This is a genomic window from Paractinoplanes brasiliensis, from assembly GCF_004362215.1.
Taxonomy (GTDB): Bacteria; Actinomycetota; Actinomycetes; order Mycobacteriales; family Micromonosporaceae; genus Actinoplanes; species Actinoplanes brasiliensis.
On the sequence record NZ_SNWR01000001.1, the window covers coordinates 3134846 to 3248089 of the forward strand.

General features: G+C 70.0%; 109 protein-coding genes and 1 tRNA gene (2 of these 110 only partly in view). 39 read left to right on the top strand and 71 right to left on the bottom strand.

Annotation, left to right across the window (positions count from 1 at the left end):
• Nucleotides 1-377 carry the end of a septation protein SepH gene (gene sepH, locus C8E87_RS13925; RefSeq protein ID WP_133873493.1) on the top strand. The gene continues 709 nt to the left of window position 1, outside the view, so 377 of the gene's 1086 nt are visible here — the last part of the coding sequence; the start codon falls outside the window, past its left edge; its stop codon occupies nucleotides 375-377.
• Complete coding sequence (thpR, locus tag C8E87_RS13930; protein ID WP_279536891.1) at nucleotides 374-853, top strand: RNA 2',3'-cyclic phosphodiesterase; 480 nt, start codon at nucleotides 374-376, stop codon at nucleotides 851-853. Before sepH ends, thpR begins: the two co-directional genes overlap by 4 nt.
• Before the next feature lie 27 nt (nucleotides 854-880).
• Here thpR and C8E87_RS43675 read toward each other — a convergent pair whose 3' ends face one another.
• The 4 genes from C8E87_RS43675 to C8E87_RS43680 all read right to left on the bottom strand — a co-directional run bounded on the left by C8E87_RS43675 (nucleotide 881) and on the right by C8E87_RS43680 (nucleotide 4437).
• Complete coding sequence (locus C8E87_RS43675; RefSeq protein ID WP_166660995.1) at nucleotides 881-1222, bottom strand: hypothetical protein; 342 nt, start codon at nucleotides 1220-1222, stop codon at nucleotides 881-883.
• A gap of 399 nt (nucleotides 1223-1621) precedes the next feature.
• Nucleotides 1622-1756, bottom strand: coding sequence for a hypothetical protein (locus C8E87_RS46330; RefSeq protein ID WP_275409103.1), 135 nt, complete (start codon nucleotides 1754-1756; stop codon nucleotides 1622-1624).
• Nucleotides 1757-2673: 917 nt separating this feature from the next.
• Complete coding sequence (locus C8E87_RS13940; protein WP_133873494.1) at nucleotides 2674-3798, bottom strand: SAM-dependent methyltransferase; 1125 nt, start codon at nucleotides 3796-3798, stop codon at nucleotides 2674-2676.
• 33 nt (nucleotides 3799-3831) lie between these two features.
• A complete protein-coding gene (locus C8E87_RS43680; protein ID WP_166661161.1) occupies nucleotides 3832-4437 on the bottom strand; it encodes a TetR/AcrR family transcriptional regulator in 606 nt (201 codons plus the stop codon).
• Between the two features lie 54 nt (nucleotides 4438-4491).
• Between C8E87_RS43680 and C8E87_RS43685 the strand changes: the two genes are divergently transcribed.
• Nucleotides 4492-4839, top strand: a complete 348-nt coding sequence (locus C8E87_RS43685; RefSeq protein WP_166661162.1) for a hypothetical protein — start codon at nucleotides 4492-4494, stop codon at nucleotides 4837-4839.
• Between the two features lie 256 nt (nucleotides 4840-5095).
• On the opposite strand, the gene C8E87_RS13950 is transcribed toward C8E87_RS43685, so the two are convergent.
• From C8E87_RS13950 to C8E87_RS13965, 4 genes are all read right to left on the bottom strand, one after another.
• Nucleotides 5096-5545, bottom strand: a complete 450-nt coding sequence (locus C8E87_RS13950) for a hypothetical protein (RefSeq protein ID WP_133873496.1) — start codon at nucleotides 5543-5545, stop codon at nucleotides 5096-5098.
• Nucleotides 5546-5604: 59 nt separating this feature from the next.
• Nucleotides 5605-6918 (bottom strand): MFS transporter, encoded by a 1314-nt coding sequence (locus C8E87_RS13955; protein WP_133873497.1) that lies wholly within the window; start codon nucleotides 6916-6918, stop codon nucleotides 5605-5607.
• 67 nt (nucleotides 6919-6985) lie between these two features.
• Entirely contained in the window at nucleotides 6986-7432 is a 447-nt protein-coding gene (locus C8E87_RS13960) for a MarR family winged helix-turn-helix transcriptional regulator (protein WP_133876815.1), read from the bottom strand.
• Nucleotides 7433-7503: 71 nt separating this feature from the next.
• Nucleotides 7504-8928 carry an NCS2 family permease gene (locus tag C8E87_RS13965; RefSeq protein WP_133873498.1) on the bottom strand — a complete coding sequence of 475 codons (1425 nt, stop codon included), beginning with the start codon at nucleotides 8926-8928 and terminating at the stop codon, nucleotides 7504-7506.
• A gap of 172 nt (nucleotides 8929-9100) precedes the next feature.
• On the opposite strand from C8E87_RS13965, the gene C8E87_RS13970 reads away from it, so the two are divergent.
• Nucleotides 9101-9313 carry a DUF2530 domain-containing protein gene (locus C8E87_RS13970; protein ID WP_133876816.1) on the top strand — a complete coding sequence of 71 codons (213 nt, stop codon included), beginning with the start codon at nucleotides 9101-9103 and terminating at the stop codon, nucleotides 9311-9313.
• On the opposite strand, the gene C8E87_RS13975 is transcribed toward C8E87_RS13970, so the two are convergent.
• A complete protein-coding gene (locus tag C8E87_RS13975) occupies nucleotides 9310-10155 on the bottom strand; it encodes a DUF3027 domain-containing protein (RefSeq protein WP_133873499.1) in 846 nt (281 codons plus the stop codon). The two genes, C8E87_RS13970 and C8E87_RS13975, sit on opposite strands and share 4 nt — an antisense overlap.
• An 87-nt stretch (nucleotides 10156-10242) precedes the next feature.
• Between C8E87_RS13975 and C8E87_RS13980 the strand changes: the two genes are divergently transcribed.
• Both C8E87_RS13980 and C8E87_RS13985 read left to right on the top strand, forming a co-directional pair.
• Nucleotides 10243-12189 carry an MFS transporter gene (locus tag C8E87_RS13980; protein ID WP_133873500.1) on the top strand — a complete coding sequence of 649 codons (1947 nt, stop codon included), beginning with the start codon at nucleotides 10243-10245 and terminating at the stop codon, nucleotides 12187-12189.
• A 179-nt stretch (nucleotides 12190-12368) separates the two neighbouring features.
• Nucleotides 12369-12635: a hypothetical protein gene (locus C8E87_RS13985; protein WP_133873501.1), complete on the top strand. Its 267-nt coding sequence runs from the start codon at nucleotides 12369-12371 to the stop codon at nucleotides 12633-12635.
• 14 nt (nucleotides 12636-12649) lie between these two features.
• On the opposite strand, the gene C8E87_RS13990 is transcribed toward C8E87_RS13985, so the two are convergent.
• Both C8E87_RS13990 and ku read right to left on the bottom strand, forming a co-directional pair.
• Entirely contained in the window at nucleotides 12650-13138 is a 489-nt protein-coding gene (locus tag C8E87_RS13990; protein ID WP_133873502.1) for an NUDIX domain-containing protein, read from the bottom strand.
• A 13-nt stretch (nucleotides 13139-13151) separates the two neighbouring features.
• Nucleotides 13152-14015 (bottom strand): non-homologous end joining protein Ku, encoded by an 864-nt coding sequence (ku, locus tag C8E87_RS13995; RefSeq protein WP_133873503.1) that lies wholly within the window; start codon nucleotides 14013-14015, stop codon nucleotides 13152-13154.
• 98 nt (nucleotides 14016-14113) lie between these two features.
• Here ku and ligD (C8E87_RS14000) point away from each other — a divergent pair, with 98 nt between their 5' ends.
• From ligD (C8E87_RS14000) to C8E87_RS14015, 4 genes are read left to right on the top strand one after another with little or no spacing between them, the layout of a single operon-like run.
• Nucleotides 14114-15064, top strand: a complete 951-nt coding sequence (gene ligD / locus C8E87_RS14000) for a non-homologous end-joining DNA ligase (RefSeq protein WP_133873504.1) — start codon at nucleotides 14114-14116, stop codon at nucleotides 15062-15064.
• Nucleotides 15054-15962, top strand: coding sequence for a non-homologous end-joining DNA ligase (gene ligD / locus C8E87_RS14005; RefSeq protein WP_133873505.1), 909 nt, complete (start codon nucleotides 15054-15056; stop codon nucleotides 15960-15962). The genes ligD (C8E87_RS14000) and ligD (C8E87_RS14005) overlap by 11 nt, the downstream gene beginning before the upstream one ends.
• Nucleotides 15963-15995: 33 nt before the next feature.
• Nucleotides 15996-16340 (top strand): PadR family transcriptional regulator, encoded by a 345-nt coding sequence (locus tag C8E87_RS14010; protein WP_133873506.1) that lies wholly within the window; start codon nucleotides 15996-15998, stop codon nucleotides 16338-16340.
• Nucleotides 16337-16759, top strand: coding sequence for an HAAS signaling domain-containing protein (locus tag C8E87_RS14015; RefSeq protein WP_133873507.1), 423 nt, complete (start codon nucleotides 16337-16339; stop codon nucleotides 16757-16759). The genes C8E87_RS14010 and C8E87_RS14015 overlap by 4 nt, the downstream gene beginning before the upstream one ends.
• A gap of 17 nt (nucleotides 16760-16776) precedes the next feature.
• On the opposite strand, the gene C8E87_RS14020 is transcribed toward C8E87_RS14015, so the two are convergent.
• Both C8E87_RS14020 and C8E87_RS14025 read right to left on the bottom strand, forming a co-directional pair.
• Entirely contained in the window at nucleotides 16777-18438 is a 1662-nt protein-coding gene (locus C8E87_RS14020) for a DNA repair helicase XPB (protein ID WP_133873508.1), read from the bottom strand.
• Nucleotides 18439-18556: 118 nt separating this feature from the next.
• A complete protein-coding gene (locus C8E87_RS14025; protein ID WP_133873509.1) occupies nucleotides 18557-20986 on the bottom strand; it encodes a helicase-associated domain-containing protein in 2430 nt (809 codons plus the stop codon).
• Between the two features lie 87 nt (nucleotides 20987-21073).
• Here C8E87_RS14025 and C8E87_RS14030 point away from each other — a divergent pair, with 87 nt between their 5' ends.
• The 3 genes from C8E87_RS14030 (at nucleotide 21074) to C8E87_RS14040 (ending at nucleotide 22415) form a co-directional block, all read left to right on the top strand.
• Nucleotides 21074-21277 carry a hypothetical protein gene (locus C8E87_RS14030; RefSeq protein WP_133873510.1) on the top strand — a complete coding sequence of 68 codons (204 nt, stop codon included), beginning with the start codon at nucleotides 21074-21076 and terminating at the stop codon, nucleotides 21275-21277.
• Complete coding sequence (locus C8E87_RS14035; RefSeq protein ID WP_275409102.1) at nucleotides 21274-21900, top strand: HAD family hydrolase; 627 nt, start codon at nucleotides 21274-21276, stop codon at nucleotides 21898-21900. The genes C8E87_RS14030 and C8E87_RS14035 overlap by 4 nt, the downstream gene beginning before the upstream one ends.
• 128 nt (nucleotides 21901-22028) lie before the next feature.
• Nucleotides 22029-22415, top strand: coding sequence for a cold-shock protein (locus tag C8E87_RS14040; protein WP_133873511.1), 387 nt, complete (start codon nucleotides 22029-22031; stop codon nucleotides 22413-22415).
• On the opposite strand, the gene C8E87_RS14045 is transcribed toward C8E87_RS14040, so the two are convergent.
• From C8E87_RS14045 to C8E87_RS14065, 5 genes are all read right to left on the bottom strand, one after another.
• Nucleotides 22412-23224 carry a 1,4-dihydroxy-6-naphtoate synthase gene (locus C8E87_RS14045; RefSeq protein ID WP_133873512.1) on the bottom strand — a complete coding sequence of 271 codons (813 nt, stop codon included), beginning with the start codon at nucleotides 23222-23224 and terminating at the stop codon, nucleotides 22412-22414. The two genes, C8E87_RS14040 and C8E87_RS14045, sit on opposite strands and share 4 nt — an antisense overlap.
• Before the next feature lie 71 nt (nucleotides 23225-23295).
• Entirely contained in the window at nucleotides 23296-23922 is a 627-nt protein-coding gene (locus C8E87_RS14050) for a futalosine hydrolase (protein WP_133873513.1), read from the bottom strand.
• 13 nt (nucleotides 23923-23935) lie between these two features.
• Nucleotides 23936-25186, bottom strand: a complete 1251-nt coding sequence (locus tag C8E87_RS14055) for an MFS transporter (protein ID WP_133873514.1) — start codon at nucleotides 25184-25186, stop codon at nucleotides 23936-23938.
• A complete protein-coding gene (locus C8E87_RS14060) occupies nucleotides 25183-25752 on the bottom strand; it encodes a TetR/AcrR family transcriptional regulator (protein ID WP_133873515.1) in 570 nt (189 codons plus the stop codon). The genes C8E87_RS14055 and C8E87_RS14060 overlap by 4 nt, the downstream gene beginning before the upstream one ends.
• Entirely contained in the window at nucleotides 25749-26309 is a 561-nt protein-coding gene (locus C8E87_RS14065; protein ID WP_133873516.1) for a sugar O-acetyltransferase, read from the bottom strand. Before C8E87_RS14065 ends, C8E87_RS14060 begins: the two co-directional genes overlap by 4 nt.
• A gap of 42 nt (nucleotides 26310-26351) precedes the next feature.
• On the opposite strand from C8E87_RS14065, the gene C8E87_RS14070 reads away from it, so the two are divergent.
• The gene (locus C8E87_RS14070) at nucleotides 26352-27470 is read left to right on the top strand and encodes a geranylgeranyl reductase family protein (protein ID WP_133876818.1); all 1119 of its coding nucleotides are present in this window, start codon (nucleotides 26352-26354) and stop codon (nucleotides 27468-27470) included.
• Nucleotides 27471-27549: 79 nt separating this feature from the next.
• Here the strand turns inward: C8E87_RS14070 and C8E87_RS14075 are convergent, their stop codons facing one another.
• The 5 genes from C8E87_RS14075 to C8E87_RS14095 form a co-directional block, all read right to left on the bottom strand.
• The gene (locus C8E87_RS14075; protein WP_133873517.1) at nucleotides 27550-28071 is read right to left on the bottom strand and encodes a DUF6226 family protein; all 522 of its coding nucleotides are present in this window, start codon (nucleotides 28069-28071) and stop codon (nucleotides 27550-27552) included.
• Between the two features lie 56 nt (nucleotides 28072-28127).
• On the bottom strand, nucleotides 28128-28322 hold the full coding sequence (locus tag C8E87_RS14080) for a DUF397 domain-containing protein (RefSeq protein WP_133873518.1): 195 nt from the start codon (nucleotides 28320-28322) through the stop codon (nucleotides 28128-28130).
• Nucleotides 28323-28559: 237 nt separating this feature from the next.
• Nucleotides 28560-28754 (bottom strand): DUF397 domain-containing protein, encoded by a 195-nt coding sequence (locus C8E87_RS14085; protein ID WP_133873519.1) that lies wholly within the window; start codon nucleotides 28752-28754, stop codon nucleotides 28560-28562.
• A gap of 56 nt (nucleotides 28755-28810) precedes the next feature.
• Nucleotides 28811-29713, bottom strand: coding sequence for a helix-turn-helix domain-containing protein (locus tag C8E87_RS14090; RefSeq protein ID WP_133873520.1), 903 nt, complete (start codon nucleotides 29711-29713; stop codon nucleotides 28811-28813).
• A 143-nt stretch (nucleotides 29714-29856) separates the two neighbouring features.
• On the bottom strand, nucleotides 29857-30309 hold the full coding sequence (locus tag C8E87_RS14095; RefSeq protein WP_133873521.1) for a DUF6232 family protein: 453 nt from the start codon (nucleotides 30307-30309) through the stop codon (nucleotides 29857-29859).
• Between the two features lie 594 nt (nucleotides 30310-30903).
• Here C8E87_RS14095 and C8E87_RS14100 point away from each other — a divergent pair.
• Both C8E87_RS14100 and C8E87_RS14105 read left to right on the top strand, forming a co-directional pair.
• On the top strand, nucleotides 30904-31362 hold the full coding sequence (locus tag C8E87_RS14100) for a DUF2231 domain-containing protein (RefSeq protein ID WP_133873522.1): 459 nt from the start codon (nucleotides 30904-30906) through the stop codon (nucleotides 31360-31362).
• 93 nt (nucleotides 31363-31455) lie between these two features.
• A complete protein-coding gene (locus C8E87_RS14105; protein WP_133873523.1) occupies nucleotides 31456-31998 on the top strand; it encodes a type 1 glutamine amidotransferase domain-containing protein in 543 nt (180 codons plus the stop codon).
• Nucleotides 31999-32174: 176 nt separating this feature from the next.
• On the opposite strand, the gene C8E87_RS14110 is transcribed toward C8E87_RS14105, so the two are convergent.
• On the bottom strand, nucleotides 32175-33368 hold the full coding sequence (locus C8E87_RS14110; RefSeq protein WP_133873524.1) for a DNA polymerase III subunit delta': 1194 nt from the start codon (nucleotides 33366-33368) through the stop codon (nucleotides 32175-32177).
• A gap of 163 nt (nucleotides 33369-33531) precedes the next feature.
• Here C8E87_RS14110 and C8E87_RS14115 point away from each other — a divergent pair, with 163 nt between their 5' ends.
• From C8E87_RS14115 to C8E87_RS14125, 3 genes are read left to right on the top strand one after another with little or no spacing between them, the layout of a single operon-like run.
• Nucleotides 33532-33858, top strand: coding sequence for a YbaB/EbfC family nucleoid-associated protein (locus tag C8E87_RS14115; protein WP_133873525.1), 327 nt, complete (start codon nucleotides 33532-33534; stop codon nucleotides 33856-33858).
• Nucleotide 33859: 1 nt separating this feature from the next.
• Nucleotides 33860-34261: a type VII secretion target gene (locus tag C8E87_RS14120; protein WP_133873526.1), complete on the top strand. Its 402-nt coding sequence runs from the start codon at nucleotides 33860-33862 to the stop codon at nucleotides 34259-34261.
• Entirely contained in the window at nucleotides 34261-34872 is a 612-nt protein-coding gene (locus C8E87_RS14125; protein ID WP_133873527.1) for a hypothetical protein, read from the top strand. Before C8E87_RS14120 ends, C8E87_RS14125 begins: the two co-directional genes overlap by 1 nt.
• Nucleotides 34873-35218: 346 nt before the next feature.
• Here C8E87_RS14125 and C8E87_RS14130 read toward each other — a convergent pair whose 3' ends face one another.
• Complete coding sequence (locus tag C8E87_RS14130) at nucleotides 35219-36868, bottom strand: hypothetical protein (protein WP_133873528.1); 1650 nt, start codon at nucleotides 36866-36868, stop codon at nucleotides 35219-35221.
• A gap of 160 nt (nucleotides 36869-37028) precedes the next feature.
• Here C8E87_RS14130 and C8E87_RS14135 point away from each other — a divergent pair, with 160 nt between their 5' ends.
• Complete coding sequence (locus C8E87_RS14135) at nucleotides 37029-37865, top strand: PSP1 domain-containing protein (RefSeq protein WP_133873529.1); 837 nt, start codon at nucleotides 37029-37031, stop codon at nucleotides 37863-37865.
• A 140-nt stretch (nucleotides 37866-38005) separates the two neighbouring features.
• Here C8E87_RS14135 and C8E87_RS14140 read toward each other — a convergent pair whose 3' ends face one another.
• Nucleotides 38006-39667 (bottom strand): metallophosphoesterase, encoded by a 1662-nt coding sequence (locus C8E87_RS14140; protein ID WP_239080382.1) that lies wholly within the window; start codon nucleotides 39665-39667, stop codon nucleotides 38006-38008.
• A 175-nt stretch (nucleotides 39668-39842) separates the two neighbouring features.
• Here C8E87_RS14140 and C8E87_RS14145 point away from each other — a divergent pair.
• Nucleotides 39843-39916: transfer RNA gene (locus C8E87_RS14145), tRNA-Thr, on the top strand.
• Between the two features lie 373 nt (nucleotides 39917-40289).
• Here the strand turns inward: C8E87_RS14145 and C8E87_RS14150 are convergent.
• Both C8E87_RS14150 and tmk read right to left on the bottom strand, forming a co-directional pair.
• The gene (locus tag C8E87_RS14150; RefSeq protein ID WP_133873531.1) at nucleotides 40290-40847 is read right to left on the bottom strand and encodes a Uma2 family endonuclease; all 558 of its coding nucleotides are present in this window, start codon (nucleotides 40845-40847) and stop codon (nucleotides 40290-40292) included.
• 147 nt (nucleotides 40848-40994) lie between these two features.
• Nucleotides 40995-43550, bottom strand: a complete 2556-nt coding sequence (gene tmk, locus C8E87_RS14155; RefSeq protein ID WP_239080371.1) for a dTMP kinase — start codon at nucleotides 43548-43550, stop codon at nucleotides 40995-40997.
• Nucleotides 43551-43741: 191 nt separating this feature from the next.
• On the opposite strand from tmk, the gene C8E87_RS14160 reads away from it, so the two are divergent.
• The gene (locus C8E87_RS14160) at nucleotides 43742-44947 is read left to right on the top strand and encodes an amino acid deaminase/aldolase (RefSeq protein WP_133873532.1); all 1206 of its coding nucleotides are present in this window, start codon (nucleotides 43742-43744) and stop codon (nucleotides 44945-44947) included.
• A 4-nt stretch (nucleotides 44948-44951) separates the two neighbouring features.
• On the opposite strand, the gene C8E87_RS14165 is transcribed toward C8E87_RS14160, so the two are convergent.
• Complete coding sequence (locus C8E87_RS14165) at nucleotides 44952-45581, bottom strand: TetR/AcrR family transcriptional regulator (RefSeq protein ID WP_133873533.1); 630 nt, start codon at nucleotides 45579-45581, stop codon at nucleotides 44952-44954.
• 137 nt (nucleotides 45582-45718) lie between these two features.
• Here C8E87_RS14165 and C8E87_RS14170 point away from each other — a divergent pair, with 137 nt between their 5' ends.
• Nucleotides 45719-47020, top strand: a complete 1302-nt coding sequence (locus tag C8E87_RS14170) for a D-arabinono-1,4-lactone oxidase (protein ID WP_133873534.1) — start codon at nucleotides 45719-45721, stop codon at nucleotides 47018-47020.
• A 6-nt stretch (nucleotides 47021-47026) separates the two neighbouring features.
• Here C8E87_RS14170 and topA read toward each other — a convergent pair whose 3' ends face one another.
• The 6 genes from topA to C8E87_RS14205 all read right to left on the bottom strand — a co-directional run bounded on the left by topA (nucleotide 47027) and on the right by C8E87_RS14205 (nucleotide 55315).
• Complete coding sequence (gene topA / locus C8E87_RS14175; protein ID WP_133873535.1) at nucleotides 47027-49870, bottom strand: type I DNA topoisomerase; 2844 nt, start codon at nucleotides 49868-49870, stop codon at nucleotides 47027-47029.
• A gap of 197 nt (nucleotides 49871-50067) precedes the next feature.
• A complete protein-coding gene (locus tag C8E87_RS46925; protein WP_438866057.1) occupies nucleotides 50068-51276 on the bottom strand; it encodes a hypothetical protein in 1209 nt (402 codons plus the stop codon).
• A gap of 1 nt (nucleotide 51277) precedes the next feature.
• Nucleotides 51278-51808, bottom strand: a complete 531-nt coding sequence (locus tag C8E87_RS14190; protein ID WP_133873536.1) for a hypothetical protein — start codon at nucleotides 51806-51808, stop codon at nucleotides 51278-51280.
• A 91-nt stretch (nucleotides 51809-51899) separates the two neighbouring features.
• Nucleotides 51900-54233 (bottom strand): sodium-translocating pyrophosphatase, encoded by a 2334-nt coding sequence (locus C8E87_RS14195; RefSeq protein ID WP_133873537.1) that lies wholly within the window; start codon nucleotides 54231-54233, stop codon nucleotides 51900-51902.
• A gap of 288 nt (nucleotides 54234-54521) precedes the next feature.
• Entirely contained in the window at nucleotides 54522-54962 is a 441-nt protein-coding gene (locus C8E87_RS14200; RefSeq protein WP_133873538.1) for an ATP-binding protein, read from the bottom strand.
• Complete coding sequence (locus tag C8E87_RS14205; protein ID WP_133873539.1) at nucleotides 54959-55315, bottom strand: STAS domain-containing protein; 357 nt, start codon at nucleotides 55313-55315, stop codon at nucleotides 54959-54961. Before C8E87_RS14205 ends, C8E87_RS14200 begins: the two co-directional genes overlap by 4 nt.
• Before the next feature lie 142 nt (nucleotides 55316-55457).
• On the opposite strand from C8E87_RS14205, the gene C8E87_RS14210 reads away from it, so the two are divergent.
• Nucleotides 55458-57791, top strand: a complete 2334-nt coding sequence (locus C8E87_RS14210) for a DEAD/DEAH box helicase (RefSeq protein ID WP_438866058.1) — start codon at nucleotides 55458-55460, stop codon at nucleotides 57789-57791.
• Between the two features lie 279 nt (nucleotides 57792-58070).
• Here the strand turns inward: C8E87_RS14210 and C8E87_RS14215 are convergent, their stop codons facing one another.
• From C8E87_RS14215 to ssd, 7 genes are all read right to left on the bottom strand, one after another.
• A complete protein-coding gene (locus C8E87_RS14215; RefSeq protein WP_133873541.1) occupies nucleotides 58071-58439 on the bottom strand; it encodes an Rv3654c family TadE-like protein in 369 nt (122 codons plus the stop codon).
• Nucleotides 58436-58795 (bottom strand): TadE family type IV pilus minor pilin, encoded by a 360-nt coding sequence (locus C8E87_RS14220; RefSeq protein ID WP_133873542.1) that lies wholly within the window; start codon nucleotides 58793-58795, stop codon nucleotides 58436-58438. Before C8E87_RS14220 ends, C8E87_RS14215 begins: the two co-directional genes overlap by 4 nt.
• On the bottom strand, nucleotides 58792-58920 hold the full coding sequence (locus C8E87_RS14225) for a DUF4244 domain-containing protein (RefSeq protein ID WP_438866175.1): 129 nt from the start codon (nucleotides 58918-58920) through the stop codon (nucleotides 58792-58794). Before C8E87_RS14225 ends, C8E87_RS14220 begins: the two co-directional genes overlap by 4 nt.
• A 115-nt stretch (nucleotides 58921-59035) precedes the next feature.
• The gene (locus C8E87_RS14230; protein WP_239080381.1) at nucleotides 59036-59620 is read right to left on the bottom strand and encodes a type II secretion system F family protein; all 585 of its coding nucleotides are present in this window, start codon (nucleotides 59618-59620) and stop codon (nucleotides 59036-59038) included.
• Nucleotides 59621-59936: 316 nt separating this feature from the next.
• On the bottom strand, nucleotides 59937-60644 hold the full coding sequence (locus C8E87_RS14235; RefSeq protein WP_243755148.1) for a hypothetical protein: 708 nt from the start codon (nucleotides 60642-60644) through the stop codon (nucleotides 59937-59939).
• Nucleotides 60641-61912, bottom strand: a complete 1272-nt coding sequence (locus C8E87_RS14240; protein WP_438866059.1) for a TadA family conjugal transfer-associated ATPase — start codon at nucleotides 61910-61912, stop codon at nucleotides 60641-60643. Before C8E87_RS14240 ends, C8E87_RS14235 begins: the two co-directional genes overlap by 4 nt.
• Nucleotides 61909-62982 (bottom strand): septum site-determining protein Ssd, encoded by a 1074-nt coding sequence (gene ssd / locus C8E87_RS14245; RefSeq protein ID WP_133873545.1) that lies wholly within the window; start codon nucleotides 62980-62982, stop codon nucleotides 61909-61911. The genes C8E87_RS14240 and ssd overlap by 4 nt, the downstream gene beginning before the upstream one ends.
• Nucleotides 62983-63197: 215 nt before the next feature.
• Here ssd and C8E87_RS14250 point away from each other — a divergent pair, with 215 nt between their 5' ends.
• Nucleotides 63198-63560 (top strand): STAS domain-containing protein, encoded by a 363-nt coding sequence (locus C8E87_RS14250; protein ID WP_133873546.1) that lies wholly within the window; start codon nucleotides 63198-63200, stop codon nucleotides 63558-63560.
• 328 nt (nucleotides 63561-63888) lie between these two features.
• Nucleotides 63889-64689: an HAD family hydrolase gene (locus C8E87_RS14255; protein WP_133873547.1), complete on the top strand. Its 801-nt coding sequence runs from the start codon at nucleotides 63889-63891 to the stop codon at nucleotides 64687-64689.
• A 399-nt stretch (nucleotides 64690-65088) separates the two neighbouring features.
• Here C8E87_RS14255 and C8E87_RS14260 read toward each other — a convergent pair whose 3' ends face one another.
• Both C8E87_RS14260 and C8E87_RS14265 read right to left on the bottom strand, forming a co-directional pair.
• Nucleotides 65089-65562 carry a PH domain-containing protein gene (locus tag C8E87_RS14260; protein WP_239080370.1) on the bottom strand — a complete coding sequence of 158 codons (474 nt, stop codon included), beginning with the start codon at nucleotides 65560-65562 and terminating at the stop codon, nucleotides 65089-65091.
• A 69-nt stretch (nucleotides 65563-65631) separates the two neighbouring features.
• A complete protein-coding gene (locus tag C8E87_RS14265; RefSeq protein ID WP_239080369.1) occupies nucleotides 65632-66363 on the bottom strand; it encodes a Fic family protein in 732 nt (243 codons plus the stop codon).
• Between the two features lie 213 nt (nucleotides 66364-66576).
• Between C8E87_RS14265 and acs the strand changes: the two genes are divergently transcribed.
• The 3 genes from acs (at nucleotide 66577) to C8E87_RS14280 (ending at nucleotide 70181) form a co-directional block, all read left to right on the top strand.
• On the top strand, nucleotides 66577-68562 hold the full coding sequence (gene acs, locus C8E87_RS14270) for an acetate--CoA ligase (protein ID WP_133873549.1): 1986 nt from the start codon (nucleotides 66577-66579) through the stop codon (nucleotides 68560-68562).
• A gap of 123 nt (nucleotides 68563-68685) precedes the next feature.
• Nucleotides 68686-69165, top strand: coding sequence for a hypothetical protein (locus C8E87_RS14275; RefSeq protein WP_133873550.1), 480 nt, complete (start codon nucleotides 68686-68688; stop codon nucleotides 69163-69165).
• A 92-nt stretch (nucleotides 69166-69257) separates the two neighbouring features.
• Nucleotides 69258-70181: an alpha/beta fold hydrolase gene (locus C8E87_RS14280; protein ID WP_133873551.1), complete on the top strand. Its 924-nt coding sequence runs from the start codon at nucleotides 69258-69260 to the stop codon at nucleotides 70179-70181.
• 9 nt (nucleotides 70182-70190) lie between these two features.
• On the opposite strand, the gene C8E87_RS14285 is transcribed toward C8E87_RS14280, so the two are convergent.
• The 4 genes from C8E87_RS14285 to C8E87_RS14310 all read right to left on the bottom strand — a co-directional run bounded on the left by C8E87_RS14285 (nucleotide 70191) and on the right by C8E87_RS14310 (nucleotide 75017).
• Nucleotides 70191-70556 carry a UCP033725 family protein gene (locus C8E87_RS14285; RefSeq protein WP_133873552.1) on the bottom strand — a complete coding sequence of 122 codons (366 nt, stop codon included), beginning with the start codon at nucleotides 70554-70556 and terminating at the stop codon, nucleotides 70191-70193.
• Nucleotides 70553-74050, bottom strand: coding sequence for an SseB family protein (locus C8E87_RS46645; RefSeq protein WP_341771735.1), 3498 nt, complete (start codon nucleotides 74048-74050; stop codon nucleotides 70553-70555). The genes C8E87_RS14285 and C8E87_RS46645 overlap by 4 nt, the downstream gene beginning before the upstream one ends.
• Nucleotides 74051-74380: 330 nt before the next feature.
• Entirely contained in the window at nucleotides 74381-74677 is a 297-nt protein-coding gene (locus C8E87_RS14305; RefSeq protein ID WP_133873553.1) for a WXG100 family type VII secretion target, read from the bottom strand.
• A gap of 19 nt (nucleotides 74678-74696) precedes the next feature.
• A complete protein-coding gene (locus C8E87_RS14310; protein WP_275409101.1) occupies nucleotides 74697-75017 on the bottom strand; it encodes a WXG100 family type VII secretion target in 321 nt (106 codons plus the stop codon).
• Between the two features lie 330 nt (nucleotides 75018-75347).
• Here C8E87_RS14310 and eccE point away from each other — a divergent pair, with 330 nt between their 5' ends.
• The 4 genes from eccE to rarD all read left to right on the top strand — a co-directional run bounded on the left by eccE (nucleotide 75348) and on the right by rarD (nucleotide 79397).
• A complete protein-coding gene (gene eccE, locus C8E87_RS14315) occupies nucleotides 75348-77189 on the top strand; it encodes a type VII secretion protein EccE (protein WP_239080365.1) in 1842 nt (613 codons plus the stop codon).
• A 122-nt stretch (nucleotides 77190-77311) separates the two neighbouring features.
• The gene (locus C8E87_RS14320; protein ID WP_133873556.1) at nucleotides 77312-77692 is read left to right on the top strand and encodes a phage holin family protein; all 381 of its coding nucleotides are present in this window, start codon (nucleotides 77312-77314) and stop codon (nucleotides 77690-77692) included.
• Between the two features lie 274 nt (nucleotides 77693-77966).
• Nucleotides 77967-78404, top strand: coding sequence for a GNAT family N-acetyltransferase (locus tag C8E87_RS14325; RefSeq protein ID WP_133873557.1), 438 nt, complete (start codon nucleotides 77967-77969; stop codon nucleotides 78402-78404).
• A gap of 51 nt (nucleotides 78405-78455) precedes the next feature.
• Nucleotides 78456-79397 (top strand): EamA family transporter RarD, encoded by a 942-nt coding sequence (gene rarD, locus C8E87_RS14330; protein WP_133873558.1) that lies wholly within the window; start codon nucleotides 78456-78458, stop codon nucleotides 79395-79397.
• Between the two features lie 15 nt (nucleotides 79398-79412).
• On the opposite strand, the gene C8E87_RS14335 is transcribed toward rarD, so the two are convergent.
• Together C8E87_RS14335 and C8E87_RS14340 are read right to left on the bottom strand one after the other, a co-directional pair.
• Nucleotides 79413-80132 carry an anti-sigma factor family protein gene (locus C8E87_RS14335; protein WP_133873559.1) on the bottom strand — a complete coding sequence of 240 codons (720 nt, stop codon included), beginning with the start codon at nucleotides 80130-80132 and terminating at the stop codon, nucleotides 79413-79415.
• An 88-nt stretch (nucleotides 80133-80220) separates the two neighbouring features.
• Nucleotides 80221-81015: an IclR family transcriptional regulator gene (locus C8E87_RS14340; RefSeq protein WP_133873560.1), complete on the bottom strand. Its 795-nt coding sequence runs from the start codon at nucleotides 81013-81015 to the stop codon at nucleotides 80221-80223.
• 152 nt (nucleotides 81016-81167) lie between these two features.
• Between C8E87_RS14340 and C8E87_RS14345 the strand changes: the two genes are divergently transcribed.
• Together C8E87_RS14345 and C8E87_RS14350 are read left to right on the top strand one after the other, a co-directional pair.
• Nucleotides 81168-82376: an MFS transporter gene (locus tag C8E87_RS14345; RefSeq protein WP_133873561.1), complete on the top strand. Its 1209-nt coding sequence runs from the start codon at nucleotides 81168-81170 to the stop codon at nucleotides 82374-82376.
• A gap of 353 nt (nucleotides 82377-82729) precedes the next feature.
• Complete coding sequence (locus C8E87_RS14350; protein ID WP_133873562.1) at nucleotides 82730-83764, top strand: polyprenyl synthetase family protein; 1035 nt, start codon at nucleotides 82730-82732, stop codon at nucleotides 83762-83764.
• Between the two features lie 204 nt (nucleotides 83765-83968).
• Here the strand turns inward: C8E87_RS14350 and nuoN are convergent, their stop codons facing one another.
• The 18 genes from nuoN to mqnC all read right to left on the bottom strand — a co-directional run bounded on the left by nuoN (nucleotide 83969) and on the right by mqnC (nucleotide 104133).
• Nucleotides 83969-85501, bottom strand: coding sequence for an NADH-quinone oxidoreductase subunit NuoN (gene nuoN / locus C8E87_RS14355; RefSeq protein ID WP_133873563.1), 1533 nt, complete (start codon nucleotides 85499-85501; stop codon nucleotides 83969-83971).
• A 2-nt stretch (nucleotides 85502-85503) separates the two neighbouring features.
• A complete protein-coding gene (locus tag C8E87_RS14360) occupies nucleotides 85504-87045 on the bottom strand; it encodes an NADH-quinone oxidoreductase subunit M (protein WP_133873564.1) in 1542 nt (513 codons plus the stop codon).
• Nucleotides 87042-88967 carry an NADH-quinone oxidoreductase subunit L gene (nuoL, locus tag C8E87_RS14365; RefSeq protein WP_133873565.1) on the bottom strand — a complete coding sequence of 642 codons (1926 nt, stop codon included), beginning with the start codon at nucleotides 88965-88967 and terminating at the stop codon, nucleotides 87042-87044. The genes C8E87_RS14360 and nuoL overlap by 4 nt, the downstream gene beginning before the upstream one ends.
• Nucleotides 88968-88979: 12 nt before the next feature.
• Nucleotides 88980-89279 carry an NADH-quinone oxidoreductase subunit NuoK gene (gene nuoK / locus C8E87_RS14370; RefSeq protein WP_133873566.1) on the bottom strand — a complete coding sequence of 100 codons (300 nt, stop codon included), beginning with the start codon at nucleotides 89277-89279 and terminating at the stop codon, nucleotides 88980-88982.
• Nucleotides 89276-90019: an NADH-quinone oxidoreductase subunit J gene (locus C8E87_RS14375; protein WP_133873567.1), complete on the bottom strand. Its 744-nt coding sequence runs from the start codon at nucleotides 90017-90019 to the stop codon at nucleotides 89276-89278. The genes nuoK and C8E87_RS14375 overlap by 4 nt, the downstream gene beginning before the upstream one ends.
• The gene (nuoI, locus tag C8E87_RS14380) at nucleotides 90019-90669 is read right to left on the bottom strand and encodes an NADH-quinone oxidoreductase subunit NuoI (RefSeq protein ID WP_133873568.1); all 651 of its coding nucleotides are present in this window, start codon (nucleotides 90667-90669) and stop codon (nucleotides 90019-90021) included. The genes C8E87_RS14375 and nuoI overlap by 1 nt, the downstream gene beginning before the upstream one ends.
• A 1-nt stretch (nucleotide 90670) precedes the next feature.
• On the bottom strand, nucleotides 90671-92038 hold the full coding sequence (gene nuoH / locus C8E87_RS14385; RefSeq protein WP_133873569.1) for an NADH-quinone oxidoreductase subunit NuoH: 1368 nt from the start codon (nucleotides 92036-92038) through the stop codon (nucleotides 90671-90673).
• Nucleotides 92035-94515 carry an NADH-quinone oxidoreductase subunit G gene (locus C8E87_RS14390; protein WP_133873570.1) on the bottom strand — a complete coding sequence of 827 codons (2481 nt, stop codon included), beginning with the start codon at nucleotides 94513-94515 and terminating at the stop codon, nucleotides 92035-92037. The genes nuoH and C8E87_RS14390 overlap by 4 nt, the downstream gene beginning before the upstream one ends.
• Nucleotides 94515-95831 carry an NADH-quinone oxidoreductase subunit NuoF gene (nuoF, locus tag C8E87_RS14395; protein ID WP_133873571.1) on the bottom strand — a complete coding sequence of 439 codons (1317 nt, stop codon included), beginning with the start codon at nucleotides 95829-95831 and terminating at the stop codon, nucleotides 94515-94517. Before nuoF ends, C8E87_RS14390 begins: the two co-directional genes overlap by 1 nt.
• A complete protein-coding gene (gene nuoE / locus C8E87_RS14400) occupies nucleotides 95828-97003 on the bottom strand; it encodes an NADH-quinone oxidoreductase subunit NuoE (RefSeq protein ID WP_133873572.1) in 1176 nt (391 codons plus the stop codon). The genes nuoF and nuoE overlap by 4 nt, the downstream gene beginning before the upstream one ends.
• Complete coding sequence (locus tag C8E87_RS14405; RefSeq protein WP_133873573.1) at nucleotides 97004-98329, bottom strand: NADH-quinone oxidoreductase subunit D; 1326 nt, start codon at nucleotides 98327-98329, stop codon at nucleotides 97004-97006. It abuts the gene before it with no gap.
• Nucleotides 98326-99045: an NADH-quinone oxidoreductase subunit C gene (locus tag C8E87_RS14410; protein WP_133873574.1), complete on the bottom strand. Its 720-nt coding sequence runs from the start codon at nucleotides 99043-99045 to the stop codon at nucleotides 98326-98328. Before C8E87_RS14410 ends, C8E87_RS14405 begins: the two co-directional genes overlap by 4 nt.
• Nucleotides 99042-99713: a NuoB/complex I 20 kDa subunit family protein gene (locus C8E87_RS14415; protein WP_133873575.1), complete on the bottom strand. Its 672-nt coding sequence runs from the start codon at nucleotides 99711-99713 to the stop codon at nucleotides 99042-99044. The genes C8E87_RS14410 and C8E87_RS14415 overlap by 4 nt, the downstream gene beginning before the upstream one ends.
• 6 nt (nucleotides 99714-99719) lie before the next feature.
• Nucleotides 99720-100085, bottom strand: a complete 366-nt coding sequence (locus C8E87_RS14420) for an NADH-quinone oxidoreductase subunit A (RefSeq protein ID WP_133873576.1) — start codon at nucleotides 100083-100085, stop codon at nucleotides 99720-99722.
• A gap of 70 nt (nucleotides 100086-100155) precedes the next feature.
• Nucleotides 100156-101451 carry a geranylgeranyl reductase family protein gene (locus C8E87_RS14425; protein ID WP_203720753.1) on the bottom strand — a complete coding sequence of 432 codons (1296 nt, stop codon included), beginning with the start codon at nucleotides 101449-101451 and terminating at the stop codon, nucleotides 100156-100158.
• A gap of 107 nt (nucleotides 101452-101558) precedes the next feature.
• Nucleotides 101559-101819, bottom strand: a complete 261-nt coding sequence (locus C8E87_RS14430) for a hypothetical protein (protein ID WP_133873577.1) — start codon at nucleotides 101817-101819, stop codon at nucleotides 101559-101561.
• A 57-nt stretch (nucleotides 101820-101876) separates the two neighbouring features.
• Entirely contained in the window at nucleotides 101877-102608 is a 732-nt protein-coding gene (locus tag C8E87_RS14435) for a demethylmenaquinone methyltransferase (RefSeq protein WP_133873578.1), read from the bottom strand.
• Nucleotides 102609-102891: 283 nt separating this feature from the next.
• A complete protein-coding gene (mqnC, locus tag C8E87_RS14440) occupies nucleotides 102892-104133 on the bottom strand; it encodes a cyclic dehypoxanthinyl futalosine synthase (protein ID WP_133873579.1) in 1242 nt (413 codons plus the stop codon).
• Between the two features lie 153 nt (nucleotides 104134-104286).
• Here mqnC and C8E87_RS14445 point away from each other — a divergent pair, with 153 nt between their 5' ends.
• On the top strand, nucleotides 104287-107331 hold the full coding sequence (locus C8E87_RS14445) for a DEAD/DEAH box helicase (RefSeq protein WP_133873580.1): 3045 nt from the start codon (nucleotides 104287-104289) through the stop codon (nucleotides 107329-107331).
• Between the two features lies 1 nt (nucleotide 107332).
• A complete protein-coding gene (locus C8E87_RS14450; RefSeq protein WP_133873581.1) occupies nucleotides 107333-108166 on the top strand; it encodes an SWIM zinc finger family protein in 834 nt (277 codons plus the stop codon).
• Between the two features lie 193 nt (nucleotides 108167-108359).
• Here C8E87_RS14450 and C8E87_RS14455 read toward each other — a convergent pair whose 3' ends face one another.
• Nucleotides 108360-109946, bottom strand: coding sequence for a beta-1,3-glucanase family protein (locus C8E87_RS14455; protein ID WP_239080364.1), 1587 nt, complete (start codon nucleotides 109944-109946; stop codon nucleotides 108360-108362).
• 150 nt (nucleotides 109947-110096) lie between these two features.
• On the opposite strand from C8E87_RS14455, the gene C8E87_RS14460 reads away from it, so the two are divergent.
• Nucleotides 110097-111047, top strand: a complete 951-nt coding sequence (locus tag C8E87_RS14460; protein ID WP_203720751.1) for an aldo/keto reductase — start codon at nucleotides 110097-110099, stop codon at nucleotides 111045-111047.
• Here the strand turns inward: C8E87_RS14460 and C8E87_RS14465 are convergent, their stop codons facing one another.
• A complete protein-coding gene (locus tag C8E87_RS14465) occupies nucleotides 111048-111821 on the bottom strand; it encodes an SDR family NAD(P)-dependent oxidoreductase (RefSeq protein ID WP_133873583.1) in 774 nt (257 codons plus the stop codon).
• Between the two features lie 124 nt (nucleotides 111822-111945).
• Here C8E87_RS14465 and C8E87_RS14470 point away from each other — a divergent pair, with 124 nt between their 5' ends.
• The gene (locus C8E87_RS14470; protein WP_133873584.1) at nucleotides 111946-112830 is read left to right on the top strand and encodes an AraC family transcriptional regulator; all 885 of its coding nucleotides are present in this window, start codon (nucleotides 111946-111948) and stop codon (nucleotides 112828-112830) included.
• On the opposite strand, the gene C8E87_RS14475 is transcribed toward C8E87_RS14470, so the two are convergent.
• Nucleotides 112819-113244, bottom strand: the 3' portion of a protein-coding gene (locus C8E87_RS14475; protein ID WP_133873585.1) for a class I SAM-dependent methyltransferase. The gene runs 390 nt beyond the window's last position; only the last 426 of its 816 coding nucleotides appear in the window; its start codon lies off the right edge, out of view; its stop codon occupies nucleotides 112819-112821. The two genes, C8E87_RS14470 and C8E87_RS14475, sit on opposite strands and share 12 nt — an antisense overlap.

The following is a 113244-nucleotide window of genomic DNA, read 5'->3' on the forward strand; positions in this document are numbered from 1 at the left end:
CGCCGACGCCGCGTCCGACCCGCGACCCGATCCGGGCCGGGCGGGACGCGCTGCTCGCGTCGCTCGACCGGCCGCTCAGCCCGTCCGCGGGCAGCCGCAGCCTCGACGCGGGCCCGTCCGAGACGCCGCGCCGCCCGGTCGCCGGCGGGGCCGCGGCCCTGCTCGGCGGTGGCGCCGGTTCGGCCTTCGACGAAGACTCCGACCTGCCCAAGGAGGTGCCGGCCGTGCCTTCGCTGGCTGTCCTCCGGCCGCGCCGCACAGTGGGCCAGGGCCAGCAGCAGTCCGCCGAGACCGACGAGGCGAAGCCCCGCAAGCGGCTGCCAAGCTGGGACGACGTCCTCTTCGGCGGCGGCCCGGCCGCCCGCGAGTCGTCCTGACCCGGCTTTTCGTCGCGGTCTATCCGCCTCAGGCAGCGCTCTCCGACTTGCGCGGCGCGCTGCCGGGAATGTCGAAACTGACGCCGGTCGACAAGTGGCATCTCACTCTGGTCTTCCTCGGCGACGCCCCGGCCGCGCCAGTGCTCGACATCCTGCGTGACGTGCCCTCACCCGGCCCGTTCGAGCTGCGCCTCACGGGAGGCGGCCGTTTCGGTTCGGCGTGCTGGGCCGGCGTCGACGGTGACCTCGCCGCGCTGAACGAACTGCGCAACAGCGTGCGCGACGCCCTCACGCTGGGCGGTTTCCCGAGCGACAACCGGCCGTTCCATCCACACCTGACGGTCTCGTACCGTCCGGACCCCGCGCTGCGTCAGACGCTGGCCGGGTACGCGGGGCAGCCGTGGCCGGTCACGGAGTATTCCCTGGTGGAAAGCGCGAACGGCCAATACGAACGGCTCGCCACCTGGCCCCTGTGACGCCTCGCCAGACGGTGCCGTGACGCTTTACGCCGCCACGCCTCGTCGGCTGCCGGCCCTCACCCCGCGACACGCCACTCCCTGCCGCGCCGCAACAGTCTCGGCGTCGACTGCGCTTCGTCTCCCCCGGCTCGATCCTTCTCCCGGTTCGGCATGACTCCCCCAGCCGACCCCGACCCCGATCTCGACCCCGATCTCGACCTCGATCTCGATCTCGACCTCGACCTCGACCTCGACCTCGACCTCGACCTCGACCTCGACCTCGACCTCGACCTCGACCTCGACGAATACAACGCCACCGCGCGACACCGACGTGACCGGCCGGCCGACCACAAGCCTCTGCCACCACCGCGCAACAGCAACCCGCACCCAGCAAAGCCAACGGCGACGATATCCGCAATACAGGCAACAGCAGGCCACGGGCAACGACCCGCATATTTCGCACCAAGAGAATTGTCTCTTTTGTTCCCACCGAACACCCGCAACCGAACAACGGCATCTGCCACACGACAGGTGTTTTCCCGGCCTTGACCACAGCATGACGAGTTGCAGCCGGCCGCCGGCAAACAACGGCATGAAAACTCACCGCAACCACCACAAGACAGCAACCAAAGAAATTCTTGAAAAACCCACAAGAGCGCAACCGAAAAACACGCGCCGCCACTCCGCACCCTTGGGTCGCGAAACGCTCACCATCCCAGGCTCGCGATCCCGAAACCGCATTCTCCCGCCCGACCGCGATCACAGCATCCGGCGTAGGGCCGGCGCCTAGCCCAGGACCAGCATCCAGCGCGGACCCCGCATCCAGCGCGGGCCCAGTATCCAGCGCGGGCCCAGCCCCCATCGCAGGCCCATCACCCGGCCCAGCCCCCATCGCAGGCCCACCACTCGGCCCAGCCCCATCTCACGCCCACCACCCAGCTCACGGCCAATACCCCGCTCACCGCCGGCACCCAACTCACCCCCAGCACCCAACTCACGTTCAACCGCCAGCGCACCCCCAACACCCAGGGCAGGACGAGCACCGAGCCGATCCGTTGCGGGGTCCGGAACAGCATTCCGCTCGCGAGCCGCAGCCCCGGCGGCCGTGACCTGCGCCGGCACCTCCGAGTCATACGGCAGCAGCGCCGAACCCAGATAAGTCGCCCCACCACGACGCCGAAGCCAGCTCAACTTCCGCGCATGCCGCTGCCGAAGACCCCACTCCCGACGACGCGCATGCTCACGCCGAAACTCATCGCCGGACGCCGAATAATTACGACGCCGCGTCCGATCACGCATCGAAGACGTTTCCGCCCGGCTGAACAAAGACAGCTGCGCCATGCCATTATTATTTCGAACCCGCCACTCACGTTGTAAGCATTCGATCATGCCATTGTCAACGAATCGGAAAGTCGCAGGGAAAGGCTCTGGCTCACCTTCTGTGGTGACTTTCCGTAGCGTTTCTGCGTGCCACATGAGATCTGCCGTCGTGGAGAATTCGAGACCTCTATGTCTCACCCGGAGAACGACCGGGCGCGAATGAGCACCCGCTCAGCGAAATTTTGCACAAACCGTCTACCGATGTCAGTTGCAATTCGGGCCACCTCACCCCGCCGGACTCGCACTTGGCGATCGCGTCCCAGTCCGGGCCGGCCTCGGGCAGCCGCAGGATCCAGCGTTCATCACTTCGTGCTGGGCGCTGGATCCTGCGCGCAGCACGACAGTGATGAGCGGGCCGATGACCGCCAGAGCTACACAGAGCTACTAGCCGAAAGTGACCCAAGACCTCGCGAAAGGGATCGAACCTTCAGCGTTACGGCCCGACGTGTCCGGCCCGGTCATGGGAACAGGCTGCGGTGAAGGTCTGTCATCCGGAAGTCGCCGCCGTGGTGCGGGCTGCTCCAGACCAGCGCTTCGCCGGTCGCATCGGGCCCGACCATCGACACCTGGTAGTCCGGGTGCAGGCCGTCGTCACCGGCGGCGCGGCGGAACGTAACGGCCAGTCGGTCACCGGCCCGGCAGGGGATGCCGTCGAGCGAGAGCGGCGCATAGACAGGGGCCCAGCTGCGCGTATTGTCGGTGAGCGTGTCGATTTCCGCCACGGCGGAGGTGACCGCGACGCGGGTCCAGAGCATCAGACCGGTCACCGTCACCGTCGCCGAGGAACTGCACCTCGGACGGGCGGCGAAACGGCTGACGTCGGGGACGTCGACGGTGAGCAGGGCGTCGGTGCTGGTGTCGGTTGCCGGTGGAGGTCGGCGGTGGTCGAACACGATCGACTCGATGGCTGCAGCGGTGGAAACGGGTAGCGCCGCGACTGGCCCACCGAGACAGAGCCGGACATCGAACGGCCGACCAACGGCGCTGAAAATCCGCTCGAGGTAGGGCAGGCTTTCGGTGGCGAAGGCCAGCTCGTACGCGGAGAGGTCGACCGCGGCCGCCCAGGTCTGAATCCGGAAGGGGATCCACGCGCAGTCCGGCGTGCAGAGGCGTTTCCGTGCGTCGGCGAGGACGGGGACGGCGCCTTCGGCGGAGGCGATGTTCCCGACGATCTCGGAGACGCAGACCTGCGCAGGCTCGGGCAGGCTCACGTCGGTGGACGGGCCGTTGATGACGGTGATCCGGTCGGTCAGCCCAGCCGCTGCGACTGCTCGTGCGGCCTGGTCAGCGGCTTCGGTTTGCTGCTCGATCGCGTAGACGTGCCGGGCGCCGGCTTGGGCTGCGCGGATGGCCCAGAGCGCGTCACGGCCGGTCCCGATGTCTAGGACGACCTTGCCGCGGGCGGCGGCGTCGACAGCGTCACGGTAGGCGCGGACGCGCTTGTCGGGCAGGTCGAATCCGTCGTAGACGCTGTCGTCATAGATCGGGTACTCACCCATGGACGGAAACAGCGGAAACGACTGGGCGTATTCGGGAGCCGCACGCACCGCCAGCTCTCGGCTGCCCGCCCTGATGCCGGCCATGTTCAGTTCTTTCGTGACCGGTTCACGAGGTGCTCACCTTCCCTGCCGTGCCGTTGCCGCTTCCAGCCGGATGCCGTTGAGCAGCAGGTACAGGCCGTACGCGAATTGCCCCTCCGAGCCCACGATCGGCAGCGGGCCGTCCAGCATGCCCTCCAGCGCGTCGCTCACCTCTTGCCGGCGTGCGTCCTCCGATCCCGCGTCAACCGCCATCCGCAGACCGGCCGCCGAGTACGCGATCAGCGCCTGGAACGCCCGCACCACGTCGGCCGGCCGCAACCCCGCCTCGGCCAGCGCCGCCGTCATCGCCCCCGCCAGCCGCCGTCCGGCCGGGCCCAGCGGCGGCCGCGAGGCGATATGTCCGGCAATTCCGGGATGCCGGAGAGCAGCGGACCGCATGCCGGACAGCAGCGTCTCGATTCGCCGATCCCACGGCTCACGGCCATCCGGAACCGGCACTTCCTCGGCCACCAGGTCGGCCACGGCGTCGAGCAGAGCCTGCCGGTTGGGGAAGTGGCGGTAAACAGCCATCGGGTCGCACCCCAGCTCGGCCGCGATCCGCCGCATGGACATCGCCTTTTCGCCCTCCCGGTCACCCAGCGCGAGCGTGGCCGAGGCGATCAGGGCAGGGGTCAGACGCACGGGCCGCAGTCTACGCTGTAGACATAGGCCGCGTGCAACGTCTACGGTGTAGACATGACCGTCGTAGCCTGGGGCCGACTCGTCGCGGCCGTCATCAGCGTGAGCACCTTCGCCTTCCTCTTCCTGCACGATTCGTGGCACACCGACAACATGTTCCTGGTGCCCGACCTGATCCTGATCGTCGCGCTCGCGGTGGCCGCGGTCCTCCCCGACCGCCCGGCCCGCACGGCACTGCCGGTCGCGTTCGCCTACACCGGCGGCGTGCTCGCAACGTCGGCCGCTTCCTACGCCGTACGCGACGAACTCGGCCTGCCCAGCCTCACGGGCGCCATCGTCGCCCTGGCACTGGCCGGCCTCATGACGGCCCAGCACCACCCACAGCCCGCAAAACCCCGGCCCTGACCAGCACGGCTCATCAGCCTTGACCGCCCACAGCCCGCAAAGCCGAAAGCACCAAGGCAGAACGCCGCAAGGCTGCGGGTGAGTAGTGGGAGCCGACGTTTGCTGGTTCGGCACGGAGCCGATCGGCACAGCCAAGCGCCCCCGCGAAGACGGATCGGGACGGGAAAACCGGCCGACGTTGGCACGCGTCACCGCCGACATGGATCGGGCCGACGAGCCGACCGGCACGGCCGCGCACCAGCACCCACACCGACGGTCAGCGGAGTGCGAGGCCCGCTGCTTCGAGGGCGCCCTCGACCCGTACGCGTTCGATCTCGCGGTCCATCCCGTCGAGCGGACGCAAGTTCTCCTGGACGCCCAGACACTCGCAGGCCAGGCAGAGCCGCTCGTCATAGGCGCGCATGACGGCCTCCAACAGCAGCTCGCTCTCCAGTGTGATGCCACCCCGGCGCTGCCTGTCGAGCCGGCGCAGGTCGCGGGCCAGCCACTCGATCGGCGGTGGAGCCAGGCGGGCCAGCACGGCGTCCGGTTCGATGTCGCGGATGTCGCGGTCGAGGCAGGTCAGCGTGCGGGCCTGGGCGGGACAGTCGGCCCACGCGCGCCTGCGGCGGAACTCGTCCCGCCGTAGAGCGACCGCTACCGCGTAGGGCACGGTCAAGGGAAGAACGAGCGCCACCGTGAGCACGACAACGTGCGCAAGGGCCACGCACTGACGCTAAAGGGGAACCGCCCCGGACCGGAATAGGATTTCCTGCCAAATACCCGTCAGGCGGCCGTGGGCAGCTTCGCCGGGGCGGGCTGATCGAGGTCGACCGGCGGCACCAGGGTGAGCCGGGGCCGGGGCCGCAGGGTCATCTCGATCCGCTCGCCGTTGCTGCGGAGCTGCCAGAACAGCGCGACAACGGCGGCGACGAAGCAGACGATGCCGGCGCCCGAGATGCTGGAGGCCACCCCGAAGTGCTCGCCCCACCAACCGGCCAAGGATGCCCCGATCGGGGTGGTGCCGAGGAACACCAGCACGTAGATCGCCATGACCCGGCCGCGGTACTCCGGATCGACGCCCATCTGCACGCGGTGGTTCGCCGCCTGGGCCAGGTAGATCGAGAAGAACCCGGTCGGGACCAGGACGAGCATGGCGACCACGAAGTTGGGCGCGAAGCCGACCGCGAATTCGAGGGCGCCGAACGCGATCGCGGCCCCGATCACGATGTAGGCGCTGGGCCGGGCCCGGCGGGCGCTGCCGGCCAGGGCCCCTCCGAGGGCGCCTACGGCCAGGGCCGTGGTGAGCAGCCCGAATGTGGACGGACCAGCGTTGAAATCGATCTTGGCCAGCGCGGCCAGAGTGACCGGGAAGTTGAAGCCGATCATGCCGACCACGAACATCAGGGCGATCGGCAGCACCAGGTCGGAGCGCCGGCCGACGTAGCGGAGACCGTCGAGGATGCGGGCGTCCTTCTTGGCCTGCCGGGCGGCCGGCCGCAGCTCCGACGTGCGCATGGCGGCATAACTGAAGATCGGGGCGATCGCGACCGCCGTGGAGATCAGGAAGACCGGCCCGGTGCCGAAGAGCGCGAGCGCGACACCGGCCAGGGCCGGTCCGCCGATGCGCGCGGTGTTGAAGGTGGCCGCCGAGAGAGCGAGCGCGTTGGGCAGCAGCCGCAGCTCGACGAGTTCGGAGACGAACGCCTGCCGGACCGGGGTCTCGACCGCGTTGGCGATGCCGAGCAGACCGGCGAAGAGGAAGACGTGCCAGAGCTGGACGTGTCCCGAGGCGACGATGACGGCGAGAGCGACAGCGGTGACCGCGAACGCCGTGTTTGCCATGATCAGCAGGCGCCGCTTGTCGAAGCGGTCGGCGAGTTTCCCGGCGTACAGGGTCAGCAGCAGGACGGGCAGGAACTGGAGCGACGTCACCAGGCCGAGGGCGCTGGGCGAGTTGCCGGACAGGTCGAGCACGAGCCAGTCCTGGGCGGTGAACATCATCCACACGCCGACCAGCTTCACGAGCTGGCCGATGGCGAAGAGTCGGTAGTTGCGAACCCTGAGGGACCGGAAAGTGGTGTTCAGCACGGACCGCACGCGGTTGTGCCTCCTGTTCGGTCGTACGCGTCATCGTCACGTGACGAAGCGCCGCGTAGCCGAACCCTCAGGCGCGTGAGATCTTTTGCAGGATCTCGGACGCCTTGGCCAGGGTTTCCCGTTCGTCGGGCGTCAGGTCGGCCAGGTGCGTGGCCAGCCATTCGTTTCGCGCCTTCTCGAACTGGGCGTGCACGGCCCGCCCCTGCTCGGTGGCCGACAGGATCACCTGCCGGCCATCGGTCGGGTGCGGCGCCCGCACGACCAGGCCGCGTTCCTCCAGCTTCCCGACGATCTTGGTCATCGTCGGGGGCTGGACACGTTCGACGTCGGCGAGCTCGCGCGGGGTCAGCGCGCCGGCCAGCTGGAGGCTGGTCAGCGCGGAGAGCTGGCTGAAGGTGAGATCACCGACCGGGCGGGCCTGCCTGACCCGCCGGTTCAGCCGCATGATCGCCTCGCGCAGGGTCTTGGCCAGCTCGTCGGCTGTGCCTCGATCCGCCACCACGGGCCACTCCATCACGGTTCTTAGCCTAGCTAATGAGCTTGGCTAACGACATGGGAAACGGGCATGACCTCGATCACCGCAGGTCACAGGACCCAAGTCTCCAACGGACCGCGCAGGAAGTAGAGGACGAAGAGCACCGCCACCCCGTACAGGATGGGGTGGATCTCGCGGGCCCGGCCGGTGACCGCCTTGAGGAGCACGTAGGTGATGATCCCGGCGCCGATGCCGTTGGAGATCGAATACGTGAACGGCATCAGCGTGATGGCCAGGAACGCGGGCACGGCAATGGTGTAGTCGTCCCACTCGATCTGCCGCACCGCGGTCATCATCAGGAAGCCGACCACGACGAGCGCCGTCGACGCCGCCTCGAACGGCACCACCGAGACCAGCGGGGCCAGGAACATGGCGAGCAGGAAGAGCACGCCGGTCACCAGGTTGGCGGCACCGGTGCGAGCGCCCTCACCGACACCGGCGGCGCTTTCGATGTACGAGGTGTTGCTGGACACGCTGGCAGCACCACCGGCGGCGGCCGCGACCGAATCGACGAGCAGGATTTCCTTCGTACGCGGGGGCATGCCCTCGGAGTCGAGAAGCTCGCCTTCCTGGCCGACAGCGACCATCGTGCCCATGGTGTCGAAGAAGTCGGTGATCAGCAGCGTGAAGATGAACATGATCACGACCAGCCACCCGGCACGCGACCACGAGTCGAGGACGTTGAAGTGTCCCAGCAGAGACAGGTCGGGCGAGCTGACGATCTTTTCCGGCAGCTTGGGGGTGTTCAGCGACCAGCCCTTGGGATGCGCGATCGCCTCGACGATGATCGCCAGCACGGTGCTGCCGAGGATGCCGATCAGGATCGCGCCGCGCACCTTGCGGGCGAACAGCACCAGCGTGAACAGCAGGCCGGCCACGAAGACGACGGTGGGCCAGGTCGACAGCTTGCCGCCGATGCCGAGCTCGACCGGGACGGTGGTGTTGGCGGCGTCCGGGATGCGGCGGACGAAGCCCGCGTCGACCAGGCCGATGATCATCAGGAACAGGCCGATGCCGACGCCGATCGCCGTCTTGAGCTGGGTCGGAACGGCGCGGAAGACCATCGTACGAAGGCCGGTCAGCACCAGGATCGCGATCAGCACACCCTCGATGACCACCAGGCCCATCGCGTCGGCCCAGGTCATCTCGGGGGCGATCTCGTACGCGACCAGCGCGTTCACGCCCAGACCGGCGGCCAGCGCGAGCGGGAAACGGGCCACCACGCCCATCAGGATCGTCATCACGCCGGCCACCAGGGCGGTGCCGGCGGCCAGCGCGGTGATGGCCAGCTGAGCGCCGTCGCCGTCGACCCCGTTGCCCAGGATCAGCGGGTTGAGCACCACGATGTAGGCCATCGTGAAGAAGGTGGCCAGGCCACCGCGAACCTCCCGGCCCAAGGTCGAACCTCGCGCCGAGATCTCAAAGAACCGATCGAAACTGTTTTTCGGCGTACGGGTATCGGCTGCGGTGGTCATGCGGACCTCTCCGGATCACGAGGAAACGTCGCGGGCATGGTCTCAGCCCTCGATGACCTGCGCAAAACCTGGCTGTGTCGGCCCTGTCACAGGAGCCCTCCGGTGATCCCCGCGGACCTATCCTGTCCGTGTGACCACACCGAAGCCCCGAGTCGAGCCGCTGGACCCACCCATGGTCCCGTTCGCCGTCGGCGGTTTGGCCGCATTCGCCGTCGCCGCCCTGATCGTGTGGCTGGCGAATGGCCCCGATCGATGGCTGCAGATCTGTGTCGCCGGTTTCCTCTGCGGGATCCCCGGCCTGATCACGATGATCGTGCACGACCGGCACCGCCGACGCCGGCGCGCCCTCACCCACGCCGAGTTCAAGGTCACGTCACAGGCTTAGCTGTGGCCGTAGTCCTCGGCCGGCTCGCTCTCCTCGACCGAGCCGTGACCGCGGCTGACCGCCACCGACTCGACCTCGCTGTCGTCGTAGACCGTGGGCAGCTCGTCGACCGGCGGCTGCTGCTCGGGCGCGCCGAGCAGAGCCTCGGAGTGGGCGCCGCAGCCGTGGTCGGCGCTCACCGCACGGCCGTCGTCGGGCGCGTAGAGGTTGCCGCAGACCCCGAACATCGTGCGCAGGGAGCCGGCCAGCGGCAGGTAGAACCCACAGGTGCCGCAGCGGGCGTTACGCGGCGCGGCGACCGAGATCGGCGCCTCGGGACCGGCCTCGCCGTCGTACCACCGCTGGGCGGCGTCGATGCGGCCCTCGCGCGACATGACCCGTGAGCGGCCGAGGCCCAGCTCCCAGCTGACCTCCTCGACGGCGGGGTCGTCGCTGAGCACGTAACCCTGGGCGAGACGGTCGTCGTCGGGCGCGGTCGGCATGAGATCGCCCACGCCGAGGTCGCCGGGCTGCAGCCGCTCGTTCCACGGCACCCAGCCCGGGGCGAGCAGCGCGTCGGGCCCCGGCAGCAGCACGGTCTCGCAGATGGTGACGTGGCGGCTGCGTGGCACCCGGGTCACGGTGACGGCCCACCGCCAGCCGCGATAGCCCGCGAGGTGGCTCTCGAAGAGGTGGGTCACCACCCGGTCGCCCTCGGCGATGGCCTCGAGATGATCACCGACGTCGGCCGGGTCCACATCGGTGATCGCGCCGCGGGCGACGCCGACCGCATCGGCACAGACCTGGTCGAGGCGGGCAGCGCGGGTGGTGGTCCGAGTCGTCACGTATCCATTGTCCCCCACGCGTACGCGGGTCCCGCACCGACTCCCCGGGATTCCGACGGTCACGGAACGGGACATCGCTGGCCCGGATCAGTCAGGATGGGTGCCATGCCGCTGCTTCCCACTCTCGGACGCACAGTCGGCACCGGCGTCAAGGCGGCCCGCCTGCTGGTGCGGGGTTCCGTGCGCGGTGGGGCCTGGGCGACCCGCCGGGTCGGCACGGCACGGGCCCGCGGCGCCGCCGGCGAGACCGGCATGATCCGGCTGTTCGACCTGCACGCGCTCTCCTGCGCCGGCGACACGCTGATCGCGATCGGGCTGGCCGGCACGATCTTCTTCAACGTCCCGCTGGGTGAGGCGCGCAGCAAGGTCGCGCTCTACCTGCTCATCACGATGGTGCCGTTCGCGCTGCTGGCGCCGGTGGTCGGCCCGCTGCTCGACCATTTCCGGCACGGCCGCCGCTATGCGCTGGCGGTCACCATGCTCGGCCGGGCGTTCCTGGCCTACGTGATCTCCGATCACCTGTTCGGCTGGGGCCTCTATCCGGCGGCTTTCGGGGTGCTTGCGCTTTCCCGGGCGTACGGGGTGGCCCGCTCGGCCGCCGTGCCCCGGCTGCTGCCCGAGGGGGTCGGCCTGTCCCAGGTCGGCGCGCGGGCCAGCGTCTACGGCACCTTCGCCGGGGCCGTGGTCGCTCCGGTGGGCCTGCTCGCGTTCAAGTTCGGCCCGCAGTGGCCGCTGCGCGTGGCGATGATCATCTTCATCGTCGGCATGGTGGTGTCGCTGCGCCTGCCCCCACGTGCCGACTCCGAGCCGCCCGAGGCCGTGCCGCGTCCGTGGCGCGCGATGCTGCGTCTGGGACGGGGTGAGGACAGGCCGCTCTCCGGCTCGCTGGTGATCTCCGCGCTGATCGGCAGCGCCAGCCTGCGTCTGCTGTACGGCTTCATGCTGCTCTTCCTGGCCTTCGTGATCATGGCCGACCAGCTCGACACCACCGTGCTGGGCACCGACATCGGCCGCAAGGGCGCCGTCGGCCTGATCGGGGGCGCGCTGGCCGTGGGCACCTTCCTGTCCACCGCCGTGGGCACCCGTCTGCACATCCGCCGCCCGCTCGCGCTGCAGTCGGCCGGCCTTGCGGTCGTGGCGCTCGTGGGCGTCCTGGCCACGGCGTTCTACAGCCTGGCCACGGTGACCCTGCTGGCGCTGCTGGTCGCGATCTTCAGCGGCATCGCCAAGCTGGCCGTCGACGCCACCATCCAGGAACGCGTCCCCGAACGCCTGCGCGCCAGCGCCTTCTCCCACTCCGAAACGGTCCTGATGATCGCCTGGGTGCTGGGCGGCGGCATCGGCATCATCCCGCTGCCCGGCCGCCTGGGCGTCGCGCTGGTCGCCCTGCTGGCCGTGATCGCCGCGGCCCGAGCGGGTTACGTCGCGACCCGCCTTCACAACGAACGCCTGAGCGGGCGTGCCGAAGAGCCCTCCGCGGAAGCCGATCCCAGTCCCGCCCACGCCACCGTCGGTTCACCGCGTCCCTCCGAGGCCACGTCCCGCCCTGGCGACCCGTCCGCGCCCGGCGGATCGTCACGTCCCAGCGACCCGTCCGCATCCGGCGGACCGTCACGCCGCGGCGGCTCGTCGCCCGACCCCGACGCGCGGTGGAGCGCCCGGTCAGCCGAGCCCACCGATCCGTGGCCCGAGGCCCCGACCGTGCCCGCCCGTACGCGCTCCAACAGCGCACCCCCGAACCGCCCCGCCTCTCCCCCGACGCGGGCCGACCCGCCCACACGCGTCGACCGCCGCCGCACCGAGCCGCCGTCCAAGGTTGATCTCGGCGAGACGAAGCGAAGCTGGTTCGGCCGCCGCAAGGACAAGAAGCCCTCCTCCGAGGCGGCTCCCCGCGGCTCTGAGCCCGCGGCGGCGTTCCCGGGCGGCTCCGGCCCTCAGGAAGCCCCGGAGCCCGACGCCACGCCCGCTCCCCCCGGCTTCCACGTCTACCGTCCGTCGTCGGCCGAGCACCCCACCAGCGGCGGCTCGACCACCGACGATTCCGCTCGCTGAGCCCGGATTCGAGCCGGCCCGGCCGCTGAGTTCCCGTCCATACCATTTGACCGCGCCGTCCGACGGTCGTCCACAGCTCCGCGGTTATCCACAACGGCGCCGCCAAGATCAGCCAATTCGGTCACAATGTCGGACGTCGGGCCCCGTGAGGGGCAGGCTTCTGTGGAAAAGGGGGCTTCGTGGTCAGGCCTCAGATGAGCGCGGGGACAAGTGGGGCGGACAGCGGGCCGGTCGAGGAGCGTGGCGGGTCCATGCCGGCCCACGAGTTCGGCGTGGTGACCACGGGCGGGCGCTGTCCCACCTGCGGCAAGGTCGTCACCGATGTCAATGCGGAACCGCTCGACTACGAGGAACACGAGGACGGCACCGTGACCGTCCTGTCGGTGGTCTTCGTGGTGCTCCCGTGCGGGCATGACTTTCGCCGCGAGGTGCGTCACGCCGAGTGAGCAGGGGCGGGGGCCTACTTCACGACGAGGCGTCCGGTGGACTCGAACTGGGCCAGGTCGGCCAGGGTCTCGTCGATGACGAAGGACTTCGGGCCGGGCAGGGCGTCGAGCGGGAAGAAGCCGGCGTCCACGGATTCCTCGGTCTGGCGGAGCAGTTCGCCCTCCCAGGTGTGGATCCGGAAAGACATCAGGATCTGCTGGTAGGTGTGGCCGTAGTCGTTGGTGTAGGTGTACGCCGAATAGAAGGCGAACGGCGTGAGCGAGGTGGCCTTGAGGCCCGTTTCCTCCCACACCTCGCGAACGGCGCATTCCTCCATGCTCTCGCCGAGCTCCATGGCCCCGGCCGGGATGGCCCAGCGGTGGTTGTCGGAGCGCTGGATCAGCAGCAACCGGTTCTGCTCGTCGATGATCACGCCGCGCGCCCCGACGAACAGGATCGTGTCGGTGTCGCCGATGCTCGCTCGTACCTTGCCCAGATAAGACTCAGCCCACGTCAATCCCACGGGCCAACTGTAGTCATGCCGACTTGCGGGCCGCCTTCTTTGCCGGGGCGGCTTTCTTCCGTGCCGCGGTGGTCTTCTTTGCCGGAGCCGCGTCCTCACCTCGCGCTTTCTTGGCCCGCTCGACGGACGCCTTCAACGCCGCCATCAGGTCGACCGCGGCGGCCGGCGCCTCCTCGGCCTCCTCCGGCTGCACGATCTCGCGGCCCTCGACCTTGGCGTCGATGACCTCCTGCAGCGCGGCCCGGTAGTTGTCGGTGAACTCGTCGGGCTTGAAGCTGCCGGCCATCGAGTCGATCAGCGAGCTGGCCATCGCGAGTTCGGCCGGGCGGGTCTCGATGTCCTCGTCGAGGAACCCGAATTCGGGGGTGCGCACCTCGTCGGGCCAGAGCATCGTGTTCAGCACGAGCACGTCGTCGTGGACACGGAGGGTGGCGAGCTGTTCGCGCTGACGGATCGCGATCTTGACGATGGCGACCCGGTCAGCGTCCTGCAGCGCGTCGCGGAGCAGCACGTACGGCTTGGCCGCCTGCCCCTCGGGCTCGAGGTAGTACGACTTCGCGAACAGGATCGGGTCGATGTCGTCGGCCGGCACGAACTCCAGCACGTCGATCGCGCGGGACGTGGTGAGCGGCAGGTCGGCGAAGTCCTCGTCGGTGAGGATCACCATCTCGCCGCCGCCGATGTCGTAGCCCTTGGCGATGTCGTCGTAGCTGACCACCTCGCCGTCGATCGAGCACGTGCGCTGGTATTTGATCCGGCCGCCGTCGGTGCGGTGCACCTGGTGGAACCGGATGTCCTTCTCCTCGGTGGCCGAGTACAGCTTCACCGCGATGGACACCAGCCCGAAAGAGACCGCGCCCTTCCAGATCGCCCGCATGTCCCCTCCAGTACCCCGTCCGGCAAAGAAAAGCCCTGATCAGAATCGCATCACTGAGACTCCTGCGTAAGGTGTTCGTCACTGCCTATGGTGATCGGGTGCCCGGTGCGCCGCTGTCTCCCATGCTCGCGACCTCGGGCGCGCTGCCGGCCGGGCCGGGGTGGAGCTACGAGTTCAAGTGGGACGGCGTACGGGTTCTCGCGCTCTTCACCGGTGGTCCACCCGCCCTGTTCGCGCGCTCCGGAGCGGTCGTCACCGCGGCGTACCCCGAGATCGCCGAGCTCGATCTGCCCGAGGCCACGCTGCTGGACGGCGAGATGGTGGTGCTCAACGAGGCCGGGCGGCCGTCGTTCACGGCGCTGGCCGAGCGCATGCATGTCCGCGAGCGGCTGCGGGCGGCCCGCTTGGCGGCGACCCTGCCGGTGACGTACATGATCTTCGATCTGCTCTTCTACGACGGCGAGGACCTGACCGGCCTGCCCTATCGCGCCCGTCGGGAGCGGCTCGAGGGGCTGGGGCTGATCGGGCCGCGCTGGATGGTGCCGCCCTCGTTCGGCGACGGCCCGGCCACCGCCGACGCGGCCCGCGAGAACAACCTTGAGGGCGTGGTGGCGAAACGGGACGACTCGGTCTATCTGCCCGGCCTCCGCTCGCCCGACTGGGTCAAGGTCAAGTTCGACCGTACGGGCGACTACGTGATCGGTGGTTGGCGATCCGGCGTCCGCAGGCTGGGCGGGCTGCTCGTCGGCGTGCCGGCGCCGGGCGGGCTGGCCTTCCGCGGGCGGGTCGGCGGGGGCATCGGGGCTGCCGCCGAGAAGGAGCTGCTCACGGCCCTCGAGCCGCTGGCCCAGCGGAACTCGCCGTTCGTTTCCGGCGCGGTGCCGCGGGAGGATTCCAAGGGCGCCCATTGGGTACGACCGGAGCTGGTGGTCGAGGTGCGGTACGGCAACCGGACCCCGGACGGGCGGTTGCGCTTCCCGCGTTTCCTGCGTCTGCGGTACGACAAGTCACCCCAGGAGTGCGTGGAGGAGGACGAGGATGGCCGGTAACCGGCTGCCGGTCACGATCGACGGGCGCGACCTCGAGCTGTCCAACCTCGACAAGGTGATGTATCCGGCCGCCGGGTTCACCAAGGGCGAGGTCATCGACTACTACACGCGGATCGCGCCGGTCATGCTCCCGCATTTGGCCGACCGGGCGGTGACCCGCATCCGCTTCCCCAACGGCGTCGACGGGACGCACTTCTTCGAGAAGAACAAGCCCGGTGGCACGCCGGACTGGGTGCGACTGGCAACGCTGCCGGTGCCCGGTTCGACCAAGAGCCGCGAGACGATCGACTTCGTGGTCGTGGACGACCTGCCCACGCTGGTCTGGCTGGCCAACCTGGCCGCGCTCGAACTGCACACCCCGCAGTGGCGGATCGGCGCCGACCCCGACCTGCTGGTGGTCGACCTGGACCCGGGCGCCCCTGCCGGTCTGCGGGAGTGCAGCGCGGTCGCGATGCTGATGCGCGATCGGCTCGCCGAGGACGGGGTTTCGGCGTACCCGAAGACCTCGGGCAAAAAGGGCATGCAACTGTGCTGCCCCATCTCGGGCACCCAGAATTCCGAGGTCGTTTCCTCGTACGCGAAAAGGGTCGCCGAGGAGCTGGCGACAATGGTTCCCGGCTCGATCACCGCCAAGATGGCCAAGGCGATCCGGCCCGGCAAGGTCTTCATCGACTGGAGTCAGAACAACGCCGCCAAGACCACAGTGACCCCCTATTCCCTGCGCGCCCAAGAGATCCCGACCGCCTCGACGCCGCTGACCTGGGACGAGGTGGAGGCCGTGGCCACCGGGGCTGAGGAGCCCCGCCACTACCGATCGTCCGAAGTGCTCGACCGCGTCGAAGAACACGGCGACCTCATGAAGCCCCTGCTGGAACCGGGTCCGGCCTTGCCCGCCTAGACCTACCTTGCGCCGCAAGGTACTGTGTGGCGCATGGCAGATGTCTCGCAGTTGGCGACGAGTCTGCGCCGCGGCACGCTCGAGTTCTGTGTCCTGTCCCTGGTCGAGTTCGAGGACAGATACGGCAACGAGATCGTGCGCAGGCTGGGCGAGGAGCCCAACCTGGCCGCCGGCGAGGGCACGATCTATCCGCTGCTTTCGCGCTTGCGCCGATCGGGCTGGTTGGAGAGCAAATGGGTCGAGTCGCCCAGCGGCCCGCCGCGGCGCTACTACGGACTCACCCCCGGCGGCCGTTCCGCGCTCGCACACTTCCGCAGCGAGTGGGTGTCGTTCCGGCAGACCGTCGACCGTCTTGTGGGAACCGGGGAGGCAGCATGAAGACCAGGCCGAACGATGTCGTCACCGAATACCTGCACGAGGTCGACCAGCGGCTGGCAGGCCTGCCCGTGCTGCAACGCCGCGAGCTGCTGGCCGACCTCGAGGCGCACATCGCCGCCGAGCGGGCCGAACGCAACCTGACCAGCGAGGGCGAGCTGATCGAGGTGCTCGAGCGGCTCGGCAGCCCGGAAACGGTGGCCGCGGCCGCCCACGAAGAGGCAGGCACCCGCCCGAAGCCGCCGGCCCCGCCGCGCCGGTTTCTGTGGCCGTGGCTCGCGGCGGGCGCCGGGGTGCTGCTCGTGTTGCTCGTCTGTCTCGGCGTGGCTGTCTTTGCTCAGAGCAGCACCTCCGAGCCGGCGTTCCCGTCGACCGAGGTCCCGGCGTCGCCAGCCGTTGAGCCGACCGCCACGCCGACCTAGAGGCCGCCGCGAAAGGTTCAGTCGATTTGGGGCAGGGCGGGGCCGAGGATGTCGTCGGCGTCGACGATCGTGTAGGCGTAGCCCTGCTCGGCCAGGAAGCGCTGACGGTGGGCGGCGTACTCGGTGTCGATCGTGTCGCGGGAGACGACGGTGTAGAAGTGCGCCTGCCGCCCGTCAGCCTTGGGCCGCAGCACCCGGCCCAGACGTTGCGCTTCCTCCTGACGTGAGCCGAAGGTGCCGGACACCTGGATCGCCACCGCCGCCTCGGGCAGGTCGATCGAGAAGTTGCCGACCTTCGACAGCACCAGCGTGCGCAGTTCACCGGCGCGGAACGCGTCGAACAGCCGTTCCCGCTCCTTGTTGGTGGTCGAGCCCTGCACGATCGGGGCGTCGAGGTATTCGCCGAGCTCGTGCAGCTGGTCGAGGAAACCGCCGATGACCAGCACCGGCTCGTCAGGGTGCTTGTCGACCAGCGCCTTCACCACCGGCAGCTTGGTGCGGGCGGTGGCGGCCACCCGGTAGCGCTCCTCGGCCTCGGTCACCGCGTACGCCATCCGCTCGGCGTCGGTGAGGGTGACCCGCACCTCGACGCACTCGGCGGGCGCGATCCAGCCCTGCGCCTCGATGTCCTTCCACGGGGCGTCGTAGCGCTTCGGGCCGATCAGCGAGAACACGTCGCCTTCGCGGCCGTCCTCCCGTACGAGGGTTGCGGTCAGACCCAAGCGGCGACGAGCCTGCAGGTCGGCGGTGAACCGGAAGATCGGCGCGGGCAGCAGGTGCACCTCGTCGTAGACGACCAGGCCCCAGTCGCGGGCGCCGAAGACGTCGAGGTGCGGGTACGCCCCGCCCCGGCGCGAGGTGAGCACCTGGTACGTCGCGATGGTGACCGGGCGGATCTCCTTGCGCTCCCCCGAGTACTCGCCGATCTCGTCCTCGGTCAGCGACGTACGCGCGATCAGCTCGCGCTTCCACTGCCGCCCGGCCACCGTGTTGGTCACCAGAATCAGCGTGGTGGCCTTCGCCGTGGCCATCGCGGCCGCCCCGACCAGCGTCTTTCCGGCGCCGCAGGGCAGCACCACCACCCCCGAGCCGCCCGCCCAGAAGCCGTCGACCGCTTCCTGCTGATAGGAGCGCAGACTCCAGCCGTCCTCGGCCAGGCTGATCTCGTGGGCCTCGCCGTCGACGTAACCGGCCAGGTCCTCCGCAGGCCAGCCCAGCTTGAGCAGCGCCTGCTTGAGGCGGCCGCGCTCGGACGGGTGCACCACGATGGTCTCGTCGTCGATCTTGGCGCCGAGCATGCCCGCGAGCTTCTTGGACTTCGCCACCTCGACCAGCACGATCTTGTCGAGGCCGCGCAGCACCAGGCCGTGGCTCGGGTCGTTGACCAGCTGCAGCCGCCCGTACCGGTCCATCGTCTCGGCCACGTCGACCAGCAACGCGTGCGGGACCGGGTAACGCGAGAACTTGATCAGCGAGTCGACGACGCTCTCGGCGTCGTGACCCGCGGCGCGGGCATTCCACAGGCCGAGCGGGGTCAGCCGGTACGTGTGCACGTGTTCCGGCGACCTTTCCAGCTCGGCGAACGGGGCGATGGCCATCCGGCACGCCTTCGCGTCCGGGTGGTCCACCTCCAGAAGCAGAGTCTTGTCGGACTGGACGATCAGAGGCCCGCCGCTCACCTGCACACCCTTCGAAGAGCTGTAACCGACCCTCCAGTCTGACACGAGGTCGCTGCAACCTTTCGGCCCAGGAACTCGTTGATCAACAAGACCGCACGCGTTCGGGGGCGTGCGGTCCCTACTTCTCCTCGTCGGGCACGGCGGCGGTGATGCGGTGCAGCGCGAACGTGTGCAACGTCTCGGTCCGTTCGTCCTCGGCGCGCAGATAACCCGCGCTCAGCGACACCGGGCGTACCAGCCGCGACAGCGTCGCCCCGTGCGAGTCGACGTAACCCACCCAGACCTTGACCTTTTCCCGTACGGCCTGTTGCAGCACCGCCATCGCCTGCCCGTGCTGCTGCACCGGGGTCAACCCCGCCACGCCCTGCCCGTTGGCCGCGCGCACGGTGACCGGCGCCCGGCGGGCGGCCCGGGTGGCGATGTCTCCACGCCGGATCTGCTCGACCACCCCGGCCAGCCGCGGCCCGGCCAGCACCGGCGGACCGGCCTGATCCGCCAGCCGGGAGGCGACCGACGTCCGGGTCGGGGCCCGCCGCACCTTGGGCCGGCTCAGCACCGCGGCGCCCCCGGCGTCCTCGGCCACGGGCGCGAAACCCGCCTCGCGCAGCGCGCCCAGCAGCCGTGCCACCTGCAAGGGGCTGACCAGCACGGTCGGCGCGATCTGGCGCAGACCGAGCACGCCCAGCCGCTTGTCGGCCAGCACCTCGGCCAGCAGCGCCTCGTCGTCGCTGCGCAGATAGGACCCGGCCGACCCGGCCCGCAGCCCGCCGTGCTTGCGGGCGGCGTCGTCGATCATGTAGCTCAGCGTCTGCGGCACCGGCGTACGCGACCGGCGCCGGAAGACCGCGTGCAGGTCGGCCGCCGTGTAACCCACGTCGAGAGCCCGCCGCACGCTGGCCGCGGTCACCCGGAACACGCTCGCGCCCCCGGCCGACTCCGGCTCGGCGATCACGTCGAGCTCGGCGGCCAGCTCCGGCTCGGGCGGACCGGGCACCACGACCGACAGGTCGGCCTGCACCAGCACGTGATCGACCGGGGCCGGGAGCAGCGCGTCCAGCGTGCCGACGGCGTCATCGGGCGGCTCCGTCGAGGCCGGCCGCACCCCGAGAGGGTCGACGTCGGTGTCGTCGACGTCTTCCAGGAGCAGACGCCCGTACGAGGTGATGGCCCCGAGCGCCGAGACGCCGAGCTGGGCGGCCCCCGTCAGGGCGTCACGGTGAGCCGCCTCACGCCCGCGCGAGCGCCGTGGGGTCTGCCAGGCGAGCAGGCCGAGCACCTCGTCGGCCTGTGGCGCCGTGCCCGGCTTGAGGTCGGCCAGCACCAGCAGCGCCTCGCGACGGGCCTGCGGGGCGCCGGCGCGCTCGGCGTCGGGGGCGAGCGCGTTGATCGGACGGTCCCGGTCGTCGCGCTGCCCGACCAGGCCCGGCTGCCGGGTCATCGCGAGCCAGGCCCGCGCCAGCGCCGTCCAGCGCTGGGCACTGCTGAGCGCGCGCCACAGGTCGTACGCGCCGGTGGGCAGAAAGACCTCGTCGACGGCCCCGCTCGCCCGGCTCACGGTCACCGACCGCCCGCTGCCCGCCACGTCGGCCTCGCCGAGCAGCCCGGCCGCGTACGCGACCTCGAGCAGCAGAGCCGCCCCGGGTTCGTCCAGGCCGGCCGTGCGGGCGAGACGCTTGAGATCCCGTACGCCCAGGCCGCCGGCCCGCAGCACCGGGGCGGGCTCGGCCGCCAGCGCCTCGAGCAACGCCTCCGTGCTGCGTACGGCCTCCATGACCTGACCGGCGCCGGCCGAGTCGACGGATTTCGGGTCGCGGGCGGCGCCCTCGGGGATGGGCGGGAACGGCCGCAGCGCGCCCAGCGGCCCGGTGTCCCGCCGCAGCAGCAGGCCCACCTCGCGGGGCAACTCGACCAGCTCGCCGTCAGCGCGTGGGGCCCGGCCGGCCTCGCTGATCGGCACCAGCACGTGATTGTCGACCAGCCACCGCACCGGCTCGGCGACAGCCTCACGCCGCAGCGCGCCGATGGGCGGACCAGCGGCGAGCCGGTCGAGCACGGCTCGGGCGCCGGGCGGGGCGGCCAGGACCGTACGGCGAAGTTTGGCCTTGTCGGCACAGAGCGCGGCCGCCTGGGCGTCGAGGTAGTCGGCGGGACGGCCCAGACCGGCGGGATAGGGCGACGTGACCTCGTCGATCGCGCCCACCAGGTGCAGGGAGTCCTCGTTGCCGTAGAGCAGGAACCGCACCCGGAGGCGGTCGATCGCCACCCGCACGTCGTCGGGGGCGACGCCGGTGGCCAGCTCGAGGATCGCGTCGACCGAGGTCGTCGCCGTCTCGGCCGAGCGGCTCAGCCGGGCCGCGTCGAGGACATGAAGCGTGAACTCGTCGAGGCCGTCGAGGCAGCGCGCGACCGAGCCGCGGGACTGGGCCCGTACGGCCAGCGCGGAGATGTCGGCGGGCACGGGCACGACAAGGTCGGGTCGCAGCTGGACGAGCGCGCTCAGCGCCTCGTCGGTCAGCGACCGCAGTTGATCGGCGAATGTGGTGGCCATCGTGTTCAACGCTAGCGGCCGTGGGACGATATTGAGGTGTCCGGCTGGGCCGGACACTGATCCGTACGGACGCTGAAGGGGACATCTGTGGCCGCGAAGAACAAGTTGCCGGGTACCGCCGTCGAGGGGGGCGCGGGTCCTCGCCGGACGAAGCCGGTCGACGCGCAGGGTCACCTGGAGGTTTCCGAGATCCTCTCCGACCGCGCCGCCGCCCCGTCGCCGTTCGGTGACGACCAGACCTTCCCGCTGCCGGTCGAGCGCTTGCACTACATCCCGTCGACCCCGGCGTGAGTGATGCGGTCGGGTTCGACCTGGACATGACCCTGATCGACTCCCGGCCCGGCATCCACGCCGCCTACCGGGCGCTGACCCAGCTGACCGGCGTCCACGTCGACGCCGACCTCGCGGTCAGCCGCCTGGGGCCGCCGCTGCGCACCGAGCTCGCGCAGTGGTTCCCGCCCGGCGAGATCGAGGAGGCGGTCACCACCTACCGCGCGCTTTACGTCGAGCACGCGATCAAGCCGGCCGTGCCGTTGAAGGGCGCGGTCGAGGCGCTGGCCGCCGTCCGCGAGCTGGGTCTGCGTGTTGTGGTTGTCACATCGAAGCTGGGGCGTCTGGCCGCGCTGCACCTGGATCACCTCGGTCTGATCGCCGATGAGCTCGCCGGGGACCTGTTCGCCGAGGGTAAGGCGGCCGCGCTGACGTCGCACGGCGTCCGCTGGTACGTGGGTGATCACGTCGGCGACATGGTGGCGGCGCGGACGGCCGGGGTTCCGGGGATCGGTGTGGCCACCGGGCCGTGCTCGGCCGGCGAGCTGTGGGAAGCCGGGGCGGCGTACGTGTTGGACGACCTCACCGGCCTGCCCGAGCTGCTGCGCCGGATTGCAGTTGGGTCCGGGCCCCCGCTTAAGTAGCCTTGCGGTGAGCGGTTGTTTCCATTTGAGGGTTCTTCAGGGCCTACCTCGACTGGCAGAGGGCCGCACGTTCCCGCCATGGTCTCCACCGCCCTGAAGAATTCTCATTAGTGAAGTTGAGGTCAGCGGTGCCCACGGGTCGAGTGAAGTGGTACGACGCGACGAAGGGATTCGGTTTCGTCACCAGCGATGAGGGCGGCGACGTGTTCCTGCCCAAGGGCGCGCTGCCGGCCGGGGTGGCCGAGTTGAAAACGGGTCAGCGCGTCGAGTTCGGCGTGGTGGACAGTCGTAAGGGCGCCCAGGCCATGGGCGTCAAGCTGATCGACGCGCCGCCCTCGCTGGCGGAGCTGCGGCGCCGCCCGGCCGAGGAACTGCACGGCATGGTCGAAGACATGATCAAGGTGCTGGAGTCGCAGGTGCAGCCGGGCCTGAGCCGGGGGCGTTACCCCGACAAGCGCGTTGCGCAAAAGATCGCGCAGCTTGTGCACGCCGTCGCGAAAGAGTTCGAAGTCTAGACAAAGGGCTTCACAGTCGGTGTCAGACCCGCCGCTGCCGCACGCTGCAACAGGGCGTCGGCGGCGGCGAGTCCGTCCCGGCCCAGTTCCAGCGTGAACTCGTTGACGTAGAGATCGATGTGCTGCTGGACGACCTCGGGCTCCATCTCCTGCGCGTTGGCCAGCACGAACTCGCGGCTCGCGTCGGGGTTGGCCCAGGCCATGCTCACCGAGTTGCGGATCCACTCGGTGGCCTCGGCCGGGTCGACCACACCCTTCTTGGCCAGGATCGCGCCCAGCGGGATGGGCAGACCGGTGTCCGACTCCCACCACTCGCCGAGATCGGCCAGCGCGTGCAGCCCGTGCCGCTGATAGGTGAACCGGGCTTCGTGAATGACCAGACCGGCGTCGTACGTGCCGTTGGCGACACCGGGCATGATCTGGTGGAACGGGACCACCTCGATGCGGCCCGGCGCCTGGTCGGCCGACCAGAGGCGGAAGAGCAGGTACGCCGTGGTGCGGTCACCGGGCACAGCCACCGTCTTGCCGGCCAGGTCGACGCCGGGCTCACGGGTCAGCACCAGCGGGCCGCAGCCCCGGCCCAGCGCACCGCCGGTGGGCAGCAGCTCGTAGTCGTCGAGCAGCCACGGCAGTGCGGCATAGCTCACCTTGACCAGGTCGAACTCGCCCCGCTCGGCCGCCGTGTTGGTCACGTCGACGTCGGCGAAGGTCAGGTTGACCTCGGGAGTGCCCGGGATGAGCCCGTGCACCAGAGCGTGGAAGACGAACGTGTCATTGGGACACGGAGAGACCGCGAGAGAAAGCGCCACGGGGTCCACGCTAGACGCGCCGCCCCGTCATGGCGTGCCGCGACCGCTGTCTCTCATCCCACACGGTGAAGTTATCCACAGGCTTTCCACAAAGCCCCAGAGGCTGTGGACAACGCGGCGAAGGCGTCCTTGAGCCGCCATGCCGCACGGTCTCGCGGCCCGACCGGATTGGAGACAGTGCGCAGCTCGGCGAAGGGAAGAGACCCGGCGGCGACCGCGACCCCGAAGCCCTCCATCGCCTCGGCCACAGCCTGTGGATAACTCGCGGCCAGCCGCTCGGCGGTGGCGGCGGTGCCGGTGACGGTGCTCAGGGTCACGACGTCGCCGGGGATGGCGTCGGGCAGCGCCTCGATGAGCGACCTCACCAGCGAGGGGTCGGCCGGGAGCACGCTCGTGCCGAAGCCGAGCTCGTCGACGGTGAGGAAGCCGTCGGGTGTCTCGGCCCCCAGATCGGCGGCAATGCTGCGGAGCCCGATCACCGTTGAGCCGACCGGGGCTCGGCCGGGGAAGCCGCCCGCTATCCCGGCCGAGATGACCGCCTGGTAACGGCCGGTCGCCAGGAGCCGCGCGGTGCCGGCCGCGGCGGCCGCGGGCCCGACGCCGACGGGCTCGACCACCACGTGATCAGGGTCAGCGCCGGCACGCACAGCATCGGCCTCGGCGGCCACGGCGGTGACCACAAGCAGCGGCAAAGTCATCGATCGGAGTCCCTCAGCCCATTCGTTCCTGTTCGAGAACCACCTCGGGCAACGGCCTGACCGCCCCCGCCAGCGTCAGCGAAACGACCAGCAGCACGGCCACCGCCACCAACGCGTTCTTGACCGTCACATGATCGCCCAGGAAGCCGATCAGCGGCGGCCCGCCCAGGAAAGCGCAGTACCCGATGGAAGCCACCACGCTCACCCGCGAAGCCGCGTGCGCGGGGTCGTCGGCGGCCGCGCTCATGCCGACCGGGAAGCCCAGCGACGCCCCCAGACCCCAGAGCAGCGCGCCGGCGAAGGCGAACGGCGTCGACGGCCCGAGGATGTAAAGGGCCAGCCCACCCACACTCACCGCGGCCAGCGCCCGGACGACGGGGACCCGCCCGTACCGGTCGAGCAGCGCCGGCCCGAACCAGCGCCCGGCTGTCATCGCGCTCAGGAACAGCGCGAACGCCAGCGTCCCGACGGCGGCCGACGTGCCGTAGCTGTCGATCATCGAGACGCTGATCCAGTCGATACCGGCGCCCTCGGTGAAGGCGAACGCCAGCACGAAGACGCCGACCAGGATCGTGCGCGGCTCCCGCCATGTGGCGACCGCGTTGCGCAGACGCTCGCGCTTGGTGATCACCGGCGGATTGGAGGCGATCATCGTGGGGTCGGAGGGCGTCACGGCGGGCACCGGGCCGGCGTCGTCGGGCACGAAGGCCCGTACGGAGAACACGACCACGACGGCGATGAGCACCGCCGTCACGGCGAGGTGCAGCGTGACCGACACCCCGGTGGCGACCGCCCCCGCGCCGACCAGCGCGCCCGCGACCGTGCCGACGCTGAACCCGGCGTGGAACCGGGGCATGATCGCCTTGCCGAGGCGGCGCTCGACGATCGCGCCCTGCACGTTCATCGCCACGTCCCAGGCGCCGTTCGCGAAACCGAAGGCGAACAGCCCGATCACCACCGGCACGACCCCGTACTCGTAACCGAACGAGACGGAGAGCAGCGCTACGCCAAGTAGCACGCCCATCGCGGCGACCGTGCGGCTCGAACCGAAGCGGGCCACGATCTGCCCCGCGATCAGCAACGAGACGATCGACCCGGCGGCCAGCGCGAGCAGCACCAGACCGAGCCGCGACGGCGTCAGCCCGAGCTCGTCGCGGACCTGCGGGATGCGCGAGGCCCAGCTGGCGGCGGCGACCCCGGCAAGGATGAAGGCTGCGTAAACGGCGCGGGTGGCGGCCCGTACCTCGGAAGCGGCAATGGTCACCCGGGCACTCCGAGAAAACGGCCCACGATCGCCCGGGTGTCGGCCCGGTCGAACGTGGCGGTGGACAGGATCAGGTGCATGACAAGCCCCTCGTTGAGCGCGTCGAGGGCCCGCGCGGTGACCGGATCGACAAACCGTTCCAGCACAGAACGTGATCGACGCATCCACGCCTCGGTCACGCCGCGCAACGCCGGGTCGCGCAGGGCCGCCAGATAGAGCTCGTACGCGACGGCCCAGTCCCGCTGGTCCGCGTCCGCGCCGTCGTGGATCAGGTCGGTCACCGCGTCCGCGAACCCGGCGAGATCGGTGACGTTCTCGAAGTGCGCCTCGTACCGTGGCGACATCTGCTCGGCGTGCCGGCGGAAGGCCTGTTCGAGCAGGTCCTCGAGACTGTCGAAATGGTAGGTGATCGAGCCCAGCGGCACGTCGGCCGCGGACGCGATGCGCCGGCTGGTGGTGCCCGTGACGCCGTTGTCGGCGATCACCCCGATGGCCGCGTCGATGATCCGGCTCTTGCGGTCGGGGTCGTAGCGCCGCGGCGACCGGGCGGCGGGAGCGGCGGTCACGGCTCGACCTGCCGGATGATCCGGGCCGGGTTGCCCACGGCGACCACGTTCGCCGGCAGGTCTTTGGTGACCACCGCCCCGGCCCCGACCACCGTGTTCTCGCCGATGGTCACCCCGGGCAGGACGATCACGCCGCCCCCGAGCCAGACGTTGTCGCCGATGACGATCGGCGAGGCGGCCTCCCACTTGTCGCGGCGCGGGCCGGCGGCGACCGGATGCCACGGGGTGAGCAGTTGGACATTGGGGCCGATCTGCACGTCGTCGCCGATCGTGACGGTCGCCACGTCCAGGCTGACCAGCCCGAAGTTGACGAAGGTGCGGGCCCCGACGAAGGTCTGACGGCCGTAGTCGCAGCGGAACGGCGGCCGGATCTCGGTGTCCTCGCCGAGGCCGCCGAGCAGCTCGGTCAGCAGCTCGCGCCGCAACGCCTGGTCGGCGGGGTCGGCCTGATTGAACCGGTGGGAGAGCGACGCCGCCCTCTCCGCGTCACGGGCCAAGGCCGGATCGTCGGCTCGGTACAGCTCACCGGCCAGCATCCGCTCGCGCATCGTGGTCATGCGTACGAGCGTACATAGGCGTCTGACTACAATCCGCTCGTGATGGCAGAGCCGGCATGGGATGTTGCGGTTGTCGGCGGCGGACCGGCCGGGTTGTCGGCCGCGCGGGCAGCGGCAGCGGCAGGAGCGCGCACCATCGTTCTGGAACGCGCCGAGCACCCGCGCTACAAGACCTGCGGCGGCGGCCTCATCGGAACTTCCCTGGCGTACGCCTCGGCACACATCGCCGTTCCCGCACGCGACCGCATCACGTCGCTCACGTTCACGCGAGACGGGGGGCGCTCCTTCACCCGCCACGCCTCCGGCCGGCCGTTCCTGACGCTGGTCCGGCGCGACGACTTCGATCACGCCTGGTGTGTGGCGGCTGTCGAAGCGGGTGCCACCGTACGGCAGAACGCGCAAGTTCGCGGAATCGACCAGACCGACACGTACGCGACCGTGACGCTGGCCGGCGGCGAACAGATCACGGCCGGCGTGGTGATCGGCGCCGACGGCTCGGCCGGAATCACCTCGCGATACGTGGGTGTGACCTTCGAACAGCAGGACCTGGGACTCGAGGTCGAGCTGGCCGCAACCGAGGCCGACCGCGACGAGTGGCGCGGACGGGTCCTGCTCGACTGGGGCTCTTTCCCCGGCTCGTACGGGTGGGTCTTCCCCAAGGACGACGAGCTCACAGTCGGCGTGATCATGGCGAAGGGGCACGGCGCCGAGACCAAGCAATACCTGACCGACTTCGTACGGCGGCTCGGCCTCGACGATCGCAGGGTCGTGCGCGACTCCGGGCACCTGACGCGCTGCCGGCGGTCCGACTCGCCGCTGCGCCGGGGCCGGGTGGTGGTGACCGGCGACGCCGCCGGCCTGCTCGAGCCGTGGACGCGTGAGGGCATCAGTTACGCCCTGCGATCAGGCGACTGGGCCGGCGCCTCTTTTCAAGACCTTCCCTCGTACGAGCGTCGCGTGGCCGCCGAATTGGCGCCCGAGATGGCAGCGGGGAGGCGGCTGCTGGGCGGCTTCTCCCGTCTGCCCGGCGTCGTGCACGCTGCGATGGCGACGCCGCTGGGCTGGCGCGCATTCGAAAGGTTCTGCCGCGGCGACCTGTCGATGGCCCGCGTGATCAAACGCCCGGGCGTACGCGCCCTGCTCGCCCTCTTCCGCGCTTAGTCCTCACCGGCCGGCGCGACGCCCACTTCCGCACTCAGTCCTTCACCGGCCGGTGCGGCCACGACGCCCACTTCCGCGCTCAGTCCTTCACCGGCCGGTGCGGCCACGGCGCCCACTGCACGGCGGCGGCGAACCCGCTGCGCCGCGCCTCACGCGCATCCCACCTGGTCAACGGCCCCTCGCGGTGAGCGTTGACGCCCACGCCGATGAGCCGGCTCTCGAACCACGAGCCACCGACACCCCGCCGTACGCGCTCCCACAGACCGCCCTCGACCAGGGCGGACGCCTGTGTCCGGAGCACGTCGACGAGCTGTGCCGGGTCTTCGTCACAGACCTCGCAGGCACACATCGGCAGGGTTTCGACCCACCAGCGCCCGAGGCGCATCTCGAGGCCCGGCGTCTCGGTGAACGCGATGGCGAGCGGCGCGGCCGCCGGCGTGCGCGGCATGAGCCTTTCCATGCGCACCAGGGCGTCGGCCGGCCCCAGGAGCTCCTTGCTCTCCCGGCGGTCGACCACGTAACGCTCCGCCAGCTCGTCCAGCAGCGCCTCGGCCGCGTCATGCAGGACGGCAAAGCGAGCGGCGTGCGGGTCAGCCCTCACCAGCGCAGTATGCCGCCCTCGGCCGACGGCTCACCAGCGCTTCCGCAGGCTTCTCCTTATCCGAAGGAGAAGGTCCCCGCCTTGACACCCTCGACGAAGGCCTCCCACTCCGCCTGGGAGAAGGAGAGGACCGCGCCGTCCGGCGCCTTCGAGTCGCGAACCAGGTACCGATCCCCCAGCCTGGCCACTTCGACGCAGTTACCGCTTGCGCAGTCGGCTTTTCGCCATCGCACTTCCCGTCGGTTGATCATCTTGCGCCTCCCGTGTCGGTTCCCGATTCCACGCTAGGTGAGGGTTTCGAATCACAGGAGGAGTGAATGAGCCATCTCGGCCCGAAACACGAAAAATGCACCGGAATGACGGATAAAAATGCCCGGACTGCAAGCCATAGGTCTGTTTTGCGGAGCACGGGCGCGACGAACCCGGCTCGACGCTTCCTTGAGGCCGCCCCGCACGTGCGCATGCGGGGCGGGTGCTACTGGTCGAACTCAGAACACGAACTCGCCGTTCTTGACCCCGGCGACAAACGCGAGCCACTCGTCCTTGGAGAACGTGTGCGCGGGCAGCTGCGGGTTCTTGCCGTCCCGGACCAGGTAGCTGCCGTCGACCATGGCTACCTCGACACAGGTGCCGCCGCTGCACCGGCTGCTACGGTGCCACTTCGGCGAATCATTTTCCATCATTGCGGGCTACGCTCCTGTAAAAGATGTGTAACGGTGAGAAGGTCTTGCCAGTCCGGCTATCCGGAAGGGTTGATTTCCAGATTCGCGATTCGGCCCTTGATGAATTCGATCGTGTCATTTTCATCGAGGGCAGCTTGCCAGAGCTGTTCGAAGCGATTGCGATGCCGCGCCGTCTCGTCGCGGCTCTCGACGACCTCGTCGTGCACGCCGTTCTCGCGGTACATGATTTCCCGCTGATCCCGTCCGGCGCCGACCGTCATGAGGTCGAAGCTGCCATTGTTCGGAATCGCCATGTCGAACGCGAAGGGGAGCATGCGGACGGCCAGCGGCCCCGCATCGGACAGGTCCACGAGGCGGCGGAGCTGATTCGCGAAGACCTGGGAACCGCCGATGGGGCGCCGGAACACCGACTCGTCGGCCAGCAGGAAAATCCTCATCGATCCGAGCCGGTCGGCCAGGGCATCGTGACGGGCCTTGCGAGCCTCGACCACGGCCGCGATCTTCTCGGGAGAGAGCTGGTCCTGCAACGAGCCGGTGAGCGCGTGACTGTAGTCCGGGTTCTGGAGCAGCCCGGGAATGTAGAAAACGGTGAAGTAGCGGATCTCGGATGCCTCGGCCTCGTATTCCACGAATCGGCGCAGAGGTTCCGTGAGGTTTTCCCGAAAACGCGGCTCGTCCCACCAGACCGCACGCCGTCGAACCCGCATGCGCGCGACCCGGGCATCGGCCAGAAGTGAGCCGATCACTTCTTTGTCCTGCACGCCGAGAAACGGCAGCAAACTTCGAAGATCATTGATCGAAATGGTGTTGTCACCGTTCTCGATCCTGATCACTTTGCTGTGTGACCACTCCATGGCCTCGGCGACCTGGGCCTGCGTCAGACCCGCCGCCTCGCGCGCCTCGCGAATGGCGATGCGTACACGGAGGCGCGCGATCGTAGGCGAATCGCCTTCGGCCATCGGTCCTTCATCGTTGAAGTAGGTGTCACTCGGCGGAAGAAGCTGCTACCTCGCGGATTGCCAGTTGGCAGTCCGCGAGATCGCGGCACATCCTATTACGTCCTACCAGACGACCGACCGGGGGGTCAGGTGATTGTTGAAGATCAAGCAACGGCCAGGTCGAGACCTCTTTCGGGTGGCCGCGCGTTCTCGATGGCGCGCCGGAGAGCCCGCTTGACCTGGTTGAACTCACGCTCTTCGAAGCTTGCGTACAGCACAACGTCGGATCCCCGATAGATCGCGTGGAGCTCCCAGCCACGACCGCCGCGTCGCAGCATCGAGGGAACAGCGCAGATCAGCGGGACCAACACGGCGAGCAACCCGATCGCGTACGCGGTGGGTGGCTCCAGCAGAGTCCACCCGGCCCCGACTGCGGCGACCGTGCCGGCGGCCACCATCAGAACAGCCGTCGGAGAAGCGGGTGCGGAACTCGACCGCATCACTCCGACATTGCGTAGATCACGGACGGCGTAGCTCTTCAACGGCGTCCCACGCAGGATGAACAGTTCGTCAGTCACCACGGCGCCCGGGCCGCGGTAGTAGATGCGTTTGCTCATGACGCGCTCCTCCCCCTCGGCTGGTTGCGGGAAAGAGGTCGCCCGGTCCGTAACGGCGCCCGGCTGCTGCCAGGTGTTGCCGCGCTGGACCTCCCGAACCTGCCCTGTTACTGACCGTCAGTACAGCACGCCTGTCCGCAGTCCGCCATCTACCAAACTGCTATGTAGCAGATTGAGCACAAGCACCTTGTTCCGGCCCTGCCGTCGGCGCTCGGCGAGTTTGGGAACCGGCACATCGCGCACGAACGGGTGTACTCCAGCTGCTGGCCTCTTGTGGGGAGCACGGAGCAGCGCCACGATGACGGCGTTCCCCGTAGAGACAAAGACGGCACCCGGTTGCCGCCGGGTGCCGTTGCTTACCGTCTCCCCTCGGAACTCCGCCCTTGCTGCTCTACTTGTAGTACAGCATGCCTCCAGGCTCTCCGCTACGCGTCAAACTGCCATGTTGCAGACTGCGTCTAAGCTGAGTGAGCTATGAGTATCGTGCGCCACTTGACCGCCTTGCGGCGTTTCATCGAAGAACCGACCGGGTAGCCCACCGTCGGATGCCAACCTCGAACTTGTGAATCCGCAGGTAGAAGGGCGATAACCCGCATGGAGAGCCGACTTGTGATCGCGGGTCAGGCGGTGCAGCCGATCCTGGTGATGTTCCCCCTGGGCCTGTTCGCGATAGCCGTCATTTTCGACGTGGCCAATCTTCTCGGCGCACCAGCCATTGTCGGATCCCTGGCCTACTGGAACATCGTCGCCGGGCTGGTGGCCGGCGTGGCCGCCACCATCGCCGGCGCGGTCGACCTGGCGTTCGTCCGCCGCCCCGACGCGAGGCGCATCGGCGTCCTCCGCGTCCTGCTCAACATGGGTGTGCTCTTCCTGTTCGCCGTGATCCTCATGGTCCGCGTCGGCGACCCCGACCGGCAGGCCGGCGTCGGCCTCTTCCTCCTCGAACTGCTGGCCCTCGCGATCAGCGGATTCGGCGCGTGGTTCTCGGGCGAACTGGCCAACGGACGCACCCCGGCGTTTGCCCGCGCCGCTGTCGGGAATCGCGGCTACTAGGGCGTTCCGGCGCCCGCTTCGCCAGGGCGCCCCGGCGCTCCGGTTCCACAGGGCGCTCCGGCGCTCCGATCCCCAGCAGAGAGGGCGCCTCACATGACCACCTCGATAGACGGCAAGCGCGTCGCCTTCCTGGCCGCCGACGGCGTGGAAGAGGTCGAATACACCGAGCCGCGCAAGGCGGTCGAGTCGGCGGGCGGCACAGCCGAACTCGTCTCGATCAACGACGACGAGATCCAGGCCGTCAACCACATGGACCCGGCCGGGAAGCACCAGGTCGAAAAGCCCGTCAAGGACGCGAGCGTGTCCGACTACGACGCCCTCGTCCTCCCCGGCGGCGTCGCCAACCCCGATTTCCTCCGTACGAATCCCGACGCGGTCGCCTTTGTGCGGGAGTTCCTGGCCTCCGGCAAGACCGTGGCCGCCATCTGTCACGCCCCCTGGACCCTCATCGAGGCCGGAGCGGTCGCCGGTCGCACCCTGACCAGCTGGCCCAGCCTCCGCACGGACCTGACCAACGCCGGCGCCACCTGGGTCGACGAACAGGTCCACACCGACGGCAACCTCATCACCAGCCGCAAGCCCGACGACCTGCCCGCCTTCTGCGCCGAGCTGGTAACCACCCTCGGCAAGGCCTGACCCCTCCCACGCCGAAAGCCCAGGTCCTACGGGCCTGGGCTTTGGCACGTCCGTTCGTCACCACGGGGGCGCGTGGGTCGGCCGCAACTTGGGTCGCTACGAGTCCGCCCGCCGGCCGCGCAAGGGTGGCGGCCACGATGGGACATCCGCCCCGCTGACGTCGCCCGGTCAGGGCTTCAGCCGCGCCAGAGGTTCAGCATCATGGCTTCCACGGCGATCTCGGGTTTGACGTTCTCGTCGATCGCCTGGCGGCAGGCAAGCACGGCTTCCAGGCGGCGCAAAGTGCTCTCGGCGGACCACTTGCCCGCCGCGGCCTCGGACTGCGCCGCGATGTCGGTGTGCACGACGCCGACTGGGGCGCGCAGATTGGTGACCAGGACGTCGCGGTAGAAACCCGCCAGGTCGACCAGCGCGCGGTCGAGCGCGTCGCGTTTCGAACGGGTGGCCCGCGATTTCTGCCGGCGTTCGAGATCTTTCAGTTGGCCGGCCGCGCCACGCATCGCGCCGGCTGCGCCCCGGCCTGTGCCGCCCGCGCCAAGCGCCTGCTCGAGGGCGGCGCGCTCGGACGCGTCGGTCTCGACCAATTGTTCGGCCGCCTCGGCCTCGGCCGCCTTGATCAGCGCGCCGGCCGCCTCGAAGCAGGCGCCGACCCCGGTCAGCCGGCGCGGTACCGAGAGCACGGCATCGCGCCGCCCGCGGGCCTCGGTGTCGTTGGCCAGGCGTTTCGCCCGCCCAACGTGACCCTGAGCAGCGGCCGCCGCCCACGCCGCGACGTCGGCCGCGATGTGGTCACGGCGCACGAGAACCTCGGCCACCGCGTCGGCCGGCGGCTGGCGCAGCGCCACCACCCGGCAGCGCGAACGGATCGTCACCGAGATGTCGTCGGGATGGGTGGACGGCGTGCACAGCAGGAACACCGTGCGCGGCGGCGGCTCCTCGATCGCCTTGAGCAGCGCGTTTCCCGCCTGTTCGGTGAGGCGGTCGGCGTCCTCGATCACCACGACCTGCCACCGGCCGCCCGAGGGCGCGCTGGCCGCCCGCAGCACGAGCGCACGCATCTCGTTGACGCCGATCGACAGGCCCTCGGGCACCACGAAACGTACGTCGGCGTGGGTCCTGCCGAGGGTGGTGTGGCAGCCGTGGCACTCGCCGCACCCGACACCGCCCCGTTCGCACTCGAGCGCCGCCGCGAAGGCCCGCGCGGCCACCGACCGCCCGCTGCCCGGCGGACCCGTGAAGATCCAGGCGTGGGTCATCGCGCCGGCGGCAACCTGCTCGCCGGTGACGACTCGAGCCGCGGCCGCCGCCGCCTGTCGCAGCGTGGCGACGGGCTCGTCCTGGCCCACCAGATCGGCGAAGACGTCACTCACGGCACCGATGGTATTGCCCGCCACCGACAAAACCGCATCCGTTGTCCACCGGACCGGCAGTTATCCACAGTGGAAAACCTGGCGTAGCGAAGGCGTCACCCTTCCGGGTACGTTCTGATCCCGGTGAGCGACGAAGAGTTGACACACGGTTAGGAGCCTCGGTATGGCGCGTGAGATCGACGAGGCGTGGATCAGCGAAGCCATCGACAGGCACCGACGCGTTGAGCAGCTGCGCGGCGACTACGAACGAGCGGTCGAGTCACACAAGGTCTCGGTCCACTCGCCCGACGACTCGATCGAGGTCACAGTGACCGCATCCGGCCAGATAACGGACATCCAGATACACGGCGGCCTGCAGCATCGCCAGGCTGCCGAGTTCTCGCGGGAACTGCAGGCCACGGTGGCCAACGCCGCCGAGGCCGCCCGCTGGGCCCGCGACAAGCTGCACGACGAGATCTTCGGCAAGCTCCGCTCGCTGGGGGAGGCCTGAGATGGACACGTTGGCCGAGAGCCTCGACCAGGCCGCCGACTCGTTGACCGCACTGTCCCGCGAGGTTCCGGGGCTCGCAGCGGCCTCCAGCGCGTTCGCAGCGCCGCCGGTCGGCGCCGGGGTATCGGCCGTTCCGCCCGACGGCCGTGCCCTCGGAACCGAGACGGGCGTGACGAATGCCGGCCGGGGCACCCGCTGGGACGCCGGCGAGGGTTTGGGCCTTCCCGGGCGAGTGAGCCGGTCCCTCCAGGATCGTTGGGCGGCGGCGCTCGAAGCCCGAACACACGAGGCAGCCGCGGCAGCCGCGCGCTTGACCACCCTGGCCGACTCGGTGCGCACGACCCGGCAGGCGTACACCGAGACCGACGAGGCGGTCCGGCGCCGCTTCACCCGGGAGACGTGATGGACCGGCTCGATCAGGTGCTCGATTCCGCCACGCCCCTGCTGCGCCGGGCGGAGGACGTCCTCGAGCTGACCGGTGCGCCGCCCGGCCACCCGGTCTGGGACCACCTTCGACACGTACGCCTGATGCCCGCCGACGCCGTCCGAGCGGTGGCCGGGTTGCGCCCCGCTGCCATGTCCGAGGCCGAGCCCGAACTCCGAGCCGATGCCCGGGTGTGCGTCGAGGCGGCCGCCGCGCTGCCCCCGCCCGGCGAGTGGGAAGGTGAGGCCGCCGACGCCTACGACGATCAGCGCCGCCGCGCCGCCGCGCATCTCGCGGGCGGCGACGACAGTCTGGACGAGCGCTTCGAGGCGACCGCCGACCTGGCCGCGGCCCTGCACCAGTGGATGACCCGCACGCGTGACAACCTGGCCGCCGCGCTGACGGAGGTTCTGACCTCGGCCGAGGCGTTCACGCTGACCGCGTCCGCGAGCTTCCCGCCGACGTCGGCCGAGACCGAGGCCGCGGCAAACCTGTCGTCCCACGTCCTGCGAACGATCGCCGACGACTACGCCGAAGCCGAAGACCTGCTGGAGGGCTCGCGACACCTGGCCGACCCGATCCCGCTCTGACCCGGGCCACCCGAAAGAGGCGGCACAGCATGAACGCGGCGCCGCATTCGGACAACCGGAAAGACCCCGAATGCGACGCCGCGTCCTCCTGCACCCCCCGCAGGCGTAGAAACCACTCAACGCTACTTATCGATGGATGTCTCGGGACGGGGGAGGCTTCCGGCCGCTCGGTGGAGCAGGTAGGGACAACCGTCGGGTCGTCCTCATCCATCAGGAGATCGACATGTCTCCATCCGGCCGACGCGGTTCCGGTAACTGCTCGCCGCACTCCGATTACCGATGCCGCGCAGTCTGCCGCAGGCATGGGCGGCCTCCCGGTTCGGAACCGGAAGACCGCCCACGGTGATCACGAGTGGGAGCGTCGGCGGCGCAGGCTCAGCAGCACGACAGCAACACCGGCCAGCAGCAGCCCACCGCCGGTCATGGCGACCCGGTCGAGCCTCGGCCCCGTCACGGGCAGACCGCCACCGCCTGCGCCACCCGAGGGAACCTCAGCAGCCCCGGGTGAGATCGCGGCAGCCTCCAGGACACCGAGCGACATGCTCAGCGAGACCCCGGCCTTGCCGTACCCGTCGTGGCCGCGCCTCTTCGAGCCGGACACCTGCGACAGCGCGACCTTGATCGAGTCGGCCCGGGCCGCGATCGCCTGGCCCTTGACCGCGTGCCGCACGTCGCCGAGCGAGACACGCACCCGCATCCCCTTGGCAGGCAGGGTGGCCGACTCGGGTTCCGCACCGGCGATCGGCGGCAGCCCGGGAATACGGGGCACCGGCAGCGCACCCGCCTGGCCCAGCCCGCCGAGCTCGGTCAACGGCGCCGCCTCCATCGCGCGCTGGTTCGGGGTCAGCGCGAAATCGACGTGCTCGCCCGCGGCCTGCAGGCGCTTGGTCGGCAGCCCGTCCCCCGAGACCTCGACGATCGCCGGACGGTAGTTGACCTTGCCGCCGGCCGTGGCGGACATGGCGGCCTCCAGCGTGGGCGCACGCAGAACCCGTACCGTGACCTTGCCGCCCGCCAATTCGATGCGGCCCACGGTGATCGTCGACCGGGCCACCGTACGGACCTGATCGTTGTGGTGTTCGACACCCGTCGTGCCGGCACTCGTCACCGTGCCCGGGACCCGGACCAGCGCACCACGGCCGCTGCCGAGCAGGCTCAGGCTCGTGAGGGCGGCGCCGGCACGACCCGTCTCGCCGGCGACGCGTCCGCACGCCATGCCCTCGTCCCACTGTGCGTGCGTGGTCAGCCGGCCGTCCCCGAAGCGCAGCGGGCCGGCCTTCGACGCCGGGGTCGAGCGCTTGGCGCCGGTCTTGCTGGTCGGCGGCGCCTGCTGCACCAGCGGCTTGGCAAGCGCCGGGTTGCCGGAACGGCCGTCGAGCAGCCGGGCGTACGCGGCCGACGCGACACGAGCGGGTGCGATCATCGCCGTGCGGGCCTCGCCGACCCCGATCTCGGAGAGCGCCGCACTTCTCGCGCGCTTGTCGGTTACCCGGCCGCCGTCATCCCGCGCATCGTCGGCGCCCTGCCCCTCTTCAGCCGGCTCTCCGCCGCCGGCGCCCCCGGTCAACCCGCCGGCCATCTGACCGCCCTGGTCGGCCAGGTCACGCACCGGGCCGCCCTTGGGCGGCGGCAGCTCGTCGTCGACCCCACCGGTCTTGTTCTTCGGCTTCGGCGCCACCCCGAGGTACCCCAGCACCCCCATCCCGGTCATGCCGATCGCCTCGCTGGGCGTGTCGCTGTCCTCGGGGTTCGGGATGACCGACTCCGCGCCGCCGCTCAGCACCTGCCCCGGGTCCTCGGCCTTCTCCTGGCCGCGGGGGGCCGGCGCGTTCACTTCGAGCTTTTTGATCCGCAGGATCTCGGCGCCGGACTGCGCGGCGAAGTTCTCAGCCCGCTCGCAGGGCGTGGGCGCCGCGAGTGCGGGCTGCGGTGCGGTGATGGCGCCGGCAAAACCGAGCGCGACGACACTTGCGGCCAGCGACCTGGCGGGCGTCATGTGGCAGTTCCCTCCGGAGATGGGCCGCAAAGGAGCGGCGTCTACGGGTCTGCCCAACGAAGGTCGATTCGCACGGTTGCGATACATCTATGCGGCAACCCCCACGGGTAGCCCAAAACCGGCATTTGGTACGGCGTCCGGGGCGTCGTAGGGTGGTGACATGGGCATGCTGTGCGCGGTCAGCTTCAACCGGTATGGCCGCCTCTACTACCTCGACCCGGGCGAGTTCTCGCCCCAGGTCGGCGACCGTGTGCTCGTGCCCACGGACGACGGCCCCGAGGTGGCGGAGTGCGTCTGGGCGGCGCAGTGGGTGAGTGAGGAGACATCGGGCTTCCCGAAGGTCGCCGGGCTCGCCGACGACAACGATCTGCGGCGTGACGAGCTGCTGCGCAAGCGCAAAGCCGAGGCCAAGGTCGCCGCCAAAAAACTGATAAAGGCGCACGAGCTGCCCATGAAGGTCGTCGCGGTCGACCACGTGCTCGACCAGACAGGCACCGGCAGCGCGCGCACCACGATCTATTTCACGGCCCCGCATCGAGTCGATTTCCGTTCCCTCGTACGGGATCTCGGCGCGACCCTGCATTGCCGGGTCGAGCTCCGGCAGCTCTCCGCCCGCGACTCTGCCCGCGTCCAGGGCGGCATCGGCTCCTGCGGCCGCGACCTGTGCTGCGCGACCTTCCTGACGGACTTCGAGCCGGTCACCATCCGCATGGCGAAAGACCAGGACCTCCCGCTCAACCCCCTGCGGATCTCCGGCGCCTGCGGCCGCCTGATGTGCTGCCTCAAATACGAGCATCCGCTGTACCAGAAGTTTCAGGCCACCGCCCCCGCCGTGGGCAGCCGCGTAACCACCCCCGAGGGCGACGGCCGCGTGGTGGCGCACAGCGTCCCCAAGGACGCGGTGGTCGTCCGCATGGACGCCGACGGTTCCCGCTGCTCCTGCAGCCGCGCCTCGGTGTGCGGCCCCCGCCAGGCCCACGACGAGCACTACAACTGACCATCCCCGTCGCGCGGCCAACCAACCGCGCCCCCGCATGGACCGCTACACCGTGCGCGACCACGCCAAACCCAACCAGCAGGCGACCGCGCACCGGAGCGCCGGCGCACACCCCCGCCGCGGCTTGCGTGGCTGGGTTTTCAGCGAACCTGGATCGGGGGCTCGATGTGCCGTGGGGTCAGGGGGTCACGAGGCTGCAGCCAGGGGCTGTCCGCAGGGCCGTCAGGGTCGGGCTTCCACTTGCGGCTGATTTTGTCGACGGCGATCGGGTGGATGGTCAGGCTGCCGTCCCGGGCGATGTGCATGCGGAGGAAGCTCTTGTGGTCCTCGATGCCCTGGCCGGCGAACAACTCGTTCACGTTGACGTCGGCGTAGGACGCGATCAGCAGGTAGAGCGCCGTCACCTGGGTGGCGACGAACCCGATGACCGGGCCGTAGCCGACCGCGGCGACGACGAGCGGGCCCGGCCACGTCCAGTCGTGGAACGGCAGTGACAGCCACAGCCACGTGCCGCCGGCCGCCAGTCCGATGTGGGCGGCCGCATGCAGCAGACCCGCGATCCAATGTCGAGCGTGCTTGGCCTCGTCGGCTTTGGGCGGCTGAGCGAACGCCACCGACCCGGCGATGATCAGCACCAGCATGACCGTCAGCGGGATGTAGAACACCCGCGCGACGAGTCCGGAGTTGTCGGCCGCCGCACCCGCCATCGCCAGCATGGTCAGGACGTGGATGATGCCGAGCATCGTGACGAAACCCGGATTGCGGGTCGGCACCCGGCCGAAGACTCCCCACCCGAGGCGTCGCGACTTCTCGGCGTCCGGATAGGACTTGCGGAACGCGTACGGGCGGCTGACGCTGCGGTTGCGGGTCAGGGTGTCGGGCTGCGGGACGATCAGCTCGTCGGGGAGCTGCTGCGTGCCGACCAGGTAGGCGCCGCCACCGCCGCACGTGATCAGCTCACGCTCGGTGTCGCTGTAGCGCGCGTAATGATGCAGGTCGCCGGAGACGAGCACCCGCGTGGTCGCGCCGCGAGGGTCGAGGATCTTGCGGATGAAGTAGTCGATCGCGTCGTACTCCTCGGGATTGTCGACCGATTTGACCCACTTCGGCGACGGGGTCATGAGGATGATGCGATCCTGCGGGCCGACGTGCCGGGCCGCCTGCTCGAAATACTGCAGCTGGGGGTCGTCGATGTACGCCCCGAACTGCTCGTCGATCGCGAACAGCCACCAGTTGGCCGGCAGCTTGACCGCGAAGTACGACCGCCGCTGCTCGGTGCGCCACCCACCGATGTGCCCGTCCTTCCGGCGGGCGAAGAGCCGGATGAACGCGGTGAGCCCGTCATACCAGTCGTGGTTGCCCGGCAGCGCGAACAGCGTGGGCTGAGGCCCGCTCAGCGGCGGCTCGGGAAGCGCCGCACGATAAGGCCCCTTCATCCGGCTCTCGTAGCCGTCGCCGCTGGCCAGCGGGTAGACCTGATCGCCGCCCATCAGCAGCAGCCGCCCCCGGGGCAGCGAGACGCCATCGACCTCGAGGCCGGCCTGGGCCAGCAGGTAAGCCACCGAATAGGTCGCGTCGAAGCCGTCGCCCAGGTCGGCCACGTAGTCGAGCCAGAGCTCGCCGTCCTCGGTCTGCGAGTGGTCGAACCAGCCGCCGTCGAGCGCGTTCTGCAGCTCGCGCTTGTCGAGATAGGCACCGAACAGCGTCGCCAGCAAGGCACGCAGACCCGTGCTGAGCAGCAGGAGAGGGGCCAGCCAGCCCACCGGCCGCTGCGGCGTGAACCCGAGTTCCTGCGGCTCCATACTGCCGGGCCGGCGCGGCACGACCTGACCCGTCGGGGGCGCCTGAGGGTGATCGTCAGTCACGCCCGGAACCTTAGTCCCGCCCACCGACAGAAACCCTGTCCGATTCCGGCGGACGGAAGGGCCCGACCCCGGCGTGGCGCCCCGGGAACGTGCCGTACACTTGTTTCTCGTTGCCGCCTTAGCTCAGTCGGCTAGAGCGACGCACTCGTAATGCGTAGGTCGACGGTTCGATTCCGTCAGGCGGCTCAGAGGGAAAGCCCTGGTCATTGACCAGGGCTTTCGTCATTTCCGGGACACATTCAAGATCAAGGGTGTACGTCAGGGTGATTCTGACCGCTCGGGAGCCTTGACGAACAACGCCCCGCCCATACGCTGAGTAGCCGCGTGCACCAGCTCGCTCGCGATGTGGACATAGCCCCGCAGCGTCCGCGAGTCCGAATGACCCAAGATCTCCTGAACAACCTCAATGCCCGTCCAGGGCAGCAACCCCAGTCAAGCTGGCACCGCTCTACGTCGGCCACCCACTGGCGATCGCGATCTCCCGAACCGGAGGCGGGAGCGGCAGAGGCACAGATTGTGCCCCCATCGCTGCGCGGCGAGCTGTAGGCGGCTGGAGCTGTCAGCGGCGGACGAGGGAACGGGTGTCGAGTTCGAATCGGAACGGGTAATCGGACGTCAGGCTTGCACCGGTCTTCACGACGGCTTCCTCGACGTAGTGGTGGCCGTCGAGGCGGTTGAGTCGCAGCGTCAGCGAGTCCGGTGCCTCGTGTTCGACCAGGAGGTACCACCCGATGCCAGCGGCGGCGTAGAGCTGCATTTTGAGCACGCGGTCCATGGCGGCGTTGCTCGGCGAGACGATCTCACCGATCAGAAGCACTCGGGACGCATCTGCCGTGACGGCCTCTTCGTCCTGGTCCACCACAACAAGGTCGGGAATCACAATGCGGCCGGTGTGCAGTCGGACGTTGATCGCCTCGTAGACGAAGAGCCCGGCAGGATCGGCTCCTTCGTCCAGCGCATTGGCCAGACGGCGGGAGAGGCGCTGATGGCTCATACTCGGCGCGGGGCTCACCACCAGGCTCCCATCGATGAGCTCGATCCTGTCCGTCGTCTCGCCGAGTGCAAAATACTCGTCCTCAGTCCACGGACCGACGTGGTCAACTACTCCCACGCTCATCGACTACGTCACCTCCAGCAGCGGCTCATAGAGAAGATGCCTCCGTCCACGGTACGGCAACTCAGGCAGTACGTTGTTCCTGTGAAGGAGCACGGCGGCGTGCGCGTCCTTGGCCGGGGTGGGGTTTCTTTTCGCCGGGCCACCGGATCAGCGGTAGCGGCCAGGGCCGTCCGGGGTGTCGTCGTCGTTGATGCCGATCAGCTCTGCCATCTCCTCGAGCGGCGGCCCTTCGTCGGGGCGGTCGTCGCTGGTTGCCGAGCCCGGGATCGGATCTGTGGCGCCGGCGTCGTGGGCCGTCGAGCGGTTCGGGACGGGTTGTGTCGTATCGGTGCCGTTCACCGAGGGCCGAGACGACTCATCGACGTCCCTGATCGGCCGGGTGATGTCTGCCGGGATGGTCTGCGTGATGTCGGCGGTGTCGGCGACCTGGGCGGGGGCGATCCGCTGCGTGCGTTCGGCGGCATCGTGGGCCCAACCGGCCGGGTCAGGAATCGACTCGGCCGGGACGTCGAGGCGCGCCGTAGGCAGGTCGCCGACGGCGACGGGATCGGCAGCATCGCCCAGGGCGGGGGCAGAGCGGTCGGGGGTGGCGGGCTTGGCCCGCCGGTCGTCGGGGCCGACTCGGCGGTTGACGGCCGCGGTCAGGTCGGGCGCCTGCAGGTCGGGGCCGGGCGGCAGCTCGGTGGAGGCCGGGGCGGGCGAGGGCTCGTTGGCGCCCAGCAACCCCGCGAGACGCCCGGAGACCGTGGCCGTGATCTCGTCGGCCGGGCGGGCCGCGTCGAGGACCAGGTAGCGCTTCGGGTCGGCGGCCGCCAGGTCGAGGAAGGCGTACCGGACCCGGTCGTGGAAGGCTCGCGACTCGCTTTCCAGGCGGTCGGTGCCTTCGCCGCGGGAGTCGACGCGGTTGAGTCCGACGCCGGGGTCGACGTCGAGCAGGACGACCAGGTCGGGTTTGAGGCCACCGGTGGCCCACGAGGAGAGCCACGAGATCTCGGCGACCGGCAGGGTGCGCCCGGCGCCCTGGTAGGCCAGGGAGGAGTCGACGTAGCGGTCGCTGATCACCACTGCGCCGCGGGCCAGGGCGGGGCGGACGACCGTGGCGACGTGGTGGGCGCGGTCGGCCGCGTAGAGCAGGGCCTCGGCCCGGGGTGACGGCGCCTCGCTCTTGTCGAGCACCAGCCGGCGGATACGGGCGCCGACATCTGTCGCTCCGGGCTCGCGGGTCACCACGACGTCGCGGCCCTCGGCCTGCAGGAGCGCCGCGAGCCGGGTGACCTGGGTCGACTTGCCGGCGCCCTCGCCGCCTTCGAAGACCACGAAGACGCCGCTGCGCACGAACTGCTCGGCGGGGGCGAGCGGACGGCCGCGCAGCGAGCCCCAGAGGTCGGCCAGCACGGGTACGCCGCGTTTGTCGTCCATCTGCCGGAACGAGCCGATGCCGACGAAGACGCCGATCGCGCCGGCCACCAGCAGCAGGACGCGGGTCGAGGAGACGTCGAAGTGCAGGGCGCCCAGGTCGACGCGGCGCGAGCTGCCCAGGCCGACGAGGAAACCGGAGAGCGTGATGGCCAGCAGCAGCACCATCCGCACGCCGATCTGGACGACCGCGAACACCCTTCCCCGTACGGCGTCGTCGACCTCGCCGTAGAGCAGCGTGGTGCCAGCCAGGAACGCCATGCCCGCGCCGGCGCCGACGAGCAGCGCGCCGACCAGGGCCATCGAGAGGTGGAAGGCGACGCCCAGGAACATCACCGAGCCGCTGGCCAGCACGATGCTCATGCCGAACCAGCGCCGGCGGGACAGTTCCCGGACGATCATGGGGCCGAGGCCGATGCCGACCGCCAGGCCCATGAAGATGGTGCCGAAGAGCAGGTAGAACGCCGCTTCACCGGCGCCCAGCGAGGTGGCGAAGGTCTTTGCCGCGCCGATCACCACGCCGCCGGCCGCGAACGCGCCGAAGATGCCGAGCACCAGACCCCGTACGAGGGGGGTTGTTCCGATGTATTTCCAGCCGTCGAGGAATTGACGGGTCATGCTCTGTTGCTGGGCGGCCTCCTGCCGTTCCGCGCTCTTGCCGCCGATCTCCTTGATGCCGAAGAACACGGTCAGCGCGGTGACGAGGCGGGAGATCGCGTTGAGGTAGAGGGCGATCTGCACGGGTTGCGCCCAGTCGGGCAGCGACGCGCCGGACTGCTGAATGCCCGCGGTGAGGGCCGAGAGGGCCAGCGCGGCCAGGATCGGCGTGATGCCGTACGTGGTGACCAGGGTGAGCTGGTTGGAGACCTCGATCCGGGACTTGGGGATGAGGTTGGGCACCGCGGCTTCCTTGGCCGGGATCCAGATCAGCGTGATCGTCTCGCCGATGAACGTGGCGATGGTCGCCCAGGCCACGGTGACCGCCGGGGAACCGCCGAACAGCGGGACGAGCGGGATCGAGCCGTAGAAGACGAACCGGATGAGGTCGGTGATGACCATCGTGTAGCGCCGGTCGAACCGGTCGGCGAACACGCCCGCGATCGGTCCCAGCAGCAGGGCGGGCAGCAGGCGTACGGCGATCGTGCCGCCGAACGCGGCGCCCTGGCCGACGCTGCTCTCGAACTGGGCAGCGGCGAAGATGCCGGTGGCGAGCAGGCCGATCCAGTCGCCGAAGGAGGCCAGGCCGAGAACGAGCCAGAGGCGGCGGAACGGCCGGATGCGAAGCACCGAGCGCAGCGCGGCCGCGCCTGACAGGTCGACCGGGCCGGATTCCCGCTTTTCGGTGTCGATGACCGTACCTCCCGTGATTACTGCAGGTGCACTCTATCGGGCGGCTCGAAGCTGCCGGTTCGCCCACGTTCGGGTATCGAATAAGTGAAGACCTTTCGCATTGCTCGTAACGGCGATACGGTGCGGGCGTGATCGAGGAGCGCAAGGTTTTGCAGAAGCGGCTCGACCGGGCCACCGCCCACCTCGAGACGCCCGTTGCCGCGGTCGACCTCGCCGCCTTCGACGACAACGCGGATCAGCTGGTCGCGCGGGCGCAGGGCAAGCCGCTGCGGGTCGCGAGCAAGTCGGTGCGCTGCCGTACGCTGCTGGAACGTGTTCTGGCCCGGCCCGGCTGGCACGGGGTGATGGCGTACACGCTGCCCGAGGCGATCTGGCTGGTGCGCACCGGCCTGACCGATGACGTGCTGGTGGCGTACCCGACCGTCGATCGCACCGCGCTGCGCGAGCTGACCAGCGACACCAAGCTGGCCGACGCCATCACGATCATGGTGGACCACCCGTCGCACCTCGATCTGGTCGACCAGGTCACCCCGCCGGGCGGGCGTCCCCCCGTACGGCTGTGCCTGGATCTCGACTCGTCGTGGCGCCCCACCGCCGCCCTGCATGTCGGTGTGCGCCGCTCCCCCGTGCACTCGGCGGGGCAGGCGTCCGTGCTGGCGCGCCGGATCACCGAGCGCCCCGGCTTCAAGCTGGTCGGGATGATGTCGTACGAGGCGCAGATCGCCGGCCTGGGTGACCTGCCACCCGGGCAGGCGCTGCGCGGCCGCGCGATCCGCCTGATGCAGTCGCGCTCGTTCCCCGAGATCGTGCGACGGCGGGCCGAGGCGGTGGCGGCCTTACGCGAGCACACCGACCTCGAGTTCGTGAACGCCGGCGGCACCGGCAGTGTGGCCGCGAGCGGCGCCGATCCAGTGGTGACCGAGGTCACGGCGGGCTCCGGCCTGTACGGTCCGACACTGTTCGACGCCTACTCCGCGTGGCGGCCCACCCCGGCCGCGTTCTTCGCGCTCAGCGTTGTGCGCCGCCCGGCGCCACGGATAGCGACAGTGCTCGGCGGCGGCTGGATCGCCTCGGGCCCGGCCGAGACCTCCCGGCAGCCCATGCCCTACCTGCCCGAGGGGCTGAGATTCAAGCCCGACGAGGGGCCCGGCGAGGTGCAGACCCCGCTGGTCGGGGCGGTGGCCGGCACGCTACGGCCCGGCGATCGGGTCTGGTTCCGTCACGCCAAGGCCGGCGAGCTGTGCGAGCACGTCAACGAGCTGCAGCTGGTCGACGGGGAGTCAGCGACGCCGGCCCCGACGTATCGAGGGGAGGGGCATGCCTTCCTGGGGTGACCCTTCAGTTGGTCACATGGCGGTGCAGGTACTCCCGGATCAACGCCTTGGCCTCGGTCAGAACCGCCTCGTCACCGCTCTGGTCGCGCCGGAAGGCCAGCTTGATCAGCGCGTCCGCCGCCTCGACCGAGATCTCCAGCGAGAACCGCAGCCGCGCCCTGTCCATCAGCTGGAACTGGTCGACCAGCAGCTCGGCCAGGCGCTCGGCGATGACCGCGTTGTTGTCGCGTTCGACGTCGAGCAGGCGCAGGTCGACCACGTCGCCGAAGTGCAGCGTGCGGAAACCGGGCACCGAGCGATGCATGTGGATGAAGATGTCGATCGCCGCGTCGACGCCGTCCCACCAGTGGGCGAACGTCTCGCTGCCGAACCGGTCGGACAGGCCCTGCAGGTAAGCGTCCATGTTGCGCATGGCCAGCGCCTGGACGATCGCCCGCTTGTCGGGGAAGAACTGGTAGACCGAGCCGATGGCGACCTCGGCCCGCTCGGCCAGAAGCGTGGTGGTCAGGCCCTCATAACCGACCTCGTCCACGAGCTCGGCACAGGCGTCCAGCATGCGCTGGACCCGGGCAACGCTTCTGCCCTGCACCGGGACACGTCGCAGCGGCCCAGTGGTGACGGTTGGTGTCGACACGCGTCGCCACTCCCTCTCAGCAGTGATAATCGGAACGTTACTCGGATCAACGAGCGAGGCGCATCGACGGGACGCGCGAGGCGCTCCGCATGCCCGGTTTTGTGCGACTGTCCGCTCGTACGGAGGACAAAGCCATAATGACTACCCCCCGGAACGCCCGACGTTGGATCAATTGGGGCGGCAACCAGCAGTCACTCGCCGTCGACGTCCTGACCCCTGGCACTGTTGACGAGGTCGTCGGCCACGTCAAGGAGGCGTCGGAAACCGGACGCAAGGTCAAGGTTGTCGGCAGCGGTCATTCGTTCACCGACATCGCGGTCGCCAACGATCAGCGCATGCTCCTGCATCAGCTGACCGATCTGGTCTCGGTCGACGGCCCGCTGGTGACGGTGCAGGCCGGGATGCCGCTCTGGAAACTCAACGAGACGCTGGCGCAGCACGGGCTGGCCATGCCCAACCTGGGTGACATCGACGCGCAGACGATCTCCGGGGCCATCTCCACCGGTACGCACGGCACGGGCGCGAGCCACTGCACGCTGGCGACCTGTGTCGAGGGCGTCAAGCTGGTCACCGCCTCCGGCGACGTGCTCGAGGTGCGCAAGGACGATGAGATCTTCCCCGCGGTACGCCTCGGGATCGGCGCGCTGGGGATCCTGGTCGAGGTGACCCTGCGGTGCGTGCCGGCGTTCACGCTGCTGGCCGACGAGCGGCCGATGGCCCTGGTCGACGTGCTGGCCGGCCTCGACGAGTGGATCCCGTCCAACGATCACGTCGAGTTCTACTGGTACCCGTACACCGACCGGGCCCAGCTCAAGCGCAACAACAAGGTGGCCGAGAACGACCGCCCGCTGTCCGGGTTCCGGGGCTGGATGGACGACGAGTTCCTGGCCAACACGATGTGGCAGGGCGTCTGCAAGCTGGGCCGCCGATTCCCCGCTGTCGTCCCCACGGTGCAGTCGATCGCCGCGCGGGCACTCACGGCCCGGACGTACACCGAGCGCTCCGACCGGGTTTTCTGCACGCCGCGGCGGGTGCACTTCACCGAGATGGAGTACGAGATCCCGCGTGAGGCGCTGCCCGAGGTGCTCGGCGCGCTGCCGGGGATCATCGACGGGCTGCCGTTCAAGGTGCAGTTCCCGGTCGAGGTGCGGTTCACCGGCCCCGACGACGTCTGGCTGTCCCACGGTTACGGCCGGGAGTCGGCGTACGTGGCCGTGCACCAGTTCACCGGCGCGCCCTACGAGCCCTACTTCCAGGCGTTCGAGGCGCTCTGCAAGCCGCTCGGCGGACGTCCGCACTGGGGCAAACTGCACTACCGTACGGCGGAGGACCTGCGCCCGGTCTATCCGAAGTTCGACGACTTCGTGGCCGTGCGCGACCGGCTCGACCCGGCCCGGGTGTTCACCAACGACTACCTGGACCGGGTGCTCGGAGCCTAGGCGTTATTACTCCGCGTTCGCCGTGGCCTTGGCCGGCGCTGCCTTCTTTGCAGCGGCGGCCGGGGCCGCGTTCTTGGCCGGCGTCGCCTTCTTCGCGGCCGCCTTCTTGGCCGGCGTGACCTTCTTGGCGGGCGCCTTCTTGGCGGCCGTCTTCTTCGCCGGAGTTTCGGCCGCGGCCGCCTTCTTGGCCGGCGCCTTCTTCGCCGCGCGCTTCTTGGGCGCCGGGCCCTTCGCCCTCTTCTCGGCCAGCATCTCCGACGCCTGCTCGATCGTCAGGTTCTCGGGGGTCTGGTCGCCGCGCAGCGACGCGTTGTACTCGCCGTCGGTCACGTACGGCCCGAACCGGCCATCCTTGATGACCATGGGCTTCTCGGTCACCGGGTCGGGGCCCATCTCGCGTAGCGGCGGCTTGGCGGCGGCCCGCCCGCGGGTCTTCGGGGCCGCCAGCAGCGCCAGCGCCTCGTCGAGGGTGACCGTGAACAGCTGATCCTCGGACGCGAGCGAGCGCGAGTCGGTGCCCCGCTGCACGTACGGCCCGAACCGGCCGTTCTTCGCGATGATCTCGTTGCCCTCGGGGTCCTTGCCGACCACCCGGGGCAGGCTGAGCAGCTTCAGCGCCTGGTCGAGGGTGAGCGTCTCGGGAGTCTGCGAACGGAACAGCGAACCGCGCCGCTCACCGCTCTGCACGTACGCCCCGAACCGGCCCGACTTGATCAGCACGGGCTCGCCGGTCTGCGGGTCGTCGCCGAGGCTGCGCTCGCCGCCACCGCCGAGGAACAGCTCCTTGACCTTGTCGGGGGTCAGCTCGTCGGGTGCGACGCCCTCGGGGATCGAGACCCGGTTGGCCTTGTCGTTCGCCTGCTCCTCGGTCGCCCCGGGGATCTGACGTTGCAGGTACGGACCGAACCGGCCGACCCGTACCACAATGTGCCTCCCCTCTTCGTCGTCGAAGAGCGGGATCGAGTTGATCAGGCGCGCGTCGATGGCGCTCAGGTTCTCGGTGACCATCTTGCGCAGGCCACCGGATCGGGCGATCTCGTCGTCGGCCCCGGCGGTCTGGCTGCCGAAATAGAACGCGGTCAGGAAGTCGAGCGAGGCGTGGTCGCCGCCCGCGATGCCGTCGAGGTCGTTCTCCATCGCGGCGGTGAAGCCGTAGTCGACCAGGCGTGGGTAGTGCTGCTCCATCAGGTTGATCACGGCGAACGCGATGAACGTCGGGATCAGCGCCTGTCCGCGCTTTTCGACGTACCCGCGGTCCTGGATGGTCTGCATGATCGACGAGTACGTGGAGGGGCGGCCGATGCCCAGCTCCTCCATCGCCTTGACCAGCGACGCCTCGGTGTAACGGGCCGGCGGGCTGGTGTGGTGACCGGCCGCGTTCAGCTCGTCGGCGTCGAGCGCCTGGTCCTTGACGAGGTTCGGCAGGCGGCGCTCGGCGTCCTCGGCCTCCGCGTTCTCGTCGTCGGACGATTCCACGTACGCCTTGAGGAAGCCCGGCTCGGTGATCGTCTTACCGGTCGCACCGAAGTCGGCCTCCTCCTGCGCGGTGGAGACGGCCCGGATGCGCACGGAGATCGAGTTGCCGACCGCGTCGGTCATCTGCGAGGCGACCGTACGCCGCCAGATCAGCTCGTAAAGGCGGAACATGTCGCCGGTGAGCTCGCCGGCCAGTTCGGCCGGGGTGCGGAAGCTGTCCCCGGCAGGCCGGATGGCCTCGTGCGCCTCCTGCGCGTTCTTGACCTTGCCCTTGTAGTGGCGGGGCTCCGGCGGGACGCTGCGCTCGCCGTACAGCTCGGCGATCTGCCGGCGAGCGGCCGCGATGGCCGTCTCCGACAGGTTGACCGAGTCGGTACGCATATAGGTGATGTAGCCCTCTTCGTACAGGCGCTGGGCCGTACGCATCGCCTGGGCCGACGACATCCGCAGCTTGCGGGCGGCCTCCTGCTGCAGCGTCGAGGTGATGAACGGCGGGTACGGCCGGCGGCGGTACGGCTTCTCCTCGACCCGGGTGACCGTGAACTCCCGGCCCTCGAGCCGCGCGGCGAGGCCCCGGGCGCCGCTCTCGTCGAGCTGCACCACGGCGGCGCCGGGCTTGAGACGGCCGGTCGTGGGCTCGAAGTCCTTGCCGGTCGCGATCCGGTCGCCGTTGAGCGCGATCAGCGTGGCGCCGAACTGGCGCGGGCCGTCGACCTGACCCCGTACGGCCAGAAGGGCGTTGATGTCCCAGTACTCCGCCGTACGGAACGCCATGCGCTGACGCTCACGCTCGACGACGATGCGGGTCGCCACCGACTGGACGCGGCCGGCCGAGAGCTTCGGCATGACCTTTTTCCACAGCACCGGGCTGACCTCGTAACCGTAGAGACGGTCGAGGATGCGGCGGGCCTCCTGCGCGTCGACCAGGTTCTGGTCGATGGCACGCGGGTTGGCCACGGCGGCCTGGATGGCGGGCCGGGTGATCTCGTGGAAGACCATCCGGTGGACGGGGACCTTCGGCTTGATCGTCTCGAGGAGGTGCCACGCGATGGCCTCGCCCTCGCGGTCCTCATCGGTGGCGAGGAAGATCTCGTCGACCTCCTTCGCCAGCTTCTTGAGCTTGGCGATCTGCTGCTTGCGGTCGGCCGAGATCACGTAGAGCGGGTGGAAGCCGTTGTCGACGTCGACGCCCAGCCGTGCCCACGACTCACCCTTGTACTGTTCGGGCACCTCGTCGGCGTTCTTGGGCAGATCGCGGACATGGCCGATGGAGGCCTCGACCAGATAGTCGGGCCCCAGGTAACCGGCGATCGTCTTGGCCTTCGACGGAGACTCGACGATGACCAGACGGGTCGTCCTGGTGTCACTCGGCACGGCACTCCCAAACTTCGTACTCACGCGTCCGGCCCTCTGGACCCGGCTGAACACAGACTTTCAACGTAACGCGCCGGATGAGTCAACATTCCCCGGGCAAGCCGGAGCCGGATGGTAACGGTCCGGCCACCGTATGCCTCCGACGGCGACACCGTACACCGCCGACATACTGTCGTGTCGCACACAATCCCGGAAGATCATGCAGCCGCGCCGCCGGGCCAGAGCCTTTCCGGCGCCGCCGCGGGCCGCTCCCCGACCAGCTCAGCGAGCCGCGCGACCCGCCTCTTGCCCATGATCAAATAGCGTCGGCCATCTTCCGACACACGCCCGCCAAGACCCGCCCGGACCAGCGCGGCATCGATCTCCGCGACGTCCTTACCGGGGTCGAGACCCAGCGCGTAACCGCCCGGCACAGGCTCCCCCGCGGCAGCCACCCAGAGCCGCAGCCGCGGGCCGCTCAGAAAAAGCTCGGCCGCCGCGCGGGGCCAGGCCTGAGCAAGACCATTCAACCTCCGGGAGTACGCCGTCCGAACCTCGAAACTGGGCCCGGCCGGCTGAGACTCCCCATCGCCCGGCTCCTGGTGCGCGCCGCCCGCCCCCTCGTCGCCGCCCAACCCTTCGTCGCCGCCCGCCCCCTCGTCGCCGCCCAACCCTTCGTCGCCGCCCGCCCCTTCGTCACCGCCCGGCAATTCGTCGCCGCCCGGCAATTCGTCGCCGCCCGGCCCTTCGTCGCCGCCCGACCCCTCGTCAGCGCTGGTCGACGAAGCGCTCGAATTTCCGGAGGCTCGCCTGCCCGCGGACACCTTCAAAGCCCCGCTTCTCTCTCGGTCCGCCGTCCCACCCCTGCCCAGCCTTCCCGACATTTCCGATTTGTCGGACGAGAGGGAGGTGTCATGATCCTCGTCGGGCGAGGGCTCGTGCACCTCGTCAGGCAAGGGCTCGTGCACCTCGTCAGGCAAAAGCTCGTGCACCTCGTCAGGCAAAAGCTCGTGCGCCTCATCGGGCGAGGGCTCGTGCGTTTCGTCGATGTCCGGAATTGCGTCTTCTTCCAACGGCGCGTACACGACATCACGTACATCTGAAGCGTTTTGCTCATCGAGGGGGCGCCAGTTGACCACCAGCCCGCGGATGACCAGCTCGGCCACGAGCACGTGCACTCGCCAGGCGGCATCGACCGGAACCGTCACGCGGGCCGTCCCGCCCATGCGCCCCAGCACCCCCGGCCCGGCGAGCAGTCCCGCGAGATCTCCCGGTGACGGCTCGATGGTCTCGGCGCCGAAAAACGGCAACTGGCGGCCGGCCTCGGGCGGCGGATCGGCCCGCGGGTGAGCCGGGCGCTTGGCAGCAGCCTGAACCGGCGCGGGGAGCACCTCGCGCGGGATCAGCGGCCACCCCGTCTCGGTCATCTCACCGGCACTCGGGCACTTCGTCGAAGGCGGCCTTGAGCTCGGACGAGTCGAGCTTGCTGGTGTCGAGCCCGCTCGCCTGATAGTCGGACTGCAGCTGCTGCACCACCCGGGTCACCTGCTCGTAGAACGTCTGGGCGGGAGCCGTCTGAAGGGCCTCGATCCCGCTTTTGGCCCTCGAATAGGCGTCGCGCGTGGCGGCCAGCGAACCGGTGAAACCGTCGGCGATCCGCTCGCCGTCGTCCACGTCGGGCACTCCCGCCTTGACCACGCCGGCCCGCGCCTTCTCACTCGCGTCGGCCGCCCCGCCGAACAGGCGCATCAGGTTTTCCTTGGCCTGGCGCGGGGTGGTGGCGGTGTCCATCTGCTGCTGGGTGCGCGTGGTGAGCGAGCCGATCTCGGTGCGCCACGGCTCGAGGGTGGTGCACACCGAGGCCGCCCAGGCACGGGCGTCGTGCGACCCGGAACAGGCGGCGAGCGATGCGAGGACTGCGAGAACAACAAGTAGAACAACGGGTCGGGCCGGGCGCATGGGAAGCAGCGTACGGGCAACGTCCGACAACCTCATCTATGGTGCGGGGCACCCGGCGTCGCCGAGTGCCCCGCACCTTCGATCCGCAACCTCAGGCGGTGACCTTCTCGGTCGGCGTGGAGTTGCTCGACGAAGCGTCGTCGCCCATCGAGATGGGCTTGCGCTTGCTCCACACCACCGCGCCGGCGATGATCGCCGCCGCCACGACCGCGATCGTGATGCGCAGCGGGTTGTTCTGGTCGTCGCCGATGCTCCAGGCCACGACGGCCGGGGCGATCAGCAGCGAGACCAGGTTCATCACCTTGATCAGCGGGTTGATGGCCGGGCCCGCGGTGTCCTTGAACGGGTCGCCGACGGTGTCGCCGATGACCGTCGCGGCGTGCGCCTCGGAGCCCTTGCCGCCGAAGTTGCCGTCCTCGACCAGCTTCTTGGCGTTGTCCCAGGCCCCACCGGAGTTGGACAGGAAGACCGCCATCAGCGTGCCGGCGCCGATCGCACCGGCCAGGTAGGACGCGAGCGCGCCGGCGCCGAGGCCGAAGCCGACGGCGATCGGGGCCATGATCGCCAGCAGGCCGGGGGTGAGCAGCTCACGCTGCGCGTCCCGGGTGCAGATGTCGACCACGCGGCCGTACTCGGGCCGCTGGGTGCGGTCCATGATGCCGGGGAACTCGCGGAACTGGCGGCGGACCTCCATGACGACCGCGCCCGCCGAACGGGACACGGCATTGATGGCCAGCCCGGAGAAGAGGAACACGACGGCCGCGCCGACCAGCAGGCCGACGAGGTTGCGCGGGTTCGCGATGTTGAGCAGTCCGAGGATCTCGTTGCCGACCTCACCGGCGTCGATGCCGGCGTCCTCCAGCGAGGTGGCCAGGCTGTTGGTGTACGACCCGAACAGCGCGGTCGCGGCGAGCACGGCGGTCGCGATCGCGATGCCCTTGGTGATCGCCTTGGTCGTGTTGCCGACCGCGTCGAGCTCGGTCAGGATCTGCGCGCCGTTCTCGTCGACGTCACCGGACATCTCGGCGATGCCCTGCGCGTTGTCCGAGATCGGGCCGAACGTGTCCATGGCGACGATGACGCCGACAGTGGTCAGCAGGCCGGTGCCGGCGAGCGCGACGGCGAACAGCGACAGGGTGAGCGACGAGCCACCCAGCAGGAACGCGCCGAACACACCGGCGCCGAGCAGCAACGCCGAGTACACCGCGGACTCGAGGCCGACGCTGATGCCGGCCAGGACCACGGTGGCCGCGCCGGTCTGCGACGACTTGCCGATGTCCTGCACCGGACGACGATTGGTCTCGGTGAAGTAGCCGGTCAGCGCCTGGATGGCGGCGGCCAGCACGATGCCGATGACGACCGCGCCGATCGCGATCCACCGCGGGTCGCGGCCGCTGGCCAGGACATCCGCGGCGATGCCGTCGTCGTTGAAACCGGCGAACGTGGACGGCAGGTAGAGGAAGCTGACCACGGCGACGATGACCGCGGAGATGACCGCGGAGATGTAGAACGCCCGGTTGATGGCGGTCAGGCCGTTGCGGTCGCTCGGACGCAGGCGGGTGATGAAGACACCCAGGATGGCGATCACCACGCCGACCGTCGAGACGATCAGCGGGAAGATCAGACCGTCCTGACCGAACGCGACCTGGCCCAGGATCAGGGCGGCCACCAGGGTCACCGCGTACGACTCGAACAGGTCGGCCGCCATGCCGGCGCAGTCACCGACGTTGTCGCCCACGTTGTCGGCGATCGTGGCGGCGTTGCGCGGGTCGTCCTCGGGGATGCCCTGCTCGACCTTGCCGACCAGGTCGGCGCCGACGTCGGCGGCCTTGGTGAAGATGCCGCCGCCGACCCGCATGAACATGGCGAGCAACGCGGCGCCGAAGCCGAAGCCCTCGAGCACGGTCGGGGCGTCGCTGCGGAAGATCAGCACGACCAGGGCGCCACCGAACAGGCCCAGGCCGACGGTGAGGAAGCCGACCACGCCACCGGTGCGGAAGGCGATCCCCATCGCCTTCTCGCGGCCGCCGCTCTCGCCCGCCGCCGCGGCCACCCGCAGGTTGGCCCGCGTCGCCAGCGCCATGCCGGCGCCGCCGATGAACGAGCTGAACACCGCGCCGACGATGAAGAACAGCGAGCGCCCGATCTTGACCCAGACCTCGTTGTCGGTTTCGTGAACCGGCAGGAGGAAGAGCAGGACGACCGCGATCACCACGAAGATGGCGAGGGTCTTGAACTGGCGGAACAGGTAGGCCGAGGCGCCCTCTTGGACGGCTCCGGCGATCTCCTGCATGTTCTTGGTACCCCGGCCGGCCTTGAGAACCGACTGGACGAACATCGCCGCGAAGCCCAACGCGATGAGCGCGAAGACCAGGGCGACGATGACAAATGTGACGTTAGAACCACTTAATGAGGTCCCGGACATCAATGTCCTCCTGTACACCGACCGCGCCCGGTTACGGCGGACGAGACCACACCCGGGCGCATCCCCTCTTCAAGGGGAGACGACAACTGGGTCCCGCGGCCGCGGGACCAGGAGCAGTAGCTGATAACTCGCGTACTGTATCGGCCGATCGTGGTGCTGGTCACACCTGAGTCCAGCCGTGTCGTGGTGATGTTCGCCGCTGTGTTAGCGGGCGCGTGACGGGGTATGGACGGAGGTTGATATCGTTGCGGATTTGTCCATTTTGTTGAGGGCCGGATCCGGACAGGTTCAGCGTCGGCGGACCGGCCACACCATGCGGACCTCGGTGCCCGGGCCGTCCTCAACCGGGCGTACCTGCAGGTCATCGACAAATCCGGCGAGAAGCGCGAACCCCACGCCGGTGGTGAGCGCCTCGTCCGTCAGCGACTCGTCGGCCAGCTCGTCCGGCGGCAATTTGGTCAGGCCCACGCTCGCCTCGATCGGGGCGTGATCGATGACCCGTACGGAATAAGAGTCCGAATCAGACATCTCGACGGTCACCAGGTCGGGGAGGCCGTACTGGTTGTGGAGGGCGACGGCGCGCGTGCAGGCCTCGCCGATCGCCAGCCGGACCTCGTCGAGCAGTTCCTCGGCGACTCCGGCGCGCCGGGCCACGGCGACACCGACCAGCCGGGCGGTGCGCACATGCACGGGGGCCGGGGAGAAGGACAGCCGAACTGTCGCCATCACGAATTCGCGCTGCCGTCGCTGTCTGCGGTGGCCGCCTCGATCGTGGGGAAGATCGGGAACACCTGATCGAGGGCCGTGATCCGGAAGATCTTGAGGAGAGCCTCCTTCGAGCACACGAGGCTGAACCGTCCGTTCGCCACACGCAGCCGCTTCATCGCGCCGACCAGCACGCCGAGGCCGGTGGAGTCGAGAAACTCCACCCCGCCGAGGTCGACGACGACGCTGCGCACCCCGGAGTCGACCAGCTCCACGAGGCGCTCGCGCAGCCTCGGGGCGGTGTAGACGTCGACCTCGCCGCCCACCTCGAGCACCGTGTGCTCGGCGACGGTACGGGTCGCAAGGGACAGCTCCATCGCTCCTCCTCCCTGCCGGGGCCCGCTGACTGACGGCCGATCTCCCCAGCGAATCTAACCATCGACCGGCAATCGGCCGCCGTCCGGCTCCACCGTGCTACCCGTTTGAGGTTCCCGCCATTCAGGTGTCACAGTGGCCCGCGTGACGTCGACCGCCCACAGCCCCGCCGAACTGCTGCACCGGCTGCGGGCCCGCACCACGGCGGACGACTCCCCCATTACCCACATCGAGGAGATTCCCGCCCGTACGGGGAAAACCGCTCCCTGGCCCGCGTGGGTCTCGCCGGACGTGGTCACCGCCCTCGGCGCGCACGGGATCGCCCAGCCCTGGGAACACCAGGCCACTGCTGCGTCGCTGGCCGCACAGGGCACCCATGTCGTGGTGGCGACCGGCACCGCCTCGGGCAAGTCGCTGGCCTATCAGCTGCCGGTGCTGACCAGGCTGCTCGACGACCCGCGCGCGACGGCGCTCTACCTCTCGCCGACCAAGGCCCTGGCCGCCGACCAGCTGCGCGCGGTGGTCAAGCTCGGTCTCGACGGGGTCCGGCCGGCCACGTACGACGGCGACACCTCCCGCGAGGAACGCGAGTGGATCCGGCAGCACTCCCGGCTGGTGCTCACGAACCCCGACATGCTGCACCACGGCATGCTGCCCGGCCACGCGCGCTGTGCCACGTTCCTGCGCCGCCTGGCGTACGTGGTGATCGACGAGTGCCACGCCTACCGGGGCGTGTTCGGCTCGCACGTCTCGCACGTGCTGCGCCGGCTGCGGCGGCTGGCGGCCCGATACGGCGGTTCCCCTACCTTCGTGCTGGCCTCGGCCACGTCCGGTGATCCCGCCGACGCCGCCTCGCGCCTGATCGGCCTGCCCGTGACCGCCGTGACCGAGGACACATCGCCGCGGGGTGCGACCACGTTCGCGCTGTGGGAGCCGCCCCTGCTTCCCCCCGAGGAGCCAGACCTTCCCCCCGTACGCCGGTCCGCCCTGAGCGAGACGTCCGACCTGCTCGCCGACGCCGTGGTGGCGGGCACGCGCACCCTGGCCTTCGTCCGCTCGCGCCGCGGGGCCGAGGTGGTCGCGACGATGACCCGGCGCTCGCTCGACGAGGCGGTGCCGGGCCTGGGCGACCGCGTCGCGGCTTACCGGGCCGGTTACCTCAAGGAGGACCGCCGGCGCATCGAGCAGTCACTGCTCTCGGGTGAGCTGCTCGCGCTGGCCTCCACCAACGCGCTGGAACTGGGTGTCGACCTGGTCGGGCTGGACGCGGTGCTGATCTGCGGCTACCCGGGCACCCGGGCGTCGCTCTGGCAGCAGGCCGGGCGGGCCGGGCGTGACGGCGGCTCGGCGCTGGCGGTGCTGATCGCGCGGGACGATCCGCTCGACACCTACCTCGTGCACCACCCGTCGGCGCTGTTCGGCCGGCCGGTCGAGATGACAGTGCTCGACCCGACCAACCCGTACGTGCTGGGCCCACAGCTGTGTTGCGCCGCCTCGGAAGCTCCCTTGACGGTCGACGACCTGTCCCTGTTCGGCGACTCGTCCCGCGCGGCCGTGGACGGGTTGACCGCCTCGGGCGCGCTGCGGAAAAGGCCGTCGGGCTGGTACTGGACCCATCCCGGCCGCCCCGACGTCGACCTGCGCGGAGCGGGCGGCGCCCCGGTCTCGGTCGTGGAGTCGTCGACCGGCCGCCTGCTGGGCACTGTCGACCAGACGTCATCCCACGTCATGCTGCACACGGGCGCTGTCTACCTGCACCAGGGCGTGACGTACCTGGTCGACGAGCTCGACCTGGACGATGCGATCGCCCTGGTGCACCACGAGGAGCCGGACTGGACGACCCAGGCCCGCGACGTCACCGACGTGGAGGTGCTGGGCGTCCGCGAGCACGTGGACGCGGGCCCGGTAGGCCTGTTCCTCGGCGAGGTCGAGGTGACCAGCCAGGTCGTCTCCTACCAGCGCCGCCGCATCACCACCGGCGAGGTGATCGACACCAAACCCCTGGACCTGCCCGTACGCACCCTCCGCACTGTGGCGGTCTGGTTCACGATCGCGCCGCGCTCCCTCGACCAGGCCGGCGTCGAACCACCCGACGTCCCCGGCGCCCTGCACGCCGCCGAACACGCCGCGATCGGCCTGCTCCCGCTGATGGCCACCTGCGACCGCTGGGACATCGGCGGCCTGTCCACGGCCAACCACGTCGACACCGAGGCCCCGACCGTCTTCGTCTACGACGGCCACCCCGGAGGCGCAGGTTTCGCCGAACGCGCCTACGCCGTCGCCGCCGCCTGGCTCGCAGCAACGCGGGAGGCCATCGCCGCGTGCGCCTGCGAAGCCGGCTGCCCGGCGTGCGTCCAGTCCCCCAAGTGCGGCAACGGCAACAACCCCCTCCACAAGCCCGGCGCCGTCCAGGTCCTCGACACCGTCCTGACCGCCCTCACCACCCACGCCGGCGAAGCCTCAGCCCTGCCCCGGTGACCCCTCACTGTCACGGGCATCTCGCCCCTTGACGCGCCCCCAACCCGCCCGCCTCGCAGAGCGCAGCGCCGGCACCCCTCCCGACCACCGTGCAGAAGCAGCCCACGGGCACCCCCACCCGACCGCCGGACAGAAGCAGCCTGCGGGCACCCCAACCCGACCGCCGGACAGAAGCAGCCCACCGGCACCCCCACCCGACCGCCGGGCGGAAGCAGCCCACCGGCACCCCGCCCGACCGCCGGGCAGAGTGGCCAGCCCGCTCCCCTGTTCGGCCGAAGGTCAGAGCGGTAGGGCGTAGACCGGACCGGCTCGGGCGGTGGCCACGGCCGTGAGGGTCAAGCCAAGAGCGACGCGGACGTCGACCTCAACTCGGACGACGATCTCCAGGCCCTCGACGACGCAGGACGTCAGGCGGCCGCGGTTGGCCCCGACGAACTGGGCCGCCCGGGGGCACGCGACCTCGGCGCCGAAGACGGCCTTCGCTCCACCGGCCAGCGCCCCCAGGTCGGCGGCCGCTCGAGCCTGGTGACGGCCCACCCGGGCGGCGCCGACGCCCGCGCCGAAGACACCCGCCGCCACCAAGGTCAAGCCGATGGCCAGCACAAGGATCGTGGCCGCTCCGCGATCCCTCGCCGAAGCTCCCCTCACAACACCGGCTCCGGCTCGCGGGCGGCGGTGGCCGAACCCTCGACGGCGACCGCCGGTAGCTGCGTGCCTAGCAGCTGGAGGCGTGCCCGCACGCGCACCCTCACGATGTCGGCATCGCCGCTCACCTCGACGGCGGCGCCAGGCGGGGCAACCCGGGCGCCCGCCTCGGCCCCCGAGTCCCCACGGGCCTCGGCCAGGGCGGCTTCGCGGGCGGCATCCAGGCATTGGCCCTTGGCCGCCACGGCAGACACCGCCGCCAGGCCGGCCATGAGCAGCAGGATGAGCGCCGGCAACCCGACCGCGAGTTCGGCGGTGAACGCTCCCCGGTCACGGCCGGGCCGCCGGCGCGGGCTCACTTCAGCGCCCGGGCGACGATGCCGGTCAGCGCGGCCGTCACGCTCGCGCCCGTCAGCACCTTGTAGAGGACACCGGCGAACGCGACCGCCGCCAGGGTCCCGACGGCGTACTCGGCCGTGTTCATGCCGGCGTCCGCCGCCTCGGCCCGCAGCCGGGCGAAGTTCGCGATCAGTTTGCGCACGTGGTTCTCCTTCAGTTGTGATGGACGACCGGCCCGCGGCCGGTCCGGTGGTCCCGGGTCAGAGCACATCCCCGAGGACCGCGATCAGCACCGGGACGAGCCCGGCAAGCAGGAAGGCGGGCAGGAAGCACAGCCCGAGCGGCAACACGATCAGCACGGCGGCCCGCTGCGCCGCCGCCTCTACCGCGACCGCCCGGTCGGCCCGCAGGTCATCGGCGAGCCGACCCAGCGCCTTGGCCAGCGCGCCGCCGCTGGTGCTGGTGCGCACGGCCGCCGCCACCAGCCGCTCGGCCCCCGGAACGCCGTCGAGGTGCCCCCACGCCTCGGCCGGGGCCGCACCGAGCGCCAGCGATCGAGCCGTCCGGCGCAGTCGCGTCCCCAACGGCCCGTCGAGCGCGTCCGCGACAGCGGCCGCCGCCCCGTCGACGGGCGCTCCCGCCCGCAACGCCGCAGCCAGCAGGTCGGCTCCCAGAGGCAAGTCGGCCGCGGCGGCCCGGCGTTCGTGCCGGACCCGGGCGGGCTCGCGCCGTCGCAGGTAGCGCTCGGCCCCGACGCCCCCGACGATCCCGAGCACCGCGCCCCACCAGGTGCCGAAGAACCCGGTGACGGCCACCCCGGCCCCAACCGCCAGCAGGATCCGCATCCGCCGCCCGCCGGAAGCCGACCGCTCGGGCACAGCCGGACGCAGGAAACTCAGCCGCCGCCGACCTGCCACCGGCGTCACCACCAGGGCCAGCGCCGCCGCCACGATCAGCAACGCGGTCATCGAGCCACCCCGCCGATCACCAGCGCGACCCCCGGGCCACCCCGCCGGTCAAGCCCGGGGACCACCGGGCCACCCCGCACATCAACCCAGGCGACCACCGGGCCACGCCGCACATCAAACCGGGCGATCGTTGGGTGACCCCGCACATCAACCCAGGCGACCACCGGGCCACGCCGCACATCAAACCGGGCGATCATTGGGTGACCCCGCCGATGAGACGTTCCGCCCAGAGCAGGCCGGCCGTCTGCAACACCACCGCCACGAGCCCACAGGCCGCGCCGAGAGGCGTGTGCAGCAGCACCCGCAGCGGATCGGCGCCCATCATCGCGCCCATCCCGATGCCCGCCGCCGGCAGCGCCGCCAGCAACAGGGCCGTCGCCTGAGCCCCGGCTGCCTGGGCCGAGGCCGAGGCCCCCGCGCGGTCGGCAGCGCGCCCGTCGGCCTCGATCCGCTCCACGAGGTCGGCGGCCGGGGCGCCCGTCCGCTCGGCGAGGCGCCACACCGAGGCCGTCAACCGTCGCAGCCGGTGCCCCTGGCCGACCGGTTGCGAGGCGACGGGCGGCAACCCGGCCCGCAGATCGGCGGCGAGCGCGCCCAGCGCATCCAATGCCGCAGTTCGTTCCAACGCGGCCCGGCGACGCTGTGAACGTCGCAGCAGCGCGCGCCCGCCGAGCGCCGCGTAGGCCCCGATCATCGCCGCGGCGACCGGCCCGCCCACGAGCAGCCCGAGCACCGCCGATGCCACCACGCCGGCGATCAGCGCTTGCCGTGGCGACTGCCCGGCGACGACGACCGCACGGCGCGCGACGGCTACAAAGGACATCCGCGGAACCCGCACCCGTCCGAGCGGCAGCACGACGGCCAACGCCCCGGCGACAAACAGCACCGGCCCCCAGTTCATGGCGCCACCACCGGCGGGACGAGCGGCGGAACGAGCGGCGGGGCAAGCGGTGCGACCACCGGCGGGGTGAGTACCGCGGGCACGGCCACCCCGCGTACGGCCAGCATCCGGGCCAGCGCCCCCGAGCCCGGCCCTGCCCCGCGCAGCCGCTGCCAGGCCGGCACCACGGTGGCGAGCCGTTGCTCCCCCGAGGGCAGCAACACGCTCACCGATTCGAGCACGCGTCCCCGATCCGTACGCCGGACCTGCAGCACGACCTGCAATGCCGCCACCACCTGGGCGTGCAGCGCGGCCCGCGGCAGTCCTCCGAGCAGCCCGAGCGCCTCGAGCCGGGCCGGCACGTCGCCCGGAGTGTTGGCGTGCAGCGTGCCCGCCCCGCCGTCGTGGCCGGTGTTGAGCGCGCCGAGCAGGTCGACGATCTCGGCTCCGCGGCACTCCCCCACCACCAACCGGTCGGGTCGCATGCGCAGCGCCTGCCGCACCAGGTCGGTCAGCCCGATCGCGCCCGCCCCCTCGACGTTCGCGGTGCGGGCCTGCAGGGCGACCACGTGCGGATGCAGGGGCCGGAGCTCGGCCGCGTCCTCGACGAGCACGATCCGCTCGGTCGCCGGCACCATTCCCAGCAGCGTGGCCAGCAGGGTGGTCTTGCCGCTGCCGGTGCCCCCGACGACCAGGTAGGCGAGCCGGGCCGCGACCACGGCCTCGAGCACCGGCGCGACCGTCGGCGGAACGGTGCCCTGCTCGACCAGGTCGTCCAGGCGGAACGGCCGCTGACGGAAGGTACGCAGCGACAGGTAGGGCCCGTCGGTCGCGACCGGCGGCAGGACCGCGTGCAGGCGAGTGCCGTCGGGCAGGCGGGCGTCCGCATACGGCTGGCCGTCGTCGAGCCGCCGCCCGCAGGCCGCCGCGAGCCGCTGGGCCAGCCGGCGCACCTCCTCGAGGGTCCCCAGCACGATCGGCGCCCGCCGCAGCCCGGCGCCCCGGTCGACCCACACTGCCAGCCCGTTGACCAGCACGTCGGTCACCTGCTGATCGGCGAGCAGCGGCGCCAGCGGGCCCGCGCCCACCAGCTGGTCGTGCACGCGGTCGGCCAGGCGCAGCACGGCCGTGTCGCCCAGGGCCGCGGCGTCGGACTCGCTGCGTACGGCGTGCACCACCGCCGCGGGTGTCGCCTCCCCACCGTCGACGGCAAACCGGTGGCGCACCCGGTCGGCCACCGCCGGGGCCGAGGCCGCGAGCCGGCTACCCAGCCCCGGGTACGCCGTCACGCCGCCACCGCCGAGGACGTGTCACCCAGCAGGTCGCCGATCAGTCGCCGGCACAGGTCGGCCAGCGGCCCTTTGCCCTCGGCGGCCGGCGGCAACCCGCGTTCGGCGCCCTGGCTGATCGCCGGTTCGGGTCGCAGCGTGCCGATCAGCGGCAGCCCGAGCGCGGCGGAGATCTCGCGCGGCCGCAGCTTGCCCGGTGCGGGCCCGCGCACCACGAGCGACAGCTCCCGGCGATGGGTCTGCACCGTGCGGGCTATCCGAGCCGCCGCGGCCGCCGCACGCACCTCGGCCGGCACCAGCAGCACGGCCTGGTCGGCGCACTCGAGCGCCAGCACGCCGGCGTCGTCGAGCCGGCGAGGCAGGTCGACCACGATCACTTCACGGGCGCGACGGCCGGCGTCGATCGTCGCGCCCATCGCCTCGGGCGGCACGAGCGGCGTCCCCTCGCGGTCGAACGAGAGCACGACCAGGTCGCCGTGATGCGGCAACGCCTCCAGCAGGGTGGGCGGATCGACCCGGCCACCGGCTTCCGCCAGCGCCGACCAGCGCAAACCGTCGCGACGTTCCCACCCGAACACCAGGTCGAGCCCGCCGCCGAGGGGGTCGGCGTCGATCAGCAGGGTGCGGCGGCGCGCGCCGCTCGCGGTGGTGGCCAGCCCGGCCGCCAGCGTGCTCGCGCCCGCACCGCCACGGCCACCGATCACGGCCAGCACCCGGCCGGTCGGCTGGTCGAGCTGCTCGGCGAAGCGGTCGACGACCCACGTCTCGGCGGTCGGCAGTTCGGCGATGTGTTCGACGCCGTGCGCGTTCGCCGCCGTCCACATCGTCTCGGTGACCTCACCCCGGCTCACGACCGCGACCCGCGAACGGCGGGCCAGTCGGGCGCGCAGGCACGCGTCGAGCTGATCGGCGCCGATCATCACCAGTGGTGCGGTGCCGTAGCGCGGACGGGCCGCGGCCGGGTCGGGCGCCACGTCGATCTCGGTGCCACCGGCGGCGGCGAGACGCAGCAGGTCGTCGAGCAAGTCGGGGTCGGAGGTGACGACAAGGGGCAGGCGGGCAGCGGGCATCTGCGGTCTCCAGCGCGGGGCGGCGGTTGTGCGGCACACCTTCGCGGCCTGAGCCGGGTGGGTCCACGACGGATGTCCGGGCCTGTGGACAACTTCCGGGCCTGTGGATAGCGCGGTTTCGTCTGATTGATCTGCTATAGAACCCGGGTCCTTCGCCGGGAGTGGAAGGAGCCTCGGTTGGGTATGTTGGTCCGACACGGACCAATGGGGTTGGCATGGAAAGCTCGATCAGCCGTTCGCTCGACGCCGACGGCAATGTCAGCGTGGTCGTCGCGGGCGAGATCGATTTCTCGAATGCGGACGAGTTGGCCGGCTTTCTGCGCGAGGCCGTCGCCGCTACTGCCCCCCGGGTCGTGCGGGTCGACCTGCGGCAGGCGACCTTCATCGACTCCACCGGCTTGGGCGCCCTGATCGAGGGCTATCGGGCGACCACCGCGATCGGGTCTCGATTCCTCGTGGTCAACCCGACGCCGACGTTCCGCCGCGTCCTCGACGTCACCGGTCTGTGCGCATTCTTCGGGCTGAGTGACCCGGTCGCCGCCGACCCGCTCGGGCAGGCACAGGCCACCGGGGCCTGACAGCGCGCAGAGATAGGGAACGACCCCCGTCGGGGGAGACGGGGGCCGTCCGAGGATTCGGCTCCGGGGGGGTCGAGCCGAATCGACTCGGTGATCGCGGGGGGCGCAATCACCGAGGGTTTTTGAGCGGCCAAGTGCGATCGTCACAACATGAATCCCGATCGCAACAGCACAAGCATGCCTCACAGAAGCAGCGCAGTCGAGTACCGATTGTCGCCGACTGAGATACTGCTGCCCGTCTGACCGATTTCACGGGCTGTCACGGGCGCGCCCGCCGGGCATCCCGGGGTGGGCGACGATGAACCACTTGCGACTACACTTGCCGCCCGTGGGCCTCAGTGCCGCGTTTTTCGACCTCGACAAGACGGTCATCGCCAAGTCCAGCGCGCTGGCCTTCGGCCGGCCGTTCTACCGTGACGGCTTGATCAGCCGCCGCGACATGGTCAAATCCGCTTACGCACAGCTGATGTTCCGGCTGGGCGGCGGGACAGACGAGCAGGCGATGGCGCGCACCCGCGACTATCTCGCCGCGCTCTGCAAGGGCTGGCGCGTCGAGCAGGTGCAGCAGATCGTGGCCGAGACGCTCGAAGAACTGATCAATCCGTACGTCTATGCCGAGGCGGCGACGCTGATCGCCGAGCATCAGGCGGCCGGGCGCGACGTCGTGCTGGTCTCCGCCTCCGGTGATGAGATGGTCCGTCCGATCGGCGCCCTGCTCGGCATCACCGACATCATCGCCACACGGATGAGCATCGTGGACGGGCGCTACAGCGGCGAGGTCGAGTTCTACGCGGCCGGCCCGAGCAAGGTCATCGGCGTGCGGGAGCTGGCCGCCGAACGCGGTTACGACCTGGCCGACTGTTACGCCTATTCCGACTCCAGCAGCGATCTTCCACTGCTCGAATCGGTCGGGCACCCGAGCGTGGTCAACCCCGACCGGAGCCTGCGCCGCGCCGCCACCGAGAACGAGTGGCCCATCCTCGAGTTCCGCCACCCGATCCCGCTGGGCCGGCGCCTGCGTGATCGGCCCGCGGTGCCGGTCGCCGCCGCCGCGCTCGGGGTGGGCGTGGGCGCCGCCATCGGCCTGGCCATCTACGCGCGCCACCGACGCGCCCGCACGCCGGCCTGAGATTCCGTACGGGGTCAGTAAAGGTCCCGTGGTGCCAGTGACCTGCGCGGATGGCTTTGGTCTGACTACTGCCGAAAGCCAGATTTGCCGGGTCGAATCCCTGGCGATCATGTGGCGACGGGCGTAGAAAGAACAGGCGAGGTTCGAAGCGGAGAGGCCGGATTTCCGGTCACGAGGCGACGGATTTCGTGCACGGCCACCGGGAACCCACGCGCGATCAGCCACGGCAGGCACGTTGCGGCGGGACCGCGGCCCCCTGGGCTCCATTTGAGGAGCCGCGAGGCTTGCGGACTGTCGACAACGACCCAGGTGCACGCTTGATAACCCGGCTCGGACGTGCAGCAGCCGGCGCCCCATCGCGGGACGCCGGCTCTAGCCTTTCCGCCCGCTGATCAGCCGTCAGGCGCCCTGTGCGGCCAGGTGCCGCTTGCGCAGTTCGTGGTACACGGCGCGAAAAAGCTTGGGCCGTGAGTGGAAGTCGACCCCCTGGGCCCACAGCTCGGTGTTGACCGTCGAGCCGTCACGCCGCTCGATCAACACGGTCAACCCGCCCGGCACCTTCCACGGCCCGATCCGATGGCTCGCCTCGTGCAGGTGCACCTGGGCGATGGCGTCCCACGGAATGGTTCGCGAGCGCAGCAGCCCGTGCAGGCGCAGGCCCTCGGGGCTCACGTAGGCGCCCATCTGCATGATCCGGTACGCCCCCAGCACCCAGATCACGGCCAGCGCGCAGGTCACCAGGCGCACGCCGTGCCAGCCGAGCTCGAACGTCTCGACCGAGCTCCAGGCGAGCAGGCCCAGGGCGAACGCTTCCCAGCCGATGACCAGCCAACGTCCCGCGCCGGGCGAGTAGGGCCGCTCCCACGTCTCCACAACACAGAAGTCTAGAAGCGAACCTTCCGTTCCCCGGCTGTTCGCACAGACGCACAGGTCAACGATCGGTCATACGGTCGCCAGCACGTTGTCACCGATGGCGGTGATCTCGCCGGCCCCGAAGGACACGGCCTCGGCGTAGTGCCGCAGCCAGGAACGCACCCCGTCGGGCGTGCCGGTGGCGTACGCGCCGGCCGAGCCCACGTACTCCGGCTCGCGCTCCCGGTGCCCCACTTCGACGGCGACCAAACCCCGGGGGTCGAACCCGCGGCTGATCAGGGTCAGGCGGGCGGCGGCCCGGGCCACCACCCCGGCCGGACCGGCGAACGGGCGCAGGGTGATCAGCTCGGCGTGCACGATCGCGGCGAGCAGCAACGGCGGCGTACTGTCGTTGCCCGCGACCAGGCCGGCGAGCATGTCGACCCGTTCGGCCTCTCCGGTCAGCCGGCCGAGGTCGCTCGCGGGCACCACGCCCCGGGCGGCCAGCACGTGCAGCTTGGCGAGCACCTGACGCGGCGCACGGGGCCAGAGGTCGACCAGAGCGCCGACGCCCTCGGCCACTCGCAGGGCGCCCTGCATGACCGGATCGGTGACTGTACCCCCGCGTACGTCGTCGAGGTCGTGAACGCTGCCCTCGAGCGCGGCACTGGCCACGGCCGCGCGCAGGCTCGCCTCGGCCGCCACTTGACCGCCGTGCCGGCGCAGAGCCCGGTGCCGCATCGCCGTGTCGACGCGCTCACGGGCCTCGGCCAGGGCGGGAGCGACGTCGGCGAGATCAAGAAGGGGCGCTAGAGGATCCACGGGAACACCGTAGCCGGTAAACCGAGCGAAACATGGGCTGCACAGATCGGCTTGGAACTGGCAAGATTCGCGCAGCATCAAGCACGTATTGGTCATCCGGCGCGGCCACGACGCCATCTGGCGTTCTGTTGTCCACAGGCCTCGCCGGTGCCCATCGCCGCAACTAGTGTGCAACAAAGAAGCCCCGGTCAGCAGTGAAGAGGAGCCGCCCTCATGAGCGAGACATTGGCGAACCTGTCAACGGAGACCCGACAGTTCCCGCCGCCTGAAGCACTGGCCGCGGCCGCCAACGTCAAGGCGGAGGCCTACGACGAGGCGGCCGCCGACCGTCTCGGGTTCTGGGCGAAACAGGCCGAACGGCTCACCTGGAGCAAGACGTGGGACCAGGTCCTCGACTGGTCCAACCCGCCGTTCGCGAAGTGGTTCGTCGGCGGCGAGCTCAACGTCGCCTACAACTGCGTCGACCGGCACGTCGAGGCCGGCCTCGGTGACAAGGTCGCCATCCACTGGGAGGGCGAGCCCGGCGACACCCGCACGATCACCTACGCCGAGCTGCTCAAGCTGGTCAGCCAGGCCGCCAACACTCTGACCGAGCTGGGTGTCGGCGCCGGCGACCGGGTCGCCATCTACATGCCGATGATTCCCGAGGCCGCGGTCGCGATGCTGGCTTGTGCCCGCATCGGCGCCACCCACAGCGTCGTCTTCGGCGGCTTCTCCGTCGCGGCGCTTTCAACCCGTATCCAGGACGCTGACGCCAAGCTCGTCATCACGGCCGACGGCGGTTATCGGCGCGGCAAGCCGTCGGCGCTCAAGCCCACCGTCGACGAGGCCGTCGCGCAGTGCCCGACGATCGAGAACGTGCTCGTCGTGCGCCGCACCGGCCAGGAAGTCGCGTGGACCGACAAGGACAAGTGGTGGCACGAGACGGTCGAGCAGGCCGGCACGGAACACAAGGCGCAGCCGTTCGACGCCGAGCACCCGCTGTTCATCCTCTACACCTCGGGCACGACCGGTAAGCCCAAGGGCATCCTGCACACCACCGGCGGTTACCTGACCCAGGTCTCGTACACGCACAACGCGGTCTTCGACCTCAAGCCCGAGACCGACGTCTACTGGTGCACGGCCGACATCGGCTGGGTCACCGGCCACTCCTACATCGTCTACGGCCCGCTCTCCAACGGCGCCACCCAGATCATGTACGAGGGCACGCCGGACACGCCCGGCCGCGACCGCTTCTGGCAGATCGTCGACAAGTACAAGGTGTCGATCCTCTACACCGCGCCAACCCTGATCCGCACGATGATGAAGTGGGGCGACGACATCCCTGCCGGGTACGACCTGTCCTCGCTGCGCGTGCTGGGCAGCGTCGGCGAGCCGATCAACCCCGAGGCCTGGATGTGGTACCGGGAGAACATCGGCCGCAACCGCACCCCGATCGTCGACACCTGGTGGCAGACCGAGACCGGTGGCGTGATGATCTCGCCGCTGCCCGGTGTGACAGCGACCAAGCCCGGCTCCGCCATGACGGCGCTGCCGGGCATCGCCGCCGACGTCGTGGACGACCAGGCGCAGTCGGTGCCAAACGGCGGCGGCGGGTTCCTGGTGCTGCGTGACCCGTGGCCGTCGATGCTCCGCACCATCTGGGGCGACGACAAGCGCTTCATCGACACGTACTGGTCCCGCTTCGGCGCGGGCGCCGGCACGGGCGACGACTGGATCTACTTCGCCGGCGACGGCGCCAAGAAGGACGAGGACGGCGCGCTCTGGCTGCTCGGCCGGGTCGACGACGTCATGCTGGTCTCGGGTCACAACATCTCGACCACCGAGGTGGAGTCGGCGCTGGTCTCGCACCCGTCGGTGGCCGAGGCAGCCGTGGTCGGCGCGACCGACCCCACGACCGGTCAGGCGATCGTGGCGTTCGTGATCCCGCGCGGCAGCGTGGACACCGAGGGCGACGCGGGCGAGCAGCTCACCGTCGACCTGCGCAATCACGTGTCCAAGACGCTCGGGCCGATCGCCAAGCCCCGCCAGATCATGCTCGTGCCCGAGCTGCCCAAGACCCGCTCCGGCAAGATCATGCGCCGCCTGCTCAAGGACGTGGCCGAGAACCGCTCGCTCGGTGACGTCACCACGCTGCAGGACTCCGCGGTGATGGAGCTGATCTCGAAGGGCATGAACACCGGCAAGTCCGAGGACTGACGACGTCATGACGGGGCCCGGCGGCTTTCGCCGGGCTCCGGACCCCCGTACGGGACGTGAAACCGTTACGCTTTGCGCCGCGGTCGTGTACGGCCGTGAGATCGGGTCACGGGGGTACACGTCATGTTCAGGTCCACCGCAGGCGCCACCGGCGCGCTGGTGCTGGTGTTGCTGCTGGTCAGCGGCTGTTCTGACGACGAACCCGCTGCGGCGAACGGCATCGTCCTCCCCGGCTCCGCGCCCTCGGCCGAGCCCGGTGCCACGCCGCCCGGCGCTGCCGACAATCCCGTACCGGCCGGCCAGCCCGCCGACAGCGAGGCCTCTCCCCTGCCGCCGCCCAGCCGCCCCGCGGCCATCGCCTCGCCCGATCTCTCCGCGCTGCGTGTCGGCTCCATCACCGCCACCGTCACCAAGGGTGGCGGCGGCCCCTGCTACGGGCTGCTGAGCGAGGACGGCGTGGCATGGTCGGTCTACTCCAAGAAGTCGGTGCCGATCGCCAAGGGCGACCACGTGCAGGCCCGCATCACACCCGGCAAAACCCCGGTCGACTGCGGCTCCGGCCGACCGGCCACGCTCGACCGCATCATGATCGGCACTGACTGAGTTTCCTGTCGGTTACCCCCGCCACGGGGTTGTCGCGGGCTGGTTGCGGCCGCCACGCGCTCGTTGTCGACCCCAACGCCTAGGCTGAGGCCATGGGCAGTCGGGTGGACGAGTCATGCGTACTGGTGGACGGGCCCTGGACCCATCGCTTCGTCGGCGCCAACGGCAGCCGTTTCCACGTCGTCGAGGCGGGAACCGGCCCGCTGGTGCTGTTCCTGCACGGCTTCCCCGAGTTCTGGTGGGCCTGGCACGACGTGCTGCCCCGCATCGCCGACTCAGGCTTCCGGGCCGTCGCGATCGACCTGCGCGGCTACGGGGCGAGCGACAAACCGCCACGGGGCTACGACGGTTACACGATGGCCGCCGACATCACCGGGTTGATCCGGGCTCTCGGCGAACGCAACGCGACGATCGTCGGGGCCGGCGCCGGCGGCATGATCGGCTGGGCGGCCGCCGCGTTCCATCCCAAACTGGTCAACAAGCTCGTTGTGCTCGGCGCGGCCCACCCGTTGCGGCTGCGGGCGGCGCTGTTCGCCGACCCGCGCGGGCAATTCGCGGCGTCGTCGGCCGCGCTGCGCTTCCAGGTGCCGCGCTACGAACACGTCCTCACCCGCGACAACGCCGCGATGGTGGCCGAACTGATGACCCGCTGGACAGGTCCTCAGTGGAGGGAAACACCCGAGTTCGACGACTACGTGGCCCGCTGCCGGGAAGCCATGCAGATCCCGCAGGCGGCGTTCTGCGCCTTGGAGGCGTACCGCTGGGTGTTCCGCAGCGCCCTGCGGCTGCAGGGATACCGGTTCGTCAAGCTGATGCAGAAGCCCTTGATCACACCCACGCTGCAGCTGCACGGCGGGCTCGACACGGCCACCCTGCCCCGCACAGCGCAGGGTTCCGGGCGTTACGTGCTGGCGCCGTACGAGTGGCGCCTGATCCCCGAGGTGGGGCATTTCCTGCACCAGGAAGCGACCGACGTGGTCACCGGCGAGGTGCTGCGCTGGTTGAAGTCCAACTAGGACAGCAGGCTAGATGCGCTGCTCGCTGAGGTCCGAGACCTCGTGCATCGGCGCCCAGCCCTGATAGACGCCGAAGTCGAACTCCTCGAGGCCCAGCTGACGGGCGATCGGCGCGCGGCCCCCCGTGTATTCCAGACGCAGCCACGAATTGGCCTCGGCGAGCACGATGAACGGGGCGCCACGCCACGTGCACGTGGTGCGGACGTACACCAGCTCGTCGTAGTCCTCCGGGGTCAGCACCCTCACATAGCGGCCCGGACGCACCTCTTCGAAGCCGTCGGCCGCATCCGACCGGTAGATCCGCACGTTGTCGCCGTCGGGCGAGGCGTCGTACTCCCGGCCCTGCCAGGCGACCACGTAGCCGTCACGCATCACTGCTCACCCACCCTGCGCCAGAGCGGACCGTCGTTGTCGAAGATGGCAACCATGCGTTCGTTGCCGTCCGCGTCGATACGCCACAGCTGCGCGCCGTGCGGCAGCCGCACACTGTCCACCTTGAACTCGGCGATCACGTCACGGCCCTCACCGGGCGCGAACCCGTTGCCCCGGAACGGCGGGCGCTCGATGACCCAGCCGTCCATCGCGCGCAGGGCCTGCTCGTTCTGCCCGCCGTAGGGGATGCGGTAGAGGCTCGGGCGATACGCCGGCCACCTCAACACGTACGCCTCCTTGGCGTCCTGCTGATGCGGCGAGGCGTCGTAACTCAAGCCGAGGGCGCCCAGGAGCTCAGCCGGTGTACGCAGGTGCTCGACCTCGGTGGCGCGATGCACGAAACCGGCCACCCGGTCGTAGCCGCGTTCGAGGTAGTAGTCGACCTGGTCCGGCGGCACCGTCTTCTGCATGACGGTGGCGTGCTGCTTGTCGTCGCTGGCCGGCTCGGGCGGGGGCACCGGCGCCACGTCCTCGAGCGGGCCGTCCGCGTCGTTGCCCAGGCCCGACTCGGCGGCCCAGTTCGCCAGGGCGATGACCTGCGGGCCGGGATACTTCGCGCCGATCGGGCCGTCCGGGTTGACCGCGAACGACCAGGCCGGGTCGGGCCAGTTACGGATCAGCTCGACGAAGCGCACACCGACCGTACGGGTGGGCTCGGAGAAGTGCTCGGCAAGCCTGTCGCGGCTGGTGAACACGACCAGGAAGGTCTCGTCGTCGACCTGCTCGGTGCGGAAGACGAACCCGGACTCGCCGGGCGAACTACCCGGGCGCGAATGGTCGGCCACCGGCACCAGGATCGTGGCCAGCAGAAGCGTGGACAGGTAGGAGTCGGTGTTGTGCGCGTTCGCGGCGTCGAACAGATCCTGCTCGACCTCGTTGGCCGGCACGAACTCCGGACGAGGCGGCGCCTGCGGCGCGGGAGAGGACGGCCGGCTGTCCAGCGGCGGCTGAGCACCGAGGCGGGCCGGGCGGTCGCTACCGGGCGAGCCGGGGATGACCGGCGGGGTCATCGGCGGCGACTGCTGCGCGGCGGCGTCGGACTTGGTCTGGAACGCCGGGAACGACGTCATGCCGGCGGGGGCTTCCGTCGACGAGGAAGCCTGGCGGCGGGGCAACGGAGTGCCAAAGCCGGGATTGGGCTCGGTGGGCAATCCGGGCGTGCCCGCCCGCGACAGGCCGGGCGCCGGGTTCGAGGGGGCCGGCGGGGCCGAGATGGGCGGCAACGCGGACGGCTGCGCCGAGGCCGCCTGCGGCGAGGCCGGGCCCTGCGGAAAACCACCGCTGGTCGAGGGCTGGCGGCGCGGCAGCTCGCTCAGGGCACTAGGACCGGAACGCGAGGGCGTGGCGGGCGGAGCCGACGCCGACCAGCTCGGATTGAACGGCGTCTCGTCCGGGTTGTGCGGGCTGAAGTTGTCGGGCACCGGCGGCGTCTGCGCCATGGGGGTGCGGACCGGCAGCGGCGCGTCCGGGGCCGGCAAGGGGCCGCGAGGGTCTCCGCCCGCGGGCGCGGGACGACCACCGACGGCCGGCGGCTGCGCGGGCGGAACAGCCGGCGATTGATAGGCCGTGGGCACCACAGGGCTCTGCGCGGGAGGGGCACTGGCCTGTCGGGCCGACCCGGACGAGGGCGGGCCGCTCATCGGCCGGCCGAAGGAGGCCGGGGACTGGCCGAGGGCGGGCGGCGCGCTTGCCGGGGCGGTCGACGCGCTCGGGGCGCGGGCGGGCAGGCCGCTCGGCAGAACTGTGCCGGGCGTGCGAACCGGAAGACCGCCGGGGCCGACCTGCCCGGGCTGCGCGCCGGGCGAGTCGGGGGACGCCGGCGGGGCCGAGGGCCGGCCGAGACCGCCCGTGTCCGCCGGAGGCCTGCCGTAGCCGCCCGGAGCGGCGGAGGGTTGTCCGTAACCACCGGGCGTGGCCGTGGGCTGACCGTAGCTGCCGGGGGTGGGCTGTGCGGCGCCGCCAGGTGCGGCTGCGGGCCGGCCGTAAGCGCCCGGCGTGGCCGTGGGCTGACCGAAGCCGGGCGTAGCCGTGGGCTGGCCGAGGCCACCCGGGCGGATGGGGGCGTGGCCGGCGGCGGCCGGGCTGGTGGGCTGGCCGTTCGCAGAGGGCGGGCCGGCTGGCTGGCCGTAGGCCGGAGGCGGACTCGTCGGCTGCCCATAGGCCGTGGGGGTGCCGGCAGGCTGGCCATAGGGGGCGGGCGCGCTCGCGGGCTGCCCGTAGGCGGGAGGGGCGCTCGCGGGCTGACCGTAAGCCGGAGGGGCGCTCGCAGGCTGACCGTAAGCCGGAGGCGCGCTCGCGGGCTGACCGTAAGCGGGAGGGGCGCTCGCGGGCTGACCGTAAGCGGGAGGGGCGCTCGCGGGCTGACCGTAAGCGGGAGGGGCGCTCGCAGGGCGGCCGTAGACCGCGGGCGGGGCGCTGGCAGACGCGGCCGCAGCGGGGCGGCCGTAGTCGGCGGCGGGCTCACGCGAGGGCAAGCCGCCACTGGGCGCCTGCCCAGCGGCCTGGCCGAAGGTCGCCGCCGGGGAGCGGGTCGGCAGGCCGCCGGCCTGATCTGCGGTCTGGCCGTAAGCCGGGGCCTGTCCGGCGGGCTGACCATAGGCCGGCGGGCGAGCGGGCGTCGGCTCCGCCGGCTGGCCGTAGGCCGGCGCGCGGGTGGGCAGTCCGGTGGCGGGCGCCTGTTCCACGGCGGATGTTCGAGCGGGCAGGGCGGGGGTCCCAGGGCGTGCGGGCTGCTCCGGCGTGCGACTGGGAAGCTCGCTCGCGGGCGGCTCACCCGGCGTGTGGGCGTAGGCGCCGCCGTAGGTGTTCGCGGCGGCCTGTCCATAGGCGGCCGGCGCCTGGCCGTAACCGGACGCGACGGTGCCGGGATACCGCGGATAAGAGCCCGTGGCCGCGGTCATCGGGGCGTCGTCGTGGGTGGGACCACCCGGCCGGGCCGGCTCCGCGTCCTTACGGGCGGCGGCCGCGTTCGCCGCCAGCGCCGCGGCCTGCAGATCCTGCATCTTGCCGGACGTGCTGGCCGACTCGGCACGACCCGGGCCGCGGGTCGGCAGCCTCAGGTCGCCGCGGGAGAGCTGCGCCACGAACCAAGCCGGAAGATAACCTTCGATCGGCAGACCCGGGTTGACGGCCAGCCACCACTCGAGGTTGGGCCAGGTGTTCGCAAGCTCCGCGTAGGGAACCCGACGGGCCGAACCCGTGTAGTCCGCCAGGCAGGACTGCAACGCCGCCGTCGACGTGAAGGCCAGCACGTGCGTGCGGCCACCCGTGCTCCAGGTGCCCCAACCGAGCGGGGCCAGGCCCGCCAATGCATCGGCGGAGACCGGCAAGAGCAGGTCAACACCGGAGAGAATACGGAAGTACGACTCCTGGTCGTCTGTGCGCAAAGCATCGCGCATAGCGACCTCGGCGTCCGTAGCCGGCTCCCACTCGGACACGTCCACCTCTCCCCACGCGCGACGAGGCCATCTCAACGCGTACAACCTACAAGGTCAGGCCACGATCACAATGGGCGGCGGTACGCAGATAAGTAAAGCAGGTGGTCGAAGCCCTAAGTATGCGTCCGAACGCACTCCGGCACGCCGTTTCAGTCGCTGCCAGCGATCAAACAACAACTGATCGTAGTCGGATCGCCCAGATGGGCCAGTACGCGTTCGGGCGACAACAAGCTTCGCAAGAACGGACTTAAAGGGCGTGCTGTCGGGCACGGAAAGGCGAAACGGCCGGGACAGTCACATGACTGGTCCGGCCGTCCAAGTACGGGCGTCTTACTGGAAGCGCGCGGTCGCCTGCTTCTCGGTGTTGACGTAGTCGTCGGCCGACTGGTCGACGGCGGACTTGATGTTCTGCAGGATGTTGGTCAGGTCGTTGGCCGACGAGCGCCAGACCTCCTGCCGTGCGTAGTAGGCCGCCTGCGCCTCGCCGTCCCACGACTCGACGAGCCGTTTCGAGTCGCGCTCGAGGTCACTGAGCTGCTGCTGCAACGAGCTGATCGCCTTGGCGATGTTGGCGCCCGCGCCTCGCAGCGACTCGAAGTTGACGAGAAGCACTCCGTCGTTAGCCATGTCTTTGTCCTCCCCCGGGTCAGAGCGGCAGCGAGAAGTTGCCACCGGAGCCGGTCACACGGCTGGCAGCGTCGGTGTCGGTCGAGCTGTACCCGGTGCCGGACACCCGGATCGACTCGGCGGTGTCGGCCAGCGCCGCGTTCAGCTTCTTCAGGTCGGTCTCGTACTGCAGCTTGACCTGCTCGAACGCCGCGGCGCCCATGCCCTTCCAGGCACCACTGAGCTGCGACAGCTCGTTCATCAACGTGGACAGCATCTGCTGCAGGCCCTGGTTGACGTTGTCGAAGTTGGTGGCAGCAGCTGCCATCTCTTCCGTCGTTACTTGCGTTGATCCGGCCACCCGGAAGTCACCCCGCTTTCTCGTTCGGTTCGCCGGTCATGTCATGATCCGCAGTGGACGGACGGTGATCATTCACCTGCGACACATCGACGTTGGCCACCAGGCTAACCCCTGACCACAAGCCTCGGGGGGCGGGCCGTGACCGGCCGACTACTCGTTTCCTGACGTCGCCGACCGTAGCGAAAGTCGTCAAGCCGCGACACCCCCGAATCGGGGGCTGTGGATAACTCTGGCACTTGTCCACAGGGTGCCCCACGATGGTCCTGAGCCCATACGATGGGCGCCGCACGAGGACGATGCGGCGAAGGGCGGTGGACGGTGACGGTCGGCGTGGCGGGCGATCGGGACTACCGCGAGCTCTCCGGTCCCGCGCGGCCACGACCCGAGGTCAGCCCACGTCCGCTCCGACGTGGACGGTTGTTCGGCGTCCGGGCCGGCCAGCTGGTGGCCACCCAGGTCGCCGCCGTCGCAGTGGCGCTCGGTTGGGTCAGCGGTCCGATCGGGCTGGTCGCCGGAGTCGTCCTGGGCCTGTCCGTTCTCGGGCTGACCTGGCTGCGGCTGCGCCGTCGCTGGGCGTTCGAGTGGCTCGGCGTCGCTCTTCGTTTCGGCGCCCGTCGCCACTCCACCGCGGTCGACTCCGACCCGATGGCGCTTCTGCGGTTCCTCGCTCCGGGCGCCCGCGTCGAGCAGACCGAGCTGGCCGGCGATCCGGCGGCGGTCGTCGTCGACGGGCACGGCCTCACCGCCGTCCTCGAGCTCGGCGACCCGGCCGGTCTGCTGGCCGAGGAAGCATCCGACGTGCCCTCCCCCGCCACCCTGCTGCCCTCGGCCGAGGCAGAACTGCCACCGGTCATGATCCAGCTGTTGCTGACCGGGGCTCCGGCCCCGTCCCTGCGCGCCGGCATGGGCACGCCGGCCAACTCCTATCGTCAGCTCACCGAGGGCCGCCTGCTCGGGCACAGCCGGGCGCTGCTCGCCGTGCGGGTGCTGCGGGCCGAGGGGTGGTCCGAGGACGAGCTGCGCCGCTCCCTGTCCGGCCTGGCCCGCAAGCTGGTGCGCCGGTTGTCGGCGGTGCCCGCCCGTCCGCTCGGCGAGCCGGCCGCCCTGCGGGTCATCGCCGAACTGGCCCACGACGACGGCACCGAGCCGGCGCAGGAGGCGTGGCCCGCCCTGCGGGTCGGCGGGCTGACTCAGACCACGTTCCGGTTGCGGCGCTGGCCCGACCCGCAGGTCGAAACGTCCCGGCGGTTGGTGTCCCGACTGCTCACGCTGCCCGCTGCCGCCACGACCGTGTCGATGACCGCCGGGCCCCAGGCCGCGCACGCCGTCACCCCGCTCGACATGACGGTGCGGCTGGCCGCGCCCGAGGCGACTTCGCTGGCGGTCGCCACTCAAGCGCTGCAAAAGCTGCTCTCCGGCGAGCGGGCGAGCGCGCCACGCCTCGACGGCGAACACCTGCAGGGCCTCTTCGCGACGCTGCCGCTGGGCGGCCTGCCGTGCGCGGTGCCCGGGCTTCCGGCCGACGGGGTGCAACCGGCCGAACTGCTCGAAGGGCTCCACCTGCCGGTCGGCACGTCGGGTCTGATGCTCGGGCGCAACCGCCATGGCAGCCCCGTCGTGATCCGCCTGTTCCGGCCCGAGCTGACGAGAGCGCTGCTGGTGGGCGGCGTCAGGGCGGCCCAGCTGGTGGCTCTGCGGGCGATGGCCCTCGGTGCCCGGGTGGTGGTGCAGACGGCTCGGCCCAGGGCCTGGGAGCCGTTCGTCCGCGGAGCGGCCGTCCCCGGCGAGTCGATCGCGGTGGTGCCCCCGGGCCGCCCGATCGAGATCGCCCCCGGCTCGGCCCTGCACCCCCTTCTCATCGTGGTCGACATCGGCCCGGTCGGCGCCGACAACCGCCCCGGTGAGGGCTGGCAGGCCACGCTCGTGGTCCGCGACGAGTTCTCCGCCGCCGACGTCGACGTGGCGTCCCGGGCCGACCTGCTTATCCTCCAGCCGCTGCGCCCCGAGGAGGCCACGCTGATCGGCGGCGCCCTCGGCCTCGGCGAGGTGGCCCAGTGGATGACCCGCATCCGCCCCGACATGGTCGGCGTCGTCAACCGCCGCGCTGTCCGCTGGGCCGCCCTGGCCCACACCCCCATCGAAATCCAGCTGACAGGCCCACCCGGCCGCTGAAGCCCTGCAGCCGCTGAGGTCCCGCCCAGTGATCGTCGATATGTGCGGCCTTGGTCGCAAGATGGGCAAGATCGGGGAGTGTTGCGGCCGTGAGTGGCGTGATCGTGGCACCATTCCGGGCCATGGGCCTCATCATTCGGCTTCTGATCACGGCGTTCTCGTTGTGGCTGGCCACCGTCTTGATCGACGGCATCGAACTCACCACCGACAAGGTGTCGGAGAAGATCATCACGTTGTTGATCGTGGCGGTCATCTTCGGCGTGATCAATGCGGTGCTTCGGCCGATCATCAAGGTTGTGGGCTGCGGCTTCTACGTGCTCACGCTGGGCTTGATCGCGCTGGTGGTCAACGGCGCGCTGTTCCTGCTGACGAGTTGGATCGCCGGGCAGTTCGACCTGCCGTTCCACGTCGACGAGTTCTGGCCGAGCGCCGTACTCGGCGCGCTGCTCGTCGGCATCGTCAGCTGGCTGCTCAACATGCTCATCCCCGACGGCGACGACTGACCTTCCCCTCCGCCGACAGGCGGCAGCCCAGAGCCGCCGGCGACCAGCACCCCCTGCTGATCGTCGGCGGACACCCCATCACGGCCGACGCTACGTCCCGTCGGCGACTGGCCCGTGACGGCCTGTCTCCGGCGAGCGCGGAGGGTAGGGCGCCTGCGGACGGGTGAGGCCGACCGCCACCGGGACACCAGGCCGCTGGGGCGGGGGCACATCTGCCGGTGGCGGGGTGGGAAAGCGCTGGCGGATGGAGGATCTTGCGGCTTGACTCGGCGGGATGTCGGACGAAATTCGTGTGGACGGGTATGAGCTGAGCGCCGCGCGGGAGCGGGTTGATCTGGACACCGTGCATCGTTGGCTTTCCACCGATGCGTACTGGGCCTTGGGACGGCCCCTCGAGCAGATGCGTGCCGCCCTGGACGGGTCCGAGCCGTACGGGGTCTATGACCGGGACGGCAATCAGGTCGCTGTGGCTCGGGTGGTGACGGACGGGGCCGTCTTTGCCTATCTCTGTGACGTCTACGTCGACCCGGCGCATCGTGGGCGCGGGATTGGCGGGTGGCTCGTCCGGCACCTGCGCGATCACTATGCGGCGCGGGGGCTCAACCGGTTTCTGCTGGTCACCCGGGATGCGCATGACGTGTACGCCCCACACGGGTTTGCCGCGGTGGAGCCGGGGCGCTGGATGGAGTGTGACCTGCGGGCCCTGCGGTGAGGTCGGCCATAGGCAAGGACCGGAACCTCGTCGAGACCTTACGGTGAGGGCATGAGCGACGAACGGCGCGGATACCTCTACGGCCTCGCGGCGTACGGGCTGTGGGGCTTTTTCCCGATCTACTTCAAGCACTTGCAGCCGGCGTCGCCGCTCGAGATTCTCGCGCATCGGGTCGTCTGGTCGGTTGTGTTCGTCAGCCTGCTGCTTGCGGCCATGCGGAACTGGGCCTTCATCAAGCGCCTGGTCCGCTCGCCCCGGCTGCTCGGCGGGCTGACGCTCGCGGCGGTGCTCATCGGGGTCAACTGGGGCTCGTACATCTACGGCGTCAACTCCGGCCGGGTGGTCGAGACGGCGCTCGGCTACTTCATCACGCCGCTGGTGATCATGCTGCTCGGTGTGACCGTGCTGCGGGAGCGGATGAGGCCCCTGCAGTGGGTCGCGGTCGGCTTCGGCGCGATCGCGGTGGCCGTGCTGACCGTCGACTACGGCCACCTGCCGTACATCGCCCTGCTGCTGGCAGCCAGTTTCGGCACCTACAGCCTGGTCAAGAAGCGCATGTCGCTGCCGCCGGCCGAGGGTCTGTTCGTCGAGTCGTCGGTGCTGGCGCTTCCCGCCCTGGCCTACATCGGGTGGCTGAGCGCCGCCGGGGATGCGAAGTTCGGGCACGTTTCGGCTCTGCACACCACGCTGATGATCTTTTCGGGGCTGGCCACGGCGCTGCCTCTGCTGCTCTTCGCGGCGGCGGCCAACCGGGTGCCGATGGTGGGGATCGGGATTTTGCAGTACGTGGCGCCGATCCTGCAGCTCGCCGTCGGGTTGTTCATCTATCACGAGCCGATGCCGCCGGCCCGCCTCGCCGGGTTCGCTCTCGTGTGGGTGGCCCTGATCATCTTTACGGCCGACGCGCTGCGCCGCCGCCCCCGCCGAGGAGAGACGGCGGCCGACCCGACGGCCGCCACCGTCGAGCCGGCCACCACCCTGCCACCCCGCTGACCTGGAATCAAAAGGTCAGGGGACGTCGTAGGCGAGCAGCACCTTTCCGTCGTACTGCACCAGTTCAAGCCGGGACAGGCTGTCCCGGCCGAAGTGGGTGACGCTGTTCATCGTGAACTCCGCGCCGGGCGCCGCCTGCCAGGAGCCGATCTGTTCCTGCTGCTCGTCGGGGCCGTAGGCGATCATGCGGAACGTGTACGGCCGGGCCGCGGAGGCGCTGTAGGAGCAGGTCAGGTCGACCTTCGTGCCGCCGGACGTGCTGGTCAGGCGTACGGAGGCGGTCACCGGGGACGAACTTTGCACCGCGGTCATCGCGACGGCGGGACCGGTGGGCGGGGCGGCCGGAGCGGCGTTGTCCCTCGTCCAGGCGAAGACGCCGACGCCGATGAGCGCCACCAGCACTGCGGCGGCGGCGGTGCTCATCACCCGCACGCGGAATGCTTTGCCCTTTTTGCGACGCTTGGCATCCGGCGCCAATGTTTGCCATTCGCTGGTCGCCCAGTCGCGGAAGGCGGCTCCGGGGTGACCGTCCCCACTGGTCAGCGACGGGTCGAGAAGCTTCGCGAACTCCTTGGCGTCGAGCCGGGACAGCAGGTCGGGCAGGGCCGAGATGTCGGCGACGGCCTCGCGGCAGAACGAGCACGTGGCGAGATGCCCCTCGTACGCAGCCCGTTCCGCCGGCGACAGGGCGCCCAGCACGTACGCCCCGTCATCGTGCTCGTGCTCGCAGTGCACCCGTCACCACCCTCCGACGATGTCCCCCTTGCAAGGTGTTTTACGGGAGGGAGCCGCCGGAGGTTCAACGGAGCCTTAGGTCTGCAAGTCAGGCCGTGGCCGACTCGCCCGCGGAAAGCGCCTCGGCGACGTTGCGGGCCGCCGCGGTCAGTTTCGCCCGTACGACCCGTGCCGAGGTGAGCATCTCGGCGGCCGGCAAAGCACACGCCAGCACGAGGCGCCGTTCGATGTCCCGATCCGCGATGACCAGCACCGACGCACAGGCCAGGCCCTGCCGGAACTGGCCCATCTCGAGTTGCATGCCGCGCCGCTCCCCCGCGGCGAGGTCGGCCTCGAGGGCTTCCGGGGTCGTCAACGTGGCCGGGGTGAACGCTCGCATGCCGTAGTCACGCAGATAGCGCGCACGCTGGTCGGGGGTGAGCGTGGCGAGCAGGGCCTTGCCGAGCGCCGTCGCGTGACCGCCCTCGTCGAAGCCGGGCGACATGTCGTCGATGAACGGCGAACGGGCGCCCTCGGCCGACGCGGTCACCGCTATCCGGCCGCCGACGAAGCGGCCCAGGTAGTGGCTGTAACCGCTGTCGAGCGACGCACGGCGCAACGCCTCCCCCACCGCGGGGGGACCCCGGAAGGCGGAGACCAGTTCCCGATACCTGTCCGCGATCTCCAGACCCACGATGTACGTGCCGTCCTCACGGCGGATCACGTAACCCTCGTAGGCCAGAGTGCGCACAAGGTGGTACGTCGTCGCGACGGTCAATTCGCACCGTCGCGCTATCTGCTTCACGGTGAGTCCGCGGGGCGCCCGGCCGACCGACTCGAGCACGCGCAAGGCGCGTGACACGCTCCGAATCAGGTCGGACGGCTCCGCCAGGGGGTCGCGCACAGCTACCTCCGACGCCAGGGACTTACACCATATGAATAATCTTCCTCCGAGGGAATGCCAAAACCATGTGGATCACGATCGATTTGCACGACGCGTGTGGTCATTAGCACTCTGAGCGCACGGATGCATTCTGTCCGCCTAGTCTGCGAGAGATGGCGAAGCTCAGAGTTCTTTCCTCGCCGAGCACGCCGACCAGCGCGTTTCGCGCCTCCACCGGCGCGCTGACGACGACGATCGCGGTCAGCATTCCGGTGTTCCTCGTCGGCGGGCTCGCCGTGCAGATCGGCGACGAACTCGACTTCTCGCCGGCCGGGCTCGGCCTCGCCGTGTCGGCGTACTTCGGCGCGAGCGCGCTCGCCTCGATCCCGGCCGGCTATCTGGTCGAGCGCTACGGCGCCACGCGGATGTCGCGCGCCGGTATCACCCTCGCGGCGGCGTCGTTGCTGGGCGTAGCGGCCTTCGCGAATACATTGTGGAGTCTCATCGCGATCCTGGCACTCGGCGCCGCCGCCAACGCGATGGGGCAGCTCGCCGGCAACGCGACCCTGTCCCGGCACGTGCCGCCCCGCCGGCAGGGCCTCTCGTTCGGCATCAAACAGGCTGCCATCCCGGTGGCGACCCTGCTTTCCGGGGCCGCGGTGCCGGCCATCGCGCTGACCCTGGGCTGGCGGTGGGCGTTCGTCTTCATCGCCGTGCTTGCGGCGTCCGCTCTGCTGCTCGTCCCGGCCGAACCGAGGGTCGGCCGCCGCAGGACGCCCAAGCCGGCCAAACGCGCCACGGGCGCGCTGATCGTCGTCGGCGTGGCCGCCACACTCGCCGCCGCGGCGGCCAACGCGCTGGGCACGTTCCTCGTAGACAGTGCGGTAGCGCGCGGTATATCTCCGGGTCCGGCCGGTCTGTCCCTCACGCTGGGTAGTGCTGTCTGCGTGACCGCGCGCATCCTCGGCGGCTGGCTGGCTGACCGCCGGCCGGACCGGACCATCGCGGTGATCGCCGGCCTGCTGCTCACCGGGGCAGGCGGCCTGGCCCTGCTCGCCGTGCCGGGAAACCTGTCGCTGGTCGCGGGGGTGGTGCTCGGCTTCGGTTTCGGCTGGTCATGGCCGGGGCTGATGAACTTCGCGGTCGTCCGGCTGCACCCCCAGGCGCCCGCCGCGGCGACGTCGATAACCCAGACCGGGGTGTACGCCGGGGGCTGCCTCGGCCCGCTCGGTCTGGGCACCCTGGCCACGGCCACGGACTACCCGACGATGTGGTTCGTCGCCGCGGGGGCCATGCTGGCCGCGGCGGGCGCGATGCTGCTGGGCAGCCACCTGCTGCGGCGCCATGCCCCGGAGCCGGTCACCGCGACTACGGGCGCGTGACCCACCCCCACAGCTCACGGTTGGAGCCTGCGCTGCGGGCTGACGACCACAACACAGTCGGCCTCGCGTTGCGGCCCAATGACCACCCACAGGTGAAGCGCAGTGCAAGGCGGGTATTTGCCCAGCCAAGCTCCCACTGCGGCTCAGTGGCCGCCACAGCCTGAGCCCGCGCTGCGGGCGCGTTACCCACCACCACGGCCGGAGCACGCGCAGCGGCCCAGTGTCTCACGCACGTCGCGAGGCGCCCCCGGGACTGCCCTGGGTGCGGGTGTGGGAGGCGACGTGGCGTACGTGTGCCAGATCTTGATTTTGATCTTGTTGCCGCGACCCCTGAGGCCGAAGTCGTCGGACCCATGTGGCATCGTGAAAGCGTGGTGAGCACCGGTGATATGACGCTCTCGTCGCTCGGCCTCGACATCGATCCCGCGGTCGATGCGTCGGTGTCGGCGACGCTGACCGCTGTCGAGGAGGCGCTGAGGGGCTATGTGGCCAGCGCCGACCCGCTGGTGGCCGAGGCTGCGCGGCATCTCGCTGATGCGGGTGGCAAGCGGTTCCGGCCGATGCTGGTGGCGTTGGGGGCGCAGTTCGGCGACCCGGGCGCCCCCGAGATCGTGGCGGCGGCCAATGTGGTCGAGCTCACCCACCTGGCGACGCTCTATCACGACGACGTCATGGATGAGGCGCCCGTGCGGCGCGGCGCCCCGAGTGCGAATTCCCGCTGGGGCAACTCGGTGGCGATCCTGGTCGGCGACTACCTGTTCGCTCAGGCAGCCGATCTGGCCGCCTCGCTCGGGCCCGAGGCGGTGCATCTGCAGGCGCGCACGTTCGCGCGGCTCGTGCACGGGCAGATCGCCGAGACGGTGGGCCCGCGCGGCAGCGACCCGATCGAGCACTACCTGCACGTGATCACGGAGAAGACGGCCTCGTTGATCGCCACGTCGGCGCGGTTCGGCGGCCTGTTCTCGGGCGCCCCGGCCGAACACGTCGAGGCCCTGGCGGGTTACGGCGCGACGATCGGCATCGCGTTCCAGCTCTCCGACGACCTGCTCGACATCGCGTCCGAGTCGGTGCAGTCGGGCAAGACCCCGGGCACCGACCTGCGTGAGGGCGTGCCGACGCTGCCGGTGCTCTATGCGCTGGCGGGCGACGACACCGACGCCTCCGCGGTACGGCTGCGCGAGTTGCTCGCCAGCGGGCCGCTCACCGACGACGATCTGCACGCCGAGGCGCTGACGCTGCTGCGGGAATCGGTTGCGATGAAAAAGGCGCGCGAGACCGTGCGGACCTACGCCGAGGAGGCGCGGGCCGAGCTGGCGCCGTTGCCCGACGGCGACGCCAAGCGAGCACTTGAGGGCCTCTGCGACTTCATCGCCGACCGCACGAGCTGAAGCTCGACCGCGTTGGCGCAGCAGCGCCGCGTGAGCCGCGCTGGCGCCGCGTGAGTTGAGCTTGACCGCGCTTGGCGCCACGGGAGCAGAGCTTGACCGCGCTTGGCGCCACGGGCAGCTGAGCTTGGCGCGCTCGCTGCGCGGCGTCGGCCGGGGCAACGGCAAGGCCCCGACCGATTCCGGCCGGGGCCTTGCCGTTGGTGATCAGCGGACGTACTGTGCTGCATCCCTGGTCAGATCGATCAGCGGGGCAGGCACGACACCCAGGGCGATCGTCGCCGCGACGCCGATGACCAGGGCGGCCGAGGTGAGGAACCCCGGGATCGAGACCGTCGGCGTCGAATCGCCGGGCTCGGAGAGCCACAGCATGACGACCACCCGCAGGTAGGGGAACGCCAGCAGCATGCTGGTGATCACGCCGAAGATGACCAGCCAGGTCTGGCCGCCCTCGACGGCCGCCCCGAAGACCGCGAACTTGCTGGTGAAGCCGCTGGTCAGCGGGATACCGGCGAAGGCCAGCAGGATGAAGGTGAAGGTCGCGGCGAACAGCGGGCTCTTGCGCCCCAGCCCGGCCCAGCGGGCGAGGTGGGTGGCCTCCCCGTCGGCGTCGCGCACCAGGGTCACCATGCCGAAGGCGGCGAGGACCGAGAAGCCGTACGCCACCAGGTAGAACATCGTGCTGCTGAGACCCTCCTCGTTGAGTGCGAGGACGCCGACCAGCAGGTAGCCGGCGTTCGCGACCGACGAGTAGGCCAGCAGGCGCTTCATGTCGGTCTGGGTGACCGCCAGGACGGCGCCGACCAGCATCGTGAGCGCCGCGATCGCGCCGAGCACGGGCTGGAAGTCCCAGCGCACGCCGTCGAAGGCGACGTACAGGATGCGCAGCAGCGCGCCGAACGCGGCGACCTTGGTGCAGGCCGCCATCAGCGCGGTGATCGGCGTCGGGGCGCCCTGGTAGACGTCGGGCGTCCACACGTGGAACGGCGCGAGGGCCGCCTTGAAGAGCAGACCGATCGAGATCAGGGCGAGCCCGGCGTAGAGCAGGACCTGGCTGCGCTCCGGGTTGGCGACGGACGCGTGCACCTGGGCGAGCGAGACGCCGCCGGCGAAGCCGTAGATGAGCGCCACGCCGAACAGGAAGAACGCCGAGGCGTACGAGCCGAGCAGGAAGTACTTGAGCGCGGCCTCCTGGCTGAGCAGTCGACGCCGGCGAGCCAACGCGCACAGCAGGTACAGCGGCAGCGAGAAGACCTCGAGCGCGATGAACATCGTGAGCAGGTCGTTCGCGGCAACGAACAGCGTCATGCCGCCGAGGGCGAACAGGGTGAGCGGGTAGACCTCGGTCAGGCCGGGCTGGTCGCCGGCCTGCTTGAGGTCCTTCTGCGAGCCCACCGTGATCGCGGCCTGCGAGACGAACGGGCCGCCCCGCTCGATCGAGCGCTCACCGATCAGCATCAGCGACACCAGGCCGAGGACCAGGATCGCGCCCTGCAGGAAGACCGTGGGACCGTCGACGGCGACCGCGCCACCAATCGTGATCTTCCGGGTGCTGTGCTGGACGATCACCGCCACGAACGCCACAGTGATGGCCAGGAACCCGAGGGTCAGCTGGATCGAGTGGCGCGACCGGCGGGGCGTCAACACCTCGACGAGGATGCCGAGGCACGCCGCTCCGAAGAGGATCAGCATCGGCAACAGCGCGCCGTAGTCGATGCCGGGTAGTTTCAGGTCCTCCATGGCTAGCGCGCCACCCTTTCGTTAGCGACGACCGCCGTCGGCCCCGGATCCTCGACGCCGACGTCCTGCATGGTCGCCTGCACCGCGGGGTTGATCACGTCTGTGACCGGCTTGGGATAGAAGCCGAGCAGGATGATCAACAGGATCAGCGGGGCCACCACGACCTTCTCGCGAAGCGTGATGTCCTTCTTCATCTCCGGCACCTCGGTGAGGGCCGGGTTGAGGGTGCCCTGCGTGGTGCGCTGCACCATCCAGAGCACGTAGGCGGCGGCCAGGATGATGCCGGCCGTCGCTACCACCGCGTATGCCGGGTGCACCGTGAAGGTGCCGATCAGCACGAGGAACTCGCTGATGAACGGGGCCGTGCCGGGCAGCGCCAGCGAGGCGAGACCGGCGAAGAAGAACACCCCGGCCAGGACCGGGACGAGCTTACCGGCGCCGCCGAAGTCGCTGATCAGGTTGGAGCCGCGGCGGGCGACGAACATGCCCACCACGATGAACAGCAGGCCGGTGGCGAGGCCGTGGTTGACCATGTAGAGCACCGAGCCGGTGCCGGCCTGGGTGGTGAAGGCGAAGATGCCGATGCCGATGAAGCCGAAGTGCGCGATCGACGTGTACGACACCAGGCGCTTGAGATCGTTCTGGCCGACCGCGAGCAGCGCGGCGTAGATGATCCCGATGACGCCGAGGACCAGGGCGGCCGGGGCGAACCAGCGCGACGCCTCGGGGAACAGCGAGAGGCAGTACCGCAGGATCCCGAACGTGCCGACCTTGTCCATCACGCCGACGAGCAGTGCGGCGGCGCCGGCCGGGGCCGCGCCACCGGCGTCCGGCAGCCAGGTGTGGAACGGGAAGAACGGCGCCTTGATCGCGAACGCGACGAAGAAGCCGAGGAACAGCCAGCGGGCCGTGTTCTGGTCGATCGACGAGGCGGCCTCGGTGAGCTTGGTCCAGTCGAAGGTGTGCCCGCCGACCACCCACAGCCCGATGACCGCGGCCAGCATGAACAGACCGCCGACCAGGCTGTAGAGAAAGAACTTGACCGCCGCGTACTGGCGGCGCGGCCCGCCGAACGACCCGATGATGAAGTACATCGGGATGAGCATGACCTCGAAGAACACGTAGAACAGGAAGATGTCGGCGGCCGCGAAGACGCCGATCATCGTGAACTCGAAGGCCAGCAGCAGAGCGAAGTACGTCGGGGCGGAGCGGTTGCTCTTGTCCACGTCGTGCCAGGACGCCAGGATCACGACCGGGAACAGGATCGCGATCAGCATCAGCATGACGAGCGCGATGCCGTCCGCCGCGAAGGTGAACCGGGCGTCCCAGGACGGGATCCAGGCGTACGACTCGCGGAACTGGAAGCGGTCGCCGTCGACCTGGAAGGCGATCCACATGAAGATGCTGAGCACCAGGACGACCAGTGACCAGGCGAGCGCCACGGTCTTGGCCAGCTCGGCCTTCGCCCGCGGGATGAGCGCCACCGCGATGGCGCCCACCAGGGGCAGCAGGGTCAGGATGGAGAGAAACGGGAAATCTTTCACGCCAACCACCCAAGCTGGATCGCGAGGAAGGCGCCGACGACCACGACGGCACCGGTGAGCATGGAGAGGGCGTACGAGCGGACGAAGCCGGTCTGGAGTCTCCGGAGGCGCCCGGAGCTGCCGCCGACACCGGCCGCGATTCCGTTGACCAGCCCGTCGATGCCCTTGTTGTCGAGGAAGACCAGCGCCCGGGTCAGATAGATGCCGGGCCGCTCGAACACCGCCTCGTTGAACGCGTCGGTGTAGAGGTTGCGGCGGGCCGCGGTCACCACGACCCCGGCCGGCTGCTCCTGCAGTGCCGTCCCGTTGCGGAACAGCGCCCAGGCCAGGCCTGCGCCGATCACCGTCACCACCAGGCTGAGGATGGTGATCAGCGTGTGCGACAGGACCGCCTCGTGGTGCCCCTCCTCCGCGCCGAAGACCGGTTCGAGCCAGTCCGGCACCGAGGTCGACATCAGCCAGCCCGCGCCGATCGAGCCGAGGGCCAGCAGCATCAGCGGCACGGTCATGATGAACGGCGACTCGTGCGGGTGCTTGTTGTCCTCGGTGTAGCGCTCGGGACCGTGGAAGGTGAGCACGAACAGGCGGGTCATGTAGAACGCGGTCAGACCCGCGCCGAGCAGGGCCGCCATGCCGTACAGCCAGGAGGTCCAGTCGCCGCGCTCGAAGGCCGCCGCGATGATCGGCTCCTTGGAGAAGTAGCCGGACAGCGGCGGGATGCCGATGATCGCGAGCCAGCCCATCATGAAGGTGAGCCACGTCCACTTCATGTACTTGCGCAGGCCACCGAAGCGCCGGATGTCCACCTGGTCGTGCATGCCGTGCATGACCGACCCGGCGCCGAGGAACATGTTGGCCTTGAAGAAGCCGTGCGCCAGCAGGTGGATGATCGCCAGCGCGTACGCCCCGCCGCCGAGCCCGACGCCGAGGAACATGTAGCCGATCTGGCTCACGGTCGACCAGGCCAGCACCCGCTTGATGTCGTCCTTGGCGGCGCCGATGATGCAGCCCATCAGCAGCGTGAGCGCGCCGACGCTGACCACGACCGTCTGCAGCGTGGTGTTGGCGGTGAAGATCGCGTTGGAGCGGGCGATCAGGTAGACGCCCGCGGTGACCATCGTCGCCGCGTGGATCAGGGCCGAGACCGGGGTCGGGCCCTCCATGGCGTCGGGCAACCACGCCTGCAGCGGGAACTGGCCGGACTTACCGGCCGCGCCCAGCAGGAGCAGCAGACCCAGGATCAGCACCGTGGTGGAGCTGAGCGCGCTGACGTTGCCGAAGACCTCGTCGTACTGGGTGGTGCCGAGCGTGGCGAACATCAGGAAGATGCCAATGGCGAGGCCGGCGTCGCCGACCCGGTTCATCAGGAACGCCTTCTTGCCGGCGGTGGCCGCGGACGGCCGGGTGTACCAGAACGAGATCAGCAGGTACGACGCAAGACCCACGCCCTCCCAGCCGAAGTACAGCATCACGTAGTTGTTGCCGAGAACCAGCAGCAACATCGCGGCGACGAAGAGGTTGAAGTAGGCGAAGAACTTCCGCCGGCCCGGGTCGTGCTCCATGTAGCCGACGGCGTACAGGTGGATCAGCGATCCGACACCCGTGATCAGCAGGACGAACACGCCGGCCAGCGGGTCGAACAGCAACCCGAAGTCGACGTGCAGATTCCCGACGGCGATGAAGTCCCACAGGCTCAGCTCGGCCGACCGCTGTTCCGGGTCGAGACCGCGCAGGCTGAAGAAGAAGATCAACCCAAGCACGAAGGAGGCAGCCACCGAGAGGACGCCGAGCCAGTGCCCCCACTTGTCGGCCCGCTTGCCGAGGAGCAGCAGGATCGCGGCGCTGACCAGCGGAATGGCGACAAGCAGCCAGATTCCGCTCAGCGCCCCCGTCGCGTGGGCGTACTCCACTGTTGGTTCCACGTGAAGGCCCCTTTAGTACTTCAGAAGGTTTGCGTCGTCGACGCTCGCCGAGCGCCGCGTACGGAAGATCGACATGATGATCGCGAGGCCCACCACGACCTCGGCGGCCGCGACGACCATCACGAAGAACGAGATGATCTGGCCGTCCAGGTTGCCGTTGATCCGGCTGAAGGTGACCAGGGCCAGGTTTGCCGCGTTGAGCATGAGCTCGATGCACATGAACAGCACGATCGCGTTGCGGCGGATGAGCACCCCGGTGGCGCCGATGGTGAACAGGATCGCCGCCAGCACCAGGTAGTAGTCGGGAGTCACTTCTCAGTTCCCTTCGGTGCCGCCTCGTCCGCGGTGAGCTCACGGATCGGCAGGATCGGGGAGATGCTCCGCTCGGCGCCGTTGCCGTCGGGCAGCCGTGCGGGCGCGGCGACCGACATGGTGTTGGCGTAGACGCCGGGGCCGGCCTTGGGACCGGGGTGGTTGCCGGGACGGAACCGCTGCTTCATCCGGGTCACCTGGTCGACCACGTCCTCCTTGGCCTTCTCGACGTGCGCCATGATCATCGCGCCGACCGCGGCGGTGATCAGCAGCGCCGAGGTGATCTCGAAGCCGAAGACGTACCGGGTGAACAGCAGGGAGGCGAGGCCCTGGACGTTGCCGCCGGCGTTCGCCTCGTCGAGCCCGACGGCCGGGATGTCGCCCATCGAGCGGGCCAGCCCGGCGCCCATCAGCGCGGCCAGGCCGACACCGAGCAGGATCGCGGCGATCCGCTGTCCGCGTAGCGTCTCGATCAGCGAGTCCGAGGCGTCCCGGCCGACCAGCATGAGCACGAACAGGAACAGCATCATGATCGCGCCGGTGTACACGATGATCTGTACCGCGCCCAGGAACGGCGCCGAGTTGACCACGTACAGGAAGCCCAGGCAGAGCATCGTGACGACCAGCCACAGCGCCGAGTGCACCGCGTTGCGGGCGATCACCATGCCGAGGGCGCCGATGACGGCCAGCGAGCCGAGGATCCAGAAGGCGACCGCTTCACCGGTGGACACGTGGTCCATCACACGGCCTCCTTCGCGCTCTTGCCCGGGTTGTGCAGCGTGCCCGCGGTCTCGGCACGGGCGTCGGCGGCGCCGGCGGTGGACGCCGCGTCCTCCGTGCCCGCGTCCGACCACGGCGCCCGCTCCGCTCCGGCCGAGGTGCCCGGGTTGGTGAGAGCACCGACGTAGTAGTCCTTGTCGGTCTCGCCCAGGCGCATCGGGTGCGGCGGCTGCTCCATGCCGGGCAGCAGCGGGGCCAGAAGTTCCTTCTTCGTGAAGATCAGGTCCTGCCGGCTGTCGCGGGCCAGCTCGTACTCGTTGCTCATGGTCAGCGAACGGGTCGGGCAGGCCTCGATGCAGAGCCCGCAGAAGATGCAACGGGCGTAGTTGATCTGGTAGATCCCGGCGTAGCGCTCACCCGGCGAGAACCGCTGCTCATCGGTGTTGTTCGCACCCTCGACGTAGATCGCGTCGGCCGGGCAGGCCCAGGCGCAGAGCTCGCAGCCGATGCACTTCTCCAGGCCGTCCGGGTGCCGGTTGAGGATGTGCCGCCCGTGGTAGCGCGGCGCCGGTGTGGGCGGCGAGAACGGATAGTCGGTCGTGATGACCTTGCGGAACATGTGCGCGAAGGTCACCCCGAAGCCCTTGAAGGAGCCGGTGAACGTACCCACGTCACACCTCCTTGTTTTCTTCAGGAGACCCGACCGTGGCCGGAGTGCGTTCGGCCACTGCCCGGCGGGCACGTGGACTGGGCGGAACCTGCAGGTCCATCGGTGGCACCGGGAAACTGCCCGGCGGTCTGGACGCCAGCTCCTCCTCGATGGAGAGCTGCCTCGGCTTGCGCGCGGCCGGCCAGAGCATGGCGATCAGCAGGACCACGACCACGATGCCGACGATCGAGAACCACTTGGCCTGCTGCGACAGCTCGTTGTTGGCGACCTTGACGTAGCTCAGGAACAGGATCCACACCAGGTTGACCGGGATGAGGACCTTCCACCCGAACCGCATGAACTGGTCGTAGCGCATCCGGGGCAGGGTCGCCCGCAGCCAGATGAAGCCGAAGAGCAGCAGCAGCACCTTGGCGAAGAACCAGATCAACGCGAAGTAGCCGGAGTTAGCGCCCTCCCAGAACCACGTGATCGGCCACGGGGCCCGCCAGCCGCCGAGGAACAGCGTGGTGGCGAACGCCGAGACGGTGATCATGTTGATGTACTCGGCCAGGAAGAACAGCGCGAACTTGAACGACGAGTACTCGGTGTGGAAGCCGCCGACCAGCTCGGACTCCGCCTCGGGCAGGTCGAACGGGGCGCGGTTGGTCTCGCCGACTGCCGCGATGCAGTAGATGACGAAGCTGGGCAGCAGCAGGACCGCGTACCAGCTCGGAGTCGTCACCTCCCAGCCGAAGAGGTTGACCGGGTTGCCGTGGGCCTGGGCGGCGACGATCTGCGAGGTGCTCATCGAGCCGGCCGTCATGAAGACCGCCACGATCGACAGACCCATGGCGACCTCGTACGAGATCATCTGGGCGCTCGACCGCAGACCACCCAGCAACGGGTAGGTCGAACCGGAGGCCCATCCGGCCAGCACGACGCCGTAGACCGCCATCGACGAGCAGGCGAGCAGCACCAGCACCGAGACCGGCACGTCGGTGAGCTGCAGCGCGGTCTGGTGGCCGAACATGTTGACCACGCCGCCGAACGGGATGACCGAGAACGCCGTGAAGGCGACCGTCGCCGAGATCACCGGGGCAATGAAGTAGACGACCTTGTCGGCCGTCTTCGGGATGATCTCCTCCTTGAACGGCAGCTTGACGCCGTCCGTGAGGCTCTGCAGCCAGCCCTTGGGCCCGACCTGGTTGGGGCCGGGCCGTACCGCCATCCGGGCCACTACCTTGCGCTCATAGTTGATCGTGAAGAGCGTCAGCAGGAGCAGCAGGACGAAAAGGCCGAGCAGCTTGATCAGCGTGATCCACCAGACGTCGTTCTCGAACGTCTGCAGCGTCGGGTCCACGGCGTTCGCCGCGAGAATCGACGTGTTCATGGGTTGACCTCCGACGAGGACGCGAGGATCGGGCCGCTGCGGCCGGCCGAGAGCCGGACAACCGCACCCGCGGTGACGCCGAGGCTGCGACCGACGGTCGAGCCGGGCGAGTTGGTGGGCAGCCACACGACGCCGGACGGCAGGTCGGTGATGGCGGCCGGCAGGGTGATCGCGCCACGGTCGGTGCCGACGGTGACCGCGTCGCCGTCGACCACGCCGAGCGACTCGGCCAGCGCCTTGCCGATCCGCGCGACCGGCGGCCGGGCGGTGCCGGCCAGCGCCGTGTCACCCTCGAGCAGCGAGCCCTGGTCGATCGCGTGGCGCCAGGTGGCCAGCACGGCCTCGTGCTCGCCGAGCGCCGGCAGCGCCACCGCCGCGACCGTGGGGACTGCCGGGCGGACCGACTTGCTGACCGGCATCGCGCCCAGCTCGCGGCGGATCGCCATCACGTCGCCCGTGGCCAGCGGGACATCGGTCAGCGCGGCGATGGCCTCGAGCACGCGGCCGTCGGTCATCGTCGTGCTCGGCAGGACCGTGCCGAAGGACCGCAGCCGGCCCTCCCAGTTCAGGTAGGTGCCGGACTTCTCGGCCGCCGGGGCGACCGGGAACACCACGTCGGCGCGGCGGGTGACCGCGCTGTGCCGGATCTCGAGGCTGACCACGAAGCCGGCGTTGTCGAGCGCCTGCTCGGCCAGCCGCGGGTCGGAAAGGTCGGCCGGGTCGACGCCGGCGACCAGCAGGCCGCCGAGCTCGCCCGCGGCAGCCGCCGCGATGATCGCGTCGGTGTCGCGGCCCGGCTTGCTCGGCAGCGCTCCGGCCTCGACGTCCCAGGCCAGCGAGAGCTCAGCCCGCGCCGCCGGGTCGGCCACCGGACGACCACCGGGCAGCAGGTTTGGCAGGCAGCCGGCATCGACCGCGCCGCGGTCACCGGCCCGGCGGGGCACCCACGCGAGGCGGGCGCCCGTACGGGCGGCCAGGGCGGCAGCGGCCGACAGCCCACCGGGCACGGTGGCCAGACGCTCGCCGACGAACAGCAGGGCGCCGGGGACCGACAGCGCGGCGACCAGCGCGGGATCGTCGGCCAGCAGCCGGGCCTCGTCACCGGGCACCGCCTCGACCAGCGTGGCGCCGAGCTTCTCGAATCCCCGCGACAAGAACGGCGCGACCGCGGTGACCTGCAGCTTCTTGCGGCTGTGGGCCTTGCGGAGCCGCAGGAAGAGGATCGGGCACTCCTCTTCCGGCTCGAGCCCCACGATCACGGCCGACGGGGCGTTCTCGACGTCGGCGTACGTGACGTCGGAAACTCCGGCGACCGAGGCGGCCAGGAAGTCGGCCTCCTCGGCGCTCAGCGGCCGGGCGCGGAAGTCGATGTCGTTGGTGCCGAGGGCGACCCGGGCGAACTTCGCGTACGCGTACGCGTCCTCCACCGTGAGCCGGCCACCGGTCAGCACCCCGACGCCCTTGCCCTTGGCCGCGGCCAGGCCCTCGGCCGCCGCCAGCAGGGCCTCGCTCCAGGACACCTCGCGCAGCTCACCGGTCTCGGGGTCGCGCAGCAGCGGGTTCAGGATCCGGTCGTTGGCCACTTGGTATTGGAAGCCCCAGCGGCCCTTGTCGCAGTTCCACTCCTCGTTCACCGCCGGGTCGTCACCGGCCAGGCGGCGCAGCACCTTGCCCCGGCGGTGGTCGGCCCGCATCGAGCAGCCGGCCGCGCAGTGCTCACAGGCCGTCGGCGTGGAGACCAGGTCGAACGGGCGGGCCCGGAACCTGTACTGCTCGCCGGTGAGCGCGCCGACCGGGCAGATCTGGATCGTGTTGCCGGAGAAGTACGAGTTGAACGGGACGTCGCCCTCGCCCTCGCCGACCTGGCCGTCGCCGGTGCCCTCGCCGCCGAAGAAGTCGTCGCGGTAGACGTTGATCTGCTCACCGGACGAGCGGTCCATCAGGTCGATGAACTTGTCGCCGGCGATCTCCTCGGAGAACCGCGTGCAGCGCTGGCAGAGGATGCAGCGCTCGCGGTCGAGCAGCACCTGGCTGGAGATGTGGATCGGCTTCTCGTACTCGCGCTTGTGCTCCTTGAAGCGCGAGTCGGCCCGCCCGTTGCTCATCGCCTGGTTCTGCAGGGGGCACTCGCCGCCCTTGTCGCAGGTCGGGCAGTCCAGCGGGTGGTTCGCGAGCAGCAGCTCCATCACGCCGCCCTGGGCCTTGGCGGCCACCGGCGAGGTGAGCTGGGTCTTGACCACCATGCCCTCGGCCACCGTCTGGGTGCACGAGGCGACCGGCTTGCGCTGGCCCTCGACCTCGACCAGGCACTGGCGGCAGGCGCCGGCCGGCGCGAGCAGCGGGTGGTCGCAGAACCGGGGAATCGCGATGCCCATCCGCTCGGCGACCCGGATGACCAGCTCGCCCTTCTCAGCGGTGACCTCGATGCCGTCGATGGTGAGCGTGACGGTGTCAGTCTGCTTGGCCACGTCCGTCATCAGTGCGCTCCAACCAGGGCCTTGCCGGACAGCCGCGGAGCTGTCCGGCCCTCGATGTAGTCCAGGTAGTCCTGGCGGAAGTACTTGAGCGTCGACACCACCGGTGTCGCGGCGCCGTCACCGAGACCGCAGAACGAGCGGCCGAAGATGTTGTCGGCGGTGTCCTGCAGGGTGTCGAGGTCGGCGTACGTGCCCTCGCCGGAGAGGATCCGGCGATAGGTCCGCACCATCCAGTAGTTGCCCTCGCGGCACGGGGTGCACTTGCCGCACGACTCGTGGTGGTAGAACTCCAGCCACCGCCACGTCGAGTAGACCGGGCAGTCCTGGTCGCTGAAGATCTGCATCGCGGTGGTGCCCAGGATCGACCCGGCCGCGGCCACGCCCTCGAAGTCCATCGGGGTGTCGATGTGCTCGGCCGTGAGCAGCGGGGTGGACGATCCGCCCGGGGTCCAGAACTTCAGGTTGTGGCCGGGCTTCATCCCACCGGCCAGCTCGATCAGCTCGCGCAGCGTGATGCCGAGGCCGCATTCGTACTGGCCGGGGTTGGCGATGCGGCCGGAGAGCGAATAGATCATCGGGCCGGACGACTTCTCCGTGCCCATGCTCTTCCACCAGTCGGCGCCGCCGAGCACGATGTACGGCACGCTCGCGATGGTGCCGACGTTGTTGACCACCGTGGGGCTGGCGTACAGGCCCGCGATGGCCGGGAAGGGCGGGCGGAGCCGGGGCTGGCCGCGGAAGCCCTCCAGCGAGTCGAGCAGCGCCGTCTCCTCGCCGCAGATGTACGCGCCGGCGCCGCTGTGCACGACCAGTTCCAGGTCGAAGCCCGAGCCGAGGATGTTCGTGCCGAGATAGCCCTTGGCCTTCGCCTCCTCGACCGCGTTGCGCAGGCGGCGCGCGGCGTGGACGGCCTCGCCGCGGATGTAGATGAACGCCCGGTTCGCGCGGATCGCGTACGAGGCGATGATCGCGCCTTCGATCAGCGAGTGCGGGTCGTACGTCATCAGGGGCAGGTCCTTGCAGGTGCCCGGCTCACCCTCGTCCGCGTTGATCACGAGGTAGTGCGGCTTGCCGTCGCCCTGCGGGATGAAGCCCCACTTCAGGCCGGTCGGGAAGCCCGCGCCGCCGCGACCGCGCAGACCCGAGTCCTTGATCAGCTGGATCAGGTCGTCGGGGTGGACGTCGAGGGCCTTGCGGAGGGCAGCGTAGCCGTCGAGCCGCTCGTACGTGCCGATCTTCCAGGCGTCCGGCGAGAGCCAGCGCTTGGTGAGGACCGGAGTCAGCTTCTGCAGAACCTCACGCCGTGGCTGAGTCACTTCTCCTCCTCGTTACCGCGCGGCACGTTCTGCCATCCCGGGTTGGGGTCGGTGCCTTCCGGCTTCTGCCCGGCCGTCTGCTCGCTGACGATGCTCTCGCCGCGCTGCGTGTCTCCGGCCGGCTTGCCGTCGCCCGCCGCGGCGTTCCCCGCGACCCCGGACGCCTCGGCCGGGTTGCTCGGCACGGGCTGCTGAGCCTGCGCGTCCCCCGTCTTGTCGGGCGTGCTCATCGTGGGGTTACGCTGCTCGGCCGTACGGGTCTCGGGGTCTTTGGCGTCGGTGGTCTGCACCGGCTTGCCCGCGTTGTCGGTGGCCTGCGATCGGGCCGTACGCCGCTCGGCGACCTTCTCCTCGACCTTCCCGGCGGCGGCACGGACGGCTCCGGTGGCCTTCTCGACCACCGTGGCGACCTTGCCGCGGCCCTCCTCGTGCTTTTCCTCGCGCGGGGCCGGCTTGGTCTTGGTGATCGGAGCGTCGGGGTTGAAGTTCGCGACCGCGATGCCGTGTTCCTGGGCCAGCGTCACGCCACGCAGGGTCGGCGCTCCCGCCACACCGTCGGCGACGGCGCCCTCGCGCGGCTCGGCGAACCCGGCCAGCTGGAACTGCATCTCCTTGAGCGAGCAGATGCGCGCGCCCCGGCTCGGGGTGGGCCGCTCGCCGTTGCGAAGCTGCTCGACCAGGGTCACCGCCGCTTCCGGGGTGGCCTCGTCGATCGCGAAGTCGTAGTTGACCGTCACGACCGGTGCGTAGTCACAGGCGGCCAGGCACTCGGCGTGCTCAAGCGTGATCTGGCCGTCGGCCGTGGTCTCGTCGTGCCCGACCCCGAGGTGCTCGGAGAGCTCGTCGTAGACCTGCTGGCCGCCCAGCGTGTTGCACAGCGTGTTGGTGCAGACGCTGACCAGGTATTCGCCCGTCGGCCGGCGCTTGTACATGGTGTAGAACGTGGCGACCGCGCCGACCTGGGCCTTGTTGATGCCCAGGACCTCGGCGCAGAAGGCCACCCCGTTCGGGCTGACGAACCCCTCTTCGGTCTGTACGAGGTGCAGCAGCGGCAGCAGCGCCGACCGGCTGCGGTCGGCCGGGTAACGGGCAATGATCTCGAGCGCCGGGGCCAGCAGCTTCTCGGCCAGCGGGGCTGCGGCGGGGGAGAAGTCCACCGTGGTTTCGGACATTTAGCGGTCACACCCACCCATCACGGGGTCCAGGGAGGCGCCGCCGGCGATCACGTCGGCCAGCAGCGCGCCTTCGGCCATCGCGGGGATGGCCTGGAGGTTCACGAAGCTCGGGTCGCGGTAGTGCACCCGATACGGGTGGGTGCCGCCGTCCGAGACCGCGTGGACACCAAGTTCACCGCGCGGGTGCTCGATGCCGACGTAGACCTGGCCGGGCGGGACCCGGAAGCCCTCGGTCACCAGCTTGAAGTGGTGGATCAGGGCCTCCATGGACTGGCCCATGATCTTGGCGACGTGCTCCAGCGAGTTGCCGAGGCCGTCGACACCGAGGGCGAGCTGTGAGGGCCACGCGATCTTCTTGTCGGAGATCCAGATCGGCCCCGGGCGCAGCCGGTCCAAGGCCTGCTCAATGATCTTGAGCGACTCGCGGATCTCGGCCAGCCGGACCTGGTAGCGACCCCAGACGTCCGCGGTCGTCGCCGTCGGCACGTCGAACTCGTAGGTCTCGTAACCGCAGTACGGCATGGTCTTGCGCAGGTCCCAGGCCAGGCCGGCCGAGCGGAGCACCGGGCCGGTGATGCCCAGCGACAGGCAACCCGTGACGTCGAGCACCGCGACGCCCTGAGTGCGCTCATGCCAGATGACCTGGCCGGAGAGCATGGCCTCGTATTCCTTGAGCTTCTTCGGCAGGTACTTGAGGAAGTCGCGGATCTTCTTGATCGCGGACTCCGGGAGGTCCTGCGAGAGGCCGCCCGGCCGGATGTACCCGTTGTTCATCCGCAGGCCGGAGGTCTCCTCGAAGATGTCGAGGATGTACTCCCGCTCGCGGAAGCCGTACAGCATCATCGAGATGGCGCCGAGCTCCAAACCCGTCGTCCCGAGCCAGACCAGGTGCGACGCGATCCGCTGCAACTCCATGAACATGACGCGGATGGTGGTGGCGCGCTCGGTGATCTCGTCGGTGATACCGAGCAGCTTCTCGACGGCCAGGCAGTAGCCCGCCTCGTTGAACATGTTGGCCAGGTAGTCCATGCGGGTCACGAACGTGACGCCCTGGGTCCAGTTGCGGTACTCCAGGTTCTTCTCGATGCCCGTGTGCAGGTAGCCCACGACCGGCCGCACCTCGGTGACCGTCTCGCCCTCGAGCTCGAGCACGAGCCGGAGCACGCCGTGCGTCGACGGGTGCTGCGGGCCCATGTTGACGACGATCTTCTCGTTGCTGAGCGGGTCGACCGAGTTGGTGATCGTGTCCCAGTCGCCACCGGTGACCGTGAAGACGCGGCCCTCGGTGGTCTCGCGCTCGCTCGCGTATCCGGACTGTGTCATTGGTAGACCCTCCGCTGGTCAGGAGGCGGAATCTGGGCGCCCTTGTACTCGACGGGCACGCCGCCGAGCGGGTAGTCCTTGCGCTGGGGGTGCCCCTCCCAGTCGTCCGGCATGAGGATCCGGGTGAGGTTGGGGTGACCGGTGAAGACGACACCGAACATGTCGTACGCCTCCCGTTCCTGCCAGTCGGCGGTCGGGTAGACGCTGGTCACCGACGGCACCGGCACGCCCTCGGGCACGGCGACCTCCAGCCGTACGCGGCGACGATAGGTCATCGACGTCAGCTGGTAGGAGATGTGGAACCGCGCCGGGTCGCTGCCCAGGTAGTCCACGCCGTCGACCGAGGAGCAGAGCTCGAAGCGCAGCGCCTCGTCGTCGCGCATGATCAGGCAGACCTCGGCGATGCGCTCCGGCTTGACGTGCAGGGTCAGCTCGTCCCGGTCGACGACGACCTTGAGGATCGCGTCGGAGAACCCCGGGTACGCCTCCTGCAGCGAGTCGTGCACCTCGTCGAAGTAGCCGCCGAACGGCGGCTCGCTGCCCGCGACGGTCGGAGTGCGGCGGGCCAGGCCACCGAAACCGGAGACGTCACCGGTGCCCTGGACGCCGAACATGCCCTTGTGAGGGCTGGGCGGGGTCTGCGCCGGCGCGTCGATGTTCGCGCCGGCGCGCTGAGTGGCCGGCACGCCGCCGTCGGACTCGGGCTGGGTACTCACTTGCCACCTTCCCGCAGGTGCGGCTGCAACTTCATCCAGTTCTCGATGCGCAGCTGCTCCTCGCGGCCTTCCTTGACCGCCTGGGTCCACTCCGCACGCCGGGCCTTGTCCACCCGGTACGACGACGGCATCGCGCCCGGCGCGACGATCGGCACCTTGCCCTCGGCCTTGCGGGCCTCCAGCATCTTCTTGCCGTTCGGGCCGAGCGGGGCGGCCATGACCTTCTCGCGCATCTTGAGGATCGCGTCGATCAGCATCTCGGGCCGCGGCGGGCAGCCGGGCAGATAGATGTCGACCGGGACGATGTGGTCCACACCCTGGACGATCGCGTAGTTGTTGAACATGCCGCCGGACGAGGCGCAGACGCCCATCGAGATCACCGAGCGCGGCTCGGGCATCTGGTCGTAGATCTGGCGGACGACGGGCGCCATCTTCTGGCTCACCCGGCCCGCGACGATCATCAGGTCGGCCTGCCGGGGCGAGGCGCGGAAGACCTCCATGCCCCAGCGGCCCAGGTCGTAGTGCGGGCCGCCGGCCGCCATCATCTCGATCGCGCAGCAGGCCAGGCCGAACGTGGCACCCCAGAACGAGGACTTACGCGCCCAGTTCGAGACCTTCTCGACGGAGGTGAGCAGGATCCCCGCAGGGAGTTTCTCTTCGATACCCATGACGCATCAGTCCCAGTTGAGTCCGCCACGCCGCCACACGTACGTGTAGGCGATGAAGACGGTGACGATGAAGAGGACCATCTCGACGAACCCGAACAGGCCGAGCGCCCCGAAGGAGACGGCCCACGGGTACAGGAAGATGGTCTCGATGTCGAAGATGATGAAGAGCATCGCGGTGAGGTAGAACTTCACCGGGAACCGCCCGCCACCGACCGGCTGCGGCGCCGGCTCGATGCCGCACTCGTACGCGTCGAGTTTGGCGCGGTTGTAGCGATGCGGGCCGACGATCGGCGCGATCGACACCGAGAACAACGCGAAGAGCGCGCCGAGGATCAGTAACCCGACGATCGGGACATATGGGTTGATCGTCATTGTCTCTCCTGCTCGACTATTAGCCGCTTAACACTATTAGTCCGAATTGTTCGTGTCAGCCGCGGGGTGCTCATACGGCCGGCGCGACCTTGGTCAGGCCGTTGATGATCCGGTCCATGCTGTCGCCGCCGCGCGGGTCCGTGAGGTTGGCCAGCAGCTTCAGAACGAACCGCATCAGCGTCGGATGCGGCATGCCGTGTTTCGTGGCAATCCGCATGACCTGAGGATTACCGATCAACTTCACGAATACGCCACCAAGCCGGTAATAACCGCCGAACCTGAGACTGAGTTCCGACGGATAGGCCCGGAGCGCGCGCTCACGGTCAGCGCCCGCGGGCCGGGCGAGCGCCTGAACTGCGACCTCGGCCGCCAGCTCGCCGCTCTCCATGGCGTACGCGATGCCCTCGCCGTTCATGGGGTTGACCATGCCGCCGGAGTCGCCGACGAGCATGAGGCCGCGCGTGTAGTGCGGCACCCGGTTGAAGCCCATCGGCAGCGCGGCGCCCAGGATCGGCCCGTCCGCGTTGGACTCGTCGCGCATGCCCCAGTCGGCCGGCGTCCCGGCCAGCCAGTCGGTCAGCATCGCGCGGTAGTTGGTCTTCCCGAACGCGCTCGAGCTGTTGAGAATGCCGAGGCCCACGTTCACCCTGCCATCTCCCATGCCGAAGATCCAGCCGTATCCAGGGAGAAGGCGGTCGCGGTCGGTCGCGCTGCGCAGTTCGAGCCAGGATTCGAGGTAATCGTCGTTGGCGCGCACCGGCGAGTGGTAATAGCGCCGGACGGCCACGCCGAGCGGGCGGTCGTCGCGCTTGGTCAGGCCCATCGCGATCGGCAGCTTGCCCGAGACGCCGTCCGCGGCGATCACCAGCGGAGCGCGGAACTCGACGGGCTCCTTGCCGGGACCGGACTTGGCCGTGACGCCGATCGCGTGGCCGTCGTCGTCCAGCACCGGGCCGGTGACATTGGTGTTCGTGTGCAGCACGACGCCCGCCTCGACGGCCCGCTTGGCGAGCATGTCGTCGAAGTCCAGACGGGTCCGCACCAGGCCGTAGTTGGGGAAGCTGGCGAGATCGGGCCAGTCCAGTTCCAGCCGTACGCCGCCGCCGATGACCCGCAGGCCCTTGTTCTGCAGCCAGCCGGCCTTTTCCGAGGTGTCGATGCCCATGCGTACCAGCTGGCGGACGGCACGCGGGGTGAGCCCGTCGCCGCAGACCTTCTCGCGCGGGAACTCGGTTTTCTCCAGCAGCAGGACCCTGAGGCCGTGCCGCGCCATGTGATAGGCCGCCGCCGATCCGCCCGGACCCGCGCCGACGACGATGACATCAGCCTCGTCGGCTATTCGTCCGGATGGTACTTGGTTGCTCACACCACACCTCCGTCTCGCAGCAGCTCGTGAAACAGTTCACAAGCATGCCCAGATCGGAGTCTAGGACGGCCATTGAAGGTCGTTCTGGTTAGGGAACCCTAACTGTTTCAACTGGGTGAATTGCCCGGAGCAAGCACCCTGTCCGCGGCTGCCCGCGCGTCTCCGTCGAGGTAGTCGCGGAAGTTCCCGCCCATCGCCTTGTCGAGTGCGACGATCAGGTTGTCGACGAGTTCCTGCGCCAGATCAGGGTCCTCGGCGGCGACCATCCTGAGCCGGGTCGCCAGCTCCATGCCGCGGCGCTCGCCCGCTTCGCGCTCGTCGATCGCGATGTCGATGTCCGTGTCTTCGAGATGCCCGAAGGTCGTCATGAGCCGAGCCAAACAGGCAAATCAACACTTCGGGGCGAAAGCCGTTTTTATCCCCCGTTAGGCTTTTGTGGCGCGGTGCAGGGCGACCACGCCGCCCGTCAGGTTGCGCCAGCCGATTCGCGTCCACGGCCCGGCCGCCGCGATGCGCGCCGACAGGGCCGCCTGGTCGGGCCAGGCGCGGATCGACTCGGCGAGATAGACGTACGCGTCGGGGTTGCTCGACACGGCACGCGCGACCGCGGGCAGCGAACGCATCAGGTACTGCATGTAGACGGTGCGGAACGGCGTGAACGTCGGACTGCTGAACTCGCAGATCACCAACCGGCCGCCGGGACGGGTGATGCGGGCCAGCTCCCGCAGCGCGCCCTCGACGTCGACGACGTTGCGCAGCGCGAACGAGATGGTGACCGCGTCGAACGTCTCGTCGGCGAACGGCAGCTTGAGCGCGTCACCGGCGACCAGCGGCACGTGGGGGCGTACACGGCGACCGGCCTGCAGCATGCCGGTGGAGAGGTCGGCGCCCACCGCGAACGCACCGGAGCGGCTCAGTTCCTCGGTGGAGATGCCGGTGCCGGCGCCCACGTCGAGCACCCGCTCCCCCGGCCGCAGGCCCAGGGCCGCGCGGGTGGAGCGACGCCAGCCACGGTCCTGCCCGAAGGAAAGCACCGTGTTGGTCAGGTCGTACCGCTCGGCCACGCCGTCGAACATCTCGGCGACCTCGTGCGGCTGCTTGTCCAGATCTGCGCGCGTCACCCTGACAACTCTGCCCCATCCAACCGCCCCGCCCATCACCCACTACCGGACTGAAGGCAGAATCACGCAAACAGAGCGGGCGGGATGGTCACCCATCCCGCCCGCTCCTTGTGCGTTATATATACGACCGCCATCGGTCGGGTCCGCGACCATCACCGGCGAACCGGCTCTGGATCAGGAAGTTCTCAGGCCCTACGCAGGCAACGTAACTGCCTGTGGAACACCCGCAACAGAGGTTCACAGGGCTCGTTACGAAGGAGCAACACGCCCTCCGCAGTTCGGGGAGGGGCGCCTGACCGAACGGGCAATGGCGGTACGTCTATTTGGCGTCGACCAGTGGGAGCTGCGCGCGGCCGGCACCGCCGCCGGGCATCGCGATCGAGGAGAAGTGCGAGACCACCCGCTCGTCGGTCGGGTCGTCGGCCGGGGTGTGGTGCACCGCCAGGTGGCGGTAGAGGGTGTCGCGCTGGGCCGGGGTGCGGTCGGCTGTGCGGATCATCCAGATCAGCTCGTGCAGGTTCGACCGGTGCCGGGCGCCCGCCGAGGAGATCACGTTCTCCTCGAGCATGATCGAGCCCAGGTCGTCCACGCCCAGGTGCAGCGAGAGCTGACCGACGTCCTTGCCGGTGGTCAGCCAGGACGCCTGCAGGTGCGCGACGTTGTCGAAGAAGAGCCGCGACATGGCCAGGAAGCGCAGGTATTCCATGGTGGTGGCCTGCGTACGGCCCTTGAGGTGGTTGTTCTCGGGCTGATAGGTCCACGGGATGAACGCGCGGAAGCCGCCGACCTCGTGGCCGGTCTCGACGGCGTCGTCGCGGTAACCGTTGGCCACGGCGAGGTCCTGCACCTCGCGGATCATCCGGATGTGCTCGATGCGCTCGGCGTGCGTCTCGCCGGTGCCCATCATCATGGTGGCGGTCGACGAGAGGCCGTGCCGGTGGGCGACCGCCATCACCTCGAGCCAGCGGGCGCCGCTCTCTTTGAGCGGGGCGATCGCCTTGCGCGGCCGCTCGGGCAGCATCTCGGCCCCCGCGCCGGCGATCGAGTCGAGGCCGGCGGCCTTGATCCGGACGACCGCGTCCTCGATCGAGACGCCCGAGACCTTGGCCATGTGCAGGATCTCACTGGGGCCGATCGAGTGGATCGCCAGCTGCGGATACGCCTGCTTGACGGAGGAGAAGAGCTCCTCGTAGTACTCCACCCCGAAGTCGGGGTGGTGACCGCCCTGCAGCATCACCTGGGTGGCGCCGAGATCGACCGCCTCGCCGCAGCGGTGCAGGATCTCCTCCCTCGGGTGCGCCCAGCCCTCCCTGTGCTTCGGCGCCCGGAAGAAGGCGCAGAACTTGCACGCTGTGACGCAGACGTTCGTGTAGTTGATGTTGCGATCGATGAGGTACGTGACGATGCCGTCGGGATAACGGCGACGGCGCACCGTGTCGGCGGCCTCGGCGAGCGCGTGGAACGGCGCCTCCGTGTAGATGAGCAGCGCCTCCTCGGGCGTGATCCGCCCGCCGTCGGCGGCTCGCTGCAGGATGCTGTCGATCTCCGGGTTCGCCGTCACGTTGTCGAGATTACGTCCCCGGCTCGCCCGGCGTCAGTCGGCACGTTGGGTGGCGATGAGCACTCCCCCGTCGAGGACACGTTCCACCGGGTCGTGAGTCGTCCCGCCGGTCCCGGGTCGTTAGTCTCGATGCGTTCTTTCAGGGGGTGGGATGTGCTCGTCGTGCATGGCGGCTGGGTGCCGGGCGCAGACCGGCCGGGTCAGCTCGCGCTCTGGGCCGAAGATCCGGATCTTCCGTCGGTGACCCGGTCGCGGGCACAGCTGCGACCTCATCCCTTCGCCGCCGCGGCCGAGGCGTTGCTGGCCGAGCTGACCGGGACCTCCGACGACATTCGGGACGCGCTGGGCAAGGCCGTGACCGAGTCGATGACGCTCCGGCTGCCGAGCTCCGCCCGGGGCCCGCTCCCCTCCCCCGACACCGGCGTCGAGGTGACAGGCCGCGGCGTCCGGTTGTCCGAGTGGTCGGTGCCGGCCCTGCTGCTGCCGGGCGACGCCGCCCTGCCGGCCCTCGCCGCGCTGTCCGACCCCGACCCGGGCGGGCCGTGGCTGCCGGGGTCGTCGCTGCGATATCTCAGCGTGCTGGCCGGACACGCCTGCGACCTGGCCCGCCGGGGTCGCATGCTGCCGCAACTGGTCACCGAGTCCGGGGTGGCGACCGCCCGCTGGCGAGCGGTCCTCACCGGCGCCGACGCCGCCACCTATCGCGACTTCGCCGCCGCCATGCCCGCGGTCGTCCGGGCGTCCGGGCCCGCCGAGGCCGGTGTCGCCGCCACGCTGCAAGATGCGCTGGCCACCCTGCTGGACGCGGCGGCCCGCGCCGTCATGCCGGAGCGGATCCTGCTGGGGCACCGGCCCGGACCCAAGGCGCCTCTTCCGGATCGGTGGATCGCGGCGCTCACCGCGGCCGACCCCGCCCTGCCGGGGGCCAAACCGGCCGAGGAACGCGAGCTCCGGGAGGCGCTCGGCGCGTGGCTCCGGGCGGCTTACGAGGCGAACGGGCCGATCCGGGTCAGCTTCCGGCTCAGTGAGCCCGAGCCTGGATCGGACGCTTGGGGCCTGGAGTTCGCGCTCCAGTCGTCCGAGGACCCGAGCCTTTACCTGCCCGCCGCCGACCTGTGGGAGGGCGGACGATTCCCCGGGTTGCCGCCGCGCCCCGACGAGACCCTGCTGGCCGGGCTCGGGCGAGCCATGCGGCTGTTCCCACTGCTGCACCTCGCCCTGCAAGATCAGCAGCCGGTCGGCCTCGAGATCGACACCGGCGAGGCGCACGAGTTCCTTCGGCAGGCAGCGCCGCTGCTGCAGGCCGCCGGGTTCGGCGTGCAGTTGCCGGCCTGGGCGGGACGCAAGGGGGTCGGGCTCAAGCTGACCACCCGCTCGAAGTCACGCGGCAGCACGTCGCGGGCCGTGGCCGATTCCGGGTTCGGGCTCGACGAGCTGGTCGACTTCAAACTCGAGCTGGTCATCGGCGACGGGGTGGTGAGCGCGGAGGAACTGGCCGAGCTGGCCCGGCTCAAGGTGCCGCTGGTGCGCGTCCGCGGTCAGTGGGTCGAGCTCGACGACCGCCAGCTCAAGGCCGCTCTCAGGGCCGTCGGCAAGCGGCGCGAGGGCGAACTCACCGCGGCCGAGGTCCTGCAGCAGGTGGTGGACGGCGGGGAAGAGGATCTGCCGCTGGTCGACGTCGACGCCGACGGCATGCTGGGTGACCTGCTCTCCGGGCAGGCTGCCGAACGCCTGGCGCCGGTGCCGACGCCGGCCGCCTTCCAGGGTGCGCTCCGGCCGTATCAAGAGCGCGGACTCTCCTGGCTGCATTTCCTGTCGCGGCTGGGTCTCGGCGGCATCCTGGCCGACGACATGGGCCTCGGCAAGACGGCGCAGACCCTCTCGCTGCTGCTGACCGAGCGCGCCGACCCGGCCGCGCCCGTCGCGCCGACCCTGCTCATCTGTCCGATGTCGCTGGTCAGCAACTGGCAGAAGGAGGCCGCGCGGTTCGCGCCCAGCCTGCGGGTCTACGTCCACCACGGCGGCACCCGGCAGCGCGGCGAGAACTTCGACGCCGCGGTCCGCGACGCCGATCTGGTGCTCACCACCTACGGCACGGCGGTTCGCGACCTCGAGGCGCTCCGCGACGTCCAATGGGGACGAGTGGCGTGCGACGAGGCGCAGGCCATCAAGAACAGCGGCACCCGGCAGGCCCAGGCCGTGCGATCGGTCCCGGCCCGCACGCGTCTCGCCCTCACCGGCACGCCCGTCGAAAACCACCTGGCCGAGTTGTGGTCCATCATGGACTTCTGCAATCCGGGGCTGCTCGGTCCGATCAAGCGGTTCCGCCGGCGCTTCCAGGAACCCATCGAGGTCCGGCAGGACGAGGACGCGGCCAACGCGCTGAAACGGGCTACCGGACCGTTTGTGCTGCGCCGGCTCAAGACCGACAAGACGATCATCTCGGATCTGCCCGAGAAGAACGAGATGAAGGTCTGGTGCACGCTCACCGCCGAGCAGGCCACGCTCTATCAGGCCGTCGTCGAGGACATGATGGAGGCGATCTCGGGCAGCGAGGGCATCCAGCGGCGCGGCAACGTGCTGGCCGCGATGACCAAGCTCAAGCAGGTCTGCAACCACCCCACCCACCTGCTCAAGGACGGCTCCCGGCTGCCGGGGCGCTCGGGCAAACTGGCCCGGCTCGAGGAACTCGCCGAAGAGATCATCGAGGACGGCGACAAGGCACTGATCTTCACGCAGTACGCGGAGTGGGGCACGGTGCTGCAGCCCTACCTGGCAGCCCATCTCGACCGCCCGGTGCTGTGGCTCCACGGTGGACTGACGAAGGCCAAGCGCGACGAACTGGTCGAGCGGTTCCAGACCGACGACGAGCCGATGCTGTTCCTTCTCTCCCTCAAGGCGGCCGGCACGGGCCTCAACCTGACCGCCGCCAACCACGTCGTCCACTTTGACCGTTGGTGGAATCCGGCGGTCGAGGATCAGGCCACCGACCGTGCGTTCCGCATCGGACAGTCGCGCAATGTGCAGGTGCGCAAGTTCATCTGCACGGGGACGCTGGAGGAAAAGATCGACGGCATGATCGAGCGAAAGAAGGCGCTGGCCTCGTCGGTCGTCGGCACCGGCGAAGACTGGATCACCGATCTGAGCACAGAACAGCTGCGCGAACTCTTCGCGCTCGACCCCGCGGCGGTGCGCTGACATGCCGATTGATCCCGAGGGACGGTTCTTCGAGACCGCTCGGCCGATCCAGGTCGAGGGCGGCATCGCGGTACGCGCCAAACGCGGCAAGATCGGGGACAGCTGGTGGTCGCGCCGGTTCGTCGACGTGCTCGAGCAGATCTGCGACGGCGGCCGGCTCGCGCGCGGGCGGACCTATGCGCGCAAGGGACAAGTGATGGACTTCGCGCTGACCTCGGGCCGGGTCACCGGGCGGGTGCAGGGTTCACGGCCACAGCCGTACGAGGTCACGATCGAGATCGCGGCGTTCGACGACACACAGTGGACACGGCTGACCGAGGCCCTCGGATCCCAGGCGCTGTACCGCGCGGCGCTGCTGGCGGGCGAGATGCCGCACGAGATAGTCGACGTGTTCGCCGCGCACGAGGCGCCACTCTTCCCCGACAGGCTGGACATCCGCTGCAGTTGTCCTGATTGGAGCGTGCCCTGCAAACACGGCTCCGCGGTGCTGTACGTGCTGGCCGAGGCTTTCGACGACGACCCGTTCCTGGTGCTGGCGTGGCGGGGTCGCGCACGCGATGCCCTGCTCGACGCCTTGCGCGGAACGGCCGAACCGACACCGGCGGTCGACCCGCTGGCTGTCGAGGAATCCTCTCTGGAGGCTCATCTCGCTGACTTCTACACGCCCGCGATCAGCTTGAGCCGCCTCCGTGAACGGCCGGCCCGCGTCACGGCCCCTCCGGAATTGCTGTTGCGTGCCCTCGAAGCACCCCAGGTGAGGGTCCGGCACATCCCGCTGGTCGACCTGCTCCGTCCCGCCTACCGCGACTTGGCCGCCCCTCCACCGGACAGTTGACCAGCCTTGACGCGCCTATGTTCCGGCGCTTTTCACCTGCGACAGTGACCAGTCGGCGCCGGCTTGACAGGTCACGCTCGCGCCGGCCCAACGCGGGAGCCGGAGCCGGTCCAGCATCGGAGCCGGCCCAACTGGCGCGGCGGCGGTCCCGCTGGGTTTGCGGGAGCCGCCGCCGCGAGAGGTGACGGTGGGGTCAGCCCTTGCGCCACTTCTGGTTGGCCGCGCCAATGCAGTCCCACAGGTGGAGGCGGGCGCCGTCCGCGCTGTTCACCTCTTTGATGTCGACGCAGCGGTTGGCCTGCGGGTTCACCAGGTCACCCGAACCGGTCAGCACGAACTGCTGCGCGGCCGTGCCGTTGCAGGTGTAGAGCTGGATCGGTGTGCCGTTGGCGGTCCCCGCGGCCTGCACGTCCATGCACTTGCCGCCGGCCTGCAACGTGCCGCCGGTGAAGGTCCACTTCTGGGCGCTCGTGTTGTTGCAGGTCCACATCTGCAGCGGCGCGCTGTCGACGAAGTTGGCGCTCGGCACGTCGATGCACTTGTTGTTCAGCGAGCTGATCACGGAGACGCCCGTGGGCTGCGGGTCGGGGCCGCCGCCACCGGTGAACGGCGTCAGGTGGATGCCGGCCGAGCGGGGGTCGCCGTCGTGCACCAGGGACTCGAACGCGCCGACGTCGTCGAAGGCGAACGCGTACGCCTTGCCGTCCTGCATGTTCGCGTGCACCACCTTGGCGTACACGTTGGTCGGGTTGTTGCGGTAGAAGTCGGCCGCGTTGGTGCTGGGCTGGGTGTCGATGGTGCCGAGCGTGCCCCGGTTGAGAGCGGCGCACAGCGTACGGGAAATCGGGCCGACAACCTGGTCGTTAGGAGCCGGCAGATCGCCGTCGCAGCCCCACACCGACGCCGACGACGGCCGGTTGAACGACGCCACCTGCGCGCCCGACGAGTTGGTGAACCGCATGACGTTGCCCGAGGTCCGCCCGGTGTAGCGGATGGTGGGCTGGTCGGCGAACGGCACCACGGTCAGGTTCTTGCCGGTGTACGCGTTCCACGCCGACGCGATGTACGAGTCGAGGTACGTGCTGCTCATCAGCCCCGCACCGGCCGCCTTGCCCGGCGCGAGCACCCGCAGCACCGTGCCGTCCGAGCGGCTGTGGACCGTGCTGCCCAGGCCCGCGTTGCGGATCCCGTTGATGATGTTGTCGCGCCCGTTGGCGACCAGGTCCCCCGTACGTTTGGTGGCGCCGTTGGCCCCGGTCACCGAAACGGCGTGGGGCACGGCGAACATGTCGACCTGTGAGCTGTTGAGCCACAGCCCCGAGTCGTTGTAGGTGAATTCGCTCCAGTCGAACAGGATGTCGCGGTTGGCGTCGCCGCCGGCCCACGGCGCGGGCTGCACCAGGCCGTCCGGGGTGAGGAAGAACTTGAGTTTCTGGCCGAGCGAGAAGTAGACGCGTCCGGAGAAGCCGCGCGGGAAGTTGATCGTCGTCGAGCCGCCGTTGCCTGCCGCGTTGATCGCGACGTCGGGGGCGGGCGCCGGTGGGATGGCGCCGCCGGTCCACGGATTGAAGGTGCCGGCCTGGTTGACGTACCCGAGGCGGCCGGACGACAGCTGGATGCCGATGACGTAGAGGTAGACCGCGTCGCCGCGGCCGGTGTTGTTCGAGACGGTGACGGGGAGCAGGTTCGGGCCGATGGCTTGGGCCGCGGGCGGGGACACCGCGGCGGCGACCGGAACGGTCAGGGCCAGCGCCGTTAAGGCTCGGAGCAGGGTACGCACTGGGGACACCTTCCGCTGCATGGGGGAACGGAACGGGGAGAGCGCTCTCAGAAAAGAGTCCGTTCGGTTTCGGACCCATGTCAATAGACATACGCCGATGTGATGGCCTCGCGGGCAAACGTCGGCCCGAACGGGCATAGGGTCGGCACCATGAGCGAGATGAGCTACCGCCGGCTGGGCACCTCGGGCCTGGTTGTCTCCGTCGTCGGCCTCGGGTGCAACAACTTCGGCCGCAAGCTGGACGCCGACGGCACCCGCGAGGTCGTCGACGCCGCGTTCGACGCCGGGATCACGTTGTTCGACACGGCCGACCGGTACGGCGACCCGAGCGGCGCCTCCGAGCAGTGTCTGGGCGCGGCGCTCAAGGGCCGGCGCGACGAGGTCATCCTGGCCACCAAGTTCGGGATGGACGTGGGCCGGCTCAACGGCAACGACTTCGGCGCCCGCGGCTCCCGGCGATACATCGTGCGCGCGGTCGAGTCGTCATTGCGGCGCCTCGAAACCGACTACATCGACCTCTACCAAATGCATGAGCCCGACCCGCGGACGCCGATCGACGAGACCCTGGCCGCCCTCGACGATCTCGTGCGCTCGGGCAAGGTGCGCTACCTGGGCAACTCCAACTTCGCCGGCTGGCAGATCGCGGACGCCGACTGGACAGCACGCGCCGGGGGCCTCACCCCGTTCATCAGCGCGCAGAACAGGTACAGCCTGTTGCACCGCGACGCCGAGCAGGAGGTGGTGCCGGCCTGCGAGCAGTTCGGCCTGGGCCTGCTGCCGTTCTTCCCGCTCGACTCGGGCCTGCTCAGTGGCAAGTACAGGCGCGGCGAGCAGCCGGCCGCCGGCACCCGCCTGTCCCAGGCGCGCTACCGCAGCTGGCTCGAGAACGCCGACTGGGACACGATCGAGGCGCTCGCCGCGTTCGGGGCCGAGCGCGGGCACAGCCTGCTCGAGGTGGCGATCGCCGGCCTGGCCGCACGGCCCGCCGTGAGCAGCGTGATCGCGGGCGCCACGACAGCCGAGCAGGTGCACGCGAACGCCGCCGCCGGCGCGTGGGAACTCACGGCCGACGACGTCGCAGCGTTGGAAGAGGCCCTCTGATCAGAGGCCGAAACCGCCCGACACCTCGATGTTCTGCGCGGTGATCCACCGGCTCTCGTCGCCGAGCAGCGCCGCGATCGCGACACCCACGTCCTCGGGCTCGCCGACCCGGCCCAGCGCCGTCTGCGCGGCCAGCATCGGGATGACCTCCGGGTGCGCCTCGAACCCGACCACGCCGTCGGCGTCCGCCAGCCGGGTGCGGGTCGGGCCGGGCGAGACCGCGTTGACCCGGATCCCGCGCACGGCGAGTTCCTTGGCCAGCACCCGGGTCCACACGTTGAGCCCGCCCTTCATCGCCGCGTAGGCCGTGTATCCGGCGTCGGCCGACCCGCTCGGGAGTGCCGAACTGCTGCTCACGTTGACGATCGCCCCGCCGTCGGCGAGCAGCGGCAGCAACGTCTGGGTGAGGAAGTACGGCCCCTTGAGCAGCACGCGCAGGAACCGGTCGAACAACTCCTCGGTCACGTCGGTGAACATCGCCATGCCGCCGAACCCGGCGCTGTTGACCAGGTAGTCGAAGGTGTCACGCTGCCACGTCTCGCGCAGCGCCGCCGCCACCTGGTCACGGAACGCCGGGAACTCCTCGGTGCGCCCGACGTCGAGCCGGAACGCGACCGCCGTCCCACCCTCACGCTCGACCGCGGCGACGGTTTCCTTGGCGCCCGCCGGGTTGCCACTGTAGGTGACGATCACGCCCGCCCCACGCCGCGCCAGCTCGACCGCCGCTGCCTGCCCGATGCCCGAACTGCCCCCAACAACCAGCGCGATTCGCATGATTCAACCCTTCCGTCCGTACGGGGAAACCTCTCCTCTCAATGTCACCAGCCGGACGTGCGGAGGAGTAGAACGAGCCTCCTCGCTACTTGCCTATTCCTCTCGATACGGCTTGAATGAGGTGGTGCCCCTGGAGGAACTGCGCGAACTGCTGGACCGTCATGCCCGTAGCGACGGGACGACGGCGATCGACGGCGTGATGATCGGGAAGGCGACCCGGGCGTACGAGAACCACGCCTCGATGTCGGGAACCGTGCTGGCGCTCGTCGGGCAGGGAGCCAAGACGCTGGCGCTCGGCGAACGCGTCTTCGAGTATCGCGCCGGGCAATACCTGGTGGCCTCGGTCGACGTGCCGGTGAGCGGCTATTACACCGAGGCGCCGGCGCTGGGGTTCGGGCTGCTGCTCGACCCGGCCGAGATCGCCGAGCTGTTACTCCGGGCGCCCGCGGGCTCGCTGCCCCCGGTGGTCGGCGCGCCCTCGGCCATCGCTGTCAGTGACGCCCCGCCCGAGCTGATCGACGCCGCCGTCCGCATGCTGCGCCTGCTGGAGACGCCACGTGACATCCCCGTGATGGCCCCGCTGATCCGGCGCGAGATCCTGTGGCGGCTGATCACCGGCGAGCAGGGCGCCACCGTACGGCATCTGGGCCTGGCCGACAGCAGCCTCGCGCACGTGGCCCGCGCTGTGCAGTGGATCCGCAGCCACTATCGCGAGGCGTTCCGGGTCGAGGAGGTGGCGCGGCTGGCCGGCATGAGCGTGTCCGCTTTCTACCGCAACTTCCAGGCGGTCACCGCGATGAGCCCGATCCAGTTCCAGAAACAGATCCGGCTGCAGGAGGCCCGGCTGATGCTGGCCACCCGGCCCAACGACGTCACCGGGGTCGGCCACCGGGTCGGCTACGACAGCCCGTCGCAGTTCAGCCGGGAGTACCGCCGCCAGTTCGGCCTCCCCCCGAGCCGTGACGCCGCGCTCCTGCGCGCCGCCGAGCTCGCCCTGTCAGTGCCGTGATCCCGACGCCAGCAACGCCGAAGCGGGCAGGGCAAGCCTTCCGTCGTCCGTCCGATAAGGCGCCGTGACCTCGTCGAATGCGGCTCGCACCTCGGGGACGACCGACGGCGGCTGGTGTTCGAGGATCAGTCCCGCGGTGCTCAGCCCGGCGGCCGGCCCGGCCCACCAGTCGTCCGGGTCGATGCGCAGCGTCCACGACACCACTTCGCACGTGACCCCGGTCAGGCCGGCCCCTTCGAGCAGCGCCGACAGGCCCGATCCCGTACGGGGGAAGTCGTTGGCCGCCTCGAGCCGGGGCAGCGCCGCGGGCCGTTCCGCGCCGGCCGCGTCGAACACATCGCCCCACAGCCGTTGAGCCGTCGGCGCCGGCGAGGGCCAGACGGTGACCGCCACCCGCCCGCCGGGCCGGGTCAC

What these genes read in the sequence shown, in the direction of transcription:
- nuoN (WP_133873563.1), bottom strand. Translation starts at nt 85,501, where the DNA reads ATGGAGGACCTGAAACTACCCGGCATCGACTACGGCGCGCTGTTGCCG.
- nuoE (WP_133873572.1), bottom strand. Translation starts at nt 97,003, where the DNA reads ATGTCCGAAACCACGGTGGACTTCTCCCCCGCCGCAGCCCCGCTGGCC.
- C8E87_RS14195 (WP_133873537.1), bottom strand. Translation starts at nt 54,233, where the DNA reads ATGTCCGGGACCTCATTAAGTGGTTCTAACGTCACATTTGTCATCGTC.
- C8E87_RS14350 (WP_133873562.1), top strand. Translation starts at nt 82,730, where the DNA reads ATGTGGCATCGTGAAAGCGTGGTGAGCACCGGTGATATGACGCTCTCG.
- C8E87_RS14465 (WP_133873583.1), bottom strand. Translation starts at nt 111,821, where the DNA reads ATGCGAATCGCGCTGGTTGTTGGGGGCAGTTCGGGCATCGGGCAGGCA.
- C8E87_RS14120 (WP_133873526.1), top strand. Translation starts at nt 33,860, where the DNA reads ATGGACACGTTGGCCGAGAGCCTCGACCAGGCCGCCGACTCGTTGACC.
- C8E87_RS14305 (WP_133873553.1), bottom strand. Translation starts at nt 74,677, where the DNA reads ATGGCTAACGACGGAGTGCTTCTCGTCAACTTCGAGTCGCTGCGAGGC.
- C8E87_RS14140 (WP_239080382.1), bottom strand. Translation starts at nt 39,667, where the DNA reads ATGGAGCCGCAGGAACTCGGGTTCACGCCGCAGCGGCCGGTGGGCTGG.
- C8E87_RS13965 (WP_133873498.1), bottom strand. Translation starts at nt 8,928, where the DNA reads ATGACCACCGCAGCCGATACCCGTACGCCGAAAAACAGTTTCGATCGG.
- C8E87_RS14065 (WP_133873516.1), bottom strand. Translation starts at nt 26,309, where the DNA reads ATGACCACGATGCGCGAGCGGATGCTGGCCGGTGAGCTGTACCGAGCC.
- C8E87_RS14115 (WP_133873525.1), top strand. Translation starts at nt 33,532, where the DNA reads ATGGCGCGTGAGATCGACGAGGCGTGGATCAGCGAAGCCATCGACAGG.
- C8E87_RS14070 (WP_133876818.1), top strand. Translation starts at nt 26,352, where the DNA reads ATGGCAGAGCCGGCATGGGATGTTGCGGTTGTCGGCGGCGGACCGGCC.
- C8E87_RS14080 (WP_133873518.1), bottom strand. Translation starts at nt 28,322, where the DNA reads ATGATCAACCGACGGGAAGTGCGATGGCGAAAAGCCGACTGCGCAAGC.
- C8E87_RS14015 (WP_133873507.1), top strand. Translation starts at nt 16,337, where the DNA reads ATGAAGACCAGGCCGAACGATGTCGTCACCGAATACCTGCACGAGGTC.
- C8E87_RS14100 (WP_133873522.1), top strand. Translation starts at nt 30,904, where the DNA reads ATGGAGAGCCGACTTGTGATCGCGGGTCAGGCGGTGCAGCCGATCCTG.
- C8E87_RS14405 (WP_133873573.1), bottom strand. Translation starts at nt 98,329, where the DNA reads ATGACACAGTCCGGATACGCGAGCGAGCGCGAGACCACCGAGGGCCGC.
- C8E87_RS14375 (WP_133873567.1), bottom strand. Translation starts at nt 90,019, where the DNA reads ATGGACCACGTGTCCACCGGTGAAGCGGTCGCCTTCTGGATCCTCGGC.
- C8E87_RS14415 (WP_133873575.1), bottom strand. Translation starts at nt 99,713, where the DNA reads ATGGGTATCGAAGAGAAACTCCCTGCGGGGATCCTGCTCACCTCCGTC.
- C8E87_RS14170 (WP_133873534.1), top strand. Translation starts at nt 45,719, where the DNA reads ATGACTACCCCCCGGAACGCCCGACGTTGGATCAATTGGGGCGGCAAC.
- C8E87_RS14095 (WP_133873521.1), bottom strand. Translation starts at nt 30,309, where the DNA reads ATGAGCAAACGCATCTACTACCGCGGCCCGGGCGCCGTGGTGACTGAC.
- C8E87_RS14250 (WP_133873546.1), top strand. Translation starts at nt 63,198, where the DNA reads ATGGAAAGCTCGATCAGCCGTTCGCTCGACGCCGACGGCAATGTCAGC.
- C8E87_RS14050 (WP_133873513.1), bottom strand. Translation starts at nt 23,922, where the DNA reads ATGACTTTGCCGCTGCTTGTGGTCACCGCCGTGGCCGCCGAGGCCGAT.
- C8E87_RS46925 (WP_438866057.1), bottom strand. Translation starts at nt 51,276, where the DNA reads ATGACCGAGACGGGGTGGCCGCTGATCCCGCGCGAGGTGCTCCCCGCG.
- C8E87_RS14230 (WP_239080381.1), bottom strand. Translation starts at nt 59,620, where the DNA reads ATGCGGATCCTGCTGGCGGTTGGGGCCGGGGTGGCCGTCACCGGGTTC.
- C8E87_RS14090 (WP_133873520.1), bottom strand. Translation starts at nt 29,713, where the DNA reads ATGGCCGAAGGCGATTCGCCTACGATCGCGCGCCTCCGTGTACGCATC.
- C8E87_RS14345 (WP_133873561.1), top strand. Translation starts at nt 81,168, where the DNA reads ATGGCGAAGCTCAGAGTTCTTTCCTCGCCGAGCACGCCGACCAGCGCG.
- C8E87_RS14390 (WP_133873570.1), bottom strand. Translation starts at nt 94,515, where the DNA reads ATGACGGACGTGGCCAAGCAGACTGACACCGTCACGCTCACCATCGAC.
- acs (WP_133873549.1), top strand. Translation starts at nt 66,577, where the DNA reads ATGAGCGAGACATTGGCGAACCTGTCAACGGAGACCCGACAGTTCCCG.
- C8E87_RS14460 (WP_203720751.1), top strand. Translation starts at nt 110,097, where the DNA reads ATGAGCGAGATGAGCTACCGCCGGCTGGGCACCTCGGGCCTGGTTGTC.
- C8E87_RS13970 (WP_133876816.1), top strand. Translation starts at nt 9,101, where the DNA reads ATGGTCCCGTTCGCCGTCGGCGGTTTGGCCGCATTCGCCGTCGCCGCC.
- C8E87_RS14135 (WP_133873529.1), top strand. Translation starts at nt 37,029, where the DNA reads ATGGGCATGCTGTGCGCGGTCAGCTTCAACCGGTATGGCCGCCTCTAC.
- ku (WP_133873503.1), bottom strand. Translation starts at nt 14,015, where the DNA reads ATGCGGGCGATCTGGAAGGGCGCGGTCTCTTTCGGGCTGGTGTCCATC.
- nuoH (WP_133873569.1), bottom strand. Translation starts at nt 92,038, where the DNA reads ATGAACACGTCGATTCTCGCGGCGAACGCCGTGGACCCGACGCTGCAG.
- C8E87_RS14275 (WP_133873550.1), top strand. Translation starts at nt 68,686, where the DNA reads ATGTTCAGGTCCACCGCAGGCGCCACCGGCGCGCTGGTGCTGGTGTTG.
- C8E87_RS13960 (WP_133876815.1), bottom strand. Translation starts at nt 7,432, where the DNA reads ATGGAGTGGCCCGTGGTGGCGGATCGAGGCACAGCCGACGAGCTGGCC.
- C8E87_RS14225 (WP_438866175.1), bottom strand. Translation starts at nt 58,920, where the DNA reads ATGAACACGGCCGAGTACGCCGTCGGGACCCTGGCGGCGGTCGCGTTC.
- C8E87_RS14190 (WP_133873536.1), bottom strand. Translation starts at nt 51,808, where the DNA reads ATGCGCCCGGCCCGACCCGTTGTTCTACTTGTTGTTCTCGCAGTCCTC.
- C8E87_RS14420 (WP_133873576.1), bottom strand. Translation starts at nt 100,085, where the DNA reads ATGACGATCAACCCATATGTCCCGATCGTCGGGTTACTGATCCTCGGC.
- ligD (WP_133873505.1), top strand. Translation starts at nt 15,054, where the DNA reads ATGGCCGGTAACCGGCTGCCGGTCACGATCGACGGGCGCGACCTCGAG.
- C8E87_RS14010 (WP_133873506.1), top strand. Translation starts at nt 15,996, where the DNA reads ATGGCAGATGTCTCGCAGTTGGCGACGAGTCTGCGCCGCGGCACGCTC.
- C8E87_RS14325 (WP_133873557.1), top strand. Translation starts at nt 77,967, where the DNA reads ATGTCGGACGAAATTCGTGTGGACGGGTATGAGCTGAGCGCCGCGCGG.
- ssd (WP_133873545.1), bottom strand. Translation starts at nt 62,982, where the DNA reads ATGCCCGCTGCCCGCCTGCCCCTTGTCGTCACCTCCGACCCCGACTTG.
- C8E87_RS14435 (WP_133873578.1), bottom strand. Translation starts at nt 102,608, where the DNA reads ATGGGCGGGGCGGTTGGATGGGGCAGAGTTGTCAGGGTGACGCGCGCA.
- C8E87_RS14450 (WP_133873581.1), top strand. Translation starts at nt 107,333, where the DNA reads ATGCCGATTGATCCCGAGGGACGGTTCTTCGAGACCGCTCGGCCGATC.
- C8E87_RS14085 (WP_133873519.1), bottom strand. Translation starts at nt 28,754, where the DNA reads ATGATGGAAAATGATTCGCCGAAGTGGCACCGTAGCAGCCGGTGCAGC.
- C8E87_RS13940 (WP_133873494.1), bottom strand. Translation starts at nt 3,798, where the DNA reads ATGGCCGGCATCAGGGCGGGCAGCCGAGAGCTGGCGGTGCGTGCGGCT.
- C8E87_RS14150 (WP_133873531.1), bottom strand. Translation starts at nt 40,847, where the DNA reads ATGAGCGTGGGAGTAGTTGACCACGTCGGTCCGTGGACTGAGGACGAG.
- C8E87_RS14125 (WP_133873527.1), top strand. Translation starts at nt 34,261, where the DNA reads ATGGACCGGCTCGATCAGGTGCTCGATTCCGCCACGCCCCTGCTGCGC.
- C8E87_RS14235 (WP_243755148.1), bottom strand. Translation starts at nt 60,644, where the DNA reads ATGAACTGGGGGCCGGTGCTGTTTGTCGCCGGGGCGTTGGCCGTCGTG.
- C8E87_RS43685 (WP_166661162.1), top strand. Translation starts at nt 4,492, where the DNA reads ATGACCGTCGTAGCCTGGGGCCGACTCGTCGCGGCCGTCATCAGCGTG.
- C8E87_RS13980 (WP_133873500.1), top strand. Translation starts at nt 10,243, where the DNA reads ATGCCGCTGCTTCCCACTCTCGGACGCACAGTCGGCACCGGCGTCAAG.
- C8E87_RS14205 (WP_133873539.1), bottom strand. Translation starts at nt 55,315, where the DNA reads ATGGAGCTGTCCCTTGCGACCCGTACCGTCGCCGAGCACACGGTGCTC.
- C8E87_RS14105 (WP_133873523.1), top strand. Translation starts at nt 31,456, where the DNA reads ATGACCACCTCGATAGACGGCAAGCGCGTCGCCTTCCTGGCCGCCGAC.
- C8E87_RS14320 (WP_133873556.1), top strand. Translation starts at nt 77,312, where the DNA reads ATGGGCCTCATCATTCGGCTTCTGATCACGGCGTTCTCGTTGTGGCTG.
- C8E87_RS14280 (WP_133873551.1), top strand. Translation starts at nt 69,258, where the DNA reads ATGGGCAGTCGGGTGGACGAGTCATGCGTACTGGTGGACGGGCCCTGG.
- C8E87_RS14430 (WP_133873577.1), bottom strand. Translation starts at nt 101,819, where the DNA reads ATGACGACCTTCGGGCATCTCGAAGACACGGACATCGACATCGCGATC.
- rarD (WP_133873558.1), top strand. Translation starts at nt 78,456, where the DNA reads ATGAGCGACGAACGGCGCGGATACCTCTACGGCCTCGCGGCGTACGGG.
- C8E87_RS14130 (WP_133873528.1), bottom strand. Translation starts at nt 36,868, where the DNA reads ATGACGCCCGCCAGGTCGCTGGCCGCAAGTGTCGTCGCGCTCGGTTTT.
- C8E87_RS14025 (WP_133873509.1), bottom strand. Translation starts at nt 20,986, where the DNA reads ATGGCCACCACATTCGCCGATCAACTGCGGTCGCTGACCGACGAGGCG.
- C8E87_RS46330 (WP_275409103.1), bottom strand. Translation starts at nt 1,756, where the DNA reads ATGGGGCTGGGCCGAGTGGTGGGCCTGCGATGGGGGCTGGGCCGGGTG.